99 protein-coding genes and 1 tRNA gene are annotated in these 110,578 nt (G+C 72.1%); 40 read left to right on the top strand and 60 right to left on the bottom strand.

The genetic code is table 11. From position 1 onward, the window contains the following. Nucleotides 1-96: 96 nt before the first annotated feature. The gene (locus AB0K03_RS15995; RefSeq protein ID WP_364684854.1) at nucleotides 97-1,899 is read right to left on the bottom strand and encodes an NAD-binding protein; all 1,803 of its coding nucleotides are present in this window, start codon (nucleotides 1,897-1,899) and stop codon (nucleotides 97-99) included. A gap of 91 nt (nucleotides 1,900-1,990) precedes the next feature. On the opposite strand from AB0K03_RS15995, the gene AB0K03_RS15990 reads away from it, so the two are divergent. Together AB0K03_RS15990 and AB0K03_RS15985 are read left to right on the top strand one after the other, a co-directional pair. Then, nucleotides 1,991-2,563, top strand: a complete 573-nt coding sequence (locus AB0K03_RS15990; protein WP_364684852.1) for a hypothetical protein — start codon at nucleotides 1,991-1,993, stop codon at nucleotides 2,561-2,563. Between the two features lie 31 nt (nucleotides 2,564-2,594). Beyond that, a complete protein-coding gene (locus AB0K03_RS15985) occupies nucleotides 2,595-3,059 on the top strand; it encodes an MSMEG_6728 family protein (RefSeq protein WP_364684850.1) in 465 nt (154 codons plus the stop codon). Here the strand turns inward: AB0K03_RS15985 and AB0K03_RS15980 are convergent. Both AB0K03_RS15980 and AB0K03_RS15975 read right to left on the bottom strand, forming a co-directional pair. After that, nucleotides 3,029-3,466 carry a GNAT family N-acetyltransferase gene (locus AB0K03_RS15980; protein ID WP_364684848.1) on the bottom strand — a complete coding sequence of 146 codons (438 nt, stop codon included), beginning with the start codon at nucleotides 3,464-3,466 and terminating at the stop codon, nucleotides 3,029-3,031. The two genes, AB0K03_RS15985 and AB0K03_RS15980, sit on opposite strands and share 31 nt — an antisense overlap. Nucleotides 3,467-3,516: 50 nt before the next feature. Beyond that, nucleotides 3,517-3,593 (bottom strand) — tRNA-Thr (locus AB0K03_RS15975). Between the two features lie 180 nt (nucleotides 3,594-3,773). On the opposite strand from AB0K03_RS15975, the gene ugpC reads away from it, so the two are divergent. Next, nucleotides 3,774-4,859: a sn-glycerol-3-phosphate ABC transporter ATP-binding protein UgpC gene (gene ugpC, locus AB0K03_RS15970; RefSeq protein ID WP_364684846.1), complete on the top strand. Its 1,086-nt coding sequence runs from the start codon at nucleotides 3,774-3,776 to the stop codon at nucleotides 4,857-4,859. A gap of 57 nt (nucleotides 4,860-4,916) precedes the next feature. Here the strand turns inward: ugpC and AB0K03_RS15965 are convergent, their stop codons facing one another. The 6 genes from AB0K03_RS15965 to AB0K03_RS15940 form a co-directional block, all read right to left on the bottom strand. Then, nucleotides 4,917-7,733, bottom strand: a complete 2,817-nt coding sequence (locus AB0K03_RS15965; protein WP_364684845.1) for an Hsp70 family protein — start codon at nucleotides 7,731-7,733, stop codon at nucleotides 4,917-4,919. A gap of 79 nt (nucleotides 7,734-7,812) precedes the next feature. Further along, nucleotides 7,813-8,928 (bottom strand): 23S rRNA (guanosine(2251)-2'-O)-methyltransferase RlmB, encoded by a 1,116-nt coding sequence (rlmB, locus tag AB0K03_RS15960; protein ID WP_364684843.1) that lies wholly within the window; start codon nucleotides 8,926-8,928, stop codon nucleotides 7,813-7,815. Continuing rightward, a complete protein-coding gene (cysS, locus tag AB0K03_RS15955; protein WP_364684841.1) occupies nucleotides 8,928-10,343 on the bottom strand; it encodes a cysteine--tRNA ligase in 1,416 nt (471 codons plus the stop codon). The genes rlmB and cysS overlap by 1 nt, the downstream gene beginning before the upstream one ends. A 91-nt stretch (nucleotides 10,344-10,434) precedes the next feature. Next, on the bottom strand, nucleotides 10,435-12,084 hold the full coding sequence (locus AB0K03_RS15950; RefSeq protein WP_364684839.1) for a S8 family serine peptidase: 1,650 nt from the start codon (nucleotides 12,082-12,084) through the stop codon (nucleotides 10,435-10,437). Between the two features lie 67 nt (nucleotides 12,085-12,151). Continuing rightward, nucleotides 12,152-13,552 carry a class II fumarate hydratase gene (locus AB0K03_RS15945; protein ID WP_364684838.1) on the bottom strand — a complete coding sequence of 467 codons (1,401 nt, stop codon included), beginning with the start codon at nucleotides 13,550-13,552 and terminating at the stop codon, nucleotides 12,152-12,154. A 52-nt stretch (nucleotides 13,553-13,604) separates the two neighbouring features. After that, nucleotides 13,605-16,556 (bottom strand): BTAD domain-containing putative transcriptional regulator, encoded by a 2,952-nt coding sequence (locus tag AB0K03_RS15940; RefSeq protein WP_364684836.1) that lies wholly within the window; start codon nucleotides 16,554-16,556, stop codon nucleotides 13,605-13,607. Nucleotides 16,557-16,850: 294 nt separating this feature from the next. Here AB0K03_RS15940 and AB0K03_RS15935 point away from each other — a divergent pair, with 294 nt between their 5' ends. Next, nucleotides 16,851-17,360 (top strand): hypothetical protein, encoded by a 510-nt coding sequence (locus tag AB0K03_RS15935; RefSeq protein ID WP_364684834.1) that lies wholly within the window; start codon nucleotides 16,851-16,853, stop codon nucleotides 17,358-17,360. 199 nt (nucleotides 17,361-17,559) lie between these two features. Here the strand turns inward: AB0K03_RS15935 and AB0K03_RS15930 are convergent, their stop codons facing one another. The 3 genes from AB0K03_RS15930 to AB0K03_RS15920 all read right to left on the bottom strand — a co-directional run bounded on the left by AB0K03_RS15930 (nucleotide 17,560) and on the right by AB0K03_RS15920 (nucleotide 21,160). Continuing rightward, nucleotides 17,560-19,227, bottom strand: coding sequence for a fumarate hydratase (locus tag AB0K03_RS15930; protein ID WP_364684832.1), 1,668 nt, complete (start codon nucleotides 19,225-19,227; stop codon nucleotides 17,560-17,562). Between the two features lie 70 nt (nucleotides 19,228-19,297). Continuing rightward, on the bottom strand, nucleotides 19,298-20,611 hold the full coding sequence (locus tag AB0K03_RS15925; protein ID WP_364684830.1) for a hypothetical protein: 1,314 nt from the start codon (nucleotides 20,609-20,611) through the stop codon (nucleotides 19,298-19,300). 63 nt (nucleotides 20,612-20,674) lie between these two features. Beyond that, nucleotides 20,675-21,160, bottom strand: a complete 486-nt coding sequence (locus tag AB0K03_RS15920) for an Lrp/AsnC family transcriptional regulator (RefSeq protein WP_364684828.1) — start codon at nucleotides 21,158-21,160, stop codon at nucleotides 20,675-20,677. An 88-nt stretch (nucleotides 21,161-21,248) separates the two neighbouring features. Between AB0K03_RS15920 and hppD the strand changes: the two genes are divergently transcribed. The 6 genes from hppD to AB0K03_RS15890 all read left to right on the top strand — a co-directional run bounded on the left by hppD (nucleotide 21,249) and on the right by AB0K03_RS15890 (nucleotide 27,616). After that, entirely contained in the window at nucleotides 21,249-22,403 is a 1,155-nt protein-coding gene (gene hppD / locus AB0K03_RS15915; RefSeq protein WP_364684826.1) for a 4-hydroxyphenylpyruvate dioxygenase, read from the top strand. 10 nt (nucleotides 22,404-22,413) lie between these two features. Beyond that, on the top strand, nucleotides 22,414-23,289 hold the full coding sequence (locus tag AB0K03_RS15910) for an RDD family protein (RefSeq protein ID WP_364684824.1): 876 nt from the start codon (nucleotides 22,414-22,416) through the stop codon (nucleotides 23,287-23,289). Then, nucleotides 23,286-24,413 (top strand): RDD family protein, encoded by a 1,128-nt coding sequence (locus AB0K03_RS15905; RefSeq protein WP_364684822.1) that lies wholly within the window; start codon nucleotides 23,286-23,288, stop codon nucleotides 24,411-24,413. Before AB0K03_RS15910 ends, AB0K03_RS15905 begins: the two co-directional genes overlap by 4 nt. Further along, nucleotides 24,410-25,486, top strand: a complete 1,077-nt coding sequence (hisC, locus tag AB0K03_RS15900; RefSeq protein ID WP_364684820.1) for a histidinol-phosphate transaminase — start codon at nucleotides 24,410-24,412, stop codon at nucleotides 25,484-25,486. Before AB0K03_RS15905 ends, hisC begins: the two co-directional genes overlap by 4 nt. A gap of 72 nt (nucleotides 25,487-25,558) precedes the next feature. Next, the gene (locus AB0K03_RS15895; protein ID WP_364684818.1) at nucleotides 25,559-26,671 is read left to right on the top strand and encodes an ROK family protein; all 1,113 of its coding nucleotides are present in this window, start codon (nucleotides 25,559-25,561) and stop codon (nucleotides 26,669-26,671) included. 33 nt (nucleotides 26,672-26,704) lie between these two features. Then, complete coding sequence (locus tag AB0K03_RS15890) at nucleotides 26,705-27,616, top strand: endonuclease/exonuclease/phosphatase family protein (RefSeq protein WP_364684816.1); 912 nt, start codon at nucleotides 26,705-26,707, stop codon at nucleotides 27,614-27,616. A gap of 8 nt (nucleotides 27,617-27,624) precedes the next feature. Here AB0K03_RS15890 and AB0K03_RS15885 read toward each other — a convergent pair whose 3' ends face one another. Genes AB0K03_RS15885 through AB0K03_RS15870 form a run of 4 tightly spaced genes read right to left on the bottom strand, consistent with a single transcriptional unit; the run spans nucleotide 27,625 to nucleotide 31,222 of the window. Next, nucleotides 27,625-28,770, bottom strand: coding sequence for a PQQ-binding-like beta-propeller repeat protein (locus AB0K03_RS15885; RefSeq protein WP_364684814.1), 1,146 nt, complete (start codon nucleotides 28,768-28,770; stop codon nucleotides 27,625-27,627). Nucleotides 28,771-28,785: 15 nt separating this feature from the next. After that, nucleotides 28,786-29,244: an SRPBCC family protein gene (locus AB0K03_RS15880; protein WP_364684813.1), complete on the bottom strand. Its 459-nt coding sequence runs from the start codon at nucleotides 29,242-29,244 to the stop codon at nucleotides 28,786-28,788. 26 nt (nucleotides 29,245-29,270) lie between these two features. Further along, the gene (fahA, locus tag AB0K03_RS15875; protein ID WP_364684811.1) at nucleotides 29,271-30,389 is read right to left on the bottom strand and encodes a fumarylacetoacetase; all 1,119 of its coding nucleotides are present in this window, start codon (nucleotides 30,387-30,389) and stop codon (nucleotides 29,271-29,273) included. After that, nucleotides 30,386-31,222, bottom strand: coding sequence for a hypothetical protein (locus AB0K03_RS15870; RefSeq protein WP_364684809.1), 837 nt, complete (start codon nucleotides 31,220-31,222; stop codon nucleotides 30,386-30,388). Before AB0K03_RS15870 ends, fahA begins: the two co-directional genes overlap by 4 nt. Before the next feature lie 78 nt (nucleotides 31,223-31,300). Here AB0K03_RS15870 and AB0K03_RS15865 point away from each other — a divergent pair, with 78 nt between their 5' ends. Then, nucleotides 31,301-32,455, top strand: coding sequence for a homogentisate 1,2-dioxygenase (locus tag AB0K03_RS15865; RefSeq protein ID WP_364684888.1), 1,155 nt, complete (start codon nucleotides 31,301-31,303; stop codon nucleotides 32,453-32,455). A 35-nt stretch (nucleotides 32,456-32,490) separates the two neighbouring features. Here the strand turns inward: AB0K03_RS15865 and AB0K03_RS15860 are convergent, their stop codons facing one another. Continuing rightward, entirely contained in the window at nucleotides 32,491-33,714 is a 1,224-nt protein-coding gene (locus AB0K03_RS15860; protein WP_364684807.1) for a chitosanase, read from the bottom strand. A gap of 260 nt (nucleotides 33,715-33,974) precedes the next feature. On the opposite strand from AB0K03_RS15860, the gene AB0K03_RS15855 reads away from it, so the two are divergent. The 6 genes from AB0K03_RS15855 to AB0K03_RS15830 all read left to right on the top strand — a co-directional run bounded on the left by AB0K03_RS15855 (nucleotide 33,975) and on the right by AB0K03_RS15830 (nucleotide 40,594). Further along, the gene (locus AB0K03_RS15855; protein ID WP_364684805.1) at nucleotides 33,975-35,159 is read left to right on the top strand and encodes an ROK family transcriptional regulator; all 1,185 of its coding nucleotides are present in this window, start codon (nucleotides 33,975-33,977) and stop codon (nucleotides 35,157-35,159) included. 75 nt (nucleotides 35,160-35,234) lie between these two features. Continuing rightward, nucleotides 35,235-36,524, top strand: a complete 1,290-nt coding sequence (locus AB0K03_RS15850; RefSeq protein ID WP_364684803.1) for an ABC transporter substrate-binding protein — start codon at nucleotides 35,235-35,237, stop codon at nucleotides 36,522-36,524. A 2-nt stretch (nucleotides 36,525-36,526) separates the two neighbouring features. Continuing rightward, nucleotides 36,527-37,444 carry a sugar ABC transporter permease gene (locus AB0K03_RS15845; RefSeq protein ID WP_364684801.1) on the top strand — a complete coding sequence of 306 codons (918 nt, stop codon included), beginning with the start codon at nucleotides 36,527-36,529 and terminating at the stop codon, nucleotides 37,442-37,444. Continuing rightward, nucleotides 37,441-38,322 carry a carbohydrate ABC transporter permease gene (locus AB0K03_RS15840; RefSeq protein WP_364684799.1) on the top strand — a complete coding sequence of 294 codons (882 nt, stop codon included), beginning with the start codon at nucleotides 37,441-37,443 and terminating at the stop codon, nucleotides 38,320-38,322. The genes AB0K03_RS15845 and AB0K03_RS15840 overlap by 4 nt, the downstream gene beginning before the upstream one ends. Next, nucleotides 38,319-39,575: a 6-phospho-beta-glucosidase gene (locus AB0K03_RS15835; protein WP_364684797.1), complete on the top strand. Its 1,257-nt coding sequence runs from the start codon at nucleotides 38,319-38,321 to the stop codon at nucleotides 39,573-39,575. The genes AB0K03_RS15840 and AB0K03_RS15835 overlap by 4 nt, the downstream gene beginning before the upstream one ends. After that, on the top strand, nucleotides 39,572-40,594 hold the full coding sequence (locus AB0K03_RS15830) for a BadF/BadG/BcrA/BcrD ATPase family protein (protein WP_364684795.1): 1,023 nt from the start codon (nucleotides 39,572-39,574) through the stop codon (nucleotides 40,592-40,594). Before AB0K03_RS15835 ends, AB0K03_RS15830 begins: the two co-directional genes overlap by 4 nt. Here AB0K03_RS15830 and AB0K03_RS15825 read toward each other — a convergent pair. The 4 genes from AB0K03_RS15825 to AB0K03_RS15810 form a co-directional block, all read right to left on the bottom strand. Next, nucleotides 40,591-41,745, bottom strand: coding sequence for a hypothetical protein (locus AB0K03_RS15825; RefSeq protein WP_364684793.1), 1,155 nt, complete (start codon nucleotides 41,743-41,745; stop codon nucleotides 40,591-40,593). The genes AB0K03_RS15830 and AB0K03_RS15825 overlap by 4 nt on opposite strands. A gap of 306 nt (nucleotides 41,746-42,051) precedes the next feature. After that, complete coding sequence (ispF, locus tag AB0K03_RS15820; RefSeq protein ID WP_364684791.1) at nucleotides 42,052-42,531, bottom strand: 2-C-methyl-D-erythritol 2,4-cyclodiphosphate synthase; 480 nt, start codon at nucleotides 42,529-42,531, stop codon at nucleotides 42,052-42,054. Nucleotides 42,532-42,536: 5 nt separating this feature from the next. Beyond that, entirely contained in the window at nucleotides 42,537-43,307 is a 771-nt protein-coding gene (locus AB0K03_RS15815; protein ID WP_364684789.1) for a 2-C-methyl-D-erythritol 4-phosphate cytidylyltransferase, read from the bottom strand. Nucleotides 43,308-43,355: 48 nt separating this feature from the next. Then, complete coding sequence (locus tag AB0K03_RS15810; RefSeq protein ID WP_041832964.1) at nucleotides 43,356-43,841, bottom strand: CarD family transcriptional regulator; 486 nt, start codon at nucleotides 43,839-43,841, stop codon at nucleotides 43,356-43,358. Nucleotides 43,842-44,173: 332 nt separating this feature from the next. Between AB0K03_RS15810 and AB0K03_RS15805 the strand changes: the two genes are divergently transcribed. Continuing rightward, nucleotides 44,174-44,950, top strand: coding sequence for a hypothetical protein (locus AB0K03_RS15805; protein WP_364684787.1), 777 nt, complete (start codon nucleotides 44,174-44,176; stop codon nucleotides 44,948-44,950). Nucleotides 44,951-44,978: 28 nt separating this feature from the next. Here the strand turns inward: AB0K03_RS15805 and AB0K03_RS15800 are convergent, their stop codons facing one another. Genes AB0K03_RS15800 through AB0K03_RS15785 form a run of 4 tightly spaced genes read right to left on the bottom strand, consistent with a single transcriptional unit; the run spans nucleotide 44,979 to nucleotide 48,447 of the window. Then, nucleotides 44,979-45,437 (bottom strand): DUF6023 family protein, encoded by a 459-nt coding sequence (locus AB0K03_RS15800; protein ID WP_364684785.1) that lies wholly within the window; start codon nucleotides 45,435-45,437, stop codon nucleotides 44,979-44,981. Between the two features lie 10 nt (nucleotides 45,438-45,447). Further along, the gene (locus AB0K03_RS15795) at nucleotides 45,448-46,509 is read right to left on the bottom strand and encodes a type III polyketide synthase (protein ID WP_364684783.1); all 1,062 of its coding nucleotides are present in this window, start codon (nucleotides 46,507-46,509) and stop codon (nucleotides 45,448-45,450) included. 44 nt (nucleotides 46,510-46,553) lie between these two features. Next, the gene (locus tag AB0K03_RS15790; protein WP_364684781.1) at nucleotides 46,554-47,711 is read right to left on the bottom strand and encodes an acyl-CoA dehydrogenase family protein; all 1,158 of its coding nucleotides are present in this window, start codon (nucleotides 47,709-47,711) and stop codon (nucleotides 46,554-46,556) included. Between the two features lie 10 nt (nucleotides 47,712-47,721). Continuing rightward, nucleotides 47,722-48,447, bottom strand: a complete 726-nt coding sequence (locus AB0K03_RS15785; protein WP_364684779.1) for a methyltransferase domain-containing protein — start codon at nucleotides 48,445-48,447, stop codon at nucleotides 47,722-47,724. A 46-nt stretch (nucleotides 48,448-48,493) separates the two neighbouring features. Here AB0K03_RS15785 and AB0K03_RS15780 point away from each other — a divergent pair, with 46 nt between their 5' ends. The 4 genes from AB0K03_RS15780 (at nucleotide 48,494) to disA (ending at nucleotide 52,933) form a co-directional block, all read left to right on the top strand. Further along, a complete protein-coding gene (locus tag AB0K03_RS15780; protein WP_364684777.1) occupies nucleotides 48,494-49,330 on the top strand; it encodes a UbiA family prenyltransferase in 837 nt (278 codons plus the stop codon). A gap of 94 nt (nucleotides 49,331-49,424) precedes the next feature. After that, on the top strand, nucleotides 49,425-50,192 hold the full coding sequence (locus tag AB0K03_RS15775; protein WP_364684775.1) for a hypothetical protein: 768 nt from the start codon (nucleotides 49,425-49,427) through the stop codon (nucleotides 50,190-50,192). 40 nt (nucleotides 50,193-50,232) lie between these two features. Beyond that, a complete protein-coding gene (gene radA, locus AB0K03_RS15770) occupies nucleotides 50,233-51,642 on the top strand; it encodes a DNA repair protein RadA (protein WP_364684773.1) in 1,410 nt (469 codons plus the stop codon). Nucleotides 51,643-51,829: 187 nt separating this feature from the next. Further along, nucleotides 51,830-52,933, top strand: coding sequence for a DNA integrity scanning diadenylate cyclase DisA (disA, locus tag AB0K03_RS15765; RefSeq protein ID WP_364684886.1), 1,104 nt, complete (start codon nucleotides 51,830-51,832; stop codon nucleotides 52,931-52,933). A 6-nt stretch (nucleotides 52,934-52,939) separates the two neighbouring features. Here disA and AB0K03_RS15760 read toward each other — a convergent pair whose 3' ends face one another. The 4 genes from AB0K03_RS15760 to AB0K03_RS15745 all read right to left on the bottom strand — a co-directional run bounded on the left by AB0K03_RS15760 (nucleotide 52,940) and on the right by AB0K03_RS15745 (nucleotide 55,257). After that, entirely contained in the window at nucleotides 52,940-53,056 is a 117-nt protein-coding gene (locus tag AB0K03_RS15760) for a DUF4253 domain-containing protein (RefSeq protein WP_364684771.1), read from the bottom strand. Between the two features lie 318 nt (nucleotides 53,057-53,374). Further along, entirely contained in the window at nucleotides 53,375-54,124 is a 750-nt protein-coding gene (locus AB0K03_RS15755) for an adhesin (RefSeq protein ID WP_364684769.1), read from the bottom strand. 81 nt (nucleotides 54,125-54,205) lie between these two features. After that, a complete protein-coding gene (locus AB0K03_RS15750; RefSeq protein ID WP_364684767.1) occupies nucleotides 54,206-54,757 on the bottom strand; it encodes a peptide deformylase in 552 nt (183 codons plus the stop codon). After that, complete coding sequence (locus AB0K03_RS15745; protein ID WP_364684765.1) at nucleotides 54,754-55,257, bottom strand: ACT domain-containing protein; 504 nt, start codon at nucleotides 55,255-55,257, stop codon at nucleotides 54,754-54,756. Before AB0K03_RS15745 ends, AB0K03_RS15750 begins: the two co-directional genes overlap by 4 nt. A gap of 25 nt (nucleotides 55,258-55,282) precedes the next feature. Between AB0K03_RS15745 and AB0K03_RS15740 the strand changes: the two genes are divergently transcribed. Continuing rightward, nucleotides 55,283-56,185: an A/G-specific adenine glycosylase gene (locus AB0K03_RS15740; RefSeq protein WP_364684763.1), complete on the top strand. Its 903-nt coding sequence runs from the start codon at nucleotides 55,283-55,285 to the stop codon at nucleotides 56,183-56,185. A 112-nt stretch (nucleotides 56,186-56,297) separates the two neighbouring features. Here AB0K03_RS15740 and AB0K03_RS15735 read toward each other — a convergent pair whose 3' ends face one another. The 10 genes from AB0K03_RS15735 to AB0K03_RS15690 form a co-directional block, all read right to left on the bottom strand. Next, entirely contained in the window at nucleotides 56,298-56,762 is a 465-nt protein-coding gene (locus tag AB0K03_RS15735) for a diadenosine tetraphosphate hydrolase (RefSeq protein ID WP_364684761.1), read from the bottom strand. A gap of 266 nt (nucleotides 56,763-57,028) precedes the next feature. Continuing rightward, the gene (locus AB0K03_RS15730; protein WP_364684759.1) at nucleotides 57,029-59,551 is read right to left on the bottom strand and encodes an ATP-dependent Clp protease ATP-binding subunit; all 2,523 of its coding nucleotides are present in this window, start codon (nucleotides 59,549-59,551) and stop codon (nucleotides 57,029-57,031) included. A gap of 385 nt (nucleotides 59,552-59,936) precedes the next feature. After that, nucleotides 59,937-60,290: a histone-like nucleoid-structuring protein Lsr2 gene (locus AB0K03_RS15725; RefSeq protein ID WP_199510239.1), complete on the bottom strand. Its 354-nt coding sequence runs from the start codon at nucleotides 60,288-60,290 to the stop codon at nucleotides 59,937-59,939. 685 nt (nucleotides 60,291-60,975) lie between these two features. Next, entirely contained in the window at nucleotides 60,976-61,737 is a 762-nt protein-coding gene (locus AB0K03_RS15720; protein ID WP_364684757.1) for a type III pantothenate kinase, read from the bottom strand. 638 nt (nucleotides 61,738-62,375) lie between these two features. Continuing rightward, nucleotides 62,376-63,230, bottom strand: coding sequence for a carboxylating nicotinate-nucleotide diphosphorylase (gene nadC, locus AB0K03_RS15715; RefSeq protein WP_364684755.1), 855 nt, complete (start codon nucleotides 63,228-63,230; stop codon nucleotides 62,376-62,378). A gap of 25 nt (nucleotides 63,231-63,255) precedes the next feature. Further along, on the bottom strand, nucleotides 63,256-64,902 hold the full coding sequence (locus AB0K03_RS15710; protein ID WP_364684753.1) for an L-aspartate oxidase: 1,647 nt from the start codon (nucleotides 64,900-64,902) through the stop codon (nucleotides 63,256-63,258). A 62-nt stretch (nucleotides 64,903-64,964) separates the two neighbouring features. Beyond that, nucleotides 64,965-65,888, bottom strand: a complete 924-nt coding sequence (locus AB0K03_RS15705; protein WP_364684751.1) for a septum formation family protein — start codon at nucleotides 65,886-65,888, stop codon at nucleotides 64,965-64,967. Between the two features lie 84 nt (nucleotides 65,889-65,972). After that, a complete protein-coding gene (panD, locus tag AB0K03_RS15700) occupies nucleotides 65,973-66,401 on the bottom strand; it encodes an aspartate 1-decarboxylase (protein WP_364684749.1) in 429 nt (142 codons plus the stop codon). Next, nucleotides 66,401-67,234 carry a pantoate--beta-alanine ligase gene (gene panC / locus AB0K03_RS15695; protein ID WP_364684747.1) on the bottom strand — a complete coding sequence of 278 codons (834 nt, stop codon included), beginning with the start codon at nucleotides 67,232-67,234 and terminating at the stop codon, nucleotides 66,401-66,403. Before panC ends, panD begins: the two co-directional genes overlap by 1 nt. After that, nucleotides 67,231-68,106: a Rossmann-like and DUF2520 domain-containing protein gene (locus AB0K03_RS15690; protein WP_364684745.1), complete on the bottom strand. Its 876-nt coding sequence runs from the start codon at nucleotides 68,104-68,106 to the stop codon at nucleotides 67,231-67,233. The genes panC and AB0K03_RS15690 overlap by 4 nt, the downstream gene beginning before the upstream one ends. Before the next feature lie 129 nt (nucleotides 68,107-68,235). Between AB0K03_RS15690 and AB0K03_RS15685 the strand changes: the two genes are divergently transcribed. Both AB0K03_RS15685 and AB0K03_RS15680 read left to right on the top strand, forming a co-directional pair. Then, nucleotides 68,236-69,204, top strand: a complete 969-nt coding sequence (locus AB0K03_RS15685; RefSeq protein WP_364684743.1) for an SAM-dependent methyltransferase — start codon at nucleotides 68,236-68,238, stop codon at nucleotides 69,202-69,204. A gap of 21 nt (nucleotides 69,205-69,225) precedes the next feature. Continuing rightward, nucleotides 69,226-70,350, top strand: a complete 1,125-nt coding sequence (locus AB0K03_RS15680) for an NADH-quinone oxidoreductase subunit D (protein ID WP_364684884.1) — start codon at nucleotides 69,226-69,228, stop codon at nucleotides 70,348-70,350. Nucleotides 70,351-70,371: 21 nt separating this feature from the next. Here AB0K03_RS15680 and AB0K03_RS15675 read toward each other — a convergent pair whose 3' ends face one another. From AB0K03_RS15675 to AB0K03_RS15660, 4 genes are all read right to left on the bottom strand, one after another. Continuing rightward, nucleotides 70,372-71,763 carry a hypothetical protein gene (locus AB0K03_RS15675; RefSeq protein ID WP_364684741.1) on the bottom strand — a complete coding sequence of 464 codons (1,392 nt, stop codon included), beginning with the start codon at nucleotides 71,761-71,763 and terminating at the stop codon, nucleotides 70,372-70,374. 188 nt (nucleotides 71,764-71,951) lie between these two features. After that, nucleotides 71,952-72,950, bottom strand: coding sequence for a glycine betaine ABC transporter substrate-binding protein (locus AB0K03_RS15670; RefSeq protein ID WP_364684739.1), 999 nt, complete (start codon nucleotides 72,948-72,950; stop codon nucleotides 71,952-71,954). A gap of 228 nt (nucleotides 72,951-73,178) precedes the next feature. Beyond that, nucleotides 73,179-73,892, bottom strand: a complete 714-nt coding sequence (locus AB0K03_RS15665) for an ABC transporter permease subunit (RefSeq protein WP_364684737.1) — start codon at nucleotides 73,890-73,892, stop codon at nucleotides 73,179-73,181. Beyond that, nucleotides 73,889-74,611: an ABC transporter permease subunit gene (locus AB0K03_RS15660; RefSeq protein WP_364684735.1), complete on the bottom strand. Its 723-nt coding sequence runs from the start codon at nucleotides 74,609-74,611 to the stop codon at nucleotides 73,889-73,891. The genes AB0K03_RS15665 and AB0K03_RS15660 overlap by 4 nt, the downstream gene beginning before the upstream one ends. A gap of 2 nt (nucleotides 74,612-74,613) precedes the next feature. On the opposite strand from AB0K03_RS15660, the gene AB0K03_RS15655 reads away from it, so the two are divergent. Beyond that, nucleotides 74,614-75,627, top strand: coding sequence for an ABC transporter ATP-binding protein (locus AB0K03_RS15655; protein ID WP_364684733.1), 1,014 nt, complete (start codon nucleotides 74,614-74,616; stop codon nucleotides 75,625-75,627). A gap of 147 nt (nucleotides 75,628-75,774) precedes the next feature. Here the strand turns inward: AB0K03_RS15655 and AB0K03_RS15650 are convergent, their stop codons facing one another. From AB0K03_RS15650 to folP, 7 genes are all read right to left on the bottom strand, one after another. Then, complete coding sequence (locus AB0K03_RS15650) at nucleotides 75,775-76,266, bottom strand: hypothetical protein (RefSeq protein WP_364684731.1); 492 nt, start codon at nucleotides 76,264-76,266, stop codon at nucleotides 75,775-75,777. 53 nt (nucleotides 76,267-76,319) lie between these two features. Next, nucleotides 76,320-76,616, bottom strand: coding sequence for a hypothetical protein (locus AB0K03_RS15645; RefSeq protein WP_364684729.1), 297 nt, complete (start codon nucleotides 76,614-76,616; stop codon nucleotides 76,320-76,322). Between the two features lie 28 nt (nucleotides 76,617-76,644). Next, a complete protein-coding gene (locus AB0K03_RS15640; protein WP_364684727.1) occupies nucleotides 76,645-77,898 on the bottom strand; it encodes an ABC transporter permease in 1,254 nt (417 codons plus the stop codon). Nucleotides 77,899-77,973: 75 nt separating this feature from the next. Beyond that, on the bottom strand, nucleotides 77,974-78,492 hold the full coding sequence (locus AB0K03_RS15635) for a DUF3180 domain-containing protein (protein ID WP_364684725.1): 519 nt from the start codon (nucleotides 78,490-78,492) through the stop codon (nucleotides 77,974-77,976). Then, a complete protein-coding gene (gene folK, locus AB0K03_RS15630; RefSeq protein WP_364684723.1) occupies nucleotides 78,489-79,016 on the bottom strand; it encodes a 2-amino-4-hydroxy-6-hydroxymethyldihydropteridine diphosphokinase in 528 nt (175 codons plus the stop codon). Before folK ends, AB0K03_RS15635 begins: the two co-directional genes overlap by 4 nt. Then, nucleotides 79,013-79,372 (bottom strand): dihydroneopterin aldolase, encoded by a 360-nt coding sequence (gene folB / locus AB0K03_RS15625; protein WP_364684721.1) that lies wholly within the window; start codon nucleotides 79,370-79,372, stop codon nucleotides 79,013-79,015. The genes folK and folB overlap by 4 nt, the downstream gene beginning before the upstream one ends. Further along, nucleotides 79,369-80,184 carry a dihydropteroate synthase gene (gene folP / locus AB0K03_RS15620; RefSeq protein ID WP_364684882.1) on the bottom strand — a complete coding sequence of 272 codons (816 nt, stop codon included), beginning with the start codon at nucleotides 80,182-80,184 and terminating at the stop codon, nucleotides 79,369-79,371. The genes folB and folP overlap by 4 nt, the downstream gene beginning before the upstream one ends. A gap of 393 nt (nucleotides 80,185-80,577) precedes the next feature. Between folP and AB0K03_RS15615 the strand changes: the two genes are divergently transcribed. Further along, the gene (locus AB0K03_RS15615; protein ID WP_249610509.1) at nucleotides 80,578-80,874 is read left to right on the top strand and encodes a hypothetical protein; all 297 of its coding nucleotides are present in this window, start codon (nucleotides 80,578-80,580) and stop codon (nucleotides 80,872-80,874) included. Nucleotides 80,875-80,887: 13 nt separating this feature from the next. Beyond that, on the top strand, nucleotides 80,888-81,250 hold the full coding sequence (locus AB0K03_RS15610) for a hypothetical protein (protein WP_071805424.1): 363 nt from the start codon (nucleotides 80,888-80,890) through the stop codon (nucleotides 81,248-81,250). A 198-nt stretch (nucleotides 81,251-81,448) separates the two neighbouring features. On the opposite strand, the gene AB0K03_RS15605 is transcribed toward AB0K03_RS15610, so the two are convergent. Beyond that, on the bottom strand, nucleotides 81,449-81,688 hold the full coding sequence (locus AB0K03_RS15605; protein ID WP_364684890.1) for a hypothetical protein: 240 nt from the start codon (nucleotides 81,686-81,688) through the stop codon (nucleotides 81,449-81,451). Nucleotides 81,689-81,893: 205 nt separating this feature from the next. On the opposite strand from AB0K03_RS15605, the gene AB0K03_RS15600 reads away from it, so the two are divergent. From AB0K03_RS15600 to AB0K03_RS15580, 5 genes are all read left to right on the top strand, one after another. Beyond that, nucleotides 81,894-85,364, top strand: coding sequence for an ATP-binding protein (locus tag AB0K03_RS15600; protein WP_364684880.1), 3,471 nt, complete (start codon nucleotides 81,894-81,896; stop codon nucleotides 85,362-85,364). 91 nt (nucleotides 85,365-85,455) lie between these two features. Then, nucleotides 85,456-87,336: an MFS transporter gene (locus AB0K03_RS15595; protein ID WP_364684878.1), complete on the top strand. Its 1,881-nt coding sequence runs from the start codon at nucleotides 85,456-85,458 to the stop codon at nucleotides 87,334-87,336. A 6-nt stretch (nucleotides 87,337-87,342) separates the two neighbouring features. After that, nucleotides 87,343-87,897 (top strand): hypothetical protein, encoded by a 555-nt coding sequence (locus AB0K03_RS15590; protein WP_364684719.1) that lies wholly within the window; start codon nucleotides 87,343-87,345, stop codon nucleotides 87,895-87,897. After that, nucleotides 87,894-89,036 (top strand): M23 family metallopeptidase, encoded by a 1,143-nt coding sequence (locus AB0K03_RS15585; protein WP_364684717.1) that lies wholly within the window; start codon nucleotides 87,894-87,896, stop codon nucleotides 89,034-89,036. The genes AB0K03_RS15590 and AB0K03_RS15585 overlap by 4 nt, the downstream gene beginning before the upstream one ends. Before the next feature lie 11 nt (nucleotides 89,037-89,047). Then, entirely contained in the window at nucleotides 89,048-89,638 is a 591-nt protein-coding gene (locus AB0K03_RS15580) for a hypothetical protein (protein WP_364684715.1), read from the top strand. 1 nt (nucleotide 89,639) lies between these two features. Here the strand turns inward: AB0K03_RS15580 and AB0K03_RS15575 are convergent, their stop codons facing one another. After that, nucleotides 89,640-90,173 (bottom strand): hypothetical protein, encoded by a 534-nt coding sequence (locus tag AB0K03_RS15575; RefSeq protein ID WP_364684713.1) that lies wholly within the window; start codon nucleotides 90,171-90,173, stop codon nucleotides 89,640-89,642. Nucleotides 90,174-90,237: 64 nt separating this feature from the next. On the opposite strand from AB0K03_RS15575, the gene AB0K03_RS15570 reads away from it, so the two are divergent. From AB0K03_RS15570 to AB0K03_RS15555, 4 genes are all read left to right on the top strand, one after another. Next, the gene (locus AB0K03_RS15570) at nucleotides 90,238-90,516 is read left to right on the top strand and encodes a hypothetical protein (RefSeq protein WP_364684876.1); all 279 of its coding nucleotides are present in this window, start codon (nucleotides 90,238-90,240) and stop codon (nucleotides 90,514-90,516) included. 269 nt (nucleotides 90,517-90,785) lie between these two features. Beyond that, nucleotides 90,786-93,365: an FtsK/SpoIIIE domain-containing protein gene (locus AB0K03_RS15565; RefSeq protein WP_364684711.1), complete on the top strand. Its 2,580-nt coding sequence runs from the start codon at nucleotides 90,786-90,788 to the stop codon at nucleotides 93,363-93,365. Next, complete coding sequence (locus tag AB0K03_RS15560) at nucleotides 93,362-94,048, top strand: hypothetical protein (protein ID WP_364684709.1); 687 nt, start codon at nucleotides 93,362-93,364, stop codon at nucleotides 94,046-94,048. Before AB0K03_RS15565 ends, AB0K03_RS15560 begins: the two co-directional genes overlap by 4 nt. A gap of 26 nt (nucleotides 94,049-94,074) precedes the next feature. Continuing rightward, complete coding sequence (locus AB0K03_RS15555) at nucleotides 94,075-94,335, top strand: hypothetical protein (protein ID WP_364684708.1); 261 nt, start codon at nucleotides 94,075-94,077, stop codon at nucleotides 94,333-94,335. Here the strand turns inward: AB0K03_RS15555 and AB0K03_RS15550 are convergent. From AB0K03_RS15550 to dacB, 7 genes are all read right to left on the bottom strand, one after another. Next, nucleotides 94,317-94,754: a RidA family protein gene (locus tag AB0K03_RS15550; protein ID WP_364684706.1), complete on the bottom strand. Its 438-nt coding sequence runs from the start codon at nucleotides 94,752-94,754 to the stop codon at nucleotides 94,317-94,319. The genes AB0K03_RS15555 and AB0K03_RS15550 overlap by 19 nt on opposite strands. Nucleotides 94,755-94,821: 67 nt before the next feature. Further along, the gene (folE, locus tag AB0K03_RS15545) at nucleotides 94,822-95,493 is read right to left on the bottom strand and encodes a GTP cyclohydrolase I FolE (protein ID WP_364684875.1); all 672 of its coding nucleotides are present in this window, start codon (nucleotides 95,491-95,493) and stop codon (nucleotides 94,822-94,824) included. Next, nucleotides 95,493-97,526 carry an ATP-dependent zinc metalloprotease FtsH gene (gene ftsH, locus AB0K03_RS15540; RefSeq protein ID WP_364684704.1) on the bottom strand — a complete coding sequence of 678 codons (2,034 nt, stop codon included), beginning with the start codon at nucleotides 97,524-97,526 and terminating at the stop codon, nucleotides 95,493-95,495. The genes folE and ftsH overlap by 1 nt, the downstream gene beginning before the upstream one ends. Nucleotides 97,527-97,908: 382 nt before the next feature. Then, nucleotides 97,909-98,484 (bottom strand): hypoxanthine phosphoribosyltransferase, encoded by a 576-nt coding sequence (gene hpt, locus AB0K03_RS15535; RefSeq protein WP_364684702.1) that lies wholly within the window; start codon nucleotides 98,482-98,484, stop codon nucleotides 97,909-97,911. A gap of 127 nt (nucleotides 98,485-98,611) precedes the next feature. Then, complete coding sequence (gene tilS / locus AB0K03_RS15530) at nucleotides 98,612-99,580, bottom strand: tRNA lysidine(34) synthetase TilS (protein WP_364684700.1); 969 nt, start codon at nucleotides 99,578-99,580, stop codon at nucleotides 98,612-98,614. A 10-nt stretch (nucleotides 99,581-99,590) separates the two neighbouring features. After that, a complete protein-coding gene (locus AB0K03_RS15525; protein ID WP_364684698.1) occupies nucleotides 99,591-100,649 on the bottom strand; it encodes a zinc-dependent metalloprotease in 1,059 nt (352 codons plus the stop codon). Between the two features lie 49 nt (nucleotides 100,650-100,698). Then, the gene (dacB, locus tag AB0K03_RS15520; protein WP_364684696.1) at nucleotides 100,699-102,090 is read right to left on the bottom strand and encodes a D-alanyl-D-alanine carboxypeptidase/D-alanyl-D-alanine-endopeptidase; all 1,392 of its coding nucleotides are present in this window, start codon (nucleotides 102,088-102,090) and stop codon (nucleotides 100,699-100,701) included. 487 nt (nucleotides 102,091-102,577) lie between these two features. On the opposite strand from dacB, the gene AB0K03_RS15515 reads away from it, so the two are divergent. Then, complete coding sequence (locus tag AB0K03_RS15515) at nucleotides 102,578-103,081, top strand: inorganic diphosphatase (protein ID WP_364684694.1); 504 nt, start codon at nucleotides 102,578-102,580, stop codon at nucleotides 103,079-103,081. Between the two features lie 69 nt (nucleotides 103,082-103,150). Here AB0K03_RS15515 and eccD read toward each other — a convergent pair whose 3' ends face one another. Then, the gene (gene eccD / locus AB0K03_RS15510; protein ID WP_364684692.1) at nucleotides 103,151-104,587 is read right to left on the bottom strand and encodes a type VII secretion integral membrane protein EccD; all 1,437 of its coding nucleotides are present in this window, start codon (nucleotides 104,585-104,587) and stop codon (nucleotides 103,151-103,153) included. A 154-nt stretch (nucleotides 104,588-104,741) separates the two neighbouring features. On the opposite strand from eccD, the gene eccCa reads away from it, so the two are divergent. Together eccCa and mycP are read left to right on the top strand one after the other, a co-directional pair. Further along, nucleotides 104,742-108,716: a type VII secretion protein EccCa gene (gene eccCa, locus AB0K03_RS15505; protein ID WP_364684690.1), complete on the top strand. Its 3,975-nt coding sequence runs from the start codon at nucleotides 104,742-104,744 to the stop codon at nucleotides 108,714-108,716. A 274-nt stretch (nucleotides 108,717-108,990) separates the two neighbouring features. Beyond that, nucleotides 108,991-110,472, top strand: a complete 1,482-nt coding sequence (gene mycP / locus AB0K03_RS15500; protein WP_364684688.1) for a type VII secretion-associated serine protease mycosin — start codon at nucleotides 108,991-108,993, stop codon at nucleotides 110,470-110,472. The last annotated feature ends 106 nt before the right edge of the window (nucleotides 110,473-110,578 follow it).

Here is a 110,578-nt window from a genome sequence, read left to right as displayed (position 1 = left end):
CGCCTGGATCCACTCTTACAATCACCACCGCGGGCACACCGCACTCGGCGGCCAACCACCCTCAAGCCGCGTCCCCAACCTCACGGGTCAGTACATCTAGGGAGCCTGCTCCGGCTCGAGCAGCATCGGCTCCGGCGGCGGGGTGGCCTGCTCGGTGAGCGCGCGCAGCCCGGCCCGGCGGGCGACCGCCATGACCCGGTCGCCGGCGATGAGCACCCGCCGCGGATCCGGCGCCCAGTCGACCCACTCCGAGCCGGCCGCGACCAGGCCGATGACCCGTACGCTCAGCGGCCGGTCGGCACGCTCGATCGGCGCGCCGTCCAGCGGCGAGCCGGCGAGGATCCGGACGTCGGCGACCAGCAGCGCATGCCGGTCGACCGGGATGGTGGCGAGCACGTCGCGGTCCAGCATGGCCGCGGCGAACGCCGGCGCGGCCAGCCGGGAGACGCTGCGGGAGATGTCGATGCTGAAGGCGTCCTGCACGCGGCGGGCGAAGTCGTCGTCGAAGAGGCGCAGCACCACGCGCAGGTCGGGGCGTACCGACCGGGCGTTCAGCGCGGCCTGCAGGTTGGTCACGTCGTCGGTGGAGACCATCACCAGGGCCTTGCTGGTCTCGATCGACGCCGACCGCAGCGTCTCCTCCAGCGACGCGTCGCCGACGATCAGCGGTACGCCCAACTGCTCGGCGACCTTCGCGCCGCGCGCGTCCGCACGCCGGTCGATGGCCACGACCTCCAGGCCCAGGTCGGTGAGCTGGCGCAGCACCCGGGTGCCGACGCTGCCCAGCCCGACCAGCACGATGTGATCCTGGTGCGGGTTGGCGACGACGCCCTGCGCCAGCGCCAGCCGGGCGTTGACCATGCCCTCGACGACCGCGGCGGTGATCAGCGGCAGCAGCGCCAGACCGGAGATCGTGAGAATGAGCTGGGCGGCCTGCGCGACGGCGTTGCGCTTCTCCTCCACATCGGACGATCCGACCGCGGTGAGCAGCGTGACGTACATGGACCGCCAGAAGCCCTCGACGTTGTCGGCGTGGGCGAGGACCGTACCGGCGACCGCGGTCACCAGCAATGTGATCATCACGGCGATGCCGAGCTTGCGGCTCAGCGCCGCCCGCAGCGCGCGGCCGAACGTCACGAACGGGTGCCGGCGGCGCTTGCGGGCGCGGACCAGGCGCTGCGCGGCCACGGCCTGACCGGCGGGTCGGCCGGTCGCCTCGGCGAGCACCAGGTCGACCGGCCGCTCGGCGTCCGGCGCGGGGTCCGCGGGCAGGACGTCGACGCCTCCGGCGCCGTTCGCGGCGGTCAGGGCACAGATCACGTGCTCCGGGTGTACGTCGGCCCGCCGCGCGACGTAGACCGTGCGGCCCGGGAGCCGGACGTGGGTCGGCGCGACCTCGCCCAGCGAGGCGGCCACGAACGCGGGGGCGGCCATCGCGGCATCGGAGAGGACGGCACAGTCGGCGAAGAGGCGGCGGACGCCGTACCCGAGACCGGAGTTGAACATCCGGATGACCAGCCGCAGGTCCGGCTCGACCGCCTGCGCGCACAGGGCGGCGTGCAGGTTGACGACGTCGTCGGGCATCACCAGGGCCAGCGCGGCCGCGCCCGCCAGGCCCGCGGAGCGGAAGGTGCTCTCATCGAGGCGGTCGGCGCGGATCACCCGTACGCCGCGCAGCGCCGCGAGATCCGGCACGTCGGAGCGCAGCCGCGGCGGCACCACCACGGTCAGCCGGATCCGGTGACCGGCGTTGGCCAGCTCCTCGGCGAGCGTGTAGACGAGCGCGTCGGCGCCGCAGATCACGAAGTGCGGCCGGTTGTCGCCGTTGCGGGGCAGCCCCTCGCGCAACCGGGACACGAACGATCGCCGGGACGGGTCGCGCGCGGGATCGACGGCCATGGCGGCATCGTAGCCAGCCGGAACCCGCGCCCTGGGCCGATCGTTGCCCCATAACGAACCATTCGTCCGATTTTCCTCCGGGAGGACATCCATGCGTAAGCGCTTCTACGCCGGGGCGGTGCTCGGCGGCCTGCTGCTCCTGGGCACGACCCCCGCGTACGCCGACGACCTCCCGCTGCCGGTCGGTGGCCTCACCGGACTGCTCTCCTCCTCGCCGGTCTCCTCCTCGCCGCTCTCCTCCTCGCCGGTCTCCTCCTCGCCGGCGGATGGCGGTTCGGGGCTCAGCCTCGAGAACCCGCTCGGCGGCGGGCCGCTCGTCGGCGTACGGCCCGGCGACAACACTCCCAGCCTCACCGCGCCGGAGGATGTGCCGCCGGCCCAGCCCACCCAGGTGCCGGCCGCGCCGCTCCCGGGCAGGCCGCCGCTGGACGCCGGGCCGGCGCCGCACGAGTCCGGCCTGTTCACCGGAGGGCTGCCGCTGCTCGGCGGCCTCGGCGGGCTGCTGCCCGTCGACGATGCACCGGACGGCGCGAGCGGCCTGCCGGCCGGGGGCACGCCGGTCGCCGATGACGACCCGCGGCTGCACGAGGAACCGGCCGGCGACGAGCGCGCCTTCTCCGACAGCGGACGCCCGATCGCCGGCGAGGACGTCGACTTCCCCTGAGCCGGCCCGCCCCGCGCGGGATCATTGCCCCATGCAGACCTTCCTGCCGTTCCCGGAGTTCGCCGCCAGCGCCCGGGCGCTCGACCAGAAGCGGCTGGGCAAGCAGCGCGTCGAGACGATCCAGGTGCTGCGCGGCCTCATCCAGCCCGGGTACGGCTGGCGCCACCACCCCGCGGTGAAGATGTGGAAGGGATACGAGGAGGCACTCGTCCGCTACGGCCTCGACATGTGCGGCATCTGGGTCGCCACCGGCCGCGCGGACACGACGGCGGAGACCATGCGCGCCGACGTCGCCGCGGCCCGGGGTCTCACCGAGATCCGCGCTCAGGACGACCTCGCCGCCGCGGGGGAACTGCCCCCGTGGCTCGGCGACGACGCCGTGCACCTCAGCCACCGCTCGGCCCTGGTTCGCAAGGACCCGGACTTCTACCGGCCGCTGTTCGGCGACGTCCCCACCGATCTGCCCTACGTCTGGCCGGCGTCCGACCGCGGCTGAGTCACGTCCCACGAGAGCAGCAGGAACGGCTCCTCCTCGTTCGCGCCCGCCCGGCGGTACGTGCGCTGCGCCGCCTCGTTGTCCCGCTCGGTCGCGACCCACATCCCGTAGCACCCGCGCTCACGCGCGATGCCGGCCAGCGCCTCGACCAGGGCTGTTCCCACGCCCTTGAGCCGCGCGTACGGTGCGACGCCGAGCTCGTACACGAACATCTCGGTGCCCTTGTCGGGGTGGGTCATCTCCACCCCGGTGACCATCCCGACCGGCCGCCCGTCCTCGTACGCCAGCAGCAGATGGTGACCGGGCTCGGCGAGGAACTTCGCCGTCGCGTCGGCGAGCGGCGGGCCGTCGAACAGATGAGCGGCCGGCTGCACGTCCGCGGCGTCGGTGATGCGCTCGATACGCATGGCAACCCCCACGTGGGAATTCTTTTCAGCGCAGTCGCCGCGCGAGAAGGTGGAGCCCCCGGTCGGAATCGAACCGACGACATCCTGTTTACAAGACAGGTGCTCTGGCCAACTGAGCTACAGGGGCGCGGGCCTCAGCATAGCGGCTGCTGCCCGGACGGGCCGAAACGCCCGCCGACCGCCCGGCGACCTTGGCAGAACATGAAAAAACATTTACGGTGGCGGGGCGTGTGGCGCGCCACACGTCTGTTCCTCCCACTCGGATCGTCCGGCACGTTCCTGCCGGTGGAAAGGAAGTCGATTCCCCATGGCTACCGTCACCTATGACAAGGCCTCCCGGATCTACCCGGGCTCCGACCGCCCCGCCGTCAACGAGCTCAACCTCGAGATCGGCGACGGCGAGTTCCTCGTCCTGGTCGGCCCCTCGGGTTGTGGCAAGTCCACCAGCCTGCGCATGCTCGCCGGCCTCGAGGACGTCGACCGCGGTCGGATCCTCATCGAGGGCAAGGACGTCACGAACCTGCCCCCGAAGTCGCGCGACATCGCGATGGTCTTCCAGAACTACGCCCTCTACCCGCACATGTCGGTGTACGAGAACATGGCGTTCGCCCTGAAGCTGCGCAAGACCCCGAAGTCGGAGATCGACCGCCGGGTCAAGGAGGCCGCCCAGCTGCTCCAGCTCGACGAGTACCTCTCCCGCAAGCCGAAGGCGCTCTCCGGTGGTCAGCGTCAGCGTGTCGCCATGGGCCGGGCCATCGTCCGCGAGCCGCAGGTGTTCCTCATGGACGAGCCGCTGTCGAACCTCGACGCCAAGCTGCGCGTCCAGACCCGTTCGCAGATCGCGACGCTGCAGGCCAAGCTCGGCATCACCACCGTTTACGTGACCCACGACCAGATCGAGGCCATGACGATGGGCCACCGCGTGGCCGTCATGCTCGACGGCGTGCTGCAGCAGTGCGACACCCCGCGCGAGCTGTACGACCGCCCGGGCAACGTCTTCGTCGCCGGCTTCATCGGCTCCCCGGCCATGAACATCAAGACGGTGCCGCTGACCGAGTCCGGTGGCAACTTCGGCTCGCTGAACCTGCCGCTGACCCGCGAGCAGGTCGCCGCCGCGCAGTCCGGCGGTGGCAAGGTCACCATCGGCTTCCGCCCCGAGGCGACCGACCTGGTGGCGCCGACCGCGGGTGGCCTGCCGATCGTCGTCGACCTGGTCGAGGACCTCGGCTCGGACGCCAACGTCTACGGCCACGCGGCCCTCGACGGCGGCTCGGAGCGGTTCGTCGTCCGCACCGACCGGCGCACCATGCCGACCATGGGCGAGACGGTCTACATCAAGCCGCAGGCCGACCACGTGCACGTGTTCAACGCCGGCAGCGGCGAGCGCATCTGACGCGTACAGGCTCTCGCAGAAAGGCGGTTCCCCTTGGGGGGACCGCCTTTCTCATTTCTACGACGCGAAGGTCTGCAGGACGAAGTCCTCGTCCGCGACACAGGCCAGGTTCTTCTGATCCCAGGCGCAGGACGAGGTCCGTACGTTCTCGAGCGCTCCCAGCGGCACCGGGTCGTCGCCCACGTGCACGCCGGACAGCGCCGGATCGTCGGCCGACGTGGACAGCGTCTTGGAGAAGAGCAGCATGTTGCCCCGGTCGAGGCGGCCCGCCGTGCCGGCCCGGGTCCACGCCACCTTGCCGCCGTCGTCGAGCAGCGTCACCTGCGCGGGTGAAGTGTTCTGCGACGCCAGCACCGCCTCGCCCACCGGCACCAGCCCGTCGGCGTCCGGCACCGTCCGCGACCACAGCACCCCGCCCTTGGCCACGTCGACCGCCACGACCTGGGCCGTCTTCGCGTCGTACCCGGTCTTCTGGACGAAGCACACCCGGTCGTCGCCGCAGGCCGTCAGATGCTCGAGCCGGCTGTTGTCCGGCAACGTGTACGGCACCTGCGGCTCGCCGAGCTCGGCCAGGTCGTAGACGACGATGCGCCGGGTGGTGCCGGACTCGGCCACGACCAGCCGCCCGTTGTGCGCCACGATCGGGTCGTCGGTGTCGGCCACGCTGCGCCGCGGCCCGGCCACCTCGTCGCCCGTGCGCGCGTCGAGGACCCGGGCGGACCGGTCCGCGCCGATCTGCACGAGCCGCTCGTCGTCGTCCGTCGGCCCGGCGAACGGGACCCCGCCGGTGGTGGCCGCCCCGGCGAAGTCGTCGGCCGTGGTGACCGGGACGATCCGCGTGGCGCCGAGGCCGTACTCCGTGGTGGGGTTCCGTTTCTCCCACGCGGTCCGGCCGCGGTCGCGGACCTTGAGCCCGAGCACCCGCTTCTCGGTCCGGTCGACCAGGACGGCGATGTCACCGGCGAAGAACACGTTGTCGTCCGAGGAGATCGACCGCTCCCACATCTTCCGGCCGTCGCCCCGGTCCAGCAGCACCATGCGCCGGTCACCCGTGGTGGAGTCGGTGCCGGTGATCGCGACCACCGCGTGCGGCATCGTGAAGAAGAACTCCCACCGGCTCGCCGAGCCGGCGTCGGCGCTGGTCCACAGCTTCTTTCCGGTGGCCGCCTCCGCGGCGACGATCCCCAGCTGCCCCTTGTCGTCGGCCGACGCGAAATACGCCCGGCCGTCCCGCAGCCCGGCCGCGGAGAACGCGGAGGTGACCGGCACGATCGGCGGAACCCGCTTCGGCCGGCTCAGCGGCTGGTAATCCAGCGACGGCGTCCCCGGCCACAGCAGCGCCACGACGGTCGCGGCCACCCCGAGAACGACGACGGTCGCCGCCGCGACGATCCACAGACCTCTTCTCCGGTACGCGGGCAGCTTGTGCTCCACCCCCGCGCCGTCCGCCGCCGGGTGACCGTGCGCCGGAGGCGGCCAAGGCTGATCCGGCGAGGCGCCCGGCACCGGGGAGACGGGCACGACCGAGACAGGTGGGATCAATGGTGCGCCGTTCGCCGCGGCGAGCGCGGCAGCTTCCCCGGTGGCCCACGGATCGACCGGCTCGGCGTACTGCGGCTGGTCGTCGGGTCCCGGCGGCGCGGCCGGGCCGGGCGGCGGCATCGTGTCCGTCGGCGGACCGGCGGCCTCGGTCGCCAGGGCGGCGGCCGGCTCGGACGCCGGGTGCGCCACCGTGTCGGTCCGCGGCGGCACCGCGGCCGCCTGCATCGGACTGACCGGCGTGTCCCGCTGCTCCGGCGCAGCCGGGACCGCGAGGATCGCCCCCTCGGCCACCGGCAGCTCCGGCTGCTCCAGCACCGTCGGCGCGACGCCCAGCTCGCTGTGCAGCAGGCGCGCCACGAGCGGCACCCGCGACGAGCCGCCGACGAGGAACAGCCCGGCCAGATCCGCCGGCGCCAGGCCGGCCGCCTTCACGACCGCCTCCGCCTCCGCCACGCCGCGCCGGATCAGCGGGGCCGCCACCATCTCCAGCTCGTCGCGAGTCAGGGAGACCGCCTGCTCCACGCCCGGCACCGGCACGGGCGCCTGCCCGGCGCGCGACAGCATCTCCTTCGCCCCGCGTACGTCGTCCCAGAGCTGACGCCGGGCCCGCCACTGCGCGAGCGTCACGGGCTCGCGCAGGGCGGCCCACGCCTCGGGCTGTGACCTCTCCAGGCCGGTGCCCAGGTGCGCCACCAGGGCGGCGTCGATGTCGAGGCCGCCCAGGTCGTCGAGGCCACCGGAGGCCGCGACCTCGAAGCGGGCGCGGCCGTCGGGACCGGCGCCCTCGTTGCGGACCACGGCGACGTCCAGGGTGCCGCCGCCGAAGTCGAAGACGGCGAGCGCCGCCCCGACCGGCACCGGCCGGCGCAGCACCTCGGCGAAGTAGCGCGCTGCCGCGACGGGCTCGGGCACGAGCGGCGTTCCCGGCGGCCATCCCGCGAGGGCCAGCGCCCGGGTCAGCACCTCGCGGCGCTGAGCACCCCAGGCCGCCGGGCAGGTGACCACGGCCGGCGGCAGCTGCCCGGCCGCCGCGACCGCCTCCCGGGCCACCGCTTCGAGCAGCGCCGCGAGCAGGTCGGGCACCGGGACCTCGCCGTCGCCCAGCAACACGCTGGAGGCGTCGACGTGCCGCTTCGGGTGAGGCTCGAGCCGGTCGGGTTCGGCGTACCCCAGGCGGAGCGCGTCGCGGCCCACGTGCAGGCGGCCGGTGCGGTCGAGGTAGACGGCGGAGGGCAGCATCGGGAGGCCGTCGAAGAGCAACGGGCGGACCCGGCCGTCGGGCCAGCGCAGCATGGCGACCGTGTGGGACGTGCCCAGGTCAACACCGAGCATGCAGCTGCCCCTCCGCGCCGGACGACCACTCGGCCCGTCACGTTACATGCCCGGTACGACGACTCCCCGGCGCGGCGGCTCAGCCGTACGTCCGGCGGCGGGAAACCTCCGCCAGGGTGACCGCCGCGGCGACGCTCGCGTTGAGCGACTCCACGGACGACGCCATCGGGATGCTCACCCGCAGGTCACAGGTTTCACCGACCAGGCGGGACAGGCCCCGGCCCTCGGAGCCCACCACCACGAGCAGCGGGCCCACGGCCGCCTCGAGCTGGTAGAGATCCGTCTCGCCGTCCGCGTCCAGGCCGATCGCCGTGAACCCGGCCTGCTGGGCCGCCTTGACGGCGCGGGTCAGGTTGACCACCTGGGCGACCGGCACGCGGGCCGCCGCGCCGGCGCTGGTACGCCAGGCGGTGGCGGTGATGCCGGCCGCGCGGCGCTCCGGCACGAACACCCCGTGCCCGCCGAACGCGGCCACCGACCGGATCACCGCGCCGAGGTTGCGCGGGTCGGTGACGCCGTCGAGGGCCACGAGCAGCGGTGCGGGCTGCTCCAGCGCCGCGGCCACCAGGTCGTCGAAGTTCTCGTACGCGAACGGCGGCACCTGCAGCCCGACGCCCTGGTGCAGCACCCCGCCGGTCATCCGGTCCAGCTCGTTGCGGCTGATCTCCAGGATCGGGATGCCGCGGTCGCCGGCGGTCCGGACGATCTCGGTGATCCGGTCGTCGATGTCGATGCCCTGGGCCACGTACAGCGCGGTGGCCGGGACCAGCGCGCGCAGCGCCTCCACCACCGGGTTACGGCCGAGCAGCAGCTCGGGACCTTCCTTGGTGGGGTTGGAACGGCGGCCCGGCGCGACGCGCGGACCGCGGCTCTGCATGCGGGCGCCCCGCTGCGGGGCCGGCCGGCCGGTGGCGCGGCCGCCGCCGCGGCCCCACGTGGTGTCCTTGGTCCCCGGGACGCCGACCTTGGGCGCGCGCCCTTCGGCAGCCGCGGCGCGCCGCTCCTTCTCCTGCTTACGGGCCGTCTTCTCGGGCAGCTTCTCGGTGCCCGAGTAGCCCTTGTGCCACGGCCGCTCGTCGGCCGGCAGGGTCTTGCCGCGCCCCTTGAGCCCGGCGCGGTTCTTGCCGCCCGAGCCGGCCGCGGCGCCCTTCTTCGCGGTGACGCGCTTGCTCGCGTTGCGGGAGTTACCTGGCATCAGTGCTGCTCTCCTACCGTCCAGCGCGGCCCGGCCGGAGTGTCCTCCACCTGAATTCCCGCGTTCTTGAGCTGGTCGCGCACCGAGTCGGCGGCCGCCCAGTCCTTGCGTGCGCGGGCCTGCGCCCGCTGCTCCAGCGCCAGCGCGACCAGCGAGTCGACGACCGGCTTGAGGTCGCCGCCGGTCTCCCCGCCGCCCCACGCCGGGTCGAGCGGGTCGAGCCCGAGCACCCCGAGCATGGCCCGCACCTCGGTCAGCGCGGCGCGGACCCCGGTCTCGTCCCCGGCCGCCAGCGCGGTGTTGCCCTCGCGGATCGTGTCGTGCACGACCGCGAGCGCCGCCGAGGTGTTGAGGTCGTCGTTCATCGCCGCGGCGAAGGCCGGCGGCACGTCCTTGGGCCGGCCGGCGCCGACCACCTCGACGGCCCGCTGCACGAAGCCCTCGATGCGCCGGTACGCCGTGGCCGCCTCGCGCAACGCTTCGTCGGAGTAGTCGATCCGCGAGCGGTAGTGCGGCACGCCCATGTAGTAGCGCAGCTCGACGGGGCGGATGCCCATCTCACGGACGGCCTCGAGATCGATGACGTTGCCCAGCGACTTGCTCATCTTGGCCTCGCCGAGGTTGAGCAGCGCGTTGTGCACCCAGTAGCGGGCGAACGGCAGCCCCGCCGAGCGCGACTGGGCGATCTCGTTCTCGTGGTGCGGGAACGTCAGGTCGAGGCCGCCGCCGTGGATGTCGAACTCGTCGCCGAGGTAGCGGCGGGCCATCGCGGAGCACTCGATGTGCCAGCCCGGCCGGCCGGGACCCCACGGTGAGGGCCACGACGCCTCGGCGGGCTCGTCGGCCTTGACGCCCTTCCACAGCGCGAAGTCCTCGGAATGGCGCTTGCCGCGCTCGGGGGCCTCGCCGGCCGACAGCATGTCCTCCGGCTTCTGCCCGGACAGCGCGCCGTAGTCCGCGTACGTCGGCACGTCGAAGTACACGTCGCCGTTGCCCTCGGCCGACTCGTACGCGTGCCCGCGGGAGATCAGCTCGGCGATCAGCTCGTGCATCTCCGGCATGTGCCCGGTTGCGAGCGGCTCGTACGTCGGCGGCAGCACGTTGAGCGCCCGGTAGTCGGCGTCGAGGACGAGCTTGTTCGCGTACGCGATCGACCAGAACGGGCGGCCCGTCTCCAGCGACTTGACGAGGATCTTGTCGTCCACGTCCGTGACGTTGCGGATGAACGTGACCTCGTAGCCGGACTGGACGAGCCAGCGCCGCAGGATGTCGTAGTTGACGCCGCTGCGCAGATGGCCGATGTGCGGCACCGACTGCACGGTGAGGCCGCACAGGTAGACACCGACCTGACCGGGCGTCTTCGGAACGAAGTCGCGGACGGATCGAGTCGCGGTGTCATGCAGCCTCATCGTCACCGTACAAGGGTACCGGCCCTCGGAAGCGGGAAACCGCCCCGCCCGGGGGACCGGGCGAGGCGGTTGTCCACAGCTTTGTCCACAGGCCGGGTCAGCGGCCGCCGACCGCCTTGTACGCGTCGACGATGCCGTGCCCGTAGAAGCCGTTGAACACCTTCGGCCCGGCGCAGTACGCATCGAACTCGGGGTCGTAACCCTCGTTGGCGTAGCTGCGCAGCCGCGGCTCGGGGCAAGCGGTCTTCTCGGCCGTACGGTAGAGCTGCGCCTCGACCAGGTTCGGGTTCATGGTCAGGCCGCCCCGCCACCAGTCGCGGTGGCCGTACTTGCTGACGATCAGCGCGGCGACGCCGGCGGCGTGCGGGGAGGCCATCGACGTGCCGGCGAGGTACGTGTAGTAGCCGCACTTGCCGGCGGCCGTGCAGTCCTTGAACACCGTCGGACGCGTCGGGTTGCCCTCGGCGTCGACCGCCCCGCTCTCCTGCAGAACCTTCAACGGGTACGAGGACAGGATGTTGTTGGCCGCCGAGTTGTACTGCGGCGTGCCGAAGAAGTCCCGCGTGAAACCGCCCGGGGCCGCCACGCCGACCTGCTCGGTGCCGTAGTTGGAGTACTGCGACTTCGACTTCGACGGGCCGACCGCCGAGACCCCGATGACGTGCGGGCCCTCGGTGGGCAGCGAGAAGCACGTGCGGTTGTCGATCGTCCGGTCGTACGGGTCACCGCCGTAGTCCGGGCTGGTCGTGTCCTCCTGCGGGTCGTTCAGGTTGTCGTGCTGGTTGCCCAGCGCGCCGACCAGCGTGACCCCGTGGCTGTGCGCGTAGTTCAGCGCCCGCTTCATGCCCGTGATGATCGCCCGCTGCTCGGCCTGCGCCTCGGGGGCGTCGGCCGGGTTCGAGGTGCAGTTGTAGAGCCACGGGTCGACGTAGAACGACATGTTGACCACGTCGATGCCGGCGTCGCCGGCGTAGGTGAGCGCGTTGACCACCGGGTCGAGGAAGAAGTAGCCGGAGTCCTGGCCGCCCTTGAGCTCGACCAGCGTGACGTTCGGGGCGACGCCGGAGACGCCGGTGCCGTTGGCCGCCGCGGCGATCGTGCCGGCCACGTGGGTGCCGTGGCCGTCGTCGTCGGTGCCGACCGGGTCGACGCAGCCCTCGACCTCGCACGGGCCGTCGATGTCCACCATGTCCGGCGCGAACACGCGGGAGAGGCGGTTGCTGAAGTTGGGCGCCAGGTCCGGATTGGACGCGTCGAGGCCGGTGTCGAGGACGCCCACGGTCACACCGCGCTCGCCCTTCTCGACGGCCCGGGCCTTGTCGGCCTTGACCATCTTCAGGCCCCACAGCTTGTCGTCCAGCGTGTCGGCGGCGGGCGCACCGGCCGGGCCGCGGCCACGCAGCGACTCCGTCACCGGCTGCTCGACCGCGGGCGACGTGCGGGGCGCGTACCCGAGGGGCCGGTTGGCGGACGCGCCGATCAGCGCGCCGGACTTCGCGGCGCGGATCTTGAAGTCGGCGGCGGCGGACGACACCCGGTAGGTGCCGACCGCGGTGTTGGTGGAGACCACCGTGCCGCCAGCGGCGGTGATGGCCGCGATGGCATCGGCGGTGGAGACGCCGTCGTCGGCCACGACGGTGTACTCGATGGCGGTGGCGGCGGCGGCCGGCGTGCCCGGCATGCCGACAAGGAATGCGGCGAGGCTCGTCGCGGTGGCGACGGCCCCGGCCGTCAGGCGTCTTCTCATGCTCCGCATTCCATCGAAGACCACGATCATTCACAAGGCCCGATCGCCGCCTTCTGCCGCCGTCCGGTCAGGGCCGGGTCATCCGGAGGACGTCGAGGGCCGTGTCCAGCTGTTCCTCGGTCAGCGTGCCGTTGGCGACATGTCCGCGTTCGATGACAACCGCCCGGATGGTCTTGTCTTCCTTGAGCGCCTGCTTCGCGATCGCGGCCGCCTCGTCGTACCCGAGGTAGCGGTTGAGCGGCGTGACGATCGACGGCGAACCCTCGGCGTAGCCCCGGGCGACGTCCTCGTTGACCTCCAGCCCGTCGATGCACCGGTCGGCGAGCATCCGCGCCGCGGCGGCCAGCAGCTTGATCGACTCGAGCAGGTTGCGGGCCATCACCGGCAGCATGACGTTGAGCTCGAAGTCGCCCTGCGTGCCGGCGAACGCCACGGCGGCGTCGTTGCCGATCACCTGCGCGGCGACCTGACGCACCGACTCGGGCACCACCGGGTTCACCTTGCCCGGCATGATCGAGGAGCCGGGCTGCAGGTCGGGCAGGCGCAGCTCGCGCAGGCCGGCGCGGGGACCCGAGCCCATCCACCGGATGTCGTTCACGATCTTGTAGAGGCTGACGGCGACGACCCGCAGCTGCCCGGACGCCTCGACCAGGCCGTCGCGTGCGCCCTGCGCCTCGAAGTGGTTGCGGGCCTCGGTGAGCGGCAGGCCGGTCGACTCGCGCAGCCGCTCGATCACCGCCGGGGCGAACCCGGGCGGCGTGTTCACACCCGTCCCCACGGCCGTGCCGCCGAGCGGCAGTTCGGCGAGGCGCGGCAGGGCGGCGGTGACCCGGTCGACGCCGTTGCGCACCTGGGCCGCGTACCCGGAGAACTCCTGACCCAGGGTGACCGGCGTGGCGTCCATGAGATGCGTACGGCCGGACTTCACCACCTCGGCCCACTGCTCCGCCTTGGCGCTCAGCGCACCCTCGAGGTGCTCCAGGGCCGGTACGAGATCCGAGGTGACCGCCTCGGTCGCGGCCAGGTGGATCGACGAGGGGAACACGTCGTTGCTGGACTGCGACGCGTTCACGTGATCGTTCGGGTGCACCGGCCGGCCCAGCTCCCGGGAGGCCAGCGTGGCGATCACCTCGTTGGCGTTCATGTTCGACGACGTGCCGGACCCGGTCTGGAACACGTCGATCGGGAACTGGTCGTCGTACCCGCCGTCCGCGACGTGCGCCGCGGCGGTGACGATCGCCTTGGCGAGGTCGTCGTCGAGCACCCCCAGAGCCGCATTGACCTGCGCGGCGGCCCCCTTGATCCGAGCCAGCGCCCGGATGTGCGAGGACTCCAGCCCGCGCCCGGAGATCGGGAAATTCTCAACGGCGCGCTGCGTCTGCGCCCGCCAGAGGGCATCGGCCGGCACCCGGACCTCGCCCATCGTGTCGCGCTCGATCCGGAATCCGCTCTCGTCAGTCGTCGTCACGATTCCATCCTGCCCCCGTTGCGGCCGGGACGCAGTTGATCCGTGCCACTGTTCAGCGGTCGAGCCCCGCGAGCCGGCGCCGCACCTCGAAGCGCTCGGGCACGCCGATCCGCTGGAAGATCTCCAGCGCCTGGGACCAGTGCCGGCGCGCCCCCACGGGATCCGTCTCGGCAAGACAGGCGGCAAGACCGCTCAGCGCCCTGCCCTCCTCCAGCGGGTGACTCACCCTGCGTGCGGTCGTCAGCGCCTGCCGATGCAGCTCCACTGCGCCTCGGACATCGTCGACCGCCCGCATCGCCGACCCGAGGTCGTTCGAGTATCGGGCCAGCCGGGGCAGCCACCCGTTCTCACGGCTCATCTCCACCGCGGTCAGATGCAGCTCGACGGCCCGGTCAGCTCGCCCACGCTCGAGCTCTACGCGACCCAGAAGATTCGTCGCTTCACCCTCATCGGTACGGATGCCGTGCCTGCGAGCGGCGGCGCGAGCAGCTCGGAGCGCACGCTCGGCGGAATCCAGTTCACCAAGTTGCAGCCGGGCGTGACCGATGACAATGAGCGCGTCGGAGACGAAGAAGGCGAGACGATTCTCCGCGAACCACTGCAGCGCGATCCGGCCGTGGCGCAGCGCCTCCCCGTAGCGGCCGACCACGACGTGGCCATAGCCCAGATGGGCCCGGAGCACGACCGGCGCGCTCTGGTGGCCGGAGCTCTGCAACAGCACGTACGCCCGCCGCCCCTCCTCGATGCCTTCGACGATGCGACCGAGTTGCATGAGGACGCCACTCAGGTTCGCACGGGCCCGTCCCTCGGCCGAGCGGTTGCCTGTGCGGATCTGGTACTCCAGCATGACGGTGATCCGGCTCAGCGCCTCGTCGCCGCGGCCCAGTGTGAAGTAGCCCGAAGCCAAGTAGTTGTTCATGACGGCCGCGCCGTACTCGTCGCCGGCCTCGGTGGCCGCAGCCAGACCTGCCGTACAGGTGGCGACGATGTCGGCGAAGTATCCGCGCTGGTACAGCTGCCGCCATGCGACGCGGGCCAGTCGCCAAGCCCTGCCCGGCTGTCCTGTCGCGGCGGCTGCACGGATCAGCGGGACCAGGCCGGTGCGGTGCTCCTCAGGCCACCCTGAGTCTTCCACCGCGAGCCTGACGAGCTCGGGCCTCACCGGCGGCTCCACCATGAGGTCCTGGCGGGCGTAGTCGCTTTCTCGGTCGAGTGCGAGCCGGCTTCCTACCTGCAGGTGGAGGTCGACGAGGTGACCCAGGGCGTCATGGACCTCAGGCGCGTCCAGGCCGCTTGCTAGGCCGGCGGCGTACTGACGGACAAGGTCGTGCAGGCGGTACCGCTGCGGCTGCGGCTCCTCGACGAGATTGACGTCGAAGAGGTCATCCAGCACGTCCTGGGTGTCGTCGTACGACAGGCCCGTCAGGGCCGCGACCTCGAGCGTGCCGAACCGCTCCACCGGATGCAGGCCGAGCAACCGGAAGACCCGCTTCGAACGCTCCGAGAGCTGCTCGAACGACATGGCGAAGGCGCTGGCGACCGCACGGTCCTCAGCGGCCAGTTCCGGCAGCGCGGCGTCACCCAGGCGCCGGAGCAGGTCGGCCACCTGCCAGCCGGGGCGGTGCGCCAGCCGGGCGCCGGCTAGCCGGATCGCCAGCGGCAATCCGCCGCAACGGCGCACCACCGCCTTGGCTGCCTCGGGTTCGGCGGCGACCCTGGCCCCGACAATCTTGGCAAGGAGATCCACCGCGTCCTCCTCGGTCAGGACGGACAACGACTCCGGCTGCCCACCGTCGAGACCGATCAGCCGCCGGCGACTGGTCACCAGGGTCAGAGTGGTCGGCGTGGCCGGCAGCAGCCGAGTCAGCTGGGAGCTCGACGCCGCGTTGTCAAGGATCACCAGCGCTCGCCTGCCGGCCAGCTCCGAGCGCCACAAGATCGCCCGGGCATCCAGGTCGGGCGGAATCCGATCGGCTTCGACACCGGACTGGCGCAGCAACGCCAGCAGCGCCGCGTCGGGCGTCAGCGGTTCTCCCTCGCTGTGACCCTGCAGATCCAGGAACAGGTGCGCGTCGGGATATCGGTCGGCGAGGATCTCCGCCACGCGCAGGGCCAGCGTCGTCTTGCCGCTACCGGCCATGCCGTCGATCGTCAGCACTCGGCTGTCCACCGCGGCCCCGAGCAGACGGTCGATGGACTCGTCCCGCCCGGTGAAGTCGCCCACCGTACGCGGCAGCGCACGGATCGGCTTGGCGGCGGGCCGAGCGCGTACGCCCAGACCGACGTCGCCGGTGAGGATACGCCGGTGGATCTCTTGAAGGGCCTCACCGGGCTCGATGCCCAGCTGATCACTCAGCAGGTCCCGGGCGCGACGGTACTCGGCGAGGGCGTCGGACTGCCGTCCGAGCCGGTAGAGCGCCAGCATCAGCTGGGCGCGCAGGCGCTCCCGGAGCGGCTGTCGCTCGACGAGCCCGGTCAGTTGCGGAACGAGGTCGCCTTCCCGTCCCGCCGCCAACTCCAGGTCGATCCAGTCCTCCAGCACCGCGCCGTGCTGTTCATCCAGCACCGCGGCGCCACGCCGCACGGTCGGGCTCTCGATGCCGGTCAGCGCGGGCCCCCGCCAGAGCGCAAGGGCCTCGCGATAGAGGTCGCCGGCTACCTCCGCATCTGACGCGGCCGCCGCACGGGCACGAGCGACGAGCCGGGCGAACTCGGTCGCATCGAGCCGATCCGGGCCGACGGCGACACCGTAACCGGCCGGGTCGCTCAGAATGACGTCTGGCGGCAGCACCCGGCGCAAGCGCGAGACACAGGTCTGCAGCTGTCCCCGCGCGGTCGCGGGCGGCGAATGGTCCCAGACAGCATCGATCAGCTGTTCCACACCGACGATCCGGCCGGCGTTGAGCAGCAGCACGGCCAGGACGGTCCGGTCGCGACCGGCGGTGATGGGCACGTCTCGGCCCGCGTCGGTCACCGACAGCGCCCCCAGAATGCCGAATTGCATGCGGTCACCTCACCTCATCTGCGGCCCGTACCCGGACCGGACCCTAACGTGAGAGCGCGACGACAGCGGGACGAGAGTCGGATACGGCAGTCTTCTGCAGGCCGTTCCGCTCCTCCACCTACCTCACGCCCCCGGAGGGGCGGGGCGGCCGCATCGGGGGCGTGCAGCTCGTTCACATCGCGGTGGGCGAGCTGTTCGCGTACGCCTCCCGGGGACGGCGTGGGTTGGACGGGGCAGCGGGTCGGAAGTATCGTCCCGAGGGTTTGGACGTCCCCGACGAACAGGATCTCTGCCATGCGACGCGCCCTTCTCGCCGCGACCCTCGGCGGTCTGCTCCTGTCCGGGGCGGCCTGCAGCAGCGACGGTGACGCGAAGCCGGAGGCCGGCGCCACCGCCGCCGCGCCGACGACGGCGCCCACCTCGCCGCCGCCGGACTACACGGCGAACACGAAGAAGGTCTGCGCCAAGCTCGACAAGATCTTCGACGCCGAGCTCGAGGACTTCGGCACGGAGATCGGCAAGATGATCGCCTACAAGGAGGCGAAGCAGGCCGACAACGCCGAGGCCGCGGAGAAGGCGGCGGGCAAGCAGCTCAAGGACGTCGGCGCGAAGATCAAGAAGGAGACGGCGGCCGCGCAGGACCCCGAGCTGCAGCAGGCGGGTGCGACCTCGGCGGCCAAGTTCACCAAGAGCGCGACCGACAGCAAGCTGTTCGACAAGATCAAGACCACGAAGGATCTGGACAAGGTCCTCGAGACCCAGATGACGAACTGGCTCACCCCGGTAGCGGGCTACTGCGCCTGACCGGCCCGCGGCCCCGGAAGCCGGCAAGGCGGCGGCCCCGGAAAGCCGCGCAAGGCGGCGGCCCCGGAAGACCGCGCAAGGCGGCGGCCCCGGAAAGCCGCGCAAGGCGGCGGCGCGAAAGGCTCCGGACGCTGCGCCTTCGAAGGCCGCACATTGCGGCGCCTTCCCAAGGTCCGCACGGCGGCGCGCCGCCGCAGGGTCAGCGGCGGCCGATGCTCAGGACCGGCTTCGTCACCTCGGCGAAGAAGTCGTTGCCCTTGTCGTCCACGACGATGAAGGCGGGGAAGTCCTCGACCTCGATCCGCCAGACCGCCTCCATGCCCAACTCCGGATACTCCAGCACCTCCACGTGCCGGATGCAGTCCTGCGCGAGCCGCGCCGCCGGGCCGCCGATCGAGCCCAGGTAGAAGCCGCCGTGTTCGTGGCAGGCCCGGGTGACCTGCGCCGACCGGTTGCCCTTGGCGAGCATCACCAGCGAGCCGCCCGCGGCCTGGAACTTCTCGACGTACGCGTCCATGCGGCCGGCCGTGGTGGGGCCGAACGAGCCGGACGCGTACCCCTCCGGGGTTTTGGCCGGGCCCGCGTAGTAGACCGCGTGGTCGCGCAGGTACTGCGGCATGGGTTCGCCCGCGTCGAGCCGCTCGGCGATCTTGGCGTGGGCGATGTCGCGGGCCACCACCAGCGGGCCGGTCAGCGACAGGCGGGTCTTGACCGGGTACTTCGCCAGCTCGGCGCGGATCTCGTCCATCGGGCGGCGCAGGTCGACGCGGACGACCTCGTCGGTCTCCAGCGCCTCGTCGGTGACGTCGGGCAGGAAGCGGGCCGGGTCGGGCTCGAGGCGCTCCAGCCAGACGCCGGACGGCGTGATCTTGGCGAGGGCCTGCCGGTCGGCCGAGCAGGAGACCGCGATCGCGACCGGGCAGGAGGCGCCGTGCCGGGGCAGGCGGATGACGCGTACGTCGTGACAGAAGTACCGCCCGCCGAACTGGGCGCCGATGCCGAAGTCACGGGTCAGCTCGAGCACCGCCGCCTCGAGCTCCACGTCGCGGAAGCCGTGGCCGGTCATCGAGCCGGCCCGGGGCAGGTTGTCGAGGTATTTGGCGCTGGCCAGCTTCGCGGTCTTCAGCGCGTGCTCGGCGCTGGTGCCGCCGATCACCACGGCCAGGTGGTACGGCGGGCACGCCGAGGTGCCGATGAGCCGCAGCTTCTCGTCCAGGAACTCCATCATCCGCGCCGGGTTCAGCAGCGCCTTGGTCTCCTGGTACAGGTACGACTTGTTGGCCGAGCCGCCGCCCTTGGCCATGAACAGGAACTTGTACGCGTCCGGCTGCCCGCCCGGGTCCTCCGCGTACAGCTCGATCTGGGCCGGCAGGTTGGAGCCGGTGTTCTTCTCGTCCCACATCGTCAGCGGCGCGAGCTGCGAATACCGCAGGTTCAGCCGGGTGTACGCCTCGTAGACGCCGCGCGCGACGGCCTGCTCGTCGAGCCCGTCGGTCAGCACGTGCCGGCCGCGCTTGCCCATGACGATCGCCGTACCGGTGTCCTGGCACATCGGCAGCACGCCGCCGGCCGCGATGTTCGCGTTGCGCAGCAGGTCGAGCGCGACGTACCGGTCGTTGGCCGAGGCCTTGGGGTCGTCGATGATGGACCGCAGCTGCGCGAGGTGCGCGGGGCGCAGGAAGTGCGCGATGTCGTGCATGGCCTCCGCGGTGAGCAGCGTGAGCACCTCGGGCTCGACGGTCAGGAACCGCCGGCCGCCGGGGCCCTCGACCACGTCCACGCCCTCGTCCGCGAGCAGCCTGTACTCGGTGGTGTCGTCGCCGAGGGGCAGCAAGGGCGAGTACGAGAAGGCGGCAGCTCTGCTCATGACGGGCAAGCCTAGGCCAGCACCGCCCGCACGTGCGAACCCGCGGGGTCAAGCCCACATACCGGTTCGATCACCGCGCGGGCGCCGACGCGTACGGCAGGTAGGCCATGTCGCGCCCGGAGACCAGGATCAGGCCGCCCGGCCCGGCCGCGAAGACCTTCGCGTCGGTCCGGGCCTCGGTCAGGACACCCCCGGTGCGCGGGCTCAGCGCGACGATCCGGCTGGGTTTCGCATCCGCGATGATCGCCGCGTACGGGGTCAGCGAAGCGGACGCTCCGGGATTGACCGTACGGCGCCACGCCACCGACCCGCGCGAGAAGGACCGGGCGGTGACCGTACGCTCGTCGGCGCTGCGGATGAGCGCGTACGAGTTGTTCACCGCGAGCACGGCCTGATCCTTCTGCCCGTGCCAGAGATCACGCCCGTCGTGCGCGGCGATGAGCTCCGGCCGGCCCACCGGGTCGACGCCGAGCACCACGTCCGAGCCGCCGGCCGGATCCCGCTCCTGCTTGCAGTCGTTGGTCGCCGTCCGCAGGTTGAGCCCGTCGCGCTGCCACACGGGCTGCCCCGACGGCGGGTCGTGGGCGACGACGCCGTAGTAGCAGGTGCCGTCGCGGGCCTCGCCGGTCACCGTGAGCACCCGGCTGCCGACGACCGCGACGCGCTGGTTCCGCGACGGCGTACGGGTCAGCGCCACCCGCCCCTGCGCGGTGTCGATGATCTGCACCTTCCCGTCGCCGGGCAGCCCGATGAGGCCGGGCAGCGGCTTCGGCCCGGCGGCCCGCGCGTCGACCCGGTCGTTGCCGATCGGCTGGGTGTCGGGCAGGTCGGGGTTCGACGCGTTGAGCACGAACCCGATGCCGGCCGTGGACACCGTCCACATCGGTTTGGTGCCGCGCGGCTCCCAGGCGGTGAGCTCGCACTCGCCGGCCGCGGGGCAGCGCAGGTCGAGGATCGCGTCGGCGTACGTCCACACCGCCGTGGCCGCGGTGTCGCGGCGCCGGACCGCCCCGGTGGCCGGGTCGAGGACTTCGTACCCCTTGGTGAGCAGCCGGCCGACCACCACGACCGCGTCGGAGTCCCCGCCGGCGACGCCGGCCCAGTCCGCGTCGGACTTCCACAGCTGCACGCCGGCGGTCAGCCCGTACGCCTCGACCGAGGTCCGGTATTCGACGACGACGGCGCCGCCGGTGATGGTGACGCTCTGCGGCGATCCGCCGATGGCCGTCTGCCAGGTGGCGACGCCCGGGGCGATGGGGTCGCTCTGGGTGATCCACGACCAGAGCTTCGGGAACGGGTTCCACACCCCGGTGGTGGCCAGCACGATGACGACCACGACGCCGACCAGCGCCACGCTCTTCGCCGAGGGACCACCCGAAGCCACGCCGGACACGGTAACGAGATCGACAACCGCCGGCGGTTAGCCCGAATAGCCCGTGTCGACGGCTTATGCTCCGCTGGCCGCCCTGACCAGCGGGATCGTCCGGTACGGGATCTGCTCCGCCAGCGCGATGATCGTCGAGGCCCGCAGGATCCCCTCGTACGCCAGGATGCGGTCGATCACGCGCTGCAGGTCGGCGTTGGAGCGGGCCACGATCCGGCACATCAGGTCGCCGGAGCCGGTGATCGTGTGCGCCTCCAGCACCTCGGGGATCTCCGTGAGGTGCGCGGTCACGGCGGTGTGGCCGTACCGCTGGGAGATCTCGAGGGTCACGAAGCTCATCACGCCGAAGCCGATGGCGGCCGGCGACACGTCGGGGCCGAAGCCGCGGACCGCGCCGCGGGCGGTGAGCTTGTCCAGGCGCGCCTGCACAGTGCCGCGGGCGACGCCGAGGCGCCGGGACAGCTCGAGGACGCCGATGCGGGGCTCCTCGGCGAGCGCGGCCAGCAGCCGGCCGTCGAGGGCGTCGAGGTGGACATCTTGTACAGCCATGATACGACCAGACTCTACCGAATGCGCAGACTGGCCAGCCGGGGAACGAACAGTTGCCTAGCGCTGTGACCTGGGACAACCTCTCGTCATGACGCAGATGATGGAACACGCCACGACTACCGCCGACGTCTTCCCCGTCAAGGGCGTCGACTACCTCCAGTTCCTCGTGGGCAACGCCAAGCAGGCGGCCCACTACTACTCCACCGCCTTCGGCATGACGTGCGTCGCGTACCGCGGTCCCGAGCAGGGCTTCCGCGACCACGCCGAGTACGTGCTGGTCAGCGGCTCCGCGCGGTTCCTGATCACCGGCGCCGTGCACGCCGGCGCGGCGGGCTCCGACCACGTCACCAAGCACAGCGACGGCATCTACGACATCGCCCTCGCCGTCCCGGACGTCGACAAGGCGTACGCCCACGCGCTGTCCGCCGGGGCCCGCGGCGTCGCCGAGCCCCACGACGTCACCGACGAGCACGGCACGGTGCGCATCGCCTCGATCGCCGCGTACGGCGACACGGTCCACTCGCTGGTCGACCGCTCCCGCTACACCGGCCCGTTCCTGCCGGGCTTCGTCGAGCGCGGCCCGATCGTCGACCGGCAGCCCGCGATCGACGCCGGCCTGCAGCCCAAGCGGTTCTTCCAGGCCGTGGACCACGTCGTCGGCAACGTCGAGCTCGGCAAGATGGACGAGTGGGTGGAGTTCTACGCCCGCGTCATGGGCTTCACCAACATGGCGGAGTTCATCGGCGACGACATCGCCACCGACTACTCGGCGCTGATGAGCAAGGTCGTCGCGGACGGCAGCCGCAAGGTCAAGTTCCCGCTCAACGAGCCGGCCGTGTCGAAGCGCAAGTCGCAGATCGACGAGTACCTCGAGTTCTACGACGGTCCCGGCGCCCAGCACATCGCCGTGGCGACCAACGACATCATCGCCAGCGTCGACGCCATGCGCGCGGCCGGCGTGGAGTTCCTCGACACCCCCGACTCGTACTACGACGACCCCGAGCTGCGCGCCCGCATCGGCGAGGTCCGCGCGCCGATCGAGGAGCTCAAGAAGCGCAAGATCCTCGTCGACCGGGACGAGGACGGCTACCTGCTGCAGATCTTCACCAAGCCGGTCCAGGACCGCCCGACGGTCTTCTTCGAGCTGATCGAGCGGCACGGCTCGCTCGGTTTCGGCAAGGGCAACTTCAAGGCGTTGTTCGAGGCCATCGAGCGGGAGCAGGAGCTGCGCGGAAACCTGTAACACTGTTCCCGTGACCGAAGCGAACGACGACGCCCCGGCCGCGGGCCGCCCGGAACCCGGGCCGGTCCGCGCCCCGGCGCCGCAGCCGGCCGACGGACCCCCGGCGCCGCAGCCGGCCGACGGACCCCCGGCGGCCGGCGAGGTGCCTCCGGCGGGCGAGCCCCCGGCGGCCGGCTCCACCCCGGCGGCCGGTGGACCCGCACCCGCCGGTGGACCAGGACCCGCCGGCGGGCCGCCGCCTGGATACGCCGGGCCGGCGGGACCGCCACCCGGCTACCCGCCGCACTACGGCCCACCCCACCAGTACGGCCCGCCCCACCAGTACGGCCCGCCCCAGTACGGCCGGCCCGGCTGGGCGCCGCGGCCGGTGCCGCTGAGCCCCGACGGCCGCCCGCTCGCCGACTTCGGCACCCGGCTGCTGGCGTACATGATCGACGGAGCCCTGCTCACCGCCGTCGCCATGCTGCTGTTCCTGCCGGTCTTCATCTGGCTCTTCGTCAGCGTGCTGCCGGAGGTGACGCCGCACGAGACGTTCGCGCCGGACCCGCCGGACTTCGGTGCGATGTTCCTCAAGTTCGCGCTCGCCGAGGCCGGCCTCGTCGTGTTCCTGCTGGTGGCGTACTACGTCTACTACGTGGAGATGATGTTCCGCACGGGTCAGACCCTGGGCAAGAAGCTCATCAAGGTACGGGTCGTCCCGATCGTCCCCGGCGCCACGCTGACCCGGGGCATGGCCGCCAAGCGCTACCTCATCGAGTTCGTCGGCGGCATCATCCTGCCGTTCTTCAGCTACGTCGACGGGCTCTGGCAACTGTGGGACAAGCCGTACCAGCAGACCCTGCACGACAAGGTCGCTCAGACCGTCGTGATAAAGGTTGCGCCATGAGTTCGCTGCCCGCCGGTTGGTACAAGGACCCGGCCGACCCCTCGACCCAGCGCTGGTGGGACGGCGAGGGCTGGCTGGGCAAGGCCATCCCGGCGGACCAGACCCCGCCCGACGGCCCGCCGCCGGCCGAGGAGGAGCCGCCCGCGGCCACCGAGCCGGTCACCCCGGCGGCGCCCGCTGCGGCTCCCGGCGTGCCGCCCGCACCGGCTGCCCCGGGTACGCCGCCCGCAGGAGCCCTCCCCCCGCCCGGCTGGCCCGCGCCACCGCCCGGCTGGCAGCCACCGCCCGGCTGGCAGCCACCGCCGGGCTGGCAGATGCCTCCCGGCCAGCAGATGCCTCCCGGCCAGCAGATGCCTCCCGGCCAGCAGATGCCCCCTGGCCAGCAGCCGCCCGCCGGATGGCAGATGCCACCCGGATATCCCGCGCCGCCGGCCGGGTACCAGGTGCCGCCGGGATATCAAGTGCCCCCGGGATACCCCGTGCCGCCGGCCGGTTGGCAGCCGCCGCCGTTCCCGTACCCGTACCCTGTGCAGGCCCGGCCGCACGGCATGGCGCTCGCCGGTCTGGGTCGCCGCCTCGTCGCGCGCCTCGTCGACATCGCCGCCGTGCTCGTGCTCAACGTGCTGGTGAACGGCTGGCTCGCGTATCAGTGGTGGCTCGAGGTCGAACCGATCTTCCGCGCCGCGATGAACGAGCCGTTCGCGACGCCCGAGCCGGCCTCCGTCCGGTCCATGTACCTCATGCTCACGATGCTGTTCGTGACGACCGCGCTGTGGCTCGCGTACGAGGTGCCCGCGCTGGCCAACAGCGGGCAGACCCTCGGCAAGCGGCTGCTGCGGGTGAAGGTCGTCAAGCTGGAGGACACCACCCCGCTCGGGTTCGGGCGGGCGTTCCGGCGCTGGGGACGGCTCGGCATGTGGACGCCGCTCTGGAACTGCTACGGCCTGGGGTTCGTGGCCCAGCTGATCGACTCCGGCTCCGTGCTGTTCGACCAGAAGCTGCACCAGGCGCTGCACGACAAGTCGGCGCGCACCGTCGTGGTCGCGGTGCCGCCGGGCCACCACCAGCAGGCCGCCCCGGCGACGCCGGAGAACGCCGAGGATCCCACCGGAGGAAGACGATGAGCAGGCTGACCCGCGCCGACCTGGATGCGCTGCCCGCGTACGTGCCCGGGCGCAACGTCGCCGACCTGGTCCGCGAGCTGGGCCTCGCGGAGGCGATCAAGCTGGCGAGCAACGAGGTGCCGTTCGGCCCGCTGCCCGGCGTGGCCGAGGCGGTCGCCACGGCGGTCACCCAGTCGCACCGCTACCCGGACATGGGCGTGGTGGAGCTGCGCGACAAGCTCGCCGACCGGTACGGCGTCAGCCCCGACCGCATCGTCACCGGCTGCGGCTCGGTCGCGCTGGCCGAGCACCTGGTCAAGGCCACCTGCCTGCCCGGCGACGAGATCGTGTACGCGTGGCGCTCCTTCGAGGCGTACCCGATCATCTCGGCCGGCGCGGGCGCGACGAGCGTCCGCGTGCCCAACACGCCCGGCCACGGTCACGACCTGCCGGCGATGGCCGACGCGATCACCGACCGGACCCGGCTGGCGATCGTCTGCAACCCGAACAACCCGACCGGCACGAGCGTCCGCCGCGCCGAGCTGGACCGCTTCCTCGACGCCGTCCCGGACGACGTCCTGGTGGTGCTCGACGAGGCGTACCGGGAGTTCGTCACGGACGACGAGGTGCCCGACGGCCTCGAGACGTACGGCGACCGCCCCAACGTGGTGGTGCTGCGCACGCTGAGCAAGGCGTGGGGCCTCGCCGGCCTGCGGGTCGGCTTCCTCGTCGGCCAGCCGGAGGTCGCCGCGGCGATCCGCAAGGTCCTCACCCCGTTCTCCACGAGCCTGGTGGCGCAGGCCGCCGCGCTGGCCGCGCTCGACGCCGAGGACGAGGTACGCCGCCGGTGCGCCATCGTCATCAGCGAGCGTGAACGCGTCACCGAGGCGCTGCGCAAGTTGCTGCCCGACGTGCCGTCGAGCCAGTCCAACTTCGTGTGGCTACCGCTCGGCGACCAGGCGGCGGCGTTCGGCGCGGCGTGCGAGAAGCGCGGCGTCATCGTCCGGCCGTTCCAGGGCGACGGCGTCCGGGTCACCATCGGCACTCCGGACGAGAACGACGCCTTCCTCGCCGCCGCCGAGGCGGCTCTCTAGGGGTGTCTTCCCCCGAATCGGGCGAAACAGGATGAGGATGGGGGTCCAGGGCTCGCCAGGAGGGGGAACGGTGTGACGACGCGCGCGACCGAGCTGCTGCGGGTGGTGCACGCCCGTCCCGGGGTCACCCGGGCGGACGCGGCCCGGCTGATCGGCGTCGGCACCGGGGCGACCACGGAGCTCGTCGGCCGCCTCGGGCAGGCCGGGCTGCTCGCCGAGGAGCCCGCCGCGCCCAGCGGGGCCCGTGGCCGGCCGACGACCTCGCTCATCCCGCACCCTCGCGGGCCGTTGATCGCCGCCGCCTCCATCACGCACGAGGCCTGGCGCGTCGACGTCGTCGAGCTCGGCGGCGGCACGCTGGCCACCGTGCGGGAGGAGGTCGGCGGCCACAGCGGCGGCGAGGTGGTCGCGGCGATCGGGGCTGCGGTGACGCGCCTGCGACGTCAGTACGGCGACCGCATCCGCGGCATCGGCATCTCGGCGCCCGGCACGGTCTCCCGCGACCTCGTGCTGGACGCGAGCGCCCTGGGCTGGCACGACGTGGACCTGGCGGCGGCGTGGCCGGGCGCGGAGATCTTCGTGGCGGGCAACGACGCGACGCTGGCGGCCTCGGCCGAGTCGCACCGCGGGGTGGCGGTGGGCGCGTCGGTCGCCCTGCACCTGCGGATCGAGGCCGGTCTCGGCGGGGCCGTGGTCAACGGCGGTCAGGTCCTGGTGGGGGCGCTGGGCGCGGCCGGGGAGTTCGGGCACATGCCGTTCGGGGACCCGGCGGTGGCGTGCCCGTGCGGCGCGTACGGCTGCTGGGGCACCGCGGTCGACGGTTCGGCGCTGGCCCGGCTGCTGGGCCACGACCAGCCCCGCGACCCCGTCTCGTACGCCCGCCGCATCATCGCCGCGACGGACCCGGAGCCGGCGGCCGCGACGGCGACCGTGGCGGCCGCCCTGGGCCGCGGCATCGCGGGGCTGGTCAACGGGCTGGACCCGGATCTCGTGACGCTGGGCGGCCTGGGCGCCGACCTGCTGGCCGCGGCGCCGCAGCCGCTGGAGGAGGCGTACCGGGCGGGCCTCATGGCCTTCCGCCGGGCGTCACCGCCGCCGGTGCTCGCGGCGGCGCTGGGCGACGACGGGCCGCTCGCGGGCGCCGCCGAGGAGGCGTGGACGGCCCTGTTGGCGAGCCTGGTCTGACGAGCGGTTGCACCGGGCTGCGACCATCCGGCGGTGCGCTGGCGAGGGTTCGGGGTGGTGGCCGCGGCCGTCCTGGTCGCCGGATTGCTGGCCGGGCACCCGCTGATCCCCGACCTGCCCGGGAACCCGGGAAGTGTCGTGGAGACGTTCCTGCCATGGCTCGGGCTCAGCGTTCCCGTGTTCGCGGCGCTGGGCTGGTGGCGGCGGCCGCGACTCGCGTTGCCGGCCGTGCTGCTGCCGTTGATCGCGTGGCTCGTGCTCTTCGCCCCGGCGCTGCTGCCCGATGACGAGCGGCACGACCTGATCGCGGTGCAACACAACGCCAGCGACGAGAACCGTGACCCGGCCGGGACGGTGCGGGAGTTGCTGCGGGTGTCCCCCGACCTGGTGGCGCTCAGCGAGGTGCTTCCCGAGGCGCTGCCGGCGTACGACGCGGCGTTCGGGGCGGCCTACCCGCATCGTGTGGTGCACGGGACCGTGGCGTTGTGGTCACGCCACCCCGTCGTCGAGGAGGCCGCGCTCGACATCAGGCCGCAGGCGTTCGGGCCCGACTGGAACCGCGGCCTGCGCGCGGTGATACGCACCCCGCTCGGCGAGGTCGCGGTCTACGTCACGCATCTGCCGTCCGTACGCATGGGGGTGAGGGGTTTCGCCACAGCGCCCCGGGACGAGAGCGCGGCCCGGCTCGGCGCGGCGCTGCGGGCCGAGCGGCTCGACCGGGTGCTGCTGCTGGGCGACCTGAACGGCACCGTCGACGACCGCGGCCTGCGGCCGGTCACCGCACGGCTCACCACCGCGCCGGCCTTCGCGTTCAGCTGGCCCGCGAGGTCGCCCGTGGCCCGCATCGATCAGATTCTGGGCCGCGGGCTGACCGTGACGTCGCTGTGGTCGCTGCCGCGGACGGGTAGCGACCACCTGCCGATCGCGGCGCGCGTCCGTTTCTGATCGCTGGATCAGATCGCGGCGATGACGGACGGATCCATCGTGTAGTAGTCGCCGTCCTGCAACCGCTCGATCGCCACCCACGCGTCCGTGACCTGCCAGAGATGCGGCTGCCACGGCTCGACGCGCTCCCTCTCGACGTACATCGGGAAGGCCGCGGTCCGGGTGCCGGTGCCCGCGTCCAGCACCACGACTCGCCGGTCGGGGGTCAACAGGACGACCTTGGTTCCGCGTACGCCCAGCACCTGAGCATCGCCCGCCCAGCGCCAGGTCGCCGCCCCGGAGGCGGTCACCGCGCCGCCCGACGCGGTCAGGACGAGGTTGCCGCCGGCGGTCGCCTCCGGCGCGTCCAGGGCCGGCGTACGCACCGGCCGCGGCCCCCCGGTCAGCCAGCCCTGCCCCGCGGCGTCGCGCAGACCGGCGCATCCGGACCGGGCCACGTCGCAGCCCACCGGCGTCGACGGGCCCACCGGCCAGCCGCGGACCGCCTGGCCCGAGGCGACCTCCCAGGCCCCCTCGCCGCAGACGAACTGGCCACCGCCGGTGACGAACGGCGCGGCGCAGCCCCGCGGGAGGGTCAGCGTCCAGCGCGGGGAGCCGTCGGCCGCGGAGAACGCGAGCACCTTGCCGCCGCCACCGACGAGGACAGCCGAGCCGGCGCCGGGGACGGCCCCGGCGGCCGGGCCGGCGACGTACAGGCCGGGTGGGGTCCAGACGGCGGTCGCCCCGGTCCGGTCGCTGAACGGCTCGCCGGCCGGGACGCGCGCCCGCCAGGCGACGGTTCCGGTACGCCCGTCCAGCGCGATCAGCTCGCCGTCCGTCCAGCGGCCCACGACCGTGCTGCCGACGGCGACGACCCCGCTGACCTGGGCCGGCCAGCGCCGGTACGACCACAGCGGCGTGGTCGTCATCTCCTCGCCCACCGGCCCGTCGGCCTTGATCAGGCGTTTGCCGGCGTACACCCGGAGGCGGTCGTCGACGATCAGCGGGGCCTGCGTGACCTTGCCGGTGGTTCCCGGCGGCAGCGCGACCGCGACCGGGTACGCGCCCCTCGCCGGCTCGAGCACCTCGGCGGGGGCGAGCACGCGCCAGCCGATCAGCCCCGCCGCGGCCAGCACGACGAGGGCGGCGAGCGCACGCAGCAGGTTCCGGGTCACCCCCGGGACAGTAATTCAGGCGGCGGCGGCCAGGTCGTCGAGGTCGCGGCGCAGGGCTCCCTCGACCGTACGCGCGGCGAGCCCGCCGAAGACCAGCGCCAGGAACCGGCCGGCGGGCGCGGTCGGCGCGCCGTCCTGCACGACGGTGACCATCGTGCCGCCGCGGTGCCGCCCCTCGATGACCGGCACGAACGTGTACGTCATCCGGTAGTCCGCCCCGATGCCCGGCGACACGACCACGAACCGTTCGGGCACGACGCACTCGCGTACCCGGAACTCCTCGGTGATCTCCCCGCCGTCGGCCATGGTCCGGGTCTCCCGCCACACCGTCCCGGCGCCGAACGGGCCGGGGGTGAGCAGCTCGACGCGGGTGACCGTGGAGAGCCACTCGCAGCGGCGGGCCAGGTCGGTGAAGACCCGCCACACCTCGACGACCGGCGCCTCGACCAGCCGGGTGACCGCGACCGTGGACATGGTCACAACTTACGGGGAGTTGCGCGTCAGGGACAGACGGTTCCGGTCACCTCGCCCAGGCCGATTGTGCCGCCATGTGCACCGCTGGCGGTCGCGCTGATGGTCACGGTGTCGCCGTCGAGCAGGAAGCTCCGGGCCGAGCCGTCGGCCAGCGTGACCGGGTGCTCGCCGTTCCACGTCAGCTCAAGGAGGGAACCGGCCTCCTCCCGGGCGGGCCCGGAGACCGTCCCGGAGGCGTAGAGGTCTCCGGTACGCACCACCGCCCCGTTGACGGTCAGGTGGGCGAGCTGCTGGGCCGCGGTCCAGTACATCTGCGCGAAGGGTGGCGTGCTCACCTGCGTACCGTTCCATTCGACCCGCAGCCGGACGTCCAGGGCCGGACCCGGCGGAAGCAGATACTCCTGCGGCGCGGGGTCCTGGGCGGGCGGCGGCAGCTCGGCGAAAGCGGACAGCGGCACCACCCAGGGCGACACCGAGGTGGCGAACGACTTGCTGAGGAACGGTCCCAGCGGCTGGTTCTCGTACGCCTGGATGTCCCGGGCGGACCAGTCGTTGACGAGCACCACACCGAAGACGTGCTCGGCGAAGTCGGCGGTACGGATGCGCCGGCCCGGCACCCCGACGACGAACCCGACCTCCGCCTCGATGTCGAGGCGTTGCGAGGGACCGAAGACGCCCGGGCCCAGCTGGCCTGCGGGGCGGGCGATGGGCGTACCGGAGACGACGACCGTGGCGGCCCGGCCGTGGTAGCCGATCGGCAGGTGCTTCCAGTTGTCCCGCAGCGGCGGGCTGCCGGGGCGCAGAATCTTGCCCACGTTCGTGGCGTGGTGCTCCGAGGAGTAGAAGTCCGTGTAGTCCGCCACGTCGAACGGCAGGTGCAGCTCCACGTCGCTCAGCGGGATCGCGGGCAGCGTCGGCGCTACCTCGGCGATCCGCGTGCGGATGGCAGTCCACTGCGGGCGCCCCAGGGACATCAGCACGTTGAGCGACGGCTGCCGTAGCGCGCCGCCCGCGAGGATGAGGTCGTCCGCCTCCGCCCGGGACAGGTCCAGCACCGCGTCGCCGAGCCGTACGCCGATCCTGCGCGCGCCGCCAGGGGTGGAGAAGACGCCGTAGGGCAGGTTCTCCAGGCCGAAAAGGGTCACTCGTAGCCACCGTTGATCAGGCCGAGCCGGATCAGCTCCGTCACCGGCTCCAGCAGGTTGCCCGTACCGAATCCCACCCACAGCGGCCGCTCGTCGTCGCGCCGCGCGCGGGCCGGTTCGACCAGCGGCAGCGGATGCGTGGCCGCGAGCACCTCGGCGACCTCGGCGACCTCGCCCCCGTCCGCCGCGAGCGTGGCGGCGACGAGCACGTTGAGGAAGCCGTGGTGGGTGAAGCCGGTTTCCGGGTCGGTGTGCCGCAGCGCGTGCCGCAGTCCCGCGGCGAGCTTGAACGGCAGGTCCCGGTCGCGGCACGCGCAGATCACGGCGGCCAGCTCGACGGGGGTGGGGAACAGCTCGGCCGCCAGCCCGCCGACGCGGAACTTGGGTCGGATCGCCAGCCCCTCGGCGCGGGCGGCGGCGACCGTGTCGAGCGCGGCGAGCAGGCCCCAGCTGAGCGGGATCTCGGCGTAGACCTGAAGGTCCGGCTCCTGTGCCGCGAGCGCGCGGAGCGCGGCGAGGCCGGGCTGGGGATCTTCGCCGCGGCGCGAGACCAGCGCCTCGACCTGGCCCACGGCCGCGCCGGCAGCGCGCATCTTCGCCAGCGCCGCGGGCAGGGCGCTGATCGCGGCGTCGTTCACCACACCCACGGCCAGGCCCTGGGTGGCGACGTCCAGCGATGACGGTACGAGCAGAGCACCGACGATCCCGGCATACCAGGCATCCCGGTGCCTACGGTGTGCCGCCAGCGCCTCGGGGACGCTCAGCAGGGCCGGCGGAAGCAACGACGCATCGTCCACGAGGCCGGCGAAGAGCCGTGGCACGAGCGTTGACACGAATACTGAACCTAATGGACGCTTCGAGAGCCGGACAACACCGTCCGTAATGTCAGTTTCCAAGGGGTGATGGCAACGATGCCGTACTACCGCAGCGTCGGGGAGATCCCCCGTAAGCGGCACACCCAGTTCCGCCGGCCGGACGGCGGGCTCTATGCCGAAGAACTCATGGGCCAGGAGGGCTTCTCCTCGGACTCGTCCCTGCTCTACCACCGGTACGCCCCCACGGCCATCGCCTCGGCCGAGGTGTACGAGCCGCCGGCCGCCGGGCAGAGCCCCAACCTGCCGTTGAAACCGCGGCACCTGCGGACGCACAAGCTCGACACGGGCCCGGCGGACGCGGTCCTGGGCCGCCACCCGCTGCTCGCCAACGGCGACGTCCGGATCGGCTATGTGGTCGCAGACCGGCCGTCCCCGCTCTACCGCGACGCCGTCGGCGACGAGTGCCTGTACGTCGAGGACGGCACCGCGACGATCGAGACCACGTTCGGCGCGCTGACCGTGGGCTCCGGCGACTACGTGATCATCCCGACGTCGGTGGTACACCGGATCGTGCCCGACGGCCCGGTACGGATGCTGACGATCGAGGCGACCGGGCACATCGGGCCGCCGAAGCGCTACCTGTCCGTACGCGGGCAGTTCCTGGAGCACTCGCCGTACTGCGAGCGGGACATCCGCGGCCCGGGCGAACCCCTGCAGGCCGAGGGCGAGAACGTCGAGGTGTACGTCAAGCACCGCGCGGGCTGGACCCGGCACGTGTACGCCCACCACCCGTTCGACGTGGTCGGCTGGGACGGCTGCCTCTACCCGTGGGCGTTCTCGATCCACGACTTCGAGCCGATCACGGGCCGCCTGCACCAGCCGCCGCCGGTGCACCAGACGTTCGAGGGCCCGAACTTCGTGGTGTGCTCGTTCGTGCCGCGCAAGGTCGACTACCACCCGCTGGCGATCCCGGTGCCGTACAACCACCACAACGTCGACTCGGACGAGATGATGTTCTACACCGGCGGCAACTACGAGGCGCGCCGCGGCTCGGGCATCGAGCAGGGCTCGATCTCGCTGCACCCGTCCGGCTTCACCCACGGGCCGCAGCCGGGCGCGGTCGAGCGGGCCATCGGCGCCGAGCACTTCGACGAGCTCGCCGTCATGGTCGACACGTTCCGGCCGCTCGACCTCTGCGACGCGGCCCTGGCCGTCGAGGACACCGCGTACGCCTGGACCTGGAACAGGTAGAAGAAGGCGGGGAGCCTGCGGCTCCCCGCCTTCTCTCAGTTGATGTGGAACTGCTCGCCGTAGACGGCGAAGTCGAGCGGCGTGTTCAGGTCGAGGTTGCCGTTGCGCAGGAAGACGCGCTGGGCGGTGTCCACTCGGGACGTGTCCGAGTGGGCCTCCTCCTTCTTCATCTCGATGACCCGTTCGTCCAGGAACGCGTTGAGCCACGTGGTCTCGTTGCCACCCTGCGCCGGCGGCTTGGCCCGTTGCAGGGCGCGGCTGCGGATCGAGCGCATGCCCTCGTAGCCGTGCATGACCGCGGCGTCGTAGTACGCGAACTGACCGAGCGCGCGGACGCCGTCGTTCTTGCCGTCACGCACCGACGGGTTGAAGTAGACGCGGTCGCGTTCCGCCTCCTGGGCCGCCTGGAACACCGGGTCGGCCGCGGCGCTCCGCCAGTCGCGGGGGAAGTTCGGGTCGAGCCCGGCGTGCGAGTCCGTGCCGTTGACCGTACGCAGCGCCGGCAGGTACTTGGCCAGCACGTTGCCCGGCTTCGTGGCGGTGTACGCCTCGACGAGCTCGAGCATGTCGCCCGTACCGGAGCAGAAGCCGATGATGCCGGCGGTGTAGCCGCGGCCGTCGCCGATGTCCTCGATGTAGCTGAACTGCGCCCGCCAGTCGAGCGAGGAGTTCTCGGCGGCCGAGACGATCTGCATCGCCACGTCCTTCTTCGCCGGGTTGTCGAGGTTGACGCCGTTGTTCTGCGGCGGAGTGGTCGGCGGGGTCGTCGGGGTCGTGGTGCCGCCGGGCAGGGTCCACTTCTGGTTGGCGGCGCTGCCGCAGGTCCAGATCTGCAGCCGGGTCCCGTTGGCGGAGCTCTGGCCGGTGGCGTCGAGGCACTTGCCGGAGCCGGTGTTGACCAGGGTGCCGCCGGAGCCGGCGGTCCACTTCTGCGCGCCGGTGCCGTTGCAGTCGTACAGCTGGATCTTCGTGCCGTCGGCCGTGCCCGCGGCGGTGACGTCGAGGCACTTGCCCAGCGCCTTGATCGAGTTGTCGGCGTTGCCGACCGTCCAGACCTGCGCGTTCGTGCCGTTGCAGTCGTACAGCTGGATCGCGGTGCCGTTGGCGGAGTCGGCGGCGGCGACGTCGACGCACTTGCCGCCGAGGCCCTTGATCGGACCGGCGGTCGCGGCGCTGGCGGGGAGCAGGCCGTACGCGACGGCCGCCGCGGGGATCAGTACGCCGCCGAGGGCATAGGACAGCGTTCTCTTGCGGTTCATGGCGCTCCTCGTGGGGGATGGAGGGGGTGGGCGCGCAGAGGTGACCGTCGATGGCAGGCGCTGGGGATGCCCGCCATCGACGGCGATGAGTGGTCACGCTAGGTCAGTTAAAGTGATTTATCAATAGCCGTCGGAGCGCGGCAACGTGGGCACTTTCGGGCAGACGAGCGACGCACGGAAACTGACGGTTGACTTCGCGGGGTGACGGTTCTACGGTCCAGCTAATTGTTAGCCAGCTTGCCAATCACCTCGGAGGCCCGGTGACACGCCTGGCGGGATCGTCCAAACTGCTGCGCGCCATGAACGCGAGCGCGGCGCTCGGCCATCTGCTCGAGGCGGGCGGCCTCACCCGGGCCGACCTGCGCAAGCTGACCCAGCTCTCCACCCCGACCATCTCCGAGGTGCTGCGCCGGCTCACCGAGGCCGGTCTGGTGACCGTCGTCGGCTACCACAGCGGCAGGCCGGGACCCAACGCGGAGATCTATGCCGCGAACCCGGACGCAGCGTACGCCGCCGCCGTCTCCGTTCGCGACATCGGCGCCAGCCGTGCCCCTTCGGTCGTCGCCGCACTGTGCGATCTGACCGGCGTGGAGCGCGCGCGCATCGAGCGGCGCATCGACTTCCTGGGCGCCGACCCCAAAACCGCGCTGGTCGAGGTGGTCGCGGACCTGCGCGAGGAAGCCGGCGTGGCGGCCTCGGGCATCCATCACGTCCAGCTCGGCGTCGCCGGCTCGTACGACTCCCGCGCCCAGACCATCCGCCACGTCGACGTGCCCGGCTTCGCCCGCCCCGGCCTCGTGCCGGAGATAGCCGCGGCGCTCGGCACCCGCATCGGCGTCGACAACGACGTCAACCTCGCCGCGGTCGCCGAGCGCCGCCGGGGCGTGGGCACCGACGCCGACGGCTTCGCCCTGATCTGGCTCGGCCAGGAGGGTCTCGGTCTCGCCATCGACATCGGCGGGACGCTGCTGCGCGGCGCCCGCGGCGGCGCCGGCGAGATCGGCTACATGCCGCTGTACGCCCCCGACTCCACCCACCGCAAGGTCGACCTGCAGGACCTCGTCGGCGGCGCCGCGGTCCTCGCGCTCGGCCAGGACCACGGCGTGCCGGGGCGTACCCCGCTCGAGGTGGTCCGGGCCGCCGCGGCCGACCCGGAGGCCGGCGAGTTCTTCACCGAGCTCGCCGACCGGGTCGCGGTGGGGCTCGCCGCCGTCATCGCCGTGCTCGACCCCTCGCTCGTCGTCCTGGCCGGACCGGTCGCGCAGGCCGGCGGGCAGACCCTGCTCACCGCGGTCACCACGGCGGTCCGCCGGGCCGCCCCGCTGGAGAGCACCATCGCCGTCACCACGATCGACGACGACGCGGTGCTGCTCGGCGCCCTCGACGCCGGGCTCACCGCCGTCCGGGAGGCGTTGATCGCCTCGATCCGCGACGACCAAGCCTGATCCTTCCCCGCGCACCACCGTTTCGAGAGGACCCCTCGAGTGAACAAGCGGATACCCCCTGCCCAGAAACCGGTCGTGGCCGCCGCCCTGGCGCTGCTGCTGACCGCCGGCTGCACCCCGGCTGCCAAGGAACAGAAGATCGCCGACCCGGGTACGGAGGTGTCCGGCACGGTCGAGCTGTGGCACTTCTTCACCGAGCGGGAGGCCGCCGCCATCGACACGGTGATCAAGGACTTCGAGAACAGCCACCCGAAGATCAAGGTCACCGTGAAGCCGGGCCAGGACGACTCGAAGATGACCCAGGCCATCGGCGCGGGCAACGGGCCGGACATCGGGCTGTCCTACTCCACGGACATCGTCGGGAAGTTCTGCTCCTCCGGCGCGTGGGTGGATCTGACGCCGTACGTCAAGCGCGACAACGTCGACCTCGGACAGCTGAACGCCACGACGCGGCAGTACACGGAGTACGGCGGCAAGCGCTGCGCGATGCCGTTCCTCGCGGACGCGTACGGGATGTTCTACAACAAGGGCCTGTTCGCGGCGGCCGGCATCGCGCAGCCGCCGAAGACCCTCGACGAGCTCACCGAGGACGCCAAGAAGCTGACCGTCCGCAACGCCGACGGCTCGCTGAAGACGGTCGGCTTCCTGCCGCTCTTCGACTTCTACGAGAACGCGGCGGCCCACCTGGCACCGGCCGTCGGCGCGAAGTGGCTGACCGGCGACGGCAAGTCCGCGGTCGGCGCCGACCCGGCCTGGAAGACGCTGCTGACCTGGCAGAAGAACCTGGTCGACTGGTACGGCTACGACGACCTGCGCACGTTCCGGGCCGGGCTGGGCGACGAGTTCAGCGCGGACAACGCGTTCCAGAAGGGCCGGGTGGCGATCAACATCGACGCCGAGTACCGGCTCGCCTTCCTCAAGGACCAGGCGCCGAAGCTGGCGTACGGGGTCGCGCCGATCCCGGTGAGCGACCCGGCCCGGTACGGCGGCGGCTACGTCACCGGCAACATCGTCGGCATCTCCAAGAACGCCAAGAACCCCGAGGCCGCCTGGGAACTCATCAAGTACCTGACCACGAACGACGCGACGATCGTCAAGCTGGCGAACTCGCTGAAGAACCTGCCCACGACGACGAAGGCGATCAGCGACCCGGGGCTGGAGGCACAGCCCGAGTTCAAGACGTTCATGGACATCTTCGCCAGCCCGAACTCGTCCACCACGCCGCCGTCGGCGTCCGGGCCGGCGTACCAGGAGACGTTCGGGACGTTCGTGACCGCCTGGCAGTCCGGCAAGGTCAAGGATCTCGACGCCGGCCTCGCCGACGCCGACAAGCAGATCAACAGCGTGATGACGCTGGGCGGCTGACCATGGGGCTGCGCCGGAACCTGACCGCCCTGACCTTCACGGCCCCCGCGCTGATCGGGATCGTGGTCTTCTTCATCTACCCGCTGCTGTCCGCGGTGTACTTCTCCTTCACCAAGTTCGACCTGCTCACCGTGCCGCAGTGGGTCGGCCTGGCGAACTACCGCCGGATGGCCGACGACCCGTTCCTGCTCCAGTCGGTGCGCAACACCCTGTGGATGGTCGTGGTCTTCGTCCCGGCGCGCATCATCGGCGCGATCGGCCTGTCGATGCTGCTCACCCGGCTCCGGCGCGGGGCCGGCTTCTTCCGGACGATCTTCTACCTGCCGGCGCTGGCGCCCCCGGTCGCCGCCACGATCGCCTTCGTCTACCTGCTCAAGCCCGGCACCGGGCCGGTCAACACGATGCTGGAGCACCTGGGCATCGAGGGCCCGCTGTGGTTCAACTCCCCGCAGTGGGCGAAGCCGTCGCTGGTGCTGCTCGGCCTCTGGGGCATCGGCGACCTGATGATCATCTTCTTGGCGGCGGTGCTCGGCGTCCCCGCCAGCCTGTACGAGGCGGCGTCCCTCGACGGCGCCAACGCCTGGCACCGCTTCCGCTACGTGACCCTGCCGACGATCCGCCCGGTGATCCTCTTCGCGGCGGTCACCGGCGTCATCTACACGCTGCAGTACTTCGACCAGGCCGCGGTCGCCGGCTCGGTCGCGAGCGGGCAGGCGGTGACCGGCGCCGGCATCTCCTCGTCCTTCGGCTACCCCGAGGGCGCCACCTTCACCTATCCGCTCTGGCTCTACACGGTCGGCTTCCGCTACAACGCCCTCGGCTACGCCAACGCCATGGCCATCGCACTGTTCGTGGTCGCCCTCGCCGTGACGGTGATCCTGCTCCGCCGCTCCAAGGCCTTCTCCGGGGAGGACCGATGACCACCCTGCTGGAACGGCCGCCGCGCACGGCCGTGCCCACCGACCGACAGGTACGCCGCCAGAACCGGCTCACCTGGATCGCGCGGCACAGCCTCGCCATCGTGCTGGCCATCATGTTCCTGACCCCGGTGGCGTACCTGTTCCTGATCTCCGTCATGACCAGCGACCAGGCGCTCACCAGCGACTACTGGCCGAACACGTGGCACTTCGAGAACTACGTACGCGTCTTCCAGGTCACCCCGCTGCCGCGCTACCTGCTCAACACCGTGATCTACGCCGTGCTCGCCACCGCGTTCATGCTGCTGTCGAGCGTGCCGGCCGCGTACGCCCTCGCGAAGCTGCCGTTCCGCGGCCGCAACGCGCTCTTCCTGACCGTGATCTGCGTGATGATGCTGCCGCCGCAGGTCGTGACCGTCCCGCTCTACCTGATGTGGGCCCGGTACGGCCTCACCGGCTCGCTGACCCCGCTGATCGTCCCGATGCTCTTCGGCGACGCGTTCTGCATCTTCCTGCTGCGCCAATTCCTGCTGACCATCCCGTCCGAGTACCTGGACGCGGCCCGCGTCGACGGCTGCGGCGAGTGGAAGACCCTCATCCGGGTCGTGCTGCCGATGGCCCGGCCGGGCATCGCCGCCGCCGCGCTGTTCCAGTTCTTCTACTCCTGGAACGACTACTACGGCCCGCTGCTCTACACCAGCGAGAACGAGCGCTCGTGGACGCTGTCGCTGGGCCTCGCGTCGTTCCACGGTGTCCACCACGTCGACTGGAACCTCGTCACCGCCGCCACGGTGCTGGCCATGACGCCGATCGTCGTCGTGTTCTTCTTCGCCCAGAAGGCATTCGTCCAGGGCGTCACGCTCACGGGGGTCAAAGGATGAAGATCGCTGTCGTCGGCGGCGGTTCCACGTACACGCCGGAGCTGGTGGACGGGTTCGCCCGGCTCGGCGGGACCGTCTCCGAGCTGGTGCTCATCGACCCGGCGGCGGACCGGCTCGACGTGGTCGGCGGGTTCGCCGCCCGGATCTTCCGGCACCACGGCCACCCCGGGAAGGTCACCTGGACCACCGACCTGGACGCCGGCGTCACCGACGCCGACGCCGCGGTGATCCAGCTGCGGGTCGGCGGGCAGGCCGCCCGGATCAGCGACGAGACCTTCCCGCTGAGCTGCGGCTGCGTGGGCCAGGAGACCACGGGGGCGGGCGGGCTGGCCAAGGCCTTGCGTACGGTCCCCGTTGTGCTCGACGTCGCCGAGCGCATCCGGGCGCGCGCCAAGCCGGGCGCCTGGATCGTCGACTTCACCAACCCGGTCGGCATCGTGACCCGCGCGCTGCTCGACGCCGGGCACAAGGCGGTCGGGCTGTGCAACGTGGCGATCGGGTTCCAGCGCCGGTTCGCCGCCCTGCTCGGCGTCGACCCGTCGGCCGTGCTCCTCGACCACGTCGGCCTGAACCATCTCACCTGGGAACGCGCCGCCTATGTGGACGGTGTGGACCGGTTGCCCGGGCTGTTGCGCGACCATCTACCCGAGCTCGCCGCCGAGGTGGAGCTGGATCCCGCGGTGCTGACGACACTCGGCAACGTGCCGTCCTACTACCTCAGCTACTTCTACGCGCACGACCAGCACGTACGGGCCGCGGCCGGCGCCCCCACGCGGGGACAGCGGGTCGCCGAGATCGAAGCGACACTGCTGGAGATGTACCGCGATCCGGCGCTGGAGGAGAAGCCCGCCTTGCTGGGCGAGCGCGGCGGCGCGTACTACTCCGAGGCGGCCGTCGGGCTGATCGCGGCGCTGCACGGCCACGACCCCGACGGCGTGCACTCGGTCAACGTCCGCAACAACGGCACGCTGCCGTTCCTCGACGACCGGGCGGTCATCGAGGTCTCCGCCCGGGCGGGCCACGACGGCCCGGCGCCGCTGCCGGTCGCCCCGCTCGCGCCCGACCTGGCCGGACTGGTCGCGCACGTCTCCGGGTACGAGGAACTGGCGCTCGACGCCGCCCTGCGCGGTGGGCGGAACCGGGTGTACCGCGCGTTGCTGGCCCACCCGCTGATCGCCCAGCACGAGCGGGCGGAGACGCTGACCGACGAGCTGCTCGCCGCAGGTGCCCGGCACCTGGCCTGGGCTCGATGAGCGGGCTCTACCTCGCCGTGGACGGCGGCAACTCCAAGACCGACGTCGTCCTCGGCACGGCGGACGGCCACGTGCTCGGCTTCGTCCGCGGCCCGACCTCCTCGCCGCACACCGTCGGGCTCACCGGCACGCTGCGCGTCCTCGACGACCTGATCACCGCCGTACGCGCGGAAGCCGGCCTGGCACCCACCGCCGCGATCGACGTGGCGGCGGTCTACCTGGCCGGAGCGGACCTGCCCGTCGAGGTCGAACGGCTGCACGCGGCCATCTCGGCGCGCGCCTGGAGCCGGACCACGCTCGTGGACAACGACTGCTTCGCGCTGCTGCGTGCGGGCACGTCGATGCCCGACGCGGTGGCGGTCGTCTGCGGCGCCGGCACCAACTGCGTGGGACGGGCCGCGGACGGCCGTACGGCCCGCTTCGTGGCCCTCGGCCCGATCTCCGGCGACTGGGGCGGCGGCCACGACCTGGCCGAGCACACCCTGCGCCTGGCCGCGCGGGGCGAGGACGGCCGCGGCGAGCCGACCACCCTGTCCACCGCGGTCGCCGCCCACTTCGACCGGCCGACCGTCGAGCAGGTGAGCATCGGCCTGCACCTCGGCGAGATCGAACCGGTACGGATCCGCGAGCTCACGCCGCTGCTGTTCGCCGCGGCGACCGCCGGCGACGCCGTCGCGAACGGGCTCGTCCGGCGGCAGGCCGAGGAGATCCTGGTCCAGCACCGGGTGGCGGCCGGCCGGCTCGGGCTGCTCGGCGTACGGCATGCGCTCGTCCTGGGCGGCGGCGTGCTGCGTGCCCGGCATCGCGTGCTGCACGACCAGGTGGTGGCGGGCGCGCACGCCCAGGCGCCGCTGGCCGAGATCAGCGTGCTGGACGCGCCGCCCGCGGTGGGCGCGGCCCTGCTGGCCCTGGACGAGCTGGGACACCACCCGGGCGCAGAGGAACGCCTGCGCGCGACCATGCGCAGCCTCGTACCCACCACGGCGGTGCCCGCGGTGGCCGTCGAGAACGTCGGTTAGGACCGCTGGGTCAGCACCAGCAGCTCGGCGACGGCCGCCAGCACCATCGCCGCCACCAGGGGCGCCAGCCCGCCGATCACCGCGTACAGGACGAGCACGACGGGGGCCAGGGCGGAGGCGTACACCGCGAGGGTCACCCTCGGCACGGCCGTACGGGCTCGGTGCAGCACCGCGCCCAGCGGCTCCGGGCGTACCTGCCGGGTCAGCCAGGCGGTGACGCCGACCAGCAGCACCGCGCCGATCACGCCGGCCCACATCCGCGCGACACCCGAGCTGGACAGCGTCATCACCGCGCTCAGCACCGCCGCGATCATCACGCCGTTGGCGCCGAAGAGGACCGCCTGCCGCAGCGCGTCGATCGTGACACCGGAGCGATCCAGCACCGGGCCGACCGGCCGGGTCACCTCCACCGGCTCTGCGGCGTAGGCACGTGCAGCGGTGTCGGCACCCGGCTGATCGGTCGTCGCCGGATCGGACCCTTCGCCTGCCGTCTGCGAACCCGGCGGCGGCAGCGTCGCCTCGTCCGCCAGCGCCTCCAGGGCCAGCGCCCACCGGCGCCGTTCCAGCCGCACCAGGCCGACCTCGCGCTGGGCGTCGCCGATGGCCGGGTCCAGATCCAGCGCCTCGCTGTACCCGCGCTGCGCCAGGTCGAACAGCCGCAGCCGCGCCGCGACCACGGCGAGCACGAGGTGCGCCTCGGCGTCGCGGGGCGCCAGCCGTACGCCGTTCCACGCCGCGTTCAGCGCCGCCTGGCCGTTCCGCGACTCGCTGAGCAGGGCGGCCCCCGTACGCTGCGCGAACGCCTCCTCCGGCCAGCGGGTGAGGATCTCCCCCGCCACCTGCGCCGCCTCGCCGTAGCGGCGGTCGTCGGTCAGCGCCATGGCCCGCACGACGAGCGGCTCGATCACCCCGGGAGCGGCGGCGACCGCCCGGTCCGCCGCCGCGAGCGCGTCCACCGGCTGCCCCGCGGCGACGTGCAACCGGGCCAGCGTCGTCAGCAGCCCGGCATCGGCGGGCGCGGCCGCCAGCCCGGCGGCGATGTCCGCGGCGGCCTCGTCGTACCGGCCCAGATCGGCCATCAGGAGGGCCCGCTGGCGGTACTCCTCGGGGGTCGTCTCGGGCTCGGACTGGGAGGTGGGCTCGCTCGACACCCGTCGAGCGTAGGCCGTCCGCCGCGTGATCACCCGGCCCGGGACGATCGCGCGGCCTCCCGGCCCCCGCCGCGGGACGACCACGCCGCCGATCACGCCGGTCACTCCGGCTGCGGGCGACAGCTCTCCACGCCCGCTGCGGAAGGCGACGACCGCGCTGGTCACTTTCGGCTGCGGACGACCGCTCCCCACGTCCCGCTGCGGAAGGCGACGACCGCGCTGGTCGATCTTCGGCCCGGCCCGCGTCGGCCGCGCTGATCCGGCTTCCGGCCCGCGTCGGCCGCGCTGATCCGGCTTCCGGCCCGCTCAGCCGGCTGCCGGGCGGTGGATCAACGCGGTGGCGATCGCGGCGAGCCCTTCGCCGCGGCCGGTGAGCCCGAGGCCGTCGGTGGTGGTGCCGGAGACGGTGACGGGCGCGCCGGCCGCCGCCGAGAGCACCTGCTGCGCCTCGTCGCGGCGTCTGCCGATCTTCGGCTTGTTCCCGATGACCTGGATCGCGACGTTCCCGATCGCCCATCCGGCGGCGCGCACCCGGGTGGCTGCCTCGCCCAGCAAGGCGACCCCGGCGGCACCGGCCCACTCGGGAGCGGAGGTGCCGAAGTTGCTGCCCAGATCGCCCAGGCCGGCGGCGCTGAAGAGGGCGTCGCAGGCGGCGTGCGCGGCGACGTCGGCGTCGGAGTGACCGGCCAGCCCCGGCTCACCCGGCCACATCAGGCCCGCCACCCAGCACACCCGGGTGGGGTCGAAGGCGTGTACGTCCGTGCCGATGCCGATGCGCTGGTCCACGGCGGTCAGGCTACGCGGAGCAGCGCCTCGGCGATGATCAGGTCCAGCGGCCGAGTGATCTTCATGGCGTAGTCGGAGCCCGGTACGCACACCACCGGCGTCCCGGTCTTCTCGACCATGCCGGCGTCGTCGGTGTGCGCGTCGAGCCCGGCCCGGTGCGCGGCGGCGAGCACGTCATGCCGGAAGCCCTGCGGCGTCTGCACACTCCGCAGCACAGACCGATCAACGGTGCCGAGAACCGTCTCGCGCGCCCCGACCGATCCGATCGTGTCGCGCACCGGCTCGCCCAGGTTGACAGATGCGATCGTGTCCCGCACCGGCTCGCCGGGGGCGACCTCTTTGATCGTGTCGACGACCGGCAGCACCGGGATCACCGCGGGGCTGCCGTCGCGGACCGCCGCCGCGACCGACTCCACGAGCTCGGGCGGTGTCAGCGCGCGGGCCGCATCGTGCACGAGCACGATCCCCACCGCCGCCGGTACGGCCGCGAGCATCGCCGCGACGGAGTCCTGCCGCTCGGCGCCGCCCGCCACCACGACGACCGGGGCGACCGGGGCAAGCAGCTCGCGTACGGCTTCGACCTCGGCGGCCGGCGCGGCGACGACGATCATGCGGACCGAGGGGGCGGCGGCCACCCGGCGGACCGCGTGCACGAGGAGGGGTTCACCGGCGAGCAGGCGCAGGGCCTTCGGCGCCCCCGGGCCGAGCCGTACGCCGGAACCCGCCGCAGGAACAAGGACCGCGACGTCACCGCGAGCATTGAGCTGCGCGGTCACGTCGCGGTCCTCGGTTCGCTGATGGTGCTGGAGAGGTGGTGGAAGACGTCAGGCCTCGGTGAGCACCTTGTCGAGGAGGACTTCCGCCTCGTCCTTGGTGCTCTTCTCGGCGAGGGCCACCTCGCCGACGAGGATGTCGCGGGCCTTGGCGAGCATGCGCTTCTCCCCGGCCGAGAGACCACGCTCACGCTCGCGACGCCAGAGGTCACGAACAACTTCGGCGACCTTGAGCGGGTTGCCGGAGGCGAGCTTCTCGAGATTGGCCTTGTAACGCCGCGACCAGTTGGTCGGCTCCTCGGTGTGCGGAGCGCGGAGGACGTCGAAGACCTTGCCCAGGCCTTCCTCGCCGACCACTTCGCGCACGCCGACGATCTCGGCGTTCTCAGCGGGCACCCGGACCGTCAGGTCGCCCTGGGCGACACGGAGGACGAGATACTGCTTCTCGACGCCCTTGATAGTCCTAGTCTCGATTGCCTCGATGAGTGCGGCCCCGTGGTGGGGGTAAACAACGGTCTCGCCGACACTGAAAACCATAGGTTCGAAACCCCTTTCGCTGTGTCTAGGGTAACACGCTCAGGCAGCGATGTCCCACCCTGGCCGTGACTGTTAGTGCAGCTCAGAGGGCCTGTGAGCCGTCTTTCTACCGCTTGACATGCGAGCGAAGAGCTGCCTCAGTAACCCAGAGTGATGACACGGTGACCACTCGACCCAACGAGTCGGAAATTCCGGTCCTGGCGGTTTTGCGAGGTCAAGCTTATCGCTAGCGACCCGGCAGCCCGACCACTGGCGGGCGAGCCACTGCTTGGGGGAGGCTGGACGCAGGTCCCCGCAGCACGTGAGACTCTGCGCAGAGGGGAGGGCGAGGCGTGGGCAGTTTGAGCGACAACGGCGGCATCTGGCCAGGCGACGGCGGGTCCGCCGACGGCCTGCCCGGCCTGCCCGAGGAGTGGGGCGTCATCGTCGTCCCGGACGACCTCTCGGAGCTGTCCGACGAGGTCACGGCCGTCCAGGCCGAGCTGCGCCGCAACCGCCGGCCCACCACCCGCTGGGAACGCTTCACGGACCGGCCCGCCGTCCGGCTGCTGCGCCACCTCGGCAACGCCGGCCTGCGCGCGCCGGTGCTCATCATCTCGATGGCGATCCTCGTGACGATCGCCAGCCTCTTCGCCTCCGCCTGGCCGGGGCCGTCCCGGCCGCCCGCCACCCAGCGCACGGCCAACACCACCGACGACGGCGCGGAGGTGCTCCCGGCGCTCGAGCTCAGGGGTGCGGACGGGCAGATGGTCACGCTGAACGGGCAGTTGCCGGCGGTCATCCTCCTCACCGACCTCTGCGAGTGCGGCGAGCTGGTCGCGGCCACGACCTCCGCGGTGCGCGCCGACACCACCGTCGTGACCGTCGTCAGCGGTCCCGGCTCGGCGGTGCCCGCGCTCATCCCGCCGACCAACACGACACCCCAGGCCCAGGGCAAGACGGTCCGGGCCATGCGCGACCCCACCGGCGAGCTGCGCTCGACCCTCGACCTGGGCGCCCCGGACGGCACCGCGGCGGTCCTGCTCGTCAACCGTTCGGGGGAAATCGTGCGCAAGATTCCGCGTACGGCGTCGATCACCGACTTCCAGCCGGACCTCGCCCGCCTCTGACTCAGCGTGACGGAACTCGGGCTGACGCTCAGTAAGAACGGGAGCGGGTCAACCGCCAGCGGAAGACGGACGTGTCCTGCGTCTCAGCCGACACCACCATGTAGAAGGCGTCCGCCAGCGCGACCGTGAACTCCACCGTCTCCGGCCGCTCGCGCGCGCAGCGCACCGCACGGCCGGAATCCTCCGACGTCGTGCTCAGGCGTACCCGCACCTGGCCCTCGCCAACGCAGGCCAGGGCGATCGCATAGGAGCCGCTGCGGACGGCCTTGTTGCGCTCCTCGTTCTCCCCGGCCCCGAGAACGAGCGTCTCGGCCTGCGCCTGCAGAGGGACGTCCGGCAGGAGGGTTTCGAGCGTACGGCGGCCCGCGGCGATCCCTTCGGCCTCGCCGGTGTCGGGGGCCGTACGGACGAACCAGAAGCCGCCGGCCAGCGCGAGCAGGAGCGCGAGGGCGTACAACGTCCAGCCCTGTGCCCGCTCCCGTGTCATCCGACCCAGCCTAGAACCCCTGCAGCAGGACGCCGTACAGCGTGAGGCCGGGGCCGAAGGCCAGCATGACCACGCGGCGGGGCGGCTCGGGGCGGCGGCGCAACTCCTCCAGCGCCAGCAGGACCGTCGGCGACGAGCAGTTCCCGTACGTCGACAGCACCTCCCGCGACGCCGCCAGGTGCTCGTCGGTGAGCCCCAGCCGCTCCTGCACCACGTCAAGGATCTTGGGGCCGCCGGGGTGGATCGCCCAGCCGTCCACGTCGCCGACGGTCAGCCCGTTGCGGCCCAGCAGCTCGTCCACGAGGCGGCGTACGTGCACCGACAGCACATCGGGCACCTGCGGGGACAGACCCATACGGAAGCCCAGATCCGTGACGTCCCAGGTCATGTGGCCGGCCGTGGTGGTGTCCGTGAGGGCGGCCACGTCGCTGACCCCGTACCCGGAATCGGAACCCGGAGTGAGCACGACGGCGGCCGAGGCGTCCGAGAAGAGCGCGTGCGAGACGATCTGCTGGATGTCCACCCGGGTGTCCGGCGGCTGCAGGTGCAGGCTGGTCAGCTCGGCGCAGAGCAGCAGGGCCGGCCGGCCGCGGGCGGCCACGAAGTCGGCCGCCGTGCCCAGGCCCGGCAGTGCGGCGTAACAGCCCATGTGGCCGACGAAGAGGCGCTGGAGCTGCGCGGACATGCCCATGTCCCGGGCGAGCAGGATGTCCAGCCCGGGGGTTGCGTACCCGGTGCAGGAGCAGACGGCGAACAGGCCGATCTCGTCGGCCGCGACGCCGGCGTCGGTGAGCGCCCGGCTCACCGCCTCCTTGCCCAGCGGCACGGCCTCGACCTGGTAGCGGCGCATCCGGCGCTCGGTCGACCAGGCCGACACGTCCTCCAGCAGCGGGCTCACCGCGGCCTGCCGGGTCCGCACGCCCGAGTTCGCGAAGATCCGCTTGGCGAGGCCCCGGCGGCCGCCCGCCGCGTAGTGCCGGGCGAAGTAGCCCTCCCACAGGTCGTCCTGCGCCGCTTTCGGCGGCAGGGCGACGCCGAGACCGGCAATCGCCGCCTGACCGTTCTTGTGCACTTGTGCCTCCCCAGGCCGACCCCCTTGATACCCGCGCAGGCCGATCACCAACGTGGGGCGGTGCCTTCCGAATCCGGGTCGCCGCCGAGCGCCTCGACGCCGAGCCAGTCCGCGCAGACGTCGGAGGTCGCGGGCTGCAGGGAGCCGGCCCGCGCGTCGCGGTAGAGGCGCTCCAGGGGATGGCCGCGGCGCATGGCCGAGGTGCCCGCCGCCTCCAGCATCGAGGCGGCGACCTCGGCCGCAGTGGTGCCGGCGGTCAGCTTCGCCCGCCACACCCAGCGGTTGGTCTCGGTGTCGCCGGGCTGCTCGTCCACCCGGCGCGCGGCCTCCATGACGGTCAGGTGGGCGGCGGCCACGGCGGCGTCGGCACGGCCGATGCGGGCCCGTACGGCCGGCAGGTGCCCCAGCTTGCGGGCGTTGACGTGCTCGACGGCGGCATCCACGGCCGCTCGCGCGACGCCGACGTAGACGGCCGCGTAGCTGGCCACCATCCAGTGCGGAGCGAGCTGCGCGACGACGAGCGCCAGGCCCTCCACGCCGCCCAGCAGCGCGCCCTCGGGCACGGTCACGTCGACGTGCAGATCGTGCGAGCCGGTGGCCCGCATGCCGAGCGCGTCCCAGGTGGGCTCGACCGTCAGCCCGTCACCGGCCGGCACCAGAAACTGCGAGACCTGCGACGGATCCGCCGCGCTGCGCGCCGCCACCAGGTACGCGTCCGCGTGGCCGGCGCCCGAGCAGAACGTCTTGGCGCCCTTGATGTGGAAGCCGTCGGGCGTCCGCTCGTACGTGGTCGACATCTGCGAGAGCCGTGAGCCCGCGCCCCGCTCGCTCATGGCGACGGCGTACCACTTGCCGTCGGCGGCGTCGCGCAGGTAGCGGTCACGGGCCTCGAGCGCGCCCGGCGGCAGCCCCAGCGCGTCGGCGAGCTCGTCCGTCACGCCGCTGAGGGCGCCGGTGACCGAAGCGTGCATGTTGAAGATGAGGGCCGTCGCGCCGTTGCCGCGCGCCAGCTCGTATGCGACCGCCGCGTAGTCGGCGAAGCCCGCGCCCTTCCCGCCGAGCCGCTGTGGCGCCATCAACCCGAACAACCCGGAACGGCGCAGGTCGGCGAAGTCGTCGGCGGGGAACGATCCGTCCCGGTCGTGCGCGGCGGCCCGGGCTGCGAACCTGGGGGCCAACCGCCGGGCCTCGTCGACTGTCATGGCGTCTCCCCTAGTCTGATTTGCGGCCCATGCCCTGGTAGAGCACCTGCGTCGAGCGGGTCGGCACCATCCGGCCCAGGTGGCCGAGCCGGCTCGCCCGCGGACCCGGCGGCAGGAAGAGCCAGCGGATCAGGCCCGGCACGCTGGGACGGATTCCACGGACCTTGAGGCGCACGCCGTTCTTGGCGCAGTGGGCCGTCAGCTCCCCGGGATCGACGAACAGCTCCGGATCATGGATGCCCACCGGCGCGGCGCCGAACCGTTCGCCGAGCGTGATCGACACGAACCGGCCCATCCGGGTGGCGTTGATGGTGTCCAGCACGAGCAGGCCGCCGGGACGCAGCACCCGGCACAGCTCCGCGACCGTGGCCGGCATGTCGGGCACGTGCTCCAGGATCTCCCCGGCCACCACCACGTCCGCCGACTCGCTCGCCAGGGGCAGCGCCGCGACGTCCGCGACCACGGCGGCGACGCCGCGCGCTGCCGCCTGCTCGAGGCCGGAGCGGCGCAGGTCGATGCCGACATGCCAGTAGCCCAGCGACTCGACGTGCGGGGTGAGCAGGCCGCCGCCGCACCCGGCGTCCACGAGCACCGCGCCCGGCCGAGGCGCGGGCGGCACGAGGGCGGCGCGGGCTTCGGCCAGCCAGTGCAGCACCTCGAACTCGCCGCCGGGGCGCCACCATTCGCCGGCCAAGTCGTCGTACTGACGCGGATCGTTGCGCGGGAGCGACGGCATGTGATCGAGCGTGGCACGCGCAGGCCCCAACCACCACACTGCTCTCATGTTCCGTCCCATCGCCCTCCTGAAGGCATCGCACCCTGAACCCGGTGCCGCTGTGACGCTCGCCATGGCTCTGCTCGCCGTCGGCGTCGGTCACAGCGCCTGGGGCGTCCTCGGGGTGACGGCCGCGATCGGTGCGACCCAGCTGTCGGTGGGATGGGTGAACGACTGGCTCGACGCCGACCGGGACCGGGTCACGGGACGGACGGACAAGCCCGTGGTGTCGGGGGCCGTCTCCCGGCGTACGGTCGGCGTCTCGGGTCTGATCGCCTCGCTGGCGGTGCCGGTGCTGGGGCTGCCGTTCGGCCCGGCGGCGACGCTGTGCATCACGATCGTCGGCGTCTTCGCCCTGCTCTACGACTGGCCGCTGAAGTCCACGCCGCTGTCGGTCGTGCCGTACCTGGTGGCGTTCGGGCTGATGCCGGCGTTCGTGGTGCTCGCGCTGCCGGGCCATCCGTGGCCGCCGGCGTGGCTGGTGGCCGCCGGCGCGTTGCTCGGCGGCGGCGCGCACTTCGCCAACGTCCTGCCCGACCTCGCCGACGACGCCGCGACCGGCGTGGTCGGCCTTCCGCACCGGCTCGGCGCGGCCTGGTCGCAGGTGGCGGCCGGCAGTCTCCTGCTCGCCGCGACCCTCACCCTGGTCCTCGGACCGGCCGGCCGGCCGGCCTGGCCCGGCGTCGTCGCCGCCGCGGCCGCCGTCGTGGTCCTTCCTTCCGGCTGGTACGCGGGAAAGAAGGCGCTGAAACGGGGTACGAGGCAGGTGGCGATGTTCCGTTCCGTCATCGTCGTGGCGCTGATCGACGTCGTATTGCTGGTCTTCAGCGGGCGGGTGGTCTGAGGGCGGCTTCGAGATGGACGGGTCGGCGCACGCGCCGGATCCCGGACCTCTAGGCTGATCGGCGGAGGATTCTCGATTTACTTGGAGGACTGTGATGCGCTCGCTGGGAACCCGCCGCGCCGTTCTGGCCACGGGTGTCGCCACGGTGGCCGCGGTCGCGCTCGCCGCCTGCAGCGCCGGGCAGGTCGCTGAGACAGCCCTCAAGAGGCCCTCCAACGCCGGCGTCAACGTCGACAACGCCGACCGCAGCGTCTTCATCCGCAACCTCTCGGTGCAGTACCCCGGCGTCGAGGGGTACGCCGCCGGCGAGGACGCGCCGCTCGAGGTCGGGATCTTCAACCAGACCCGGGAGCCGATCACGGTCCTGGTCAGCAGCCAGCCGTATTCCGGCGCCACCGAGAGCCAGGGCATCGTGTCCGCCCGGCAGATCGGCCTGGTCGGTGGCGGCGCGGCCACCCCGTCGGCGCCGGGCTCGGCCATCCCGGAGCCGTCCGGCAGCCGGCCGTCCGGCACCGAGGACGACCAGAACAGCGACCAGCTCCCGAGCCCGGACGCGAGCACCAACCCGTCCCCGGGTGAGTCGGCGTCCCCGGCGGCCACCCCGTCAGAGGCAGCGGTCCGCCCGGCGCGGATCGAGATCGGGCCGCTCGGCTCCGCCACCTTCCTGCCGGGCGACGCCGAGCAGCTGACCGCCGTCGGCCTCACCGGCAAGCTCATGCCGGGCAACTCGATCAACCTGGTCTTCGAGTTCAGCAACGGCGCCGCGCCGCTCACGGTGCAGGCACCGGTCAGCGTCCCGCAGTCCCCGGCCTCGCGGGCCCCGGGCAACCCGAATGAGAACATGGGCGGCGAGCACGAGTAGGGGACGCGGCTTTGTCACACCGCCCGGCTAGCGTTGCGGTGTGACGACATCGCGGACCCGGGCGGAACCCCGCCCCGCCTATCAGTGCGACGCCTGCGGGCACCAGCCGCCCAAGTGGCTGGGGCGCTGTCCGGAGTGCAACGAGTGGGGCTCGATCGTCGAGTCCACCCTGACCGGTCCGGTGGTCTCCGGCCGTGTGGTCAGCTCGCGGTTGCCGTCCGAGCCCGCGCGTCCGATCGCGACGATCAGCGCGGCGCCGGCCCGGGCCGTGCCCAGCGGCGTCAGCGAGCTCGACCGGGTTCTCGGCGGCGGGCTCGTGCCCGGCGCGGTGGTGCTGCTCGCCGGTGAGCCCGGCGTCGGCAAATCCACGTTGTTGCTCGACGTCGCCCAGCAGTGGGCGGCGGGCGCCGGCACCCCGTCGCTCGTGGTCAGCGGTGAGGAGTCGGTCAGCCAGGTCCGGCTCCGCGCCGAGCGGCTCGGTGCCCTGCACGAACGGCTCTACCTGGCCTCCGAGAGCGATCTCGGCGCGGTCATCGGGCATCTCGACGCGGTCAAGCCCGGCCTGCTCATCATCGACTCGGTGCAGACCATCTCGGCGCCGGGCACCGAGGGCGTCCCCGGCGGCGTGACCCAGGTGCGCGCGGTGACGGCCGCCCTGGTCAGCGTGGCCAAGGAGCGCGGCATCGCGACCGTCCTCGTCGGCCACGTCACCAAGGACGGCTCGGTGGCGGGGCCGCGCGTGCTGGAGCACCTGGTCGACGTGGTGCTGCACTTCGAGGGTGACAAGCACTCGTCCCTGCGGCTCGTGCGCGGCGTGAAGAACCGGTTTGGGGCCGCCGACGAGGTGGGCTGTTTCGAGATGCACGAGACCGGCATCGTCAGCCTGGCCGATCCCTCGGGGCTGTTCCTGACCCGCTACAACGAGCCGGTCCCCGGCACCTGCGTCACGGTCGCGATGGAGGGCCGGCGCGCGATGGTCACCGAGGTCCAGGCGCTCATCGGGGCGCAGGTGCAGGGCTCGCCGCGGCGTACCGTCTCGGGTCTGGACAGCGCCCGCCTGGCGATGGTCCTGGCCGTCCTGCAGCGCCGGATGGAGAAGATCAAGCTGCACGACCGCGAAGTGTTCGCGGCCACGGTCGGCGGCATCCGCGTCACCGAGCCCTCGGCCGACCTGGCGATGGCCCTGGCCGTGGCCTCCGGCGCGCTGAACCTCGCGATGGCCCCGCACCTGGTGGCGATCGGCGAGGTCGGGCTCACCGGCGAGGTGCGCCGGGTCGGGGCGGCGGGCCGCAGGCTCGCGGAGGCGGCGCGGCTCGGATTCCGCTTCGCGCTCGTGCCACCCGGCTGCGGGCCCGGCGAAGGCGACAGCGCGCCCAAGGGCATGCGCGTCGTCGAGGTCGGAGACCTGCAGTCCGCCGTGCAGTGGGCCGCCCGGGCGTCGGCGGAATGACGACCACCCCCACCCGGCGCGCACGCAGCGTGATCGACGATCACGCTACGGAGCATCCGCTGCACCGCGGCTCGTTGACCTGGATGACAGTCCGTAGAATGTACAGGTGCCGCTCGACCGCGATGCCTCCGCCAACCGTCATGCCCACGGTGCTGCTCCCGGCATCAACGGATCGGCGGCCCGCCCCATGACCCCCACGACGCCCGGCCTGAGCGGTGGCGGGGTCAGCGGCGACCCGCTGCGCGCCAACCTCGCCCTCATGGCCCCCGGCACCGCGCTGCGCGACGGCCTGGAGCGCATCCTGCGCGGACGCACCGGCGCGCTCATCGTGCTCGGCTACGACGACGTTGTGGAACGGATCTGCACCGGCGGCTTCCCGCTCGACGTCGAGTTCTCCGCGACCCGGCTGCGCGAGCTGTGCAAGATGGACGGTGCGGTCGTGCTCTCCAGCGACGGCACCCGCATCGTGCGCGCGGCCGTGCACCTCATGCCCGACCCGAGCATCCCGTCCGAGGAGTCCGGCACCCGGCACCGCACCGCGGAGCGCGTCGCCAAGCAGTCCGGCTTCCCGGTCATCTCGGTGAGCCAGTCCATGCGCATCATCGGCCTGTACGTGAACGGCCAGCGCCACGTCCTCGACGACTCCGCCGCGATCCTCTCCCGCGCCAACCAGGCGCTGGCCACCCTCGAGCGCTACAAACTGCGCCTCGACGAGGTCTCCGGCACCCTGTCCGCGCTGGAGATCGAGGACCTGGTCACCGTCCGTGACGCGGTCGCCGTGGTCCAGCGCCTCGAGATGGTCCGCCGCATCGCCGACGAGATCTCCGGCTACGTGGTCGAGCTGGGCACCGACGGCCGCCTGCTCGCCCTCCAGCTCGACGAGCTCATGGCCGGTGTCGACGCCGACCGCACCCTGGTCATCCGCGACTACCTGCCCACCGGCCGCAAGGCCCGCACCCTCGACGAGGCGCTGGTCGAGCTCGACCTGCTCACCGCGACGGAGATGATCGACCTGGTCGCGGTCGCCAAGGCCATCGGCTACGGCGGCGCCTCCGACGCCCTCGACGCGGCGGTGAGCCCGCGCGGCTTCCGCCTGCTCGCCAAGGTCCCCCGCCTCCCGGCCCAGATCGTGGAACGCCTGGTCGACCACTTCGGCAGCCTCCAACGCCTCCTCGGCGCGACGGTCGAGGACCTCCAGGCGGTCGACGGCGTGGGCGACGCCCGGGCACGCGGGGTCCGCGAGGGGCTGTCCCGGCTCGCCGAGGCCTCCATCCTGGAACGCTACGTCTGAGCCCGCTCAGTCCCACCAGAGGGACCACATCGGGGCGTTCACCAGCTGGTCCGCGTAGGCGGTGAGCGTCCCCACCCCCTGCCACACGTTGTCGGGGCAGAAGGCGAAGTGCTCGGCCGCCACGCGCCCGGGTAGAAGTCGTCCGGCGACGACATGACGCCCGGCCGCAGCTCGCCGTCGTCCCACGGCCGACGCGGTTCACCCCGCAAATGGTTCAGCAGCAGCGGCCACAAACCGCTCCGCTCGTGCGCGGCGCGCAGCGAGCACCACAGCTCGGCGGTCACCGGCCCGTCGCTGACCCACATGGCCGGCTCGTCGTCGTGCCCCTCATCGCCCTTGACCAACCGACCGGCCGGAGGCGCCGCGGGCAGCGCGCGGATTCCGGCGGAAAGCTGCGACACGCACGCAGCCTAGAGGCTCCGTACGACAGGTCTCGCGGTGTCAGGCGGTGACGGTGATGGCGACCGGATCGCTCACCTTGGCGCCGAGCCGCGCGCGGATCTGGTACTGCCCGGCCGCCGGCGCGGTGCCCGCGGCGAGGCCGGCCGAGCAACGGTTGGACTGGCGGCCGTTCCAGGTCACCTTGTACTCGCGCTCGCCGCTCGGCGGGAACTGGCGGACGTCGGAGCCCTTGGCGTTGCTGCAGGTGTCCGAGGACCAGATCTTCTGCGCACCGGTCTCGATGTAAAGCTCCTGCAGGTCGGCGCCCACGTCGCGGGAGCACGTACGGGCCGACACGTTCTTGATCTTCAGACGGATCTCGAGCGGGACGCCGCGACGCACCGTGGTGGCCGCCGGGATGGGCGTCACCGAGATCTCGGCGTCCGAGCAGGAGCCGTCGGCCGGGACCGTCACGTTGGTGTTCGTGCCGCCGTTGGTGCCGTCCGGGTCGTCCTCGACGTCGGTGCCCGCCGGTACGCCGTCGGACTGCAAATCCTCCGGGTCCGGCAGCGACGGGTTGCCCGCGCCCGGGGCCGGGTCGACGAAGGACGGCTCGTCCTCCGGCGTGGCGCTCGCCGGCAGCGAGACCGGGGCCGGGGTGGACGCTCCGGTACCGCGCTTCTTGCCGTCGTCGTCGCCGCCGGAGCAGGACACGAACAGCACGATGACGCCGAGCAGGAGGGCACCGAGCACCACTGCGCGACGCCGCCAGTACACGGCGGCGGGAAGGGGACCGACCGTCGTACGCATGATGGGAGCACCGTATCGCCGCAACCGCACGGAAGCGGGCGCGACGCGCCGGTTATGCGACACCCGCTCGTTTACTGATCGTTAGAGATAGACCTTGCGCTGGTACACGGCGTGCGCCCCGGCGACCCGGTCGAGAAAGAGTTTGCCGGCGCAGTGGTCGATCTCGTGTTGCAACGCGCGCGCCTCGAAGGCGTCCGTGGTCAGTCGCACGGCTTCCCCCGTACCCGGGAGCGCGCCCTCGACCACGACGCGGCCGGCGCGTTTCACGTCTCCGGTCAGGTCCGGAACGGACATGCAGCCTTCCCGGCCGGGCCGCCACCGGCTGGCCTCCACCACGCGGGCGTTGCACAGCACGAAGGTGCCGTGCGACGTGGCGGTCTTCGGGTGCTGGGTGACGTCCACGACGAAGACCTGCGCGCCGACGCCGACCTGCGGCGCGGCGAGCCCGACGCAGCCCGGCGACACCCGCATCGTGGCGACCAGATCCGCGGCGAGCTGCACGATCTCCGGGTCCGCCGGGTCGACCTCGGCACCCTCGCGGCTCAGCACGGCCGCCGGTGCGGTCACCACCGGGAGCACCCGGCCCTCGACGCCGAGGACGTCGGGCTTCCAGTCGGCCAGCGCGTCGCTCACAGCACGTCCGATTCGGCGCGGCGCAGGGTGACCTCGACGCCCAGCTCGTCGGCGGCCTCGGCGAGGCGTGCGGCGAGACCGTCCGCGGCGCCCGGCGGCAGGTCCACCTCGGCGATCAGGACGTACAGGGGGCCGGTGAGCCGGGTGGTGAGGTCGGTGATGTTGCCGCCGGCCGCGGCGACGACCCGGGTCACCGCGGCGACGATCCCCAGCCGGTCCGCGCCGTGCACGCTCACCAGGTACGGCTCGCCGCCGGCCGCGCCGTCCGCCTCGGGCTCGACCGTGCGTACGGTGGCGAGCAGGTCGCTGAGCGGCTCGAGCGCCTTCTCGACGTCCTCCGCGGTGGGGCCGGTGCAGATCAGGGTCATCGCGAAATGCCCGCGCAACCGGGTCATCGTCGAGTCCGACAGGTTGGCGCCGACCCCGGCGAGGGCGGCCGAGACGTCCGCGATGATGCCGGTCCGGTCGGGACCGATGACGGTGATGGCGAGCTCGTTCACCCCGGCATCTTAAGCTTGCCCGGTTATGACGCTCGCCGACTCAGCCATCCAGTGGTACGACGACAACGCCCGCGACCTGCCCTGGCGGGTGCCCGGGACCACCCCGTGGGCCGTGCTGGTGAGCGAGGTGATGCTTCAGCAGACCCCGGTCGTCCGGGTCGAGCCGGCCTGGCACGCCTGGATGACCCGCTGGCCCACCCCGGCGGACCTGGCGCAGGATCCCCCGTCCGAGGCGATCCGGATGTGGGGGCGGCTGGGCTACCCCCGCCGCGCGATGCGCCTGCACGCCTGCGCGGTGGCGATCGTGGAGCGGCACGGCGGGCGGGTGCCGGACGACCTCGACCAGCTGCTCGCGCTGCCCGGGGTGGGTACGTACACAGCGCGGGCGGTGGCGACCTTCGCGTACGGCCGGCGTCACCCGGTCGTGGACACCAACGTCCGCCGGGTGGTGGCCCGAGCGGTGGCCGGCGATCCGGACGCCGGCCCGACGACCACCGCCGCCGACCTCACCGCGACGGCCGAGTTGCTCCCCGAGGAGCCGGCGCGGGCGGCGAAGGCGAGCATCGCGTTCATGGAGCTGGGCGCGATCGTCTGTACGGCACGGTCACCGCGCTGCCCGGAATGTCCGCTGGAGAGCATCTGCGCGTGGCGCCGCAGCGGGGCCCCGGCGCCGTCGGGCCCGACCCGCCGCCCCCAGAAGTACGCCGGCACCGACCGCCACGTCCGCGGCCTGCTCCTGGAGGTTCTCCGGCACGCCACGGGGCCGGTGCCGCGGCAACGGCTCGACGCGGTGTGGGCGGACGACGTGCAGCGGGCCCGCGCGCTCGCGGGGCTGGTCACGGACGGGCTCGTCGAGCCGCTCGACTTCGACGCGGACCGCTTCGTCCTGGCCGGCGATCATCCGCCCCGGTATCCCGCCCTGCCTTAGAAACCCGCTTCGGCCGCAGACCCGGGGGCAAGCGGCCTGCCCGCTTCGGCCGCAGACCCGGGGCAAGCGGCCTGCCCGCTTTCGGCCGCAGCCGCGGGCAAGCGGCCCTGCCTTAGAGCCCCCTCAGGTGGCGGGTGACAGCTGCGCGGAGCGTGTCGTGCGCCGGCCCCAACGCCCACGCCGGATCCCGCCACCGCTCCCGCGGGTACGACCACACCGGCCGGCGCCGCAGATCAGCCGGCTCCCAGTCGTACCGGGGCCAGACATGCGCGTGCAGGTACGGGTCGGCGTTGCCGAGGATCTCCAGGTTGATGCGGCGGAATCCCGGGTCGAGCTCCGCGCAGGCCCGCTCCACGGCGGACCCCAGCCGGTCCATGCTCTCCAGGTACGCCATCCGCCGGCCGCGGGGCAGGTCGCTGAGCCGGGTCACCGCCGGATCGTCGGTGAGCAGGACGCAGTAGCCGGGCAGCCATTGCACGTCGCCGATGACGGCGAAGCTCTCGGGCAGCCGGGCGAGCACGGTCGGGTTCGCTCCGCGGTGCGCGGAGCCGATGCGGTCGTCACGCCAGTCGGTCACGCCCTCATGCCTACCGGCTCCCGGCAACTCCGCGCAGTCGTCAGCGGCATAGGTGGTCGCCGGGCTTGAGAACCGCAAGGGCGTGGACCGCCGCCGCCGGGCTCCCGATCGCCGCCGTCGGGCGGGCGTCAGGCGGGCGTCAGGCGGCCGTCGGGCGGGCGTCCGCACCGGCTGGAGCGGCGCCGGCCGGCACGGACGAGCCTTGACACGAAACGGCCCGGCGCCGTAGCGCCGGGCCGTTTCCCAGTCGTGCCGTCAGGCGACGATCACTCGTCGGCCGCGGCCGCGCCGAGGTCCGCCGGGACCGCGTCGGGGACCACGGATCCCCGGTCGGCGCCGGTGAAGGTCAGCTTGGACTTGTCGATGTTCTCCGGGTCGCCCTCGCAGTCCACGACGACGATCTGGCCGGGGCGCAGCTCGTTGAAGAGGATCTGCTCGCTCAGGGTGTCCTCCAGGTCCCGCTGGATCGTCCGGCGCAGCGGCCGGGCGCCCAGGACCGGGTCGAAGCCCTTCTTCGCCAGGTACTTCTTCGCGTTGTCGGTCAGCTCGAGGCCCATGTCCTTGTTCTTGAGCTGGGTCTCGATCCGGGACGTGAAGATGTCGACGATCTCGAGGATCTCGTTCTGGCGGAGCTGGTGGAAGACGATCGTGTCGTCGATGCGGTTGAGGAACTCCGGGCGGAAGTGCTGCTTCAGCTCGTCGTTGACCTTGACCTTCATCCGCTCGTAGTTGGACTCCTCGGCCTCGGAGGCCTGGAAGCCCAGCGACACCGCCTTGGCCACGTCCCGGGTGCCCAGGTTCGTGGTCAGGATGATGACCGTGTTCTTGAAGTCCACGATGCGGCCCTGGCCGTCGGTCAGGCGACCGTCCTCCAGGATCTGCAGGAGCGTGTTGAAGACGTCCGGGTGGGCCTTCTCGATCTCGTCGAAGAGGACCACGGAGAACGGCTTGCGGCGCACCTTCTCGGTCAGCTGGCCGCCCTCGTCGTAGCCGACGTATCCGGGGGGCGCACCGACGAGGCGGGACACCGTGTAGCGGTCGTGGAACTCCGACATGTCGAGCTGGATCAGGGCGTCCTCGGAGCCGAACAGGAACTCCGCCAGCGCCTTGGAGAGCTCGGTCTTACCGACACCCGAGGGGCCGGCGAAGATGAACGAGCCCGAGGGGCGCTTGGGGTCCTTCAGGCCGGCCCGCGTACGCCGGATCGCCTTGGAGACGGCCTTGACCGCGTCCTCCTGGCCGATGACGCGCTTGTGGAGCTCGTCCTCCATGCGCAGCAGCCGGGAGGTCTCCTCCTCGGTGAGCTTGTACACCGGGATGCCGGTCCAGTTGCCCAGGACCTCGGCGATCTGCTCGTCGTCGACCTCGGACACGACGTCGAGGTCGCCGGCCTTCCACTCCTTCTCCCGCTGCGCCTTCTGGCCCAGCAGCTGCTTCTCCTTGTCGCGCAGCTGCGCGGCCCGCTCGAAGTCCTGCGCGTCGATCGCGGACTCCTTGTCGCGGCGCACCTGGGCGATGCGCTCGTCGAAGTCGCGCAGGTCCGGCGGCGCGGTCATCCGGCGGATGCGCATCCGGGCGCCGGCCTCGTCGATCAGGTCGATCGCCTTGTCCGGCAGGAACCGGTCGGAGATGTACCGGTCGGCCAGCGTCGCCGCGGCCACCAGGGCGGCGTCGGTGATGCTGATCCGGTGGTGCGCCTCGTAGCGGTCGCGCAGGCCCTTGAGGATCTCGATGGTGTGCGCCAGCGACGGCTCACCCACCTGGATCGGCTGGAAGCGGCGCTCGAGGGCGGCGTCCTTCTCGAGGTGCTTGCGGTATTCGTCCAGGGTCGTGGCGCCGATCGTCTGCAGCTCGCCACGAGCCAGCATGGGCTTGAGGATGGAGGCGGCGTCGATCGCGCCCTCGGCGGCACCCGCACCCACGAGGGTGTGGATCTCGTCGATGAACAGGATGATGTCGCCGCGGGTGCGGATCTCCTTGAGCACCTTCTTGAGGCGCTCCTCGAAGTCACCGCGGTAGCGGGATCCGGCGACCAGCGCACCCAGATCGAGGGTGTACAGCTGCTTGTCCTTGAGCGTCTCGGGCACCTCGCCCTTGACGATGGACTGCGACAGGCCCTCGACGACGGCGGTCTTGCCGACGCCCGGCTCGCCGATCAGCACCGGGTTGTTCTTGGTACGGCGGGAGAGCACCTGCATGACCCGCTCGATTTCCTTCTCCCGGCCGATGACCGGGTCGAGCTTGCCCTCACGGGCGGCCTGGGTCAGGTTGCGACCGAACTGGTCGAGCACCAGCGAGGTCGACGGCGCTGCCTCGCCCGCCGCCGCGCCGGCCGCGGCCGGCTCCTTGCCCTGGTAGCCCGAGAGCAGCTGGATGACCTGCTGACGGACCCGGTTGAGGTCGGCACCGAGCTTGACCAGCACCTGGGCGGCGACGCCCTCACCCTCACGGATCAGCCCGAGCAGGATGTGCTCCGTGCCGATGTAGTTGTGGCCGAGCTGCAGGGCCTCGCGCAGCGAGAGCTCCAGCACCTTCTTGGCCCGCGGCGTGAACGGGATGTGCCCGCTCGGCGCCTGCTGGCCCTGACCGATGATCTCCTCAACCTGCTGCCGGACCCCCTCAAGGGAGATGCCGAGGCTCTCCAGAGCCTTCGCGGCAACACCTTCGCCCTCGTGGATCAGGCCGAGCAGGATGTGCTCTGTCCCGATGTAGTTGTGGTTGAGCATCCGGGCCTCTTCTTGGGCCAGGACGACAACCCGTCGCGCTCGGTCGGTGAACCGCTCGAACATGCCCTCGTGCTCCTCACGTGCCGTGCGCCAATGCTGAGCCTGTCTCAACAGCTGGCGGGGCCAGCGCACGGGCATCGGTGATACCCGTGCTGTAACTCTATCGCCGCCGGAGGCCTCCGCTGGGCCCTCGAGCCCTCTCAGGAGGTCCTGCGCCGATGATTTCCCCAACTTCGCACGCTCAGGGCCTGTTCCCCACCCTTGCGGAGTACGCGCACAGCGAAATCGTCGGCACCGCCGAAGGCTGCCGCACAGCCGTCCACAGCCTGTGGACAACGTCGTCCACGCCTGTGGATAACCTACGCATGCCGGGCGGCGGAAGAGCGAAAAGCAGCAGGGTCCGCAGCGCCGGAGCGCTGCGGACCCTGTGGAGAGCGGTGGGTGCGGCTCAGCGGCCGGGACCCTTGGCGTGGAATTCGTCGACGATCTCCTGCGGGATGCGACCCCGGTCGGAGATCTCCTTGCCGTTCTTCTTCGCCCACTCGCGGATGGCCTTGTTCTGCTCGCGGTCGGCGGTGGCGCCGCCGCGTCCGCGGGCCGCCCGGCCTCCCACGACCACCCCGCCGCGGGCGACCTTCGACCCGGCCGCGACGTACGGCGCGAAGACGTCGCGCAATTTCGCCGCGTTCTTGTCGGACAGGTCGATCTCATACTGAATGCCGTCGAGGGCGAACTTGACGGTCTCGTCGGCGTCACCGCCGTCGAGGTCGTCGACCAGCTTGTGAATGATCTGCTTGGCCACGGGCCGTTATCCTCCCGAACACAGGTTCTCTCGTCAGGCAATCCTCTGCCGAGAACAATAACGCTATGCCCGCGCGTTGCGTCAATGTGGGGCCGATATCCACGGGGCGAAGGACAACGGCGCTGTTTCGGCGAATGCCCCGGCGGTGCAACACCGGGCATCGCCGGGCGGATTCCAATAGTCGCGGCCCGCGCCCGGATTCGTCGTGCCGGCCCCGGAAAACGCCGGCGAGACCGGGCCGCCGACCCGGAAAACGCCGGTCCGCGGCGCTACGAACGGCCATGACGCGCACCGGGCCACGACGGTCGCGCGTCATTGCGGACGCCCGCCGAACGCGGCCGGCCCCGTAAAGGTCCAGCTTTTCGACCGTCCGCACCGGTGGCGCACGAAAGCCGGTGACGGATTGTCACTTCCGGCCGACGGCGCTCTCCGGGCCCGTCGAACCAGGTCACGACGAGTGATCCGGCGGTTGCGGTCGCACCGGGAATCGCTCCGGCGGCCCGGCGCAAAACGCGCGCCGCCCACGCTTCGCGACGCTCGTCGAAATAGCGTCGGCCGCGGATACGCCGATAGAGATCTATATCGAGCGCGTCGCTGTGCGTCACAAACGGCAGGCGGCCGGCCTTCGCCAAGGCGCCAATTGCAGGGAACAACGGTGCGCGGCCCGTACTGCGCTAGTCGGGCATCAAGCTACATTCCGCTCATACACCATGCGGAGTCCGATCAGCGTGATCATCGGCTCGTGTGCGGTGATGGTGCGGCATTCGTCCTTCACCAGCCAGGCCAGGCCGCCGGTCGCGATCACCGAACGGACGGAGCCCAGCTCGGCGGTCATCAGCTCGACGATGCGGTCGACCTGACCGGCGACGCCGAAATAGAGACCGGACTGCAGGCATTCGACCGTGTTCTTGCCGATGACGGAGCGCGGCCTGGCCGGTTCCACCTTGCGCAACTGGGCGGCCCGGGCGGCGAGCGCGTCGAACGAGATCTCGATTCCGGGCGCGAACGCCCCACCGAGGAATTCGCCCTTGGCGCTGATCACGTCGAAGTTGGTGGTCGTCCCGAAGTCCACCACGATCGACGGGCCGCCGTACAGGGCGTGCGCGGCCAGGGTGTTGACCACCCGGTCGGCGCCGACCTCCTTCGGATTGTCGATCGCGAGCTGCACGCCGGTCTTCACACCCGGCTCCACGATGACGTTCGGCAGATCGCCGTAGTAACGCGCGAGCATCGTGCGCAGCGAGCGCAGCGCGGCGGGCACGGTCGAGCACGCGGCCACCCCGGTGATCTCCACGGCGTCGCCGGCGAGCAGCCCCCGGAACATGAGGCCCAGCTCGTCGGCGGTGGACCGGGCGTCGGTCTTGATCCGCCAGCTGTGCACGATCTTGTCGCCGTCGAAGGTCGCCAGAACGGTGTTCGTGTTGCCGATGTCGATGCACAAAAGCACGATCAAACCCTAACTGCCGAGGGTACGGGCGTTGGCGTCAGCAACCGCAACGGCGCCTCCAGCCCGCACAGAGCCACGCACCGCGCCGCCCCGCCCAGCCCGAAAGCACGCACCGCGCCGCCCAGCCCGAAAGCACGCACCGCGCCGCCCTGCCCAGCGGAGCACCCAGCACGCGGCCCCGCCCAGCGGAGCTCCCAGCATGCCGTCCCGCTGAGCGGAGCATCCAGCACGCCCCGCTCAGCGGAGCACCCAGCAGGCCACCCCGCCCACCGGCTCCCAGGGCGCCGCCCCAACCGGCTTCTCCGCGCGCTGCCGAACCGACCGGGGTTCCCATCGGACTGCCCTGCCCAGCGGACCGCCCCGCCGCGCGGGGCGCGCGGCCGGCGAAGCCGCCGAGGCCCGCAAGCCCCCGCGAGACCCGCAAGCCCCCGCGAGGCGTCACTCTGCCGGCCGAAAGCCGCGGAGGGTGCGGTCCAAGCTGGCCGGGTCGACGGCGTAAGCGCCCGGCCCGTCCAGACGGAGCCACGCGTCACGTCGCGCCTCCCAGACAAAGCCACCGCCGCGCCTACCGGCCAAAGCCATCCGCCGCTCCGCCTGGATAGAGACGCTCATGCCGCTGCGCCGGCTGGACGGCGGTGTCAGCCGACGCGGAGATCCATTGCGATGTCGAGGATGGGCGACGAGTGGGTCAGCCCGCCCACCGACAGGTAGTCCACGCCCGTCGCTGCGTACGCGGCCGCCGTCTCGAGGGTCAGGTTGCCCGTGGCCTCCAGCTCCGCGCGTTCGCCGACCTTCTGCACCACCGTACGCAGCAGCTCGGGCGGCATGTTGTCGCAGAGCAGGAAGTCCGCGCCCGCCTCGACCGCCTCCTGCGCCTCGGCCACGGTCGTCACCTCGACCTGCACCGGCACGTCCGGGAACCGCTCGCGGACCAGCCGGTACGCGGCCGCGATGCTGCCGGCGGCCAGCTTGTGGTTGTCCTTGATCATCGCGACGTCGTACAGGCCCATGCGCTTGTTCGTGCCGCCGCCGACGCGCACCGCGTATTTCTCGAGAGCGCGCAGGCCGGGGGTCGTCTTGCGGGTGTCCAGCACGATCGCCTTGGTGCCGGCGAGCTCGTCGGCCCACTTGCGGGTGTGGGTCGCCACCCCGGACATGCGGCACAGCAGGTTCAGCGCCGTACGCTCCGCGGTCAGCAAGGACCGGGTGGGACCGGTGACCACGGCGAGCACGTCGCCGCGGGCGACCCGGGTGCCCTCCGGGACGCGCTGGTCGAACGACGCCGTCCCGCCCGAGGTCACCGCGAACACCTGGGCGGCCACAGGCAGTCCCGCCACCACGCCGGGCGCCCGGGCGACCAGCTCGGCGGTGTCGACCTGAGCGGCCGGGATGGTCGCCTCGCTGGTGACGTCGCGCGGCGGGTCCCCGAGGTCTTCGGCGAGCGCCGTGTAGACGACCCGCTCCACCTCGGCCAGGTCCAGGCCCTCGCTCATCGCGATCCCCTCAACGACAGGTCCGTCATGCCATCTCCTCGAAGGTCTGGGTCAGCACGCCCTTGGCGTCGATCGAGTCGAGCAGGTGCCCGCGCCACTCGTCCGCGGCGTTGGGGTAGTCCTCACGCCAGTGGCAGCCGCGCGTCTCCCGGCGCTCGTACGCCGAAGCCACCAGCGCCGTCGCGACGGTGAGCAGGTTGGTCGACTCCCACGCGGCGTTGTGCGGGCGGCCGTGCTGCTCGCCGAGGCGGGACAGCTCCTTGGCCGTGGCCGTGAGCGAGTCGGCCGAGCGCAGCACGCCCGCGCCGCGGGTCATCGCGCGCTGCAGCTCGCCGCGGATCGCCGGGGCCACCACCCAGCCGGGGTCGCCCGCGGCGGGCCCCGGGTCGGCCTGCGGCGGCAGGTCGCGGGCGATGTCGTCGGCGATGCGGCGGGCGAACACCAGGCCCTCCAGCAGCGAGTTGCTGGCCAGCCGGTTGGCGCCGTGGACGCCGGTGCAGGCGACCTCGCCGCACGCGTACAGGCCGCGGATCGAGGTGCGGCCGTGCAGGTCGGTGCGGACGCCGCCGGAGGCGTAGTGGGCCGCGGGCGCCACCGGGATGAGGTCGGTGGCCGGGTCGATGCCGGCTCCGCGGGTCGACGCGACGATGGTCGGGAACCGCTTCTCGAGGAACTCCCGGCCGAGATGCCGCGCGTCCAGGTAGACGTGGTCGGCGCCGGTGGCCCGCAGCACCCGGTGGATGCCCTTGGCCACCACGTCCCGCGGGGCCAGCTCGGCCAGCTCGTGCTGCCCGACCATGAACCGCTTGCCGGACTCGTCGACCAGGTGGGCCCCCTCGCCGCGCAGCGCCTCGGAGATCAGCGGCCGCTGCACCGACGTCACGCTCGCGGTGACGAACGAGGTGGGGTGGAACTGCACGAACTCCACGTCGGTGACGGTGGCGCCGGCGCGCAGCGCGAGCGCGACGCCGTCGCCGGTGGAGACGGCCGGGTTGGTGGTGGACGCGAAGATCTGACCCATCCCCCCGGTGGCCAGCACGACCGCGCGGGCCAGGATCGCGCCGACGCCGTCCTCGCTGCCCTCGCCGAGGACGTGCAGGGTCAGGCCGCAGGCCCGGCCGTCGGCCGTACGCAGCAGGTCGAGCACGAGCGCGTGCTCCACGAGGCGGATCCACGGGTCGCGGCGCACCGCCGCGTGCAGGGCGCGCTGCACCTCGGCGCCGGTCGCGTCGCCGCCCGCGTGCACGATCCGGTCGGCGCGGTGCCCGCCCTCGCGGGTCAGCATCAGCGACCCGTCGTCGTTGCGGTCGAACTCGGCGCCGATGCGCATGAGCTCCTTGATCCGCGCCGGGCCCTCCTCGACCAGGACGCGCACGGCGGCCGGGTCGCAGAGCCCGACGCCGGCGATCTCGGTGTCGAAGGCGTGCGCCTCCGGGCTGTCCAGCGGGTCGAGCACGGCCGCGATGCCGCCCTGGGCCCAGCGGGTCGAGCCGTCGTCGATGTTCACCTTGGTGACGACGGTGACGTGCAGACCCTGCTCCCGCAGGTGCAGCGCGGCGGTCAGGCCCGCCACACCCGATCCGACCACCAGCACGTCGGTGGACTCGGTCCAGCCCGGCTCGGGGGCGGCCAGGCGGCGGGGAAGCGCCGGCAGATCGGCGAGATGCGACATGGGCTCAGTCAACCTCGCGGGTACGACGAAATCACGGCCGGGGAGGCAAGAAGTGCCAGAGGTTACTGGTACTGGACAGGAAGCGCCTTCTTGCCCTTGCCCTTCAGGGACGAGGTGAGCGTCGTGGTGTCCACCCAGAGGTAGCAGCGCACGCCCCGCTCGCCCAGCGCCCAGACGTCGTCGCCGGCCGGCAGCGAGATCACGCCGGCGCGGTACTGCAGGTCGGCGTCGTCGGGTACGCCCACGTACGAGGCGATGAGCCGGCGGCAGCCGTCGTGGAAGTCGTTCCACTGCTGGTCTGTCTTCGGGTACGCGCGTTCGCCGGCGTTCCACACCCCGGCGAACTCGGCGTTGTGCCGTGACGTGCAGGGCGCCGCCGGCATCCTGCCGATCTTGCCCTGGGCGTCGAGCTGGACGGCGTAACAGGTCAGCAGCAGCGACGAAGCGCGATCCTTGAGCGCGTCCCGGAGGCTGCCCAGCCGCTGGACCAGGCCACCGTCGTCCTCGACCGAGCTGCTCTCGACGACCTCGCACCGGAACCAGCGGGCGCCACCCGCCCACGCGGCCCGCGTCGGCTGGGTCACCCCCACCCACAACCGGGCCGTCCGCCACGGGCCGCCCACGTACGCGCTGGTCTTCTGATCGCAGACGGCGTACGCGGCCCGCGCCCCGGCGGAGTCGTCGGCGGGCGGGGTGGGCGCCGCAGCGGCCGGATTCGGGTACGTGCCGACGTAGACCGTCTCCGTACGGTGCTTGACGTCGCAGTCGACCTCCTCGTACGAGGCCCGCGGCCCGAACGTGGAGAAGTTCGCGAGGTGACACGTCCCGGCGGTGGGGGTGAACCCGGTCGGTACGCCCATCGCCGCCCACCCGTTGGTGAGGTTGCCGTCGACTCCGCCCGGATTGCCGCACCCGGCGGCCAGCAGCACGAGAGTCAGCGCGGCGGCGAGCCCCCACCGGCGTCTCCGCACGGCGAACCCACCCATGGTCCCGAGCCTCCGAAGCGCCGCCAGCTGTCCGATTTGCCGATCATATGGCAATAGTCGGACTCACCCGGGCGCTTCGAAGGCTCAGTTGGCCGAGAGCGTGAGATCTCCCCGTACCAGGTCGTCGGCCATGCCCGCGACGGCCGCCGCCGGGTCCGCGCCCAGCTCGATGATCGAGTTCCGCGCGTCGACGTGCACGATCCTCGGCTGGTAGGAGCGCGCCTCGGCCGACTCCATCTGCCCGTACGAGATGAGGATGACCAGGTCGCCCGGGTGCACCAGGTGGGCCGCCGCGCCGTTGATGCCGATGACGCCGGTGCCTCGTTCGCCCGGGATCACGTACGTCTCGAGCCGGGCGCCGTTGGTGACGTCCACGATCGCGACCTGCTCGCCGGGCAGCAGGTCCGCCGCCTCCATCAGGTCCAGGTCCACCGTCACGGACCCCACGTAGTGCAGGTCCGCCTGGGTCACCGTGGCCCGGTGGATCTTGGACTTGAGCATGGTACGGAGCATCAGGCGGCCTCTCCCAGGAGCAGCGGAACGTTGTCGATCAAGCGAGTGGTGCCGACCTTGGCGGCCACGAGCAGGCGCGCCGGGCCGGTGGTGGGCGCGGGGCCGAGCAGCGGGTCGGTGAGCGCGAGGTAGTCCACCTGCACGCCCGGCTCGTCGCGCAGGATCTTGGTGGCGGCCTCCAGCACGCGCTGGCCGTCGATCTGCAGCGCGCCCTCGCGCAGGGCGTGCGACAGGGCGAGCGCCGCCTGCCGCTGCTCCGCGGAGAGGTACCGGTTGCGGCTCGACAGGGCCAGCCCGTCGGCCTCGCGGACCGTCGGTACGCCGACGATCTGCACACCGATCTCGAGGTCGGCCACCATGCGCTTGATCAGGGCGAGCTGCTGGTAGTCCTTCTCACCGAAGAACGCCACGTCGGCCCGGGTGAGGAGCAGCAGCTTGGCGACGACCGTGAGCATGCCGGCGAAGTGGCCGGGGCGGCTGGCGCCCTCGAGGATCGTGCCGACCGGGCCGGCGTCCAGCGTCACCGACGGCGTGCCGCCCGGGTACATCTCGTCGCGGTCCGGGGCGAACACGAGGTCGACGTGCTCGGCCGTGCACGCCTCGACGTCGGCCGCGAGCGTGCGCGGGTACTTGTCGAAGTCCTCGTTCGGGCCGAACTGCAGCGGGTTCACGAAGACGGTGACGATCACGTAGTCCGCCTGCTCGCGGGCCTCGCGCATGAGCTGCCGGTGCCCCTCGTGCAGGGCCCCCATGGTCATCACGACGGCGAACCGGCCGGGCGCGGCGGCCCGGGCGGCGGCGAGGTCGGCACGGGTGTGGATCAACTTCGTCATGACGGGCTCCCCACGGTCGCATCGGCAAGGACGTCCAACAGCAGTGCCGCGTCCTGCGGACGCAGGCGGCCCGCGGCGATGGCCCGGTCGGCGGTGCGCCGGGCGAGGGCCAGATAGGCCGGCGCGGACGCCGGCGTCAGGCGGTCGAGATGCTTGCGTACGGTGCCCGCGTCGCCCCGCGACACCGGGCCGGTCAGCGCGGCGTCACCCAGGCTCAGGGCGTTGCCCAGCGCGGCGTTCAGCAGGGGTGACAGGACCGCGGCCGGCTCCCGTACGCCCGCGGCGCGCAGCAGGTCGGCGGCCTCGTTGACCAGCGTGACCAGGTGGTTGGCGCCGTGCGCGAGAGCCGCGTGGTACACCGGCCGGGCGTCCTCGGCGACCCACTCCGGGATGCCACCGAGATCGGCGACCAGGCGAGCGGCGAAGGCACGGTCGCGGGCGGTGACCCCCCAGGCGATGCCGGGCAGCCGGTCGAGGTCGGCGTCCGCGCCCGTGAAAGTCATCGCCGGGTGCAGCGCGAGGCCGTCGACCTCGCCGAGAACCGCCAGGCCGTGGGCTCCGGAGGTGTGCGCGACGACCGTACCCGGGGAAAGGGCGCCGGTCGTGGCGAGACCGGCCACGACGCCGCCGAGCGCGTCGTCGGGGACGGCCAGGAGCAGCAGGTCGGTGGCGGCCCGGGCGACCTCGTCGGCGGGGAGGATCTCGGCCCGCGGCAGCAGCCGCCGGGCCCGTTCGCGGGAGGCGGCCGAGACGGCCGCGGTGGCGACGACGTGATGCCCGGCCGCGTCGAGGGCGGCGCCGAGGACGGCTCCGACCCTTCCCGCGCCGACCACGCCGACGACCAGGGATGTCGCGCGCGTGACTGCGCTCATGTGTGGATCCAGTCCTCGTGAAGGGGTACCGGTCGAGGCCAGTATGCGCCGATGTAACACGCTCGTGACAAGAGCGTGTGAACAACGGCACCGCCTAGATTGACCCGTGTGACGAGGGTGGGTTGGCGGATGGCCATGCAACACGCGCTGTACGGGCCTGAGGGCTTCTTCACCAGCGCGAACGACGGTCCGGCGGACCACTTCCGGACGAGTGTGCACGCCTCCCCGCTCTTCGCCGGCGCGCTTCTGCGGCTGATCGAGGCGGTCGACGCCGCCCTCGACCGGCCCCGCGTCCTGCAGGTCGTCGACGTGGGCGCCGGCCGGGGTGAGCTGCTCACCGCGCTGCGGGCCGCGGCCGGCGGGACCGAGCTCGGCGACCGGTTGCAGCTCACCGGGGCCGAGGTGGCGCCGCGCCCGGCCGGGCTGCCGGCGGACATCCGCTGGCGGCGGGACGTGCCCAGCGGCGTCGTCGGGCTCCTGCTGGCCACGGAATGGCTGGACAACGTGCCCCTCGACGTCGCCGAGATCGACGCGGACGGCCGGATCCGGCGGGTGCTCGTCGACCCGGCCGACGGCAGCGAGTCGCTCGGCGGTGGCATCGACGCGGCGGACCGGTTCTGGCTGGCCCGGTGGTGGCCCGGCGCCGCGCCCGGCGACCGCGCCGAGATCGGATGGCCGCGCGACCTGGCCTGGGCGGAGGCGGTGTCATCGGTACGCCGGGGATGCGCGCTGACCGTGGACTACGGGCACCTGCGCGACTCCCGGCCGCCGCTCGGGACGCTCACCGGGTTCCGGGGCGGCCGGCAGGTCCCGCCCGTGCCGGACGGGAGTTGCGATGTCACGGCACATGTCGCCCTCGACGCGGTCGCGGTCAGTGTCGGGCAGCCGTACCGAATAATCACCCAGCGGGAGGCGCTGAAAGCGCTCGGTGTCGACGGCGCGCGACCGTCTCTGGATCTTGCCCGTAGCGACCCGGCGGGCTATCTGCGCGCCCTGAGCGCGGCGGGTGCGGCGGCCGAACTGACCGATCGCGACGGGCTCGGCGCGCACTGGTGGCTGCTGCACGAGGTGGGGATCGACCTTCGTGGGAGCATCTAGACCGTGAGTGACTTGCGGGAGATGACGGTCGGGACCGGCGCCGGGCTCGACACCGCCGACATGGTGCTCAACATCGGTCCGCAGCACCCCTCCACGCACGGCGTGCTGCGGCTCAAGCTCAAGCTCGACGGCGAACGCGTGGTCGAGTGCGAGCCGATCGTGGGCTACATGCACCGCGGCGCCGAGAAGCTCTTCGAGGTACGCGACTACCGGCAGATCATCGTGCTCTCCAACCGGCACGACTGGCTGTCCGCGTTCTCGAACGAGCTCGGCGTCGTGCTCGCCGTCGAACGCCTCATGGGCATGGAGGTGCCCGAGCGCGCCACCTGGCTGCGCATGGTGCTGGCCGAGCTGAACCGGGTGCTCAACCACCTGATGTTCCTCGGCTCGTACCCGCTGGAGATCGGCGCGATCACGCCGATGTTCTACGCGTTCCGCGAGCGCGAGACCCTGCAGGCGGTCATGGAGGAGGTCTCCGGCGGCCGCATCCACTACATGTTCAACCGGGTCGGCGGGCTCAAGGAGGAGGTGCCGGCCGGCTGGACCCGGCGCGCCCGCGAGGCGATCGCCCTGGTCCGCAAGCGGATGCCGGACATCGACAACCTGATCCGCCGCAACGAGATCTTCATGGCCCGCACGGTCGGCGTCGGCGTGCTCACCGCCGAGCAGGCCGCGGCCTACGGCGCGTCCGGCCCGGTCGCCCGGGCCAGCGGACTGGACATGGATCTGCGCCGCGACGAGCCCTACCTGGCGTACGACCAGCTCGACGTGCCCGTGGTGACGCGGACCGCCGGGGACTGCCACTCCCGCTTCGAGGTGCTGCTGGAGCAGGTGTACGTGTCGCTCGACCTGGCCGAGCAGTGCCTCGACAAGGTCGACACCATCGGCGGGCCGGTCAACGTGCGGCTGCCCAAGGTGGTCAAGGCGCCGGAGGGCCACACGTACGCGTGGACCGAGAACCCGCTCGGCATCAACGGCTACTACCTGGTGTCCCGCGGCGAGAAGACGCCGTGGCGGATGAAGATGCGCACGGCGTCGTACGCGAACGTCCAGGCGCTGGCGACGCTGCTGCCCGGGTGCCTGGTGCCGGACCTGATCGCGATCCTGGGGTCGATGTTCTTCGTCGTCGGCGACATCGACAAGTAGCGTCCTGTCGCCGATCTCCGGTCACCAGCGGCGGTGCTCGGCCCGGTCGCGATTCGGTACGGCCAGCGGGTCGGGCCCGTAGACGTTCGCATCGTCGTACCGGTCGGCGCGGGCGGAGCCGTACGTGGTCGCCGAGCCGTAGGAGTGGGACGCCTCGTCCAGGCTGTCGCGGCCGTAACCGTATTGGCTGTCAGCGCCGTAGCCGTGACCGCCGCCGGCATAGCTGTCGGCGTCGTACCCGTCATCGCTCTCGCCGTAGGCCTCCCCGTAGCCGCCGCTGCCCTCGTCGTAGCGGCTGCTCCCGTAGGTGCCGGAGCCGTAGGTGCTCTGCCCGTAGACGCCGGGCTGCCGGTCGTCGCCGAACCCGTCGCTGTCGTAGCCGCCGAACTGTGGGCCGTCGCCGTCGTAGCTGCCGGGCGGGGAACCGTACGTTCCTCCCGCCCCGGACGGTCTGGCGATGCCGCCGGTGGTGAGGCCGTACCCGTGATCGCCGTCCGCGGCGGGCTCGTAGCCGCCGAACCGGGCGATGTCCGTGCCGGTGTCCGGCGCGGCGTGCCGGCGGGACGGGCGTGGTTCCGGCACGGGGATGTCCTGGCTGTTGTCCCACCCGTGGGCGGATTCCGGGGTCTGGTGGTGCGGCTCGGGGAACGCCGCGCCGCGCTGCCGGGGGAAGCCCGACGCCGAGAGAGGCCCGGTCGCCCGGGGCGCGGAGACCGAGGCCGCTGCCCTGGGTGCGGACACCGACGCCGTCGCCCGTGGCGCGGAGGCGGCCGCCGGCGCCCGCGGCCCGGAGACCGACGCCGTGGCACGCGGAGCGGACGCCGAGGCGCTCGCACGCGCAGCGGAGACCGGGGCGCCGGCGCGCGCAGCAGAGGCCGGGCCGTTGACGCGCGTAGCGGGGGCCGCGGCTCGGGGCGCCGATGCGGTGCCGGACACCGGAGCTGCCGCCGCGCTGCCCGGCACGACCGCACTCCCCAGCACCGCCGCGCTGCCGGCCTGCGCCTGAGCCTCCGGCCAACCGGTCTGTGACGGCACGAACTGGCCCGCCCGGGCGCCGGCCGGCACGCCGTCCGTGCGCAGCCGCGCCATCTCGTCCTCGAGCACCTGGACCCGGTGCCCGGTGGCCCGGGCGGCGGAGGCGATCTCGCCGCGCAGGTCCCCGCGCAGCGCGTCGACCTCCGCGGCGACGCGGTCCTCGACGTCCATCCTGAGCAGCACCGGATCGTTGCGGATCAGCATCGCGGCGCCCAGCAGGACCACACAGACGGCGATCAGCAGCACCGCGAAACGCACGGCGCCGCCGCTGCCGCCCACGAGCACGATGATCGCAGCGATCGGGGCCAGGCCGAGGCCACCCCAGATCAGCGCCCGCAGGAGGCGGGCGCTCTGCTGCTCGGGGTCCCGGTCAGACATGGCCGCAGATGCTACCGAGAGTCGCAGCGGTTATGAAACGGGCAGAGAACGGGCAGCGGCGGCCGGACGAAGCGTAACGGCAGGTGACGGCCGCATCGATGCATCGGAGAAAAACTTGTCTAACGCGAAGGCCGGCCCCGGCCGGGTGAACGACCGGGGCACGGTCCCGCGGGACGGGAAACCGGCGGTCAGCCGGCTGCCAGCGCGCCGTCCGAGCTGAACACCAGGCCGACACTGATCGTGCCCTGCTTCAGACCGGTCTTGGTCAGCGGCCCGCCGGCGTCCAGCGAGGTGAACTTGCCGGCCTGGAACGAGTACGTGTCGACGAGGCCCTGCTGGCACTTCGGGCGCTGCGGGCACTCCGGCGGCCCGCCGAGGACCGTGGCCGCCCCGGAGCACTTCGCGGCCAGGTCGGACAGCGTCTTCACGCCGTACTTGTCGGCGAACGCCTGGGTGGTGGCGAAGGCGTTCTGGTCCTGGGCGGTGGACGGGGTGCCGAACACCAGTCCCGCCTTCTCGCCGAGGGCCTTCAGGTTGGTCATCGTCGTGTCGAGGTCCGACGAGGACGGGTCCTTCGCGCCCTTGCCCTCGACCTTGCCCGACAGGAACGTGGCGAGGGTGGCCGCGTACTCGGGGACCACGTCGATCTCGCCCTTCTCGAGGGCGGGCTCGTACAGCTCGCGGTTGCCGATCTGCTGGACCTTCACCGTGTAGCCCGCGGCAGTGAGGACGATGTTGTAGAGCTCGCCCAGCGTGGCGTTCTCGCTGAAGTTGGCCGCGCCGACCGTCAGGTTGCCGCCGGAGCCCTTCTGGATGCCCGCGGTGAGGTTGTTCGCCGTGGCGAACTCCTGGGCGGCCGCCTTGGAGGACTTGCGGTCGATGTCGACGGCCTTGTTGAGCTCGATGAGCTTGGTCGTGTCGAGCGCGGCGGAGACCTTGTCGAGCGCCGCGACGATCTGGGGGGTCGAGGCCTTCTTGTTGATGGCCGGGACGATGTTGTCGGTGTTCTGCAGGTTCTTGTCGTCGGTGAGCACGACGAGCTTGTCACCGGCGACCGGGGCGCAGCCGGCGCCCGAGGCGGAGCTGGGCGGGGCCGCGGTGCCGGAGGAGCCGGACTCGCCGCAGCCGGCGAGGATGACGGCGGCGGTCATGAGGGTGCCGGCCGTCAGGAGCAGGTTTCGACGCATACTGCCGCCTTCTGTGTCCCGGCGCGGCTTGCAGGCCGTGCCGCGTGTCCGACGGGCAGTCGAAGATCCGATGCCCGCACTCTTCGGTTGTCGCACCGCTCCCGGGTGAGGAGCGGCACCGTCGTTCCTAACCCGGGGGTACGACAACTAATGCCGCCGCCCGATCGGCGTTGCGCATTCGTTACCAGGCCGGCGCCCATTTCCCCCTGAACGTGGCATACAGGCTGGCTAGCCCACCGGCGCGGCCTCGGACGGCCGGCGGCGCGCCCCCCGCAGGGCGGGCGGCGTCACGAGCCGTTGCACCACCGCGAGGAGCGCCTCGACGAGCAGCGCCAGCAGGGCCACGACGATGCCGCCGGCCACGATCTGGCCGCCACCGCCGTTGCTCATGCCCACGCCGAAGCCCGCCGAGATGATCTCGCCCAGCCCGCCGCCGTTGACGAACGCCGCCAGCGCGGCCGTCGCCACCACCTGCACTGCCGCCGTACGCAATCCGGCGGCGAGATAGGGCACGGAGAGCGGAAGCTCGACCTGCCGCAGCAACTGCCCGCCGGACAGTCCCATCCCCTTGGCCGCGTCGCGGGTCTCCGGGTCGATCTGCCGCAGCCCGGTGTACGCGTTGGCCAGCAGCGGCGGCACCGCGAACACCGCGAGCGCCACCACGACCGGCGGTTTGCCGAAGCCCAGCGGGGTGAGCGGCAGGATCGTGAGCAGGGCGAGCGTGGGGATGGCCAGGGTCAGGTTGGCGAGCGTGACGATCCCGCCGCCGCCCCGGCCGCGGTGCCCGAGCCAGATGCCCAGCGGCCAGCCGATCGCGCAGCCCAGCAGCACCGCCCACAGGCTGATCAGCAGGTGCTCGCCCAGCCGGTCCAGCAGGCCGCCCGGGTTCGTCCAGTTCAGGGGGTCGTTCAGCCAGACGAACCCCTCGCGGAAGTAGTTCACGATCGCCGCTCCCGGGCCCAGGGGGTCACCAGCCGGCCGAGCCCGGCGAGCACGAGGTCCAGCACGAGCGCGAGGCCCACGCACAGGATCGTGCCGGTCATGATCTCGGCCTTGTAGAAGTTGTTCCGGAAGCCACCGAGGATCATCTCGCCGAGGCCGCCCTTGCCGATCAGCGAGCCGACGGTGACCAGCGCCACCGTCGACACCGTGGCGAGCCGCAGTCCGGTGAGGATGCCGGGCAGGGCCAGTGGGAGCTCGATACGCAGGAGGCGACCGAGGCGCCCGTACCCCATGCCCGCGGCCGCGTCCCGCACCTCGGCGGGGACCTGGGTGAGGCCGGCGAGCGAGTTGCGGACCAGGACGAGCAGGGCGTACAGGACGAGCGCGATCAGGACGGACGTGTCGCTCGTCGTGCCCACCGCCGGCGCGACGAGCGCGAGAAGCGCGAGCGACGGAATCGTGTAGAGGACGCCGGAGAGTGCAAGAATCGGGCCGGTCAGCGGGCGCCACCAGTAGGCGACGACCGCGAGCGGCACGGCGACGACGAGCGCGATGATCACCGCGCGCGCGGTGAGACCCGCGTGGAACTGCAGAGCGGAGAGGATCTCGCCGGTGTTGTCGTGGACATAGCGCCAGGAGAACCACGGATTTCCCGGCCCGTCATCAGCGGGGGCGGCCAGGGGCCACGCAGGCGCCGGGGCCCTCGACAGGAAGGACATACGTGGACGCTACCGCGATCAACGACTCCGGCGCTGGCCGGAGCGCGGCGTCTATCACGCTCGAGAACGTGGGCAAGGTCTATCCCGACGGCACCGTGGCCGTCGGCGACATCAGCCTGGATGTCGGCGCCGGCGAGCTCGTCGTCCTCATCGGCCCGTCCGGCTGCGGCAAATCGACGATCCTGCGCATGCTCAACCGGCTGATCGAGCCCTCGAAGGGGCGCATCCTCATCGACGGCGAGGACGTCTCCCAGCGGGACGCCGTCGAGCTGCGCCGGCACATCGGGTACGTCATCCAGAACGTCGGCCTGTTCCCGCATCAGACGATCCGTACCAATGTCGGGACGGTGCCGCGGCTGCTCGGCTGGAACAAGAAGAAGACCCGCGCCCGCGCGGAGGAGCTGCTCGACCTCGTGGGCCTCGACCCGGCACGCTTCGGCGGCCGCTATCCGCACGAGCTCTCCGGCGGCCAGCGCCAGCGCGTCGGGGTGGCCCGGGCGCTCGCCGCGGACCCGCTGGTGCTGCTCATGGACGAGCCGTTCTCCGCGGTGGACCCCATCGTGCGGTCGCGCCTGCAGGAGGAGTTCCTCCGGCTCCAGGCCGCGGTTCGCAAGACCATCGTGCTGGTCACCCACGACATCGACGAAGCCGTACGGCTCGGCGACCGGATCGCGGTCCTCGGCGAGGGCGGCCGGCTGATGCAGTACGCGGCCCCGGCCGACCTGCTCAGCAACCCGGCGTCGGACGCGGTCAGCCGGTTCGTCGGCGAGGACCGGGGCATCCGCCGCCTCGCGGTCACCCGGGTGCGCGACTCCATGCGACCGCTCGGTCAGATCGAGGAGATCGACCGGCTGCCGACCGTGGACGCCGGCGGCACGCTGTACGACGCCCTCGGTGTGATGCTCACGAGCGACGCGCTGAACGTGGTCGTGGTCGAGGACGGGACGCCGGTGGGCACGATCGCCCGGTCGGCACTGTTCGACGTACCCGAGGAACGGGCCACGGCCCCCGCTTGAGACACACCGCAGCCCGGGCCGGGAGGGCCCGGGCTACGGCTCGGCGCGACTGCGAGGTGCCTCTGACGGGGGCTCGGGACACCTCCGCGCCTGTGAGTGCCGGACCTCTGGTGGCGGGGGCGTGCACCCGGCCCGGCAGGAGGAGGGCTAACGGGTGCCCCGGCGACCGCCGAGGGTGGCCAGGCCGATGATCCAGCCGACGAAGAGGCCGTACGTGGCTCCGTCGCCGGCCGCCCGGAACGCGCCCAGCAGCGTCGGGTTGGCCAGGAACAGCGTGGTGAGCAGCGCGGCGAAACCGCCTGCGAAGATGTACGACGCCCAGCCGGCGAAGAACTGGCTGATCGTGCCGCGCGCCCGGGCCAGCTGGGAGCCGGGCAGCAGGTAGAGGAAGAGCAGGGTCAGGACGACGACCAGGATCGCCTTCAGGTCGGCGATGATGATCGAGCGCAGCGAGTCGTCGGAGTCGAACTGCCAGTGCGGCCACGCCAGCAGGCGCAGCCACCATCCCCCGGCGGTGTCCGGGTTCGTGTTGTCCGCGGCCCAGTCGGCGTACCAGGGGCTGCCGAAGACCAGGACGAGTACGAGCGCGGCGAGCGTGCCCGCACCCGGCGCGGATTTGTAGCGGTTGGTGAGAGCCATGGCCCGCTAATTCCCAGCGGGCGCTCAGTTTCAAACGACGCGCATGGATGGCCTCAGGCCGGGTGCTTCTGCAGGTAGTCGATGAAGGCGGCGCGCAGCAGCGGCTCCTGGTCGCCGTACCCGTACCCGTGCCCGGTCAGCTCACGCCACAGCGCCATGGCCTCGTCGACGGTCGGGCCGACCGTGTTGGGGGCGCCGTCGAGCGAGGCGGCATCGTCCGAGTCCGGCAGGTGCTTGAGCACCGACCAGAAGAAGCCCAGGTCGCGGCGCTCGCGCGCCTTCGCGAAGGCGCGCTCGCGCAGCTCGTCGGTCGGCAGGGCGTCCAGCTCGGCGAAGGTCGCGTCGGTCATGCAGCCAGCATAGGGCGGCGGTACGCGGTCAGCGCCCGCTGCCCCACGGCCCGGAGTCCCACTGCTCGCTCGTCCGGCCCTGCGCCGGGGTGCTCGTCGGGGACCACGTCTCGGGCAGGTCCGGCGACCACGTGCCGCCGTTCGCGGCGGGCACCCAGTCGTCGCCCACACCGGGCGCGGGCAGCGGCCGCCCGTACGTCTCCACCAGCCGGGTGACGAGCAGCCCCGCGCCGACGAGCGAGGCGGCGATGGCGAAGAGCGCGATGTCGAAGTTGCGGCGGTCGGCGTAGTCGAGGAACAGCGCGACGCCGGCGACCGCCAGCAGCGTGCCGAAGATGCCGCCGCGGCGGCCGTACGCGCTCGTGCCCGCGAGCAGCGCCGTGCCCAGCGCGATGCCCGTCCACTCCAGGCCGGTGCCCGGGACGATCGGCGTGCTGGACTGGGCGGCCATCAGGGTGCCGGCGCCGACCGCGAAGACGGACGACAGCACCAGCGACGCGATCACCGGCACCGCCGCAGCACCGCCGCGCCGGACCGCCGGGTCACCCATCGGACGCCGGCGGCCGACCATGCGCCGGATCGACGTGACAGTGCCGAGCGCGCCGCCGATCACGGCGAGCAGCGCGAAGCCGCCGAAGAGATAGAACGCCTGATCGGCCGGGTCGTAGGTGCCCTGGACAGCCACGGGAGCCGTCCGCAGCTGGTCGTACACGATCACGCCCATGGCGGCGCCCAGCGACGCCACCCAGCCGGGCACGTGCAGGATCAGCACGAGCAGCGCGACCACGAGGCCGCCGGCGGCGGCGATCGCCACCGCCGGGATCATCGACTCGACCAGGCCCTTGTCACCGTTCTCGGCATAGTGCAGGGCGCCGGCCAGGGCGATGGGACCGATCGCGAGATTGGGTACGCCGGCCCGCAGCGTCAGCCCGGCGCCGAGGGTGAGCAGGCCGATCGTGGCGCCCGAGATGAGCAGCGTGTCGAGCGCGGGACGGCGCAGCGCCGCCGGATCGAGCCGGTAGAGCAGATAGGCGATGGCCGCCACGGCGAGCAGCAGCACGATCTCCCACCCGATGTGCACGCCCAGGCGGTCGCGCCCGTCGTCGCGCGCGGGGGACTCGGCGATCGGCTCGGTGATGCGGGTCCCGGAGTCGTCCGCGTCCAGGTCGCGCCGCCGGTTGCGGAAGTCGGTGGCCGCCAGCCCCGTCCGGTACGCCGCGGGATTGCTCTCCGCCTGCTCGTCACCGGTGTTCCGACGGTACGTGGTCTCGTCGTAGGCCATGTCGTCCACCTCCTTCGCGCGGCCCAGCATACGGAAGTGAGGGGGCTACAGTTCAAGTGCAGAAACCCGGCGAATTCACGGGCGGCCGGCACGCCTGCCCGAGTCGTCCCCGTCCTTCTGGTCCGGCTCTTTCGGGACCCGGCACGCCCGCTCCAGCCAGAGCGCCGCGCCGGTGAGCGCGACCGCGGCCACCACCCCGCCGATGGCGGCCGGGATGTCGCCCCGCGCCGCCTTGGTCGGCTCCAGCGCAAGCCAGGCGAGCAGCCCTGCGGAGAAGCCTGCGAACAGCGCGCCGGCCAGCGAGGACGCCTTGGCGAGGACCACGTAGCGCGCGACCGCGAGCGGGTCGACGCGCGGAGCGCCGGGCTTGCGCTGGATGCGCGCGGACGTGTTCTGGGCCAGGAACGCCTCGGCGACGGCCAGCGCCACCAGCACGATGATCGGCAGCCACGGTAGCCGCGGCATCTCCGAGTAGAAGGAGCTGAGCAGCAGCCACCCGACCGCTGCCGCCGCGAGTGCGGCGACGACCAGGGCCGAGAGGCTGGTCGGCCGCAGCGACGGGTCAGGGCCCGCGCCGCCGGGGTTGTTGCTCACTCCTCTGACTCTAGTGGCAGATCCGGGCGGGGAGTCATCGCGTTCGCGTCGGCGGCGAGGCCGGGAGTATTCAGCAGGTCGGTCACCCAGCCGTGGCCGGGCAGCTGCGCGTACGGCTGCAGGTCGAGCCAGGGCTTGAGGACGAACGCGCGCTCGTGGGCACGGGGGTGCGGCAGGGTCAGCTCCGGGTCGTCCCTGAGCACCGGCTGGTCGTCGTCGCCCCAGACGGCGATCACGTCGACGTCGAGGCTGCGCGGACCGAACCGGCGCTGCGGGTCCCGTACGCGGCCGGCGGCCGTCTCCAGCGCACGACAGCGGTCGAGCCAGGACCGCGGGTCCGCCGCCGGGTCGATCGCCAGCACGACCGCATTCAGGTACGGCGGCTGCTCGGCGTCGCCCCAGGGCGGCGTCTCGTACACGCCCGAGACCAGCACGACGCTGTCGCCCAGCCCCTCGACGGCGGCCTTCAAGTGGGCGTACCGGTCGCCGAGGTTGCTGCCGACCGACAGCACCGCGCGGCTCACCGGGTGCGCCGCAGCGTGACGGCGACATCGGCGAACTCGTGCGGGATGGGCGCCTGCGGCTTGTGCACGGTGACGGTGGCGGCGTTGACGCGGTAGTCGTCCAGGCACACCGCCACGAGCCGGTCGGCCAGCGTCTCGATCAGGTTCACCGGCTCGCCCGCGATCACCTCGGCCAGGCGTCCGGCCAGCTCGCCGTAGTGCACGGTGTCGTCGACGTGGTCGGTGGCGGCGGCCCGGCCGAGGTTCAGCTCCAGCTCCACGTCGACGATGAAGTCCTGCCCGTCGCGACGCTCGAAGTCGAAGACCCCGTGGTTTCCGCGTACGCGTAGCCCGCGCAGCGAGATGCGGTCGTTCATGGCTCTCTCCTCTGCAGGCGCGGGCTCCCGGTGGCCCGCCATACGGCCAGCGCGTCCACCGTGGCGCGCACGTCGTGGACCCGTACGCCCCACGCCCCGGCCGCCACGGCGAGCACCGAGGTGGCAATCGTGGCGGCTTCCCGGCCGTCCACCGGTCGCGGCTCGCCGTTCGCGTCCGCCAGCAACCGCCCGAGGTACGTCTTCCGCGATGCGGCGAACAGCACGGGATGGCCCAGCGCTATGAGCTCGTCGAGGTGAGCACTGAGGGCCCAGTTGTGTTCGGCCTTCTTCGCGAAGCCGAGACCCGGGTCGAGGATGAGGCGGCCGGGGTCCACGCCGGCGGCCACCGCGTCGTCCACGCGCCGCTGGAGCTCGTCGCGTACCTCCGCCACGACGTCGTCGTAGACCGCGAGATCGATCATCCGGCGGGAATGGCCGCGCCAGTGCATCAGGACCCAGGGGCAGCCGGCGGCGGCCACGACCGCGGCCATGCCCGGATCCGCGAGCCCTCCGGAGACGTCGTTCACCACCGCGGCGCCGGCCTCCAGGGCCGCGGCGGCCACCGCGGCGCGGGTCGTGTCGATGCTCAGCGGCACACCGGCTGCCACGAGCCCCCTGATCACCGGCACCACCCGGGCGGTCTCGGTCGCCGCGTCGACCCGGTCGGCGCCCGGACGGGTGGATTCGCCGCCGACGTCGACGATGTCGGCACCGGCCGCCCGCAGTGCCACTCCGTGGGCGACGGCGGCGTCGAGATCGGCGTACCGGCCGCCGTCGGAGAAGGAGTCGGGTGTCACATTCAGCACGCCCATCACGACCGGGTGATCTCGATGAAGCAGCAGGTCGGCGGCGACCTGCCCGGTCGTTGCGCTACCGGTCGGCTCACTCACCCCGACGACGGTACCGGCGGACGATCTTCGCACACGTGTACGATCCAGCGTGACTCAAGTTCAGTCACGTCTTTACCTTGGGTAACGAATCAGGCAGCTTGTAGGTAAGAAGTACGGCCCGTACGCTTCGGAGCTAGGCATCATTATTGAACCGAAGAGAGCAGACGGGCGTGGGTAGGACAGCAGAGCCCTTCAGGATCGTGACCGCGCACTCGACGCGGTGAGCGGGAAGTAGCACCATATGGGCGTTGCCGTCAGGCTTCACAACTGCAGCGTGTCCGGCGCCCTCACGCCGGTCACCCGGGAGGTTTACCGATGATCGCCACCGAACTCGCCGCGCAGGTCGCGACGGCGGTCCAGCACGGCGCCACCCTTGCCGCCCCCGAGCCCAAGGGCATCAACACCGAAGGCGTCGTCACCTTCTTCGCGAGCAACATCGCACCGATCCTGCTGGCCGTGCTCGGCATCATCTTCATCGGCCGGGCCAGCCGCGGTGAGATCTCCAAGGTGCTGACCAGCAGCGCGATCGCCATCGTCGGCCTCGCGTTCATCGCCGGCGCCGCGACGCTGTTCTTCGTCGGCGACTACCTCATCGACCTCATCTTCAGCTGAGGCCCGAAGACCCATGCGCCTGCGCACTGATGACGACATCTACCGGGCACGCCTGGTCTATCTGGGCCCGCCCGGATACACCCTGCCGATGCACCTGCCGTACGCGCAGTACGGGATGTTCGTCGTCCTCGTCCCGGTCTTCGTCTTCCTGCACTACCTCATCACGTGGGAGTTCGACGCCTTCCCCGCGTGGGAGATCGCCCTGGCCATGGTGACGACCTCCTACGTCTTCCGGCACGTCGACCCCGACCGGCCCGCCCGGATGGTCATCCGCACCGCGCTCACCGACTGGAAGCGCACGCGTGAGCCGGCCGTCGAGCAACGGGACCCGCGACTCGTCGCCACTCGCATCCGGGTTCGGGAGGAGTTGGTATGACCAGTTTCGCCACTCTCGCTGCATGCCCGAACGGGGCCCTCGCATGACCGCTACCCCACCGCCGGGCCATTCCCGAGCGGAGACGTCCCCTCAGGGCAGGCAGGGTAACTCTGGGCGACCGAACGACTACTCTCCGGAGGACATCCCCGAGCAGGTAGCCGGCCCCGGCCACGGGGCGGTCGCAGTGTTCCAGGCGCCTCAGCCGGTACGCCCCCGCACGAACGGCACGCCGCCGGTCGACCCCATGGACATCGACTCACCGTTCCTCGACCTGTTCGGCAGCCCCGCTCCCCAGCAGCAGCCCACCGCCACGCCGCCGGACGACCCGGACGCCGACTTCGACTTCGGGTTCGACTTCGACGGCGAGGACGCCCGCCGGGCCGCCGGCTCCCCCGCTTCCTCACCGGCCGCCACCTCCGCGACGGAGGCTCCCGGCACCGGGACCGCCGTGCCGAGTACCCGGCCGGTGTCGCCGGCCGCCGCACAGCCTCAGCCTTCCGCACCGGCGCCGTTGCCCAACGGCCATCCGACTGGGATGCCGCCGTCCGGCTCGCGCCCCACAGTCCCGCTCGCGACCGGCGTCCGGCCCGTCACCCCGGTGTCGCCGGCACCGCCGCCGACGGAGGCCTTCGCCGACCGGCCGATCTCCGCGCAGCCGCACCCCGGGGCGCCCGCCGCCGCGCCTCCGGCTTCCGGACAGCCGGCTCCTGCTCAGCCCACCTCCGGAGTCTCGGCCCAGCCCGTCTCCGGACCTCCGGCTCAGCCCGGCTCCGGATTCGCGGCCCAGCCCGTTTTCGGAGTGCCGGTCCCCGCTCAGCCCGTCTCCCGGCCCCCGGCTCCTGCTCAGCCCGTTTCCGGGGCGCCGGCTTCGGCTCGGCCCACGTCCGGGGCGCCGGGCTTCGCCGGGCCGTATTCCGGGCCATCCGCCGCCGTGCCGCCGACCTTTGCGTCACCGGCGACCCCTGGGCCGGCTTCCGCGCCGCCTGCCGTCGCTTCCCCCGCGGCGTTCGACGCACCCGCCGGGCATGCTCTGCCGCTCGGCCCGGCCACGCCGCTCGGACCTGCCGCCCCGCTCGGGCCTGCCGTGCCACCCGGGTCTGCCGCAGCCTCGGCCTTCGGGACCGGGGCATCGCCGGACGCGCCGGTGTCGCCCTTCATGCGGGCTCCCGTCGGACCTCAGGCCGACTTCTACGACGGGCACGAGGACACCGACCTGGAGTTCGCCGACTGGCCTGAGCAGGCCCGCCCCGGCGTCGCCGCGCCGGTCCCGCCCGTCGCGCCGGACCTGATCACCCCTGCGCCCGCGCAGAACCCGCCGCTGTGGCAGCAGGCGGCCGGTCCTGCCCCCGGCGTGCACCCGGTCGCTCCGCTGCCGCCGTACCTGAATGATCCGGAGCCGGACCACCGTGCCGGCCTGGCGCCGATGCCGGAGAAGGCACCCGCGCCGCGCGCCGGGAAGGCGCCGAAGAAGCGGCGCAAGAAGAGCGACCAGCCGGACAACCTGCCCGCCGTGCCGAAGAAGGACGTCAAGCCGGTCGCGCTGCGCCCGCACAAGCTCAAGTTCAGCGACCGGGACCCGGCCATCGAGCTGGAGATCAGCGAGATCGCCGGGCACCTGACCTTCACCCAGAGCACCGTCACGGCCTGGTACTACCTGCCCGAGGTGCGCTGGGCGTTCCGTCCCGACGCCGAGCGGGAGGCGCTGCTCTCCGCGATCTCCGAGCAGTACGCGGGCCTCGCCGGTTTCCGGCTGCACCTGCGCCGCACCAACCGGCCGTTCCCCGCGGACGAGTGGGCGCGGACCGTCGACTCGTTCACCGCCAAGCCGCTGCCGGACGTCGCCGGCGGGACCTCGTGGTCCGACCACCTCGTCGCCGCGCAGCGGCACCTGCTGTCGGTCAACCACGCCGAGGGGCAGACGTACCTCGGCGTGACATTCGCGCGGCGGTCGCTCGGTGACACCTTCTCCGAGCGGATCCTGCGGCTCTTCGGCAAGGGGACCAGCGACGGGGAACGACGCAAGCTCGGCCGTACGGTCGAGCAGTTCGACGAAGTTCTCAACGCGTTCGGCATGCGCGGCCGGCGGGTCACCCCGCAGGAGTTGGAATGGCTGCTGTTCCGCTCGGTCGCGCTCTGCATGGCCCCGCCCGGCCCCCTGTCACCGGTCTCCAACGGACACTGGGAACGCGGTGACCTGCTCGCGCTGACCGAGCAGGTGGAGCGGTACCGGACCCCGTACGGCTCCACGGTCAAGCTGGTCAACCGCATGACCGGTGAGGAGCGGCACGTCGCCGTCCTGTCCGTGGGCCGCATGGAGCCGCTGGAGATCCCGGAGAAGCACGAGCCGTGGATGCACTTCCACGAGCGGCTGCCGTGGCCGATGGAGCTCTCCTCACGCATCGACATCCTCGGGCCGAACAGCTCCTTCAAGAACCTCGAGCACCGGCTCCGGATGATCCGCTCCCAGCAGCTGGACTACGCCGAGCACGGCATCGACGCCCCGCCGGAGCTCGAACGCCTCGCGAAGCGCGCGCTGGTGATCGGCGACGAGATGACCACCGGCCTGCCCGTGGAGTCCGCACGCGCGCACGGCTGGCACCGGATCGCGGTGGGCGGGCGCACCCGCGAGGAATGCCTGGAACGGGCCCGCCGGCTCATCCAGCTGTACTCGCGCGAGCTGCGGATCTCGCTGCAGCACCCGAAGAACCAGGACCAGCTGGCCCGCGAGTTCATCCCGGGCGAGCCGATCGCCAACACCGGCTACGTGCGGCGCATGCCGGTCAAGCTGCTCGCGGCCGCGCTGCCGCAGGCCGCGTCGACCGTCGGCGACCGCCGGGGAGACCTGATCGGGCGTACGGCGGGAACCTGCCGGCGGCCGGTCTTCCTCGACCTGCACTTCCCCATGGAGGTCCGGGAGCGCTCCGGCCTCGGCGTCTTCGTGGCGGAGCCCGGCGGTGGCAAGTCGACCCTCATGGGCGCGCTCGGATACCTCAACGCCCGCCGCGGTGTCCAGGTGACGCTGCTCGACCCGTCCGGCCCGCTCGCCCGGCTGTGCCAGATGCCGGAGCTGCGGCCGTACTCCCGGGTGCTGAACCTGACCGGGTCCGAGCAGGGGACGCTGGCGCCATACGCGCTGATCCCCACCCCGGTCCGCACCGAGTTCGCGACCGGGCCGGCCGGCGACCGCGAGTACGAGATCGCCGTCTCCAACGCCCGCGCCGAACGCCGCATGCTGGTCCAGGACATCTGCTCCATGCTGGTCCCGCCGCAGGTCGCCAAGGAAGCGTCGACGGCCACCCTGCTGCGTCACGCCGTACGGCAGGTGCCCGCGGAGGAGACGTCCACCCTGGACGATGTGGTCGCCACGCTGCAGGGCCTGGACGACGACGAGGGCAAGGAGCTGGCCAACCTCCTGCTGGACACCGCGGAGATGCCGCTGGCCCTGCTGTTCTTCGGCCGGCCCCCGCAGCACCTCCTCGGCGCCGACTCCGCGCTCACGGTCATCACGATGTCCGGCCTGCGCCTGCCCGACCTGAAGATCGAACGCGAGTACTGGTCGGCCGAGGAATCGCTGGCCCTGCCGATGCTGCACACGGCCCACCGCCTCGCGGTCCGCCGCTGCTACGGCGGCTCCATGTCGTCCCGCAAGATGGTCGGCCTCGACGAGGCCCACTTCATGGAGGGCTGGCGCTCAGGCCGCTCGTTCCTGGTCCGCCTCGCCCGCGACTCCCGCAAATGGAACCTCGCCGCGCTGGTCGCCTCGCAGAACCCCCGCGACATCCTCGGCCTCGACGTGCAGAACCTCGTGTCGACGGTCTTCGTCGGCCGCATCGCCGAGGACCAGGAGATCGCCTCCGAGGCGCTACGGCTGCTCCGCGTACCGGTCCACGACGGCTACGAGGCCACCCTGGCATCGCTGTCCCAGGCGGACACCTCCTCCTCGGCCCGCCTCGGCTTCCGCGAATTCGTGATGCGAGACGTGGACGGCCGCGTCCAGAAGGTCAGAGTCGACGTCTCGTACGTCGAAGGCCTCCTCGACCACCTCGACACCACCCCGGCAGCGGCCAAGGCGGCGCCGACGGCCATCCCCAGCCTCTCCGACCTGGAGGTCTGACATGCTCCGCCGGGTCTGCGCGATGGTCATGACATGGACGGTCGCGGTGGTGGCCAGCATCGCCTGGGCGGTGGCAGCACCGGCGCCGGCCATGGCGGGTCCGCTGCAGGCACCGGGCGGAGCATGCAGCACCGACGAATGGAAGCAAGACTTCAAATCCTGCGTCTCCCGCCTTGCAGACGTAGCGGGCGACCGGGCTCAGTGTCTCAATCCACCAACTCCGAGCACTCCTGACTCGGGGTTGGCGGGATGGTTCGCGGAACGCCCCGAGTCGTCGAAGCTCAACGGTCCGCAGGGAATCTACAGCCAATACGGTTACGCCGGATACAGCTATACGACGTACGACCTCGAAGGTGGGTGCGCTTCCACACTGACCGCACCGGACACCAAGTTTGAGACGACCGTTGCCAACGGCGAGTTCATGATTGCTACGGCGGTCATCGGCGCGTCTAACGCGCTGCGCGAGCGAGCATGGGATCCGCAATCGTTGTGGGGCTGGGCGGACCCGCTGGTCGAGCAAGCAACCAAGGCCGTATATGAGAAGGTCTTCAGCGTTTTCGGCGTAATTACGCTTGCGGTCGTCGGCCTCTACCTCATTTGGCGCTCGAGGCAGGCCGACATGGGCGCTGCCACAACGACTGCGGGCTGGGCAATCCTGATCATGGTGGCTGTGACGGCGATCGCCGCGTGGCCCGTGAAGTCCGCGAACGTGGCCGACCAAAGCCTCATCACGACCCTCGGGGTGGTCCATGACGCCGTTGGACCGCGCGCCCAGAACACCCCCGACGGAAAGTGTGACGATCCGACGCCGGGGGCGTGCGAAGATAATCGCCCTCCCGCAGTGCGTGCCAGTGACACGTCGACCGACACGATGCTCTACCGGAACTGGTTGAGAGGTCTCCTAGGGTCGGCAGACAGCGAGACCGCGCAGAAATACGGCCGTGCTCTTTACGATGCTCGCTCGCTTACATGGCGAGACGCCGAGCGGTTGAGGACGAATCCCGACGATCGTCAGCCGACCTTCACGGCGAAGAACGATCAGTGGAAGAAGGTTGCTGAGCAGATTCGGACCGAGGATCCCGAGGCGTACGAGTATTTGCAGGGTGTCAATGGGATGGATCGGATCGGGGCCGGGTTCATTGCCGTGCTGGCCGCCGTCATGTTCGCCATGTTCGATCTCACCGCCTCCTTGCTGGTGCTGCTCGGGTTCCTGATCTTCCGATGGGCGGTCATCGCCGCGCCCATTCTCGGCACCGTCGGTTTGTTGCGGCCCGCCAGCTCCGGGATCCGGCGGCTGGGCAACGCGGTCGTCGCCGCGATCTTCAACATTGCGATCTTCGGTACGGGGGCAGCGATCTACCTGTTCGCCGTCGACCTGATCATGAACACCGCGAGTCTTCCCGGATGGCTGCAGGTGGTCCTGGTGTGGCTCTGTGGCGTGGTGGGGTGGCTGCTGCTGCGGCCGTACCGGCGGATCACCCAGCTCGGCGGCAAGGACAGCACCGCGGCCATCACGTCCGCCGGGTCGTGGCATCGGCGGTTCTTCCGGGACATGCGGGAGGCCGCGAAGCTGGATGTCGCCGACGCCGGCGGGACCAACGAGCCGCAGATCGGCAAGGGCCGGACCGTGTTCGTCGAGCAGACCAACCTGCGGCCAGAGGCGAGGTTGGAGGACCCGGCGCATGCGGTGGCCTCCCGTACGGAGTCGCCGGCTGCGACGGGGGGCGGTTCCGCGCCTGCCACCCGGCCCGACGGGTCCGAGTCGGTCCGGGACGACGCCCCGGCGACCGAGCGGCGTCCCGTCGCGCTTCCCGCGGGTGCCGCTGCACCGGCTGCGCGGCAGCGACGGACGTCGACGTGGACCGAACCCGACGTGGCCGAGACACCGTCCTCGTACGCGATCTACCGCCCGGAAACCGGGAGCACCACCCGGGAGCAGGCGCCGCCCCGTGTACGCACCGAGGCCCGGTGATCAGCCGTGCCGAGGGTCCTCGAACGCGGCCTCACCGGACTGTTCCGGTCGCGGTGGGGCGTCGCCCTGGTGATCGCCGTTCTGGTGCTGGCTGTCGTCGGCATCGGTCGGCTCTTCTCCGACGGTGGGGGCGGCCGGCAGCAACTGCTTGATCCGGTGTCGCCCGCGCCGACGGTGAGCGTGGACCCGAGCCACGACGACGACGGCGTCATCGTGGACGACGCGCCTCCGCCGAAGCCGACCGCCAAGCCGGGAAGCGCTTCGCCCGAGACTGTCGCGTACGCGTTCGCGTCGGCCTGGGTCGACCACAAGAACGTGTCCGCGAAGACCTGGCACGACGGGATCCTGCCCAACGCGACGAAGAACCTCGCCGAGGAGCTGGACGGGGTGGATCCCGCCGACGTGCCCGCCGACCGGGTCATCGGGCGGCCCGCACTGGTACCCGTGGGCGACGGCCTGGCCAACGCGGTCGTGACCGTGGACTCGGGCAAGGTGACGTTGCAGCTGGTGGCCCCGGACGGGAAGTGGCTGGTGGACGGCGTCGACTGGGAGGCTTCGTGACGACGTTGCGGCGGCCCCGGCGGGTCGCGCTGCTGGTGGCCCTGGTCGCGACGTTCGCCCTGCTGTGCTGCGGTGGGGCCGTCAGCGCCCTCGTGTTCGGCGCCTTCACCGACAAAGACGACGATCTCACGCTGTACAGCTCGGGCTGTGGCACCGGCGGGCCGATCGATCCCGATTCGCGGCTGCCGCGCGTCCGGCCGTACGGGCCCGTGCAGATCAGGAACGCGGCGATCATCATCAACGTGGGCGCGGAACTGAAGATGCCGCCCCGCGCATGGGTGATCGCCGTCGCCACGGCTATGCAGGAATCCCGGCTGACCAACCTCGGCAACCTGGGCAAACGCAACGACCACGACTCGCTCGGGCTCTTCCAGCAGCGGCCGAGCAGCGGCTGGGGCACCCCCGCCGAGGTCACCGATCCCAAGTACGCCGCCACGAAGTTCTACGAGAAGCTCAAGACAGTCGACGGCTGGGAGTCGATGCCGCTGACGCGCGCGGCGCAGCGCGTGCAGATCAGCGCCTACCCCGACGCGTACGCGAAGCATGAACCGATTGCGACGCAGATCGTGAACCTTCTCGCCGACGGCGCGGCGAACGCGGTCGGCAACTCGGTCTCCATGGTTTGCGCGTCGGCGGCGGACGTCGCCGCCTCGGGTTGGACCAACCCGCTGGCGGCGAAGGCGGCACAGGGTGAGCAGTGGACCGTCGGGTCCGGATTCCGTACGGCGAGCCGGCCCAAGCACCAGGGCGTCGACCTCATCGTCGGCCTCAGGACGCCGGTGCGGTCGGTCGCCAGCGGGGTCGTGTCCCGGATCAAGTGCGACGAGACGTTCAGCGGCAAGAAGGACTGCAACCGCCCCGGCTACCCGGGGAAGGGCGGCTGCGGGTGGATGCTCGAGCTCCGGCACGCCGGCAACATCATGACCCGCTACTGTCACCTGGTGCAGAGGCCGGATTTGCGGGTGGGTCAGCGGGTCGCCGCCGGCCAGGTCGTGGCCCTGAGCGGTACGAGCGGCAACTCGTCCGGCCCGCACCTGCACTTCGAGGTGCACCTGAACAACGACCGCTCGAGCCGCAGCGCGGTCGACCCGGTGCAGTTCATGGCGCAGCACGGCGCGCCGCTGGGCGGATCGCAGTGACGGGTGGTTCGATGCCCGATCCGTTCACGGGCCGCTCCGACTGGGCCCCGGAACCGCCCCGGCCGATCGTGCCGACCCCCGCCACGATGGGCGGCCACCTCCGCGGCCGGCGCGTCCTCATCGGCCTGCCCGGCCACGGCTGGCGCGCCGACCTGCGCGCCGACGAGAAGGTGGTGCAGGGCAGCCGGACCTACGTACCGGTCATGCCGGAGGCCGAGTGGTACCGCGCCGAGGCCGAACAGACGGAGGTCTTCGCTCCGCTGGTCCCGGTCGAGCGGGTGTGGGTGGAGGAGCTGGGCATGACGGGTACGGGCGGCAAGCCGGCCGACGTGATGTCCCGGCTCGTGTCCCTGGACGAACCGCCCCGCCGCAACCCGGTAGCGGCGCTCGACGCCGACGGGCTCACCGGGCGGCGAGTGGTGGAACTGCTCGAGGACGGCGGCGAGCGGCGCGATCTGAGAGCGGTCACGGAACTGCACACGGGCGACGACGGCGATATCTGCGCCCGGGTGGCGACGGAGCTGGACTGGTATCGCTGGGCATGGAGCGGCAAAACCCCTCCCACTTTGTCAGTCCCCGTTCACATCCTGTGGGTGGAGTAGTTCAAGACACCTTGGTGGCGCTGCATACCCGCCATCCGTCTTCGTCCACGAGACCGAACCGCCAGGCGTCGGTTCGCTGGCTCACCGATTGGCCGTTTGACGAGCCGACGATAGTCAGTTCAGTCGAGACCGATCGGCCCTGACCATCTTGCGACACGCTCAACGAACCCCAATTGACGCTGACCGTTACGTCGAACTCCTTCTCCCGGTTGGCCATCTCGTCCCGCAGGGCCGACATGCCAGCCAGATCTCCGCCTGACTTACAGGTATACAGCGATGCCTCCTGATCATTGCGGTTCACCAAGTACGCACGGAGATAGCTGGAGACCACAATGTCAGGATTTTTTCGTTCGATTTTGGTGGCTTCGTCGTAGAAGGAGATGAAGACTCCCACTCCACCCAGACAGAGCAGCGCCAGAATCCCCCCTGCCATTGCCACGATCAGCCGGGTGCGGCGGTTCCTCTGCTTCGGGGGCGCAGCGGCCGGCGTCGAGGGTGGGGGCGCCGGCTGGGCGGGCGGGTTGGTGGGCTGCACCCTTACCAGGTTAGTGGGCTCCGCTGTGGACCGGTCGGCGAACCGTACAGTGCTGGGCGTGCAGATGGGTTTCGATGTCGGGGTCGGTGAGCGGCACCGGGTGGAGTTCTCGTTCAACAAGTTCTGGGGACGGTTGTCGATCAAGGTGGACGGCGTCGACGTGGTGCGGACCGTGCGGTTCGCTTCGGTCGAGCTGGTGAAGCGGTACGAGTTCGTGGTGGGGGTGCAGGAGCAGCATCACGTGCGGTTCGAGAAGCATCGGGAGCTGCTGTTCGCCGGCTTCCGTCCGCAGCCCGTGTACGCCTTCGTCGACGGCCGGCTCGTCGCTCAGGGCGTCGCCTGATCGGACCGCAGAAGCCGGCCGCACGACCGCGGGTCCACCTCCACGCCAGTCCCGGCCGTGGAGAGGAAACCGGCGGCGCGTTTTCCCCTCCACGCCGGTCCCAGCCGCGGAGAGGAAACGGCGGGGAGTTTTCCTCGCCGCGGAGAGGAAACGGCGGGGCCGGGCGTCACCCTTGTCGGTCTGGGCTGGGAAGATTGGGCGTGGCTGCGCGGTGCGGGCCTGGGTGACTGTGCAGGGTACGGTTCAAGCGCACACACGGAGGTGGGGCGGTGGCGTCGACGGGGCGGATCGAGCAGGCCGCTGCCCTGCACCGCCAGGCGGAGGCCACCGTTGCGGCCGCTGCCGCCGCGCTGGACGGGCAGGCGCCGGCCGCCGCCGATTCGGTGGAGCAGCATCGGCTGGCCGAGGAGTTGCGGGCCGCCGCGAATGCGCTCGTTCCCGGGTGGTTGGGGTCGCCGCTGGATGCGGCTTCCGCGGTTGCGCCGCTGGGCGGGACGGAGCTTCCTCAGTTCGTTCGCCTCGGGGTGGCGCAGCCGCTTGACGATGCGCGTTTCCCGGCCGTCGTCCCGTTGCTCGGCAGCGGGCACCTCACGATCGACGCCGATGCGCGGGATCCTCGGGTGGCGGGGCTGCTGCGCTGCCTGCTGGTGCGCCTGCTGGCCGCCGCGCCGGCCGGGTCGTTGCTCGTGCGTGGGGTCGATGCGTCGCGCGGGGCGGTGTTCGCGCCTTTTGCGATGCTCGCCGACGCCGGTTTGATGGCGCCGCCCGCCGAGGATCTGAACGGATTGCGCGAGGTGCTCAGCGAGGCGGAGAAGTGGCTGCGCCCGGCGCGGGGCGGTGCGGTGCGGCGCAACCGGCGCGATCGGGTGATGGTGCTGGTCGTGGCCTGCCTGCCGCAGCTCACCGAGGGTGGCGAGCTGAACCGGATCGCCTGGCTGGCGCAGCAGGGCCCGGAGTCCGGTCTGCACCTCATCGTCGCGGGCTGGCCGCCGCCCCCGTTGACGCCGGAGACCATCCAGCCGCCGCTGCCGCGTACCACTCAGGTGTCGTTGCGGAATCCGTACGCGGTCGTCGGCAATCCGCCGGGCGCCACGTTCGGGTCGATGCCGGAGGCGGTGTGGCTCAACGCCCCTGTCTTCCTCGACGAGGACCCACCGCCGCACCTCGTCGATGCGGTGTGCCGGGAGCTGACCGCGCACTCGGTGGCCGCCTCCCAGGTGACGCTCTCCGATCTGCTGCCGGAGCCGTCGGACGAGCTGTGGACCGCCGACGCCGCCGACGGCCTCGGCACGACGGTCGGCCATGACGGGGACACCCCCGTCGTCCTGCAGTTCAACGACCTCACTCCGCATTGGATGGTCGGTGGGCGGTCCGGCGCCGGCAAGACGGCCTTCCTCATCAACGTTCTGTACGGGCTGGGCGCGCGCTACAGCCCCGACGAGCTCAACCTGTACCTGCTCGACTTCAAGGAAGGCGTCTCGTTCGCCGAGTTCGTGCCCACCGTGCGGGACCGGACCTGGTTGCCGCACGCGCGGGCCGTCGGCGTCGAGTCGGACCGGGAGTACGGGCTTGCCGTGCTGCGCGAGCTCGACGCCGAGATGACCCGCCGCTCGGTGGCGTACAAGCGGGCGGGCGTGACCCGGTTCGCCGAGTTGCGCGCCGCGGCGGCCGAGGAGGGACGCGGCAAGGCGATGCCGCGGGTGCTCTGCGTCATCGACGAGTTCCAGGTGCTGCTGGCCGGCAACGACCCGATGGCCACCGAGGCCGTGCAGCTGCTGGAGTCCCTGGCGCGCAAGGGCCGCTCGTACGGCATCCACCTCGTCCTGGCCAGCCAGACCGTCCTCGGCGTCGAGGCCCTGTACGCCAAGCGCGACTCGATCTTCGGCCAGTTCCCGGTGCGGATCGCGCTGCCGGGCGGCGGCGACGTCCTGGAGCCCACCAACGACTCGGCCGCCGGGCTGCCGCTGGGCACCGCGGTCGTGAACACCGCCGGCGGCCTCGGCGGCCCGCGCGGTGCCACCCGCGGCCACGAGCGGATCGTGCGGTTCCCGGATCCGCACGCCGACCGGGACGTGCTCAGCGACCTGCGGCACAAGCTGTGGGGCGCCCGCGACCCGGAGGCGACCCCACCGCGGATCTTCGCCGGGTACGCCCACCAGCACCTCGCCGACGACCCGACGTACCGGGCTGCGCTCGCCGGGCGGGCGGGGCGTCCCGCGGCCCTCCTCGGCCGGGTCATCGACGTGAATCTGTCCACGGCGGCGTTCCCGCTCGACGCGTCCCCGGGCCGCCACCTGGCGATCTTCGGCTCGCACGCGACGGGAGCGGAAGTCCTGGAGGCGGCGGCCCGGAGCGTTGCCGCCCACCACGCACCCCGTACGACAAGATTTGTGATCTCGTCCCTCGTCGCCGAGGGTGACGGCCTCGCCGAGGCCCTCGCCGCGGAGATCGCGCACCGGCAGGAGGTCGTGGTGGTCGACGCCGCCGGCCTCGCCGCCGAGCTGGATCTGGAGCGACCGGGCTACCGCGTGGTGTTCGGCATGGACGCGGCGAGCCCCGGCACGCTGCCCACGCTGCGTCAGGTGCTGCGTGAGGGGCCGAGCCGCGGCGTGCACCTGCTGTCGTGGTGGCGCGGGCTGCGCCGGTTCAGCGAGGAGACCGGTGGCAGCACCGGCCGGGAGGACGTGGCGGGGCTGGTGTTCCTCAACGTGCCGCAGCAGGACGTCACCCTGATGCTGGGCCAGCCGATCGACTGGCAGCCGCGCGAGAACCGGGCGCTGCTGCACGACCGGCACGCCGGCCGTACGGTGACCTTCGTGCCTTTCGTGCAGCCCGAGGTCGACCGATGAGCGTGCCGGACACGGGCGCGCAACCCAGCGGGGAGGTCGACGCTCAGCCCGCGGGCGCCTGGGCGGACTATCTGGCGGCCGCCCAGCGCCTGGACGCGGTGCGCCGGGCCGCGAGCGCCGCCGCCGGCGAGCAGGCGGCCACCCTGCAGGCCGCCCAGCAGGAGCTTTCCGCCGTACGAGCGCGGCTGGCGCCCCAACGCGCGCGGCTGATCCAGGACTTCGGCGTACCCGAGGCCGCCCTGATCCCGCAGCCGAACGACCAGGCCCTCGCCGCGCAGACGGTCGCGGCGGGCCCGGCGGCCGTCCTCGGCGCCCTGCGCCAGGCCCGAGCGACCGCCGACGCCGCCGACGCCGGCATGCTGGGCGCCGGCCCGGGCACGGCGCTCCCGCTCCGGCCGTGGGCCCGCAACCTCCTCGTGTACGGGCCCTTCGCGGCGGCCGTCCTCATCGTGCAGATCGTGCTGTACCTGATCGCACCGTCGGGCTCCCTCCCGACGTACGCGCTGCTGTGCGGGCTGAGCCTGCCGGTGCTGGCGTACGGGCTGGGATGGCTCACGATCGGATTCGTGTACGGGGGCGGTCCGGAGAAGGTGGACCGTACGCCGTTGGTGGGAGCCATCACGTGCCTGACGCCGGTGTTGCTGACGTGCATGGGGGTCGGGCTGCTTGCGTTCATCCGGTGAGCGGAGCGTCCTCATGAGGAGGGGTCATGGCCAGCGTTGAGGAGATCAAGGCCAACGTGGCGGCGTCGGTGGACGGCACGCAGCGGGCCGTGACGGGCATCCAGCAGGTCAACGACCAGCTGGACGACGCCCTCGCCCGGCTGCGGATCACCGCGATCGGCTCGCTGCACCCGTCGATCGCGGCGGCGATCGCACAGCTGGAGCAGGCCCGGACCAGGCTGGATGAGGCGGCGACGCTGGCCCGCGCGGCCATGGACAGCGCCGACACCTACCGCATGATCGTCTGACCGGGCGGTTCTGCTCGATCCGGCAGGGTGGCGGTCAGGTCGATCTCGATCAGCTGCCGCTCGTATCCCAGCGCCGCCACCCCGAGCAGCGTGCCGGCCGTCGTGAACGCGGGAGCCAGCTCGGAGTCCATCAACCGCGACCACACGCCGCCGAGCACACCGCTGTCCGAGCTGACCACGTACACGACGGAACGGACCACGTCGGCGGGCCGGGCGCCCGCCGCGGCGAGCACCGCGAGGCAGTTGGCGACGACCTGATCGGTCTGTGCCGCGTAGTCGCCGGGCTCGCCGACGACCGCGCCCGCCAGGTCGAGGGGACATTGACCGGCGAGGTGGGCCAGGCGCCCGGCGGTGGTGATGGTGACGTGGCTGTAACCGGCCGGCTCGTGGACGGTCGGCGGGTTGAGCTTCTCGATCACGACGCCAGTATGTCGGCGGCCACCGTCGATGGACACCGATATCCGAGGCCCCCGAGCGCCGCTCAGCTCAGCGGGCGTTGATCAGCGCCATGGCCTCGGCCCGGACCTTGCCGTCCCGCTGGAAGGCCCCCCGCACGGCGGACGTCACCGTCCGCGCCCCCGCCTTCCGGATGCCGCGCATCTCCATGCACATGTGCTCGCACTCCAGGACGACGATCGCGCCGCGAGGGTCGAGCTTGTCCATGAGCAGGTCGGCGATCTGAGAGGTGAGGCGTTCCTGCACCTGGGGGCGGCGCGCGAAGACCTCGACGAGGCGGGCAAGCTTGGACAGGCCGGTGATGCGGCCGTCGACGCCGGGGATGTAGCCGATGTGGGCCACGCCGCGGAACGGCAGGAGGTGGTGCTCGCAGAGGCTCATCACCTCGATGTCGCGGACCAGCACGAGCTCCTCGTGGTTGGCCTCGAACGTCGTGGTGAGGACCTTGGCCGGGTCGACGCGCAGGCCGGCGAAGAGTTCGGCGTACGCGCGGGCGACCCGGGCGGGGGTGCGCTGGAGACCGTCGCGGTCCGGGTCCTCCCCGATGGCGAGGAGGATCTCCCGGACCGCTTTCTCGATGCGCGCCAGGTCGACGGCCTGCTCGACCGGGGAGCCGGTGAGCTTGCCGTCGACCAGACGCGCGGCGAGGTAGTCGAGCTCGTCGTCGGAGTCCGCGGGCTCCGTCGAGCTGGCGTCGGTGATCAGTGCCCCTCCACGTTGCCGTTCGGGTTGATGTCCGACGGGGTGGTGTTGCCGCCGCCGACCGCGACCTGCCCGTCGGCCTCGGCCTGCGCCTTGAGCTTCTCGCGCTCGGCCGGGGTGAGGACCGGCGGCGCCTCGGAGGGCAGCCGCTTGCCGAAGCCGTTGAACGGCGACATCGGGGCGCGCTTCTGCACCCGGGCGCAGATGCGGTCCATGTCCTGCTGGGTGATGGTTTCCTTCTCCATCAGCTCCAGGACCATGGTGTCGAGGACGTCGCGGTACTCGACGAGGATCTCCCACGCCTCGTCGTGCGCCAGCTCGATGAGCGCGCGCACCTCCGAGTCGATCTCGGCGGCGACCGCGTCGGAGTAGTCGCGCTCGTGGCCCATCGAGCGGCCCAGGAACGGCTCGTCGTTGTTCGAGCCGTACTTGACCGCGCCCAGCTTGGAGCTCATGCCGTACTGGGTGACCATGGCGCGGGCCAGGCCGGACGCCTTCTCGATGTCGTTGCCGGCGCCGGTGGTGGGCTCGTGGAAGACGAGCTCCTCCGCGGCCCGGCCGCCCAGCGCGTACGCCAGGGTGTCGATCATCTCGGCGCGGGTCTGGGTGTACTTGTCCTCGGTCGGCAGGACCAGCGTGTGCCCGAGCGAGCGGCCACGCGGCAGGATCGTCACCTTGTGCACCGGCGCGGAGTGCGGCAGCGCGTACGCGACCAGAGCGTGCCCGCCCTCGTGGTACGCGGTGATCTTCTTCTCGCTGTCGCTCATCGCCCGGGAGCGCCGCTCGGGGCCGGCGATGACCCGGTCGATCGCCTCTTCGAGGTAGTCGTTGGAGATCGCCCGCTTGTCGTTGCGGGCGGTCAGCAGCGCGGCCTCGTTGATGACGTTGGCCAGGTCGGCGCCGGAGAAGCCGGGGGTGCGCCGGGCCACCGAGTCGAGGTCGACGTCCGGCGTGAACGGCTTGCCCTTGGCGTGCACCCGCAGGATGGCGCGGCGGCCCTCCATGTCCGGGTTGTCGACCGGGATCTGACGGTCGAAGCGGCCGGGGCGCAGCAGCGCCGGGTCGAGGATGTCGGGGCGGTTGGTGGCGGCGATGAGGATGACGCCGCCCTTGGTGTCGAAGCCGTCCATCTCGACGAGCAGCTGGTTGAGCGTCTGCTCGCGCTCGTCGTGGCCGCCGCCCATGCCGGCGCCGCGGTGGCGGCCGACGGCGTCGATCTCGTCGACGAAGACGATGGCCGGCGCGTTCGCCTTGGCCTGCTCGAAGAGGTCGCGGACGCGGCTGGCGCCGACACCGACGAACATCTCGACGAAGTCCGAGCCCGAGATGGAGTAGAACGGCACCCCGGCCTCGCCGGCGACCGCGCGGGCCAGCAGCGTCTTACCGGTACCGGGCTGGCCGAACAGCAGCACGCCCTTCGGGATCTTGGCGCCGAGGGCCTGGTACTTCGCCGGGTTCTGCAGGAAGTCCTTGATCTCCTGGAGCTCCTCGACCGCCTCGTCGGCGCCCGCCACGTCGGCGAACGTCGTCTTGGGCATGTCCTTGGTGAGCATCTTCGCCTTGGACTTGCCGAAGTTGAGGACGCGGGAGCCGCCGCCCTGCATCTGCGACATGAACAGCAGCAGCAGGATCACGAGGATCGCGATCGGCAGCAGGTTGACGAGCAGGCTCAGCAGGATGCTGTCGCCGGAGACCGTGGCGTCGATCGTGCCGGTGATCCGGCCCTGGGTCTTCGCCTGCTGGACGTCGTTCCAGATCTCGTCCGTCAGCTCGTACGGATACTGGGTCTCGATCTTGTCCGTGGTCTTGCCGTCGAACCGCTCCGGGGCCGCCAGCTCGAGTTGGAGCGTCTGCTCCTTGTCCTCCTGGACGACCTTCTTGATGCCGGGCTGGTTGAGTCGCTCGAGGACGACGGAAGTATCAACTCGCTGGTAGCTCGGACCACTGGTGAAGAATGAGCTCAGCGCAATAGCACCGATGATCACCAGAATGATCCAGACCACCGGGCGGCGGAAGAAACGCGTACGTTCCATACTGTTGTCGGGCGCCGATGCGCCCGGACCCTCCTGATCGGCGTCCTGGTCACCTGGGTTGACGTGGTCCCCGCCACCGGTCGCCGGCGAAGGCGCCCGGGCCACGGGAACACTGCCGGATCGATAACCCCCAGGGCCCGGGGCAAACCCCGTGAGCCCTCGGCGTCACCGACCCGACCCCTCCGGCGCTATTGACACTGCGCCATCGGTCACTCGACGGTACACCGTGGGTGCGTGTTCCGACTGCGTCAGCCCGGCCCGCCGGAACCCCGCCGTCGTCGGCAGTTCACGTTTCCGATGGCCGGTAATCGCCGCAAAGCCGGACAATACTCCTCGCAACCGGGTCGTTCACCCGATTCCTGAGAGTCGGCTGGGAGGCCGTTCAGCTACGGGCGTACACCTCGGGCTTGAGCACGCCGACGTAGGGCACCTCGCGGTAACGCTCGGAGAAGTCGAGGCCGTAGCCGACCACGAACTCGCTCGGGATGTCGAAGCCGACGTACTTGGTCGGCACCGGCACCTTGACGGCGTCCGGCTTGCGGAACAGCGCCACGACCTCGACGCTTTCCGGGGAGCGGGACTGCAGGTACTTCATCAGCCAGGACAGCGTCAGCCCGGAGTCGACGATGTCCTCGACGACCACCACGTGCCGCCCGGCGATGTCGCGGTCCAAATCCTTGAGGATGCGCACCACCCCGGAGGACGTCGTGCCGGAGCCGTACGACGAGACGGCCATGAACTCCATCTCGCAAGGGGGGCCCTGCCGGCCCAGCGCACGCGCGAAGTCCGCCATGAACATGACCGCGCCCTTGAGCACGCAGACCAGCAGCACGCCGCCCTCGGCGTCCGCGTAGTCGGCGGCGACCTGCTTCGCCAGCTCTTCGGTCTTCTCGCGGATCTGTTCCTCGGAGATGATCACGTGGTCGATGTCGGCGTCGTACCAAGAGCCGTCTGCCATGTGCCTAGCCTGCCGTACGCGACCAGCCATCCGCTGCCGGGGGCGGTGCCCACTGCCCGGACAAGCGCTGGTTATGGGGCGAATCATCCCCGGGCGACCGGGTCGCGGGCACACTCAGTGACAACTGTCACAGATCGGTCGGGACGAGATCACCCGCACGGCGGGCCACTGCGATCCCGCCCGGCAACGCCGTCCGTCCCTGGCCGTGCCAGCCGGTGATCAGAGCGTCGAGCGCGGCCACGTGGCGATGCGACAACGCGGCTCCCGGAGCTCCGAGCTCGAGGGCCCAGGCGTGCAGCACCCGCCCACGGATGGCCGCCGGCAACGCGTGCAGGACGGCGACGGACAGCCCTTCGGCAGAGCGGGCGGAGGCCAGCGCCTCGCCGGCGAGGGCGTCGAGGTAGGCGACGTCGGCGGCGACCAGGGACGCCGTACGGGCCAGGTTGGCGATCACGGCCGGGCCGAGGGCGGCCACCAGGGCCGGCAACGCGTCGGCGCGCACCCGCGAACGGGCGTACGCGTCATCGGTGTTGTGCGGGTCTTCCCAGGTCGCGAGGCCCAGCGCGGCGCACGCCTTGCGCGTGTCGGCACGCGCGACGTCCAGCAGCGGGCGGACGAAGAGCCCCCGGCGGTACGGCATCCCGGCAACCCCGCGCGGCCCGGCACCCCGCGCGAGCGCCAGCAGCACGGTCTCGGCCTGGTCGTCGCGGGTGTGACCGAGCAGCACGGCCGCAGCGCCGGTTCGCTCCGCAACGGAGGAAAGTGCCTCGTATCTGGCTTCCCGCGCCGCGGCCTCGGGCCCACCGGGCCGCCCGGCGACGGAGACGGTCGCCACCTCGACGGGATCGAACCCGGCCGACCGCGCCCAATCGGCGACCGCCGCTGCACGCTCGGCGGATCCCTCCTGCAGCCCGTGGTCGACCGTGACCAGGCCGACCGGCACGCCCGCCCGCGGCGCGACGAACGCGGCGGCGGCCGCGAGCGCGAGCGAGTCCGCGCCGCCGGAACAGGCGACCAGCGCGGGCCCCCGAAGACCCGTCACGGCCGCCCGGACCGCCGCGCGGACGGTCGCCACCGGCGGCGGGATGCGGGCCATGACGCCTGCGTTACGAGGCGAGACCGACCGGGCCGTGCACCCGGGCCACCCACGCGTCCGGGTCGCCCAGCTCGTCGAGCCGGGGCAGGGTCAGCGGGGAGCTGAAGATCTTGTTGAACCCGGTCATCCCGACCCGCTCCACGACGCCGTGCACGAACTTGCGGCCCTCCGCGTACTGGCGCATCTTGACCTCGATGCCCAGCAGCCGGCGGATGGCCTTCTCCAGCGGGTTGCCGGTCTCCCGGCGCTGGTTGAACTTGGCGCGGATCGTCTCCACCGTCGGGATGACCTCGGGCCCCACGCCGTCCATCACGAACTCCGCGTGCCCCTCGAGCAGCGTCATCAGCGCGGTCAGCCGGTCGAGGACCGCCTTCTGTGCCGGGGTCTGCACGATGTCGAGCACCGAGGAGCGGCTGTCGGGGTCGCGCAGCGCATCCGACAGCGTGGCCACACCGCGGCGCAGCCGCTCGAGGATGTGCTCGCCGCTCTGCGAGGCGTCGACGAACGCCTGGACCTCGCCGAGGAAGTAGCCGCGCATCCACGGCACCGCCTGGAACTGGGTGAGGTGGGTGACCTCGTGCAGGCAGACCCAGAGCCGGAAGTCGCGCGGGTCGGCGCCGAGCTTGCGCTCCACCTCGACGATGTTCGGGGCGTTGAGCAGCAGCTGGCCCGGCTCGGCGGAGAAGACCTCGTACTGGCCGAGGACGCGGCCGGACAGGTACGCCAGGACCGTGCCGGCCTGCACGCCGGTGACCCGGGAGCCGATCGCGTCGGTGAGCGCGCCGGGCTGCCGGTCGCCGGAGAGGCGGGTGACCAGCGGAATGATGACTTCCTTGAGGCCGGCGATGTTCACCGTGGCCCAGTCCTTGCGGTCCACGACCCGCACCGGCGGGCCCTCCACCTGCGGGGTCAGCCCCGTGTACGCCGCGACGTGGCTGCGCGCCTCATCGGTGAGTTCGCGCAGCTGGGCGACCACCTGCATGGCTTCCTCGTAGGACACCGCGGGGCCGGATTTCGACAGCGCGCCCGCGGTGGCGGCGGCCAGATCCCAGTCAACGAACTGCGCCATGCTGACCACCGTACCCGCGGACGACCAGCCGCCCACCCTGAGAAATCCCCTACTGGCAGCCGCAGGTGACCAGCTTGGCGGCGATCTTGTCGAGGGCCTGGCGGGCCGCGACCGAGTTGCCGGTGGCGTCCGCCATGATCGCGAAGACCAGCAGCCGGCCGTCTTTCGTGATCAACTCGCCGGAGATCGTGTTGACGCCGGTCAGCGAGCCGGTCTTGGCGCGGACCAGCCCCTGGCCGACACGGTTGGGCGAGGGCGTGACGAAGCGGGTCCGCAGGGTCCCCGACCAGCCGGCCACCGGGAGCCCGCCGAAGAGGCTGCTCAGCTCGGGGTGCCTGCCTCCGGCGGCGAGCGTGAGCACGTCGGTGAGCAGCTTCGGGCTGATGCCGTTGTGGCGCGACAGGCCGCTGGCGTCGTACAGGTTGGCCTCGTCGGCCGTCAGTCCCAGCTCGGCCAGCTTGGCGACCATCGCCTTGGCAGCACCGTCGAAGGACGGCTCCTGCCCCGCGGCCAGCGCGACCTGGCGGCCCATCGCCTCGGCGATCACGTTGTCGCTCTGCTGCAGCATCCAGTCGATCACGTGCACGAGCGGCGGCGATTGCACCTTGCCCAGCTCCGTGCCGGGCGCCACCGCGTCGGTGGGCGCGGAGGAAGCCGCTTGCGCGGCGGCAGCGGGGGCCTTGCCGCGGGTCACCGCGCCGGTCGAGACGCCCAGCTGCCGGGCGAACGCCCTCCCGGCGGCCAGCGCCGGATCGCGGAACCGTGGGTCCCCGCCGAACTCGTGGTGCACCGGCTCGATGCGGCCGGCGTTGGTCATCAGCGCCTGGATCCGCGCGACCTGGCCGCCGCCGATGACGTCGCCGTCCCAGCCGACCGCGGTCTCCTTGCCCGCGTACAGCGAGGTGTCGATCACGACCTTGGCCGGCTTCGTGCCGCCGAGGGCCTTCTTGACCTGCGCGGCGAGCTTGTCCAGCCGGGCCGCGCCGGGGAACTGGCCGTCGGCGTCGACCGACAGCGTGGGGTCTCCGCCGCCGACGAGCACGACCTCGCCCGGCGCGTTCCCGGCCACGGCGCGGGTCGTCAGCCGGTAGGCCGGGCCGCGCGCGGCCAGCACGGTCGCCGCCGTCAGGACCTTCGTCGTGGAGGCGGGCGTGGTCATCGTGTCGGCGTTGCGCTCGTACAGGGAGGTGCCCGTCGCGGCGTCCACCACCGAGACGTTGACCTGCGGGCCCAGCGCCGGCGCACCGACCAGCGGCCCGATCGCCGCCTTGACGCCCTCGGCCGTCGGCGCGGTGCCGTCGGTGGGCACGGCGAGCAGCACCGGGGTCGGCGTGGGGTCCGGCGCCGGGGTGCGCGCCGGCGAGGTCGCCGGAGCCGCCGACAGCCAGCCGTCCACCGGCCCCGGCCGCACGACCAGCGTCACCGCCACGAGCGCGATCAAGACCAGGACCGACAGACCCGAAAGAAGGAAGGTACGCCGAGAGCGCCCGGTTGCCGGCTCCGCCGCTGGCGCACCCCCGCTCAGCGGTGCCGCGGCGCCGCGAACGGGACCGCCGGGCTCATCCGCCGGTCCGGCCTGTGGCTGGTAGGGCTGGGAAAGCTGAGCCCTCTGCGCGTCGTTCAGCGGCACGGACGCCCGGCCATAGATGTGACCAGTCGCACCTGGGGCATGTGGCACAGCGGCGCCCGGATCCGGTCTCCTTACCGCAAAACCGTCGTCCTGCTGCTGCGACACGCCGTCGTACTCAGGAGTGTTCTGTGAATCTTGCCTCCCCACGCGCCCCTCCTCAGTACATGGCGGCAGACTTAGGGGAGACTACTGACATCCGGCACACCGGTGCGCACGGATCCTGTAGGGCTCAGGGGCGCCCTGCGCTCCGTCGCCGGGCACCAGCCGGTCCGAGGCGGGGCGAACAAGGGAGCGAACGATGGATTTCGACGTTTTGGTTGAGATCCCGAAGGGCCAGCGCAACAAGTACGAGGTCGATCACAAGACCGGCCGCATCCGGCTCGACCGGACGCTCTTCACCGCGACGCAGTACCCGGCCGACTACGGGTACATCGAGGGCACCCTCGGGCAGGACGGCGACCCGCTGGACGCCCTCGTGCTCATCCAGGAGCCGACCTTCCCGGGCTGCCTCGTGCGCGCCCGCGCGATCGGCATGTACCGGATGACCGACGAGAAGGGCCGCGACGACAAGGTCCTCTGCGTGCCCTACGAGGACCCGCGGCAGGAGCACCTGCGCGACATCCACCACCTGGGCGAGTTCGACCGGATGGAGATCCAGCACTTCTTCACGGTCTACAAGGACCTGGAGCCGGGCAAGTCGGTCGAGGGTGCGACGTGGGTCGGCCGGGTGGAGGCCGAGGACGAGATCCGGGCCTCCTTCAAGCGCGCAGAGGCCGCCGAGCACCACGACGAAGCCCACTGACGGCATTCCGACACACACCGACGGCCGAGCTTTTGCTCGGCCGTCGTGCTTTTCCGGCCGCCTGGGCCCTCAGATGCTGATGTTGCTCACGAGGCTGTAGAGACCGACCACCGAGCAGGCCACCGGGATCACCGAGATCACCGCCAGGCTGTCCAGCAGATCGGCCGCGCGGCCCAGGTACGGCGACGGCGCCCGCCGGGACCACGTGGCACCGGCCGCGACCGTGGCCATCGCCGCGAGCAGGCCCACCACGCTCAGGCCGAGCAGCATCGCGTCGCCGGCGCCCCACAGCAGGTCGATGCCGAGCGTGAACGCCCCGAACAGGCCGGCGGTGATCAGCGGGAGGCGCTGACGCAGCGTCACGAACAGCCGCGACCGCAGCAGCAGGGCGGCGATCGCCAGCCCGGTGAGGATCCGGGCGGCCAGACCGCCGGACGAGGCCAGCACCACGAACGCGGCCCCCGCCAGCACGGCATGGCCGATCAACATCCCGGTGAGCAGCTCCTCCGTACGGCTCACGGCGGCGAAGACCCGCGCACGGTCGGGCAGCTCACGCGCCGCATCGAGGGCTGTGTTGCGGGCGCCGGTGAAACCCTGCTCGGCCTCCGCGCCGGTCGGGAGGCTCACCGGCGGCGTGGGCATCTTGCCGAAGCGGATGGCCAGCAGCGGGATCACGCCGATGCCGCACACCAGCACGGAGATCAGCACCGCCGCGGCGCCCGCGGCCGAGGTGAGGAAGCCGACCAGGGCGGTGAGCGCGCCGAGCAGGCCCGCCGTCACGCCCGCGGCGAAGATCCGCAGCGAGGCGGCCACGCCGACGCCGCCCAGGGCCGCGAGCAGCAGGAGCGCCACCGAGCCGGCCAGCAGCTCGGGGCCGCCCAGCCACGGCAGCAGCGGGAAGACGCCGGCAGGGTCCGCGGCACCCGGGCTCACCAGCACGGCGCCGCCGGCGAACGCGTACGGCAACGCGAGGCCGCCCAGGGCCGCGCCTGCGCGCGCGTCCCCGTACGCCCGGGAAGCGGTGATGCCCGCGAGCGACAGCAGCAGTCCCACACCGAGGCCGACGTAGGCGGCGCCCTCCCACGCCGGACCGGCCGTGAGCACGGCGATCAGTCCCAGCGAGAGCAGCACCGCCGCGCCCGCCAGCGTGGCCGTCCGGGTGGAGCCCGGCGACCAGATGGTGCCGCGCCGGCGCGCGCCCTCGGCGATCGCCTCGACCACGTCGTCGTACTCGAGCTCCGGCCACTCCTCGCGGGCCGGGACGAGGTGCAGGACCTCGCCGTCACGGACGCCCTGCGAGAAGAGCCCCTGGGCGGTGACCAGCGCCACGCCGTCCGTGCGGCGCAGCACCCAGCCGCCGTGCTTCTCGCCGTCGTCCGCCAAACCTTCGCCCGCGTGCCGCAGGACCTCGGGCAGCAGCTCGGCGAGCGGGACGTGCTCGGGCAGCGCCACATCGACGCGGCGCGACGGCGCGCTGATGGTGACCCGGGCCAACCCGACGCTCATGCCTGATTTCCCATCGATGGTGACGGTGCTGCGGAACGCTGGGGACTTTACCTATCCTGAGCCCTGCGCGGTGGCCGGTCGGTCTGCCGCGGCCGGCCTGATTAGACAAAAGCATCAACGGCCGGCGTCGGGGGATGAAAGGGACAGTTTCGGTATGAGCACGGTGGTGATCAAGCGGGCCGCGCGTCGCCCGGCGCCCGAGATCCCGACCGGCGAGCTCGCGGTGGATCCGCCGCCCGAGATCCCCCAGGCGGTCGGCGGCCGCTGGCAGCAGGCCTTCATGGTGCTGCCCATGCTCGGCGGCTCCGTCGCGATGGCCATGATGATGGGCCGCGGCACCGGCGGCTCGATGTCCTATGTGATCGGTGGCCTGTTCGGCGTCTCGTCGCTGGCGATGCTGGCCACCTCGTTCGGCGGCAGCGGCTCGCCCAAGAAGGCCGAGATGATGGCGGCGCGGCGCGAGTACCTGCGTCACCTCGCCGGCCTGCGCCGCCGCGTCCGCGACACCGCCACCAAGCAGCGCACCGGCCTCTACTACCGGCACCCCGACCCGACCCAGTTGTGGTCCACCGCAGGTAGCCACCGGGTCTGGGAGCGTCGGTCCGCCGACCCCGACTTCGGCGTCGTACGCCTCGCTGTCGGCCCGCAGACGCTCGCCACGCCGCTGATCCCGCCGGTGACCCGGCCGCTCGAGGATCTCGAGCCCATGACCGCCGGTGCCCTGCGCCGGTTCCTCGACGCGTACTCGGTGGTGCCGGACCTGCCGGTCGCCGTGTCGCTGCGCGGCTTCGCCCGGGTCTTCATGCGCGGCAACGGCACCGGCGCGGAGGCCGACGCCCGCGCCCTCACCCGGGCCGTGCTCACCCAGCTCGCCGTCTTCCACGCGCCCGACGACCTCATCATCGCGGTCTGCGCCGGGCCGGAACGCCGCGCGGCGTGGGAATGGGTCAAGTGGCTCCCGCACAACCTGCACCCGTCGCGGACCGACCGGCTCGGCCAGGTGCGCCTGGTCGCGAGCGCCGGGCCCGACCTGGAGAAGCTGCTCGAGGACGTGATCGGCAACCGGCCGCGGTTCAACCCGGCCGGCGTGAGCACCAGCGGGCCGCACGTCGTGATCGTGCTGGACGGCGCCGACCTCAAGGGCGCCACCCAGCTCGACGACGGCATCGACGGGGTCACGGTGCTCGACCTGGACGACGTACCGCCGCGTCTGCTCGACCGTTCGCTGCTGGTGCTCGAGGTGCGCAGCACGGCGGGCCGGCGCGAGCTGCACACGTACGCGATGGACCACGCCGCGGAGGTCGGCACGCCGGACCGGCTCAGCGAGCAGGAGGCCGAGGCGGTCGCGAGGCGCCTGGCGCCGCTGCGGCTCGCCGCCATGTCGAAGTCGAGCGACACCCCGCTGGCGACCGAGATGGGCCTCGCCGAGCTGCTCAACCTCGGCGACCCCGAGTCGTTCAGCGTCACGCAGGCGTGGCTGCCGCGACCCAACCGCGACAAGCTGCGCGTGCCGATCGGTCTCGGCGCCGACGGCTCCGCGATCGAGCTGGACCTCAAGGAGTCCGCGCAGGACGGCATGGGCCCGCACGGCCTGCTGATCGGCGCGACCGGCTCCGGCAAGTCCGAGCTGCTGCGCACGCTCGTGCTCGCGCTCGCCGCCACCCACTCGTCCGAGGCGCTCAACTTCGTCCTCGTCGACTTCAAGGGCGGCGCGACGTTCTCCTCGCTCGACCGGCTGCCGCACACCGCCGCCGTCATCACCAACCTCGCCGACGAGCTCCCCCTCGTCGACCGCATGGTGGACGCGATCGACGGTGAGCTGATCCGCCGCCAGGAGCTGCTGCGCAAGGCCGGCAACTACGCGAGCCTGCGCGACTACGAGAAGGCCCGGGCCGGTGGCGCCGCGCTGCCGCCGCTGCCGTCGCTGCTCGTGGTCTGTGACGAGTTCTCCGAGCTGCTCTCCGCCAAGCCCGACTTCATCGACCTGTTCGTCCAGATCGGACGGTTGGGCCGCTCGCTCGGCGTGCACCTGCTGCTCGCCAGCCAGCGGCTCGAGGAGGGGCGGCTGCGCGGGCTCGACACGCACCTGTCGTACCGGATCGGTCTGCGGACCTTCTCCGCTCTGGAGTCCCGCGCGGTGCTCGGCGTGCCGGACGCGTACGAGCTGCCCCGCTCGCCCGGTCACGGCTACCTCAAGTTCGGCACCGAGCCGCTCGTACGGTTCAAGGCCGCGTACGTGTCGGGGGTCTTCCGGAAAGCCGGCAGCGGCGGTCCCGGCGCGGCCCGCGACGGCGCCCCGCCGCAGATCCTGTCCTACTCGACCCATTACGTGCCGGCGCCCAAGCCGGTGAAGCCCGCGCAGCCCAAGCCGGAGGAGATCCCGGCCGGCGAGAGCCTGCTCGACGTGATGGTCGCGCGGCTCAACGGCCAGGGACCGCCGGCGCACCAGGTGTGGCTGCCGCCGCTGAACACGTCCGCCACGCTCGACGAGCTGCTCGGCCCGGTCGCCGCCGACCCCGCCCGCGGGCTCGCCTTCGCCAACCCCGAGCTGCACGGCGCGCTGCAGGTGCCGATCGCCCTGATCGACAAGCCGCGCGAGCAGGTGCGCGACGTCATGTGGCTGCAGCTGGGCGGCAGCGCCGGTCACGTGGCGGTCGTCGGCGGCGCGCAGTCCGGCAAGTCGACGGCGCTGCGCTCGCTGATCTGCGGGCTCGCGCTGACCCACACCCCCGCCGAGGTGCAGATCTACTGCCTCGACTTCGGCGGCGGCTCGCTGGGCACGCTGCGCGACCTGCCCCACGTCGGCGGCGTGTACCAGCGGCTCGACGCGGTCGGCGTCCGGCGTACGGTCGGCGAGGTCTCCACGCTGCTCGCCGACCGGGAGCGGCTCTTCGGCGAGCTCGGCGTCGACTCCATGGCCTCGTACCGGCGGCGGCGCGCGGCCCAGGCCGGGCTGGGCACCGGCGCCGACAACGACCCGTTCGGCGACGTGTTCCTCGTGGTGGACGGCTGGACCACGCTGCGCAAGGACTACGACGAGCTCGAGGGCGTGATCACCGACATCGCGACCCGCGGCCTGTCGTACGGCATCCACGTGGTCACCAGCGCCCCGCGGTGGATGGACTACCGGCCGGCGATCCGCGACCTGTTCGGCTCCAAGGTGGAGCTGCGCCTCGGCGACCCCACCGACTCCGCGATCAACCGGCGGCAGGCGATCAACGTGCCGGAGAAGCCCGGCCGTGGCCTCGTCGAGCACCCGACCGACAAGAACAAGGCCCTGCACTTCCTGACCGTACGGCCGGAGCTGAGCAACGCCGAGTCCGCCGAGCTCGTCAAGATGATCGCGACCAACTGGACCGGCCCGGTCGCGCCGCGGGTGCGGTTGCTACCGCCGTCGTTGCCGTACGCGGACATCGACCTGGACCGCTCGACCGGCCTGCGGCTGCCGATCGGCATCGCCGAGTCCGACCTGCAGCCCGTCGAGATCGACTTCGCGAGCGACCCGCACTTCCTGCTCTTCGGCGACGCCGAGTGCGGCAAGTCGTCGTTCCTGCGGGCGCTCGCCACCACCATCACCCGGCGGTTCCAGCCCACCGAGGCCCGGATCATCCTGGTCGACTACCGCCGCAGCCTCATGGACCTCCCGGAGAGCGACCACCGCATCGGGTACGGCATCCAGGCCCAGAAGACCCTCGAGCTGATGCAGTCGGTGGCCGGCTACATGGAACGGCGCCTGCCCGGCCCCGACGTGACCGCGCAGCAGCTGCGCGAACGGTCATGGTGGAACGGGCCCGAACTGTTCGTGCTGGTCGACGACTACGACCTGATCGCGTCGGGCCCGACGAACCCGCTGGAGCCGATCCTCGAGTACCTCCCGCAGGCGCGCGACGTGGGTCTGCACCTGATCGTCACCCGCCGCGCCGGTGGCGCCGGCCGGGCCATGTACGACCCGGTGATCCAGCGGCTCCGCGAACTGTCCTCGCCCGGCCTCGTGATGACCGGCCCGTCGGACGAGGGAGCGCTCATCGGCCCCGTACGCCCCACGCTGATGCCGCCCGGACGTGGCCGCCTCGTCACCCGCCGTGAAGGGGTCCGGCTCATCCAGCTGTCGCATCTGCCCCCGTTCTGAGGCGCCACCTGCACAGACGTACCAACCGTGCGATCGGTATCCACAGACCCGCGCATCGAGGGGCCATTTCGGAGTAACCTCCCACCATCGTCCGTCCCGCATCAGAATGGCACCGCGTCCGGGAGAGCTGGCCGTCCGTGAGAGCTGAGAGCGAAGCACCGCACGTGTCCCGCCGACCCCGGCGCGGCCTCCTCGCGCCGTGTCCGGCCCGCGGCGGTGCGCGTTGGTAAGGCCTTTCGCCGTACGCGTCACCGCAGCGTGCGTTGCCGCCGGATTGACCGCCGCTCCCGGTCTCGCCTTCCCCACCTCCTCCGCAGGATTCGCCGCCTCCCCGGCCGGTGTCGCCTCAGCGGCCCGCGCCGTTACCCCCGCCCGCGCCGCCGCACCGGCCCGCGCCGTCACCCCCGCCCGCGCCGCCGCACCGGCCCGCGCCGTCACCCCCGCCCGCGCCGCCGCACCGGCCCGCGCCGTCACCCCCGCCCGCGCCGTCACCCCGGCCCGCGCTGCCACACCGGCTGGCGTCGTTTCGCCGGCCTCCGCGGCTTCCGGGGGTTCTGCGTCGGGTTCTTCCGCCGGGACCGGGGCGCTCGCGGGGCCGATCACCGCTCCGGAGCCGCTGCTCGGCGACTCGGTGCGCTCCGAGCAGTGGCACCTCAAGACCCTCAACGTCGCCGGCGCGTGGACGTACTCGACCGGCGAGGGCGTCACGGTCGCCGTGATCGACTCCGGGGTCGACGCCGACCACCCGGACCTGCGCGGCCAGGTGCTCAAGGGCCTCGACCTGGTGGACCCGCAGGGCGACGGCGACACCGATCTCGTCGGGCACGGCACCACGGTCTCCGCGATCATCGCCGGCCGCAACGACGACAGCGACGGCGTGGTCGGCATCGCTCCCAAGGCGAAGATCCTGCCGGTGCGCGTGCTCGACCGCGAGAACAAGTACGACGACGCGATGATCGTCGCCAGGGGCGTGCGCTGGGCGGTCGACAAGGGCGCCCGCGTGATCAACCTGTCCCTCGGCGGCAACGGCAGCAGCCCGGCCCTCGCGGCCGCCCTCGACTACGCGTTCGCCAAGGACGTGGTCGTGGTCGCCTGCACTGGCAACGCCGGCTCCTCCACGTCGTCCGGCGTCTGGTACCCGGCCCGCGAGCCCGGCGTGATCGCCGTCGCCGGCATGGAGAAGGACGGCGACGTCCTCTGGTCCGGCTCGATCACCGGCAAGGAGACGGTCGTGACGGCCCCGGCCACCGAGCTGTACGGCGCCAGTCCCGAGGGCTACTGGCGGGTCCAGGGCACCAGCTTCGCGGCCCCGATGGTCTCCGCCACGGCGGCGCTGGTCCGCTCCCGCTGGCCCACGATGTCGGCGGGCGAGGTCGTCAACCGCATCATCCGCACCGCCAAGGACCGGGGCCCGGCCGGCCGCGACGACGAGTACGGCTTCGGCATGGTCGACCCGACCGGCGCCCTGACCGCCGAGGTCCCGACGGTCCTGCGCAACCCGCTCGACACGACGGCCTCCCCGGGCATCGCCCGCTTCGGCAGCGCCCCGACCTCGGGCCAGGCCCAGTCGGCCCCGAACACCACCGGCAAGAACCGCACACCGCAGGCGCCGGGATCGAACGCCGGAGCAGCCATCGCCAACGGCGACGTGGGCGCGGCGAAAACATCCCACGGCTGGTGGGCGGCGGCCGCGTTGTTCCTGACATCGCTGCTGGTGGCGATCGTGACGATCCGCCGCTTCGCCCACCTCACCTGACGCCGCCGGCAGCAGGCCGGAACCGCTTCGGCGCGGCGGTCCGGTCGCCGGCGCAGCAGGGTCGGCCGGTCGCAGGTCCAGCGCGGCGTGGGTCACCAGTCCAGCT

Origin of the sequence: Actinoplanes sp. NPDC049316 (assembly GCF_040677315.1) — a bacterium.
In the GTDB taxonomy this organism is placed as follows: domain Bacteria; phylum Actinomycetota; class Actinomycetes; order Mycobacteriales; family Micromonosporaceae; genus Actinoplanes.
This window is presented reverse-complemented; position numbering and strand designations above follow the sequence as displayed.

Bases quoted from the DNA above. Each gene is read 5' to 3' on its own strand.
- AB0K03_RS15790 (WP_364684781.1), bottom strand. From the start codon at position 47,711: ATGACAGTCGACGAGGCCCGGCGGTTGGCCCCCAGGTTCGCAGCCCGG.
- hisC (WP_364684820.1), top strand. From the start codon at position 24,410: ATGAGCAGGCTGACCCGCGCCGACCTGGATGCGCTGCCCGCGTACGTG.
- AB0K03_RS15710 (WP_364684753.1), bottom strand. From the start codon at position 64,902: ATGTCGCATCTCGCCGATCTGCCGGCGCTTCCCCGCCGCCTGGCCGCC.
- hppD (WP_364684826.1), top strand. From the start codon at position 21,249: ATGACGCAGATGATGGAACACGCCACGACTACCGCCGACGTCTTCCCC.
- AB0K03_RS15935 (WP_364684834.1), top strand. From the start codon at position 16,851: ATGCGACGCGCCCTTCTCGCCGCGACCCTCGGCGGTCTGCTCCTGTCC.
- AB0K03_RS15555 (WP_364684708.1), top strand. From the start codon at position 94,075: ATGGCCAGCGTTGAGGAGATCAAGGCCAACGTGGCGGCGTCGGTGGAC.
- tilS (WP_364684700.1), bottom strand. From the start codon at position 99,580: ATGGCCCGCATCCCGCCGCCGGTGGCGACCGTCCGCGCGGCGGTCCGG.
- ugpC (WP_364684846.1), top strand. From the start codon at position 3,774: ATGGCTACCGTCACCTATGACAAGGCCTCCCGGATCTACCCGGGCTCC.
- ftsH (WP_364684704.1), bottom strand. From the start codon at position 97,526: ATGGAACGTACGCGTTTCTTCCGCCGCCCGGTGGTCTGGATCATTCTG.
- AB0K03_RS15615 (WP_249610509.1), top strand. From the start codon at position 80,578: ATGATCGCCACCGAACTCGCCGCGCAGGTCGCGACGGCGGTCCAGCAC.
- AB0K03_RS15680 (WP_364684884.1), top strand. From the start codon at position 69,226: ATGACGGTCGGGACCGGCGCCGGGCTCGACACCGCCGACATGGTGCTC.
- rlmB (WP_364684843.1), bottom strand. From the start codon at position 8,928: ATGCCAGGTAACTCCCGCAACGCGAGCAAGCGCGTCACCGCGAAGAAG.
- AB0K03_RS15640 (WP_364684727.1), bottom strand. From the start codon at position 77,898: ATGGCCTACGACGAGACCACGTACCGTCGGAACACCGGTGACGAGCAG.
- AB0K03_RS15905 (WP_364684822.1), top strand. From the start codon at position 23,286: ATGAGTTCGCTGCCCGCCGGTTGGTACAAGGACCCGGCCGACCCCTCG.
- AB0K03_RS15985 (WP_364684850.1), top strand. From the start codon at position 2,595: ATGCAGACCTTCCTGCCGTTCCCGGAGTTCGCCGCCAGCGCCCGGGCG.
- AB0K03_RS15685 (WP_364684743.1), top strand. From the start codon at position 68,236: ATGGCCATGCAACACGCGCTGTACGGGCCTGAGGGCTTCTTCACCAGC.
- folP (WP_364684882.1), bottom strand. From the start codon at position 80,184: ATGGGCGTGCTGAATGTGACACCCGACTCCTTCTCCGACGGCGGCCGG.
- AB0K03_RS15645 (WP_364684729.1), bottom strand. From the start codon at position 76,616: ATGACCGACGCGACCTTCGCCGAGCTGGACGCCCTGCCGACCGACGAG.
- AB0K03_RS15525 (WP_364684698.1), bottom strand. From the start codon at position 100,649: ATGGCGCAGTTCGTTGACTGGGATCTGGCCGCCGCCACCGCGGGCGCG.
- AB0K03_RS15835 (WP_364684797.1), top strand. From the start codon at position 38,319: ATGAAGATCGCTGTCGTCGGCGGCGGTTCCACGTACACGCCGGAGCTG.
- AB0K03_RS15670 (WP_364684739.1), bottom strand. From the start codon at position 72,950: ATGCGTCGAAACCTGCTCCTGACGGCCGGCACCCTCATGACCGCCGCC.
- AB0K03_RS15865 (WP_364684888.1), top strand. From the start codon at position 31,301: ATGCCGTACTACCGCAGCGTCGGGGAGATCCCCCGTAAGCGGCACACC.
- panD (WP_364684749.1), bottom strand. From the start codon at position 66,401: ATGCTCCGTACCATGCTCAAGTCCAAGATCCACCGGGCCACGGTGACC.
- AB0K03_RS15775 (WP_364684775.1), top strand. From the start codon at position 49,425: ATGCGCTCGCTGGGAACCCGCCGCGCCGTTCTGGCCACGGGTGTCGCC.
- AB0K03_RS15595 (WP_364684878.1), top strand. From the start codon at position 85,456: ATGGCGGGTCCGCTGCAGGCACCGGGCGGAGCATGCAGCACCGACGAA.
- AB0K03_RS15780 (WP_364684777.1), top strand. From the start codon at position 48,494: ATGTTCCGTCCCATCGCCCTCCTGAAGGCATCGCACCCTGAACCCGGT.
- AB0K03_RS15650 (WP_364684731.1), bottom strand. From the start codon at position 76,266: ATGGCTCTCACCAACCGCTACAAATCCGCGCCGGGTGCGGGCACGCTC.
- AB0K03_RS15950 (WP_364684839.1), bottom strand. From the start codon at position 12,084: ATGAGAAGACGCCTGACGGCCGGGGCCGTCGCCACCGCGACGAGCCTC.
- AB0K03_RS15810 (WP_041832964.1), bottom strand. From the start codon at position 43,841: ATGGTTTTCAGTGTCGGCGAGACCGTTGTTTACCCCCACCACGGGGCC.
- AB0K03_RS15800 (WP_364684785.1), bottom strand. From the start codon at position 45,437: ATGACACGGGAGCGGGCACAGGGCTGGACGTTGTACGCCCTCGCGCTC.
- AB0K03_RS15930 (WP_364684832.1), bottom strand. From the start codon at position 19,227: ATGAGCAGAGCTGCCGCCTTCTCGTACTCGCCCTTGCTGCCCCTCGGC.
- AB0K03_RS15560 (WP_364684709.1), top strand. From the start codon at position 93,362: ATGAGCGTGCCGGACACGGGCGCGCAACCCAGCGGGGAGGTCGACGCT.
- AB0K03_RS15705 (WP_364684751.1), bottom strand. From the start codon at position 65,888: ATGGGTGGGTTCGCCGTGCGGAGACGCCGGTGGGGGCTCGCCGCCGCG.
- AB0K03_RS15860 (WP_364684807.1), bottom strand. From the start codon at position 33,714: ATGAACCGCAAGAGAACGCTGTCCTATGCCCTCGGCGGCGTACTGATC.
- AB0K03_RS15830 (WP_364684795.1), top strand. From the start codon at position 39,572: ATGAGCGGGCTCTACCTCGCCGTGGACGGCGGCAACTCCAAGACCGAC.
- AB0K03_RS15730 (WP_364684759.1), bottom strand. From the start codon at position 59,551: ATGTTCGAGCGGTTCACCGACCGAGCGCGACGGGTTGTCGTCCTGGCC.
- AB0K03_RS15580 (WP_364684715.1), top strand. From the start codon at position 89,048: ATGCCCGATCCGTTCACGGGCCGCTCCGACTGGGCCCCGGAACCGCCC.
- hpt (WP_364684702.1), bottom strand. From the start codon at position 98,484: ATGGCAGACGGCTCTTGGTACGACGCCGACATCGACCACGTGATCATC.
- AB0K03_RS15740 (WP_364684763.1), top strand. From the start codon at position 55,283: ATGACGCTCGCCGACTCAGCCATCCAGTGGTACGACGACAACGCCCGC.
- AB0K03_RS15690 (WP_364684745.1), bottom strand. From the start codon at position 68,106: ATGAGCGCAGTCACGCGCGCGACATCCCTGGTCGTCGGCGTGGTCGGC.
- AB0K03_RS15940 (WP_364684836.1), bottom strand. From the start codon at position 16,556: ATGCAATTCGGCATTCTGGGGGCGCTGTCGGTGACCGACGCGGGCCGA.
- AB0K03_RS15675 (WP_364684741.1), bottom strand. From the start codon at position 71,763: ATGTCTGACCGGGACCCCGAGCAGCAGAGCGCCCGCCTCCTGCGGGCG.
- AB0K03_RS15785 (WP_364684779.1), bottom strand. From the start codon at position 48,447: ATGCCGTCGCTCCCGCGCAACGATCCGCGTCAGTACGACGACTTGGCC.
- folB (WP_364684721.1), bottom strand. From the start codon at position 79,372: ATGAACGACCGCATCTCGCTGCGCGGGCTACGCGTACGCGGAAACCAC.
- AB0K03_RS15920 (WP_364684828.1), bottom strand. From the start codon at position 21,160: ATGGCTGTACAAGATGTCCACCTCGACGCCCTCGACGGCCGGCTGCTG.
- AB0K03_RS15990 (WP_364684852.1), top strand. From the start codon at position 1,991: ATGCGTAAGCGCTTCTACGCCGGGGCGGTGCTCGGCGGCCTGCTGCTC.
- nadC (WP_364684755.1), bottom strand. From the start codon at position 63,230: ATGAGCGAGGGCCTGGACCTGGCCGAGGTGGAGCGGGTCGTCTACACG.
- AB0K03_RS15570 (WP_364684876.1), top strand. From the start codon at position 90,238: ATGGGTTTCGATGTCGGGGTCGGTGAGCGGCACCGGGTGGAGTTCTCG.
- eccD (WP_364684692.1), bottom strand. From the start codon at position 104,587: ATGAGCGTCGGGTTGGCCCGGGTCACCATCAGCGCGCCGTCGCGCCGC.
- AB0K03_RS15755 (WP_364684769.1), bottom strand. From the start codon at position 54,124: ATGCGTACGACGGTCGGTCCCCTTCCCGCCGCCGTGTACTGGCGGCGT.
- AB0K03_RS15880 (WP_364684813.1), bottom strand. From the start codon at position 29,244: ATGTCCACGGTCGCGGTCACCCGGCTGGTCGAGGCGCCGGTCGTCGAG.
- AB0K03_RS15980 (WP_364684848.1), bottom strand. From the start codon at position 3,466: ATGCGTATCGAGCGCATCACCGACGCCGCGGACGTGCAGCCGGCCGCT.
- disA (WP_364684886.1), top strand. From the start codon at position 51,830: ATGACCCCCACGACGCCCGGCCTGAGCGGTGGCGGGGTCAGCGGCGAC.
- AB0K03_RS15660 (WP_364684735.1), bottom strand. From the start codon at position 74,611: ATGTCCTTCCTGTCGAGGGCCCCGGCGCCTGCGTGGCCCCTGGCCGCC.
- eccCa (WP_364684690.1), top strand. From the start codon at position 104,742: ATGAGCACGGTGGTGATCAAGCGGGCCGCGCGTCGCCCGGCGCCCGAG.
- panC (WP_364684747.1), bottom strand. From the start codon at position 67,234: ATGACGAAGTTGATCCACACCCGTGCCGACCTCGCCGCCGCCCGGGCC.
- AB0K03_RS15845 (WP_364684801.1), top strand. From the start codon at position 36,527: ATGGGGCTGCGCCGGAACCTGACCGCCCTGACCTTCACGGCCCCCGCG.
- AB0K03_RS15515 (WP_364684694.1), top strand. From the start codon at position 102,578: ATGGATTTCGACGTTTTGGTTGAGATCCCGAAGGGCCAGCGCAACAAG.
- AB0K03_RS15610 (WP_071805424.1), top strand. From the start codon at position 80,888: ATGCGCCTGCGCACTGATGACGACATCTACCGGGCACGCCTGGTCTAT.
- AB0K03_RS15965 (WP_364684845.1), bottom strand. From the start codon at position 7,733: ATGCTCGGTGTTGACCTGGGCACGTCCCACACGGTCGCCATGCTGCGC.
- AB0K03_RS15995 (WP_364684854.1), bottom strand. From the start codon at position 1,899: ATGGCCGTCGATCCCGCGCGCGACCCGTCCCGGCGATCGTTCGTGTCC.
- AB0K03_RS15840 (WP_364684799.1), top strand. From the start codon at position 37,441: ATGACCACCCTGCTGGAACGGCCGCCGCGCACGGCCGTGCCCACCGAC.